The sequence below is a fragment of the Devosia soli genome (genome assembly GCF_000970455.1).
Taxonomy (GTDB): Bacteria; Pseudomonadota; Alphaproteobacteria; order Rhizobiales; family Devosiaceae; genus Devosia; species Devosia soli.
In genome coordinates, this window is the sequence record NZ_LAJG01000014.1 from 397,485 (window position 1) to 510,602 (window position 113,118).

The window sequence follows — 113,118 nt, forward strand, 5'->3', positions numbered from 1 at the left end:
ACGCCTCGTCAGCGCTGGTGCTGTCGCCATAGCCGCGCCGGTCATAGGCGATCGCATGCCAGCCGTTTTCGGCCGCAACCCGCATCTGCTCATGCCACATGCGATGGTCGCAAACCCCGGCATGGAGAAAAACAACCGGCAAACCGTCCCCGGTCTCGACCCCAATAAGTTCGGCACCATCGAGCTCGATGGCAAATTCGTCCATTACCACGCGCAGATTTCCGTGTCGGTTGCGTCGCTTTCCCAGCAGGCGCCGTCATCCTCGGAGCGATAATAGGTGCCCGGCAGCGGCACGGAACGGCCGCCCGCCTCGAAGACTGCGCTCGCAAAACCCTTGCCGTCCTCTTCAATCCACATTTCGAAGGTCGGCTTGCCCTCGGCCTCGATCCGGAAACTGCCGGCATCGTCGAGCCGCTCGAAGACGCAGTCATATTCGCCATCGTCGGTCGTAAAGCATGTCGCGTCCTTGGCAAGGACCGCCGGCGCGATACTCATGCCGAAAAGGAGGGTAGCCGCTAAAACAGCAAATTTCATTCGAACACCGAAGCACAGAATTTCGTATCGTTCCGAAGGGCCCGCCAGCAGCCGGGTTGACCCGGGAGTGGCTCGAAAATGCCAAGTTCAACGGGCCGTTGGCCCGGCGTCGCATCGGCCGGTATGCGGTAGCCGAGGCCCTCATCGTCGTCTGTCAGTGCGAAAGCGAACACCTGGCCATCGGGCAGACCGAAGGTCAGCCCGCCACCGTCCGTCGCCACATCGCAATCGAAAGTGTCGTAATCCGTCAACGAGCATTGGCCCTTGTCGGCCGATGCCGGCGTCGCGAGGGCAAGGCTGACCACCAGCATCGCCCCCGTGAACATTGTCTTCATGCATTCCCCCAGAACGCCAATTCAGTCCCGAGCCCAAGGCTCAGGCTCTTGAGCTTATGGCAGAAAGCACAATAAGCCCAATGGGTTTTATCGTGCATCGGAGGCAATGGTAAAGCCGTCAGGCGCTTTATGATCAGGCCCCGGCGCGCGCCAGCAGCGGGGAGAGAGCTCGTTCGACATCCTGCGGCGAATAGGGCTTCATGATCACCGCATGGTCTTGCCACTCCGGTGGCAGTCCATCACGGCCATAGCCGGTCGCGAAAAGCAGCGGAATGCCGCGTTGCGCCAGGATTTCCGCAGCCGGAAACACTGTCGTGCCGCCGATATTGACATCGAGAATGGCCGCATCGACCTCGCCCACGGCCTGCGCCTGGGTCACCGCCTGGTCGAGCCGCATGGCCTGGCCGACGACTTCGCAACCGAGGTCGGCAAGAATGTCTTCGAGGTTGAACAGCACCAGCGTTTCGTCTTCGACCACGAAAATGCGGCGTCCATCAAATTTACCCAAGGGTCAGCTCCCGAGCGAGGTAGGCGGCCGGCGGTATGACGAGGCGCGCAGAAAGGCCGGCAGGCTGGTAGCGCAGGTCAAGCTGCCCTCCCAGTTCGCCGGTGACGACAGTATCGAGCAGGCGTGAGCCGAAGCCCCGGCGTGCAGGCGCAATAGCAGGCGGACCGCCTTCCTCGCGCCAATCGATGACGAGATTAGTGGCTTCATCAGACGACCAGTTCACAGAGAGCTTGCCCTCGGGCACAGAAAGGGCGCCATGGCGAATGGCGTTGGTTGCCAGTTCATGAAGCAGCAGCGCCAAGGCAATCGTCGCCTTCGAATTGACCACGAGACGCGGACCTTCACAGCTAATCTGGCCATCGCCATAAGCACTAAGCTCCTGGACGACCAGGCAGCCGATTTCGGTGTCGTGCCAGTTGCGATCGCTCAGCATGTTATGCGCCTTGGCAAGCGCGGTGATCCGCGCCTGAAAGGCGTCCCGCGCCGTGGCGGGATCGGCTGTGCTGCGCAGCGTCTGGCTGGCGATCGATTGCACGGTCGCCATCGTGTTGTTGACGCGGTGATTGAGTTCATCGATGAGGATGCGTTGCCGCTGCGTGGCACGCACGGCCTCTGTTCGATCCATGCCTTGCACGAAAACACCGGTAATGGTGCCATCGGCATCGCGGATCGGGTGATAGGTAAAGTCGAGGAAGGTTTCTTCCGGCGGCTTGCCTTCGGACCGCACCAGCATGACGCGGGCACCTTCGGCCTGATGCACATAGCCCTCGCTGAACACGCGATCGAGGAGCTCGATCAGTCCCTGCCCCCGGATTTCCGGCAGCGCGTCGGCAACGGTATGACCGACCACGCTTCGGCCGCCGACGAGGCGCAGATAGGAGTCCGACGCAAAGGTGAAAACATGCCGAGGCCCCGAAAGCACGGCAAAGAATGCCGGCGCCTGCTGGAAAAGCCGGCGGAAATCGGCATTTGACGCTTCCGCCTCACGGGTACGCTCGATCAGCTGCGTCTCGGCAGAAAGCGCCGTGAAGGGCACGGTCGATGCTGCGCGCATCCGCGCGATTTCTGTTACGTCGACGGTATTTTGAAGCACATAGCGAACACTACCGCCCTCGTCGAGGACCGGCACATGGACGGCCGTCCAAAAGCGCTCTTCCATTTCGCCTTCGGCACTTCGAGCGATCGGATAGGCAAGATAAGGCAGCGTGTCCGGCTTGCCGGTTGCCATCACCCGATCGAAGGACTCGCGCAAGCGCCGGCCACTTTCTCCAGAATTGGGAAACAGGTCGAACAGGTTTTCGCCGAAGATGTCACTGAGCTCGCGCCCCACCGTTTCGAGATACGCGCGGTTGGCGGTGACGTAGCGGAGTTCTTTGTCAAGAAGCATGAATGGGCTGGGCAACACATCGAAGATGCGTGCGAAATCGACCTCATCCATGCGTCAAAACCCCATAGCGACTGCGAGCCGACTTGCGACCCGCATCCTTACAAAACGCGAAAGTGCCCTACCCGTTCCAGCCAGGCGAGAATTTATTCGAAGCGCAGTTGGGAGGTGACTTCGAGGTTGCGGTCGCGGCGTGCAGGCTTGCCATCCTCTGGCCGATGCGCTTCGAGTGCGGCATCGCGTTCGCGGATCAACCCGCCGATCTGTTCCTCATAGCCAACGACGATCGCCGTCAGCCATCGATTGACCAGATACGACGGTCTCGGCATCTGCATATCGAATTGGCCCAGCAGCTTGATAGTCGCTTCGGCATCAAGCCAATCGTCGCCCACGACCCATTGGTTGACCGTAAAAAGCCGCAAAAGCCGCCCGTTAGCGTCGACCCCGACTGCAACGAGGTGGTGAATGGGTCCCTGTGGCCCGGCAGGCCGCACGAAGCAGTGGAAGTGACCGTGCTCGACGGAGCCTTCTTCGGCCGGGTGGCAATGGTAAAACCACTGCGCATTGCTTGCCGGATCGAACATGTCGCCCGGCGGATAATGGTCCCATGCCGCGATCTCCGACACATCCCGAAAAGTCTCGCTCAACACGCTGAGACCGCCTTTGGCGAGAATATTCTCGCAAAAGGCAATTTCGGCGAGCGCCTGTTCGCGGGCGCTCGTCATCCGGACGTTCCGACCACGAGTTCCGGGGCTTCCTGCCCTGCCGGTTTGGTCGCCGGTGGTGGCGGTGGCGACTTCAGCTGGGGTGTTTCAGCCGCAGGCCGCGTCGCCGGCGGTGGCGGCGGAGCCTTCTTCGTTGGCGCCGCAGGTGGCGTTGCTGGCGGCGGCGGTGCGGCCTTCAAAGGAGCGCCTGCGGCGCAGGGCGCTGCACCGGCCGCGCATGGTGCAAGGGCAGCTCCAGCCGCACACGGCGCTGCGCCAGCAGCGCATGGCGCCGATGCTGTGGTTGCCGTATCGACCGCTGCAGACGGACGCGGCGGGACCGGATTGGTGACATGATCATAAGCGACGGCAGCGGTCGTGACGGCGAGGGCAGCGCCAAAAAGAAGCGTGTTGCGCGTGCTCATTTCTTGGCAAACCCATCAAGACCAAAAACCGGACGCAGCCAGACCCCGGCGAACGAGCCGACAAAGGCCGCGGCGAACCACAGCCAGCCATGAAGACTGCCCGTGGCAATGCCGGAAAACAGCGCCCCGATATTGCAGCCAAAAGACAGCCGGGCGCCATAGCCCATCAACAGCCCGCCGATGACGGCAGCGAGCAGAGAGCCAAGCGGGAGCTTGGCTTTCGGCGCAAATTTTCCTGCTACCGCTGCGGCCAGCGCCGCACCGAGCACGAGGCCGAAATCCATCACCGAAACCGTATCCGCCAACACGCTGGAATTGAGCGCCTCTGCCTGCGCCGGCCACGTCCAGAACTCCCAGGTCCCGACGGGTATCCCGACAGCCGACGCGATTTTCGCCCCCCAAAGTCCGAAGCCATAGGTGATCGACCAGGGATGCCCAGCTACCAGCAGCGTCGCGATGTTGAGCAGCGCCAGCGCCAGCCCTGCCCCAACGAGCGGCCACGGGCCATAAAGGATCCAGCTCCAGCCCTGGCGCGCCGGCGCCGGTTCCGGCTCGATATTGCCGTGGACGCGCTTTTCGATCAGCGCCGTAACGAGCGCCACAATGGCAAGGCCGGCAATTGTCGCCGCCAAGGCAAAACCCACGCCGAGTTCAGCACCAAGGCTGATCGCTGGAAAGGACGGCTGCGCCAGCCAGAACGGCAGATGGGCAGTGCCTACCAGCGCTCCAACGATAAAGAAAACCAACGTCACCAGCATGCGTGCCGAGCCGCCGCCGACGGTGAATAGCGTACCCGAGCCGCAACCGCCGCCCAGTTGCATGCCAAGGCCAAAAATGCCTGCCCCCAGCAACACGGAGACCCCGACTGGCGCCATTGCCCCGACCATGGCCTGTCCGCCAATATTGCCTGCCGCCACCAGCGGAATCATCGCCAGCGCCGCAACGCCGATGGTCAGCATCTGCGCCCGCATGCCGCGGCCGCGCTTTTCCACCACCATGCGCTTCCAGCCGCCGGTGAAGCCGAACGAGCCGTGATAGAGCGCCACGCCCAGCCCGCCACCGATCAGAAACAGCGCCCCCTGCCGCAGGTCCACCTGCCAGGTGATGAAGGCAATGCCGATGAGCAGCATCGCGGCGGCAACGAAAAGCGGAGATCGGTCCACCACCGCTGGCGGCAGGAATTTTGGCGCAGATGCGGAAATATCGCTCATGATTCTCAAAGTGCAGAAGTTCTAAAAGGTTTGGATGCTGCAGCCTTCCGGCGCAACATCCAATTAAGTGACTATTCCTCAGCGGCCGTCGTTGCCGGGCTTGTCCCGGCAATCCATTCTGAGACCGCATGGACCACCCGGACAGGCCGGGTGGTGACGGTCACTGGAAAGCCTCGTCAACCTTACTGGATCGGACGCGCCGGATCCGCAGCCCATTCGGCCATCGAGCCGTCATACATGGACGTGTTCTTGTTGCCACCCACTTCATGCAGGGCAAACCAGGCGATCGACGCCCAGTGGCCGGTATTGCAGAAGACGATATTCTTCTCGTCCTTGCCAAGGCCAATGGCCTGTTCGAGCGCGGCAACGGTTTCCGGTTGGGCGAAGCTCGCATACTCGGCGCTGTAGAGTTTGGAATGCGGCAGGTTGATCGCGCCGGGAATAGTGCCTTCCGTGCGCACGACCGGGCTCTTGGACTGCCCCAGATACTGTTCTTCCGGACGGCCATCGATCAGCTTGGTGCCATCGGCCAGCGCTGCTTCCACGTCCGCGGTCGTGGCGCGCATCTCGGGCCGCACATTCACCGGGAACTCTGCCGGAGCGGCTGTCGCAGCATCCGCGACACGCTCAAGACCGGCCGCGTCATACTGGCGCCAGCCGCCATCGAGGATCGAAACTGCGTCATGGCCGAGATACTTGAAGGTCCAATAGATGCGCGTCGCGCCGCCGAATTCTGACGAATCCGTGCCCCATGGCACGATGATCACATGGTCGTCGCCATCGATACCGAGATCGCCAATCAGCTTGCCGATTTCTGCGTCGGGTGGAATTTGGCCCGGCACGCCATCGACCTCGGTGCGCCAGCCATAAGAGGCATAAGGCGCAACCACGGCATTGGCGATATAGGGAAATTCCCCCAGATCCGTGCCCTCGATATCGTCGCGGATGTCGATGATCTTGACGTTGTCGTCTCCCGCATGCGCCTTCAGCCATTCGGCGGTGACGAGTGGGGTGACATCCTGAGCGATAGCAACAAGCGGCGTTGCGACAACGAAAGCGGCGGCAACGGCGACTGCAGTGAGACGCATGGCAATTCTCCGATGAAATATGCCGGAAAATCTATAGCCAAAGGGTCGAGAAAGCCAAGGCAAGCGGCCCAAATGCTGAGCCCTTGTTAGAAATCACGCTTCCCGGCCTGACGATTAGCGCAAAAATTTTGTGCAATCGTTTTTAGTGAACGGTGTGGCGCATCCAGCCAAGCCGGATGCGCCCTAATAATTACCGCGTCAGTGGCTTGTACGTCGCGCGCTTCGGGTTAACCGCATCTGCACCCAGACGTCGCACCTTGTCGGCCTCGTAGTCCTGGAAATTGCCCTCAAACCACTCGACATGGCTGTCGCCTTCAAAGGCCAGCATGTGCGTCGCCAGACGATCGAGGAACATGCGGTCGTGGCTGATGATCACGGCGCAGCCGGCAAATTCCTCCAGCGCCTCTTCGAGCGCGGCGAGGGTTTCGGTGTCGAGATCGTTGGTCGGCTCGTCGAGGAGCAGGACGTTGGCGCCCGATTTCAGCATCTTGGCCAGATGCACGCGGTTGCGCTGGCCACCGGAAAGATTGCCGACCTTCTGCTGCTGGTCCCCGCCCTTGAAATTGAAGGTCGAGGTATAGGCGCGCGAGTTCATCTCGCGCTTACCGAGCATCAGGATTTCGTCGCCGCCAGAAATCTCTTCCCAGACGGTCTTGTTCGGATTGAGCGCATCGCGGCTCTGGTCGACATAGCCCAGGTGCACGTTTTCGGCCACCGTCACGGTGCCGCTATCGGGCTTTTCCTGGCCGGTCAGCATCTTGAAGAGCGTAGTCTTGCCCGCGCCATTCGGCCCGATAATCCCGACGATACCGCCCGGCGGCAGGTTGAAGGAAAGATTTTCGATCAGCACGCGATCGCCGAAGGACTTGGTGAGGCCCTCGACATCTATGACATTGTGCCCGAGGCGCTCGCCCGGCGGAATGATGATCTGGGCGGTGTGCGACTGGGTGCGGGCTTCATTGACCTTGACCAGTTCGTCATAGGCGCGGATACGCGCCTTGGACTTCGCCTGACGGGCCTGCGGGCTCTGGCCCATCCACTCCTTTTCGCGTTCCAGCACCTTGGCGCGGGCCGCGTCTTCACTCTTTTCCTGCGCAAAGCGCTTGGCCTTGGCGTCGAGGTAAGCGGAATAATTGCCTTCATAGGGCACGCCGCGGCCACGATCGAGCTCGAGGATCCACCCGGTGACATTGTCGAGGAAATAGCGGTCGTGGGTGATGATCAGTACCGCCCCTTCGAATTCGCGCAGGTGCCTTTCGAGCCAGGCCGTGGTTTCGGCGTCGAGATGGTTGGTCGGTTCGTCGAGCAGCAGCAGGTCGGGCTTGGAGAGCAGCAGCGCGCAGAGCGCCACGCGACGCTTTTCACCGCCCGAGAGATTGGTCACGTCAGCATCGCCCGGCGGGCAGCCAAGCGCTTCCATGGCCACTTCCACCTGCGATTCGAGATCCCAGAGATTCTGGCTGTCGATAATGTCCTGAAGCTTGCTCGCCTCGTCGGCAGTCTCGTCGGAATATTCCATCATCAACGCATTGTAGCGGTCGACGATGTCCTTCTTTTCCTTGACGCCCATCATCACGTTGCCCAGCACGTTGAGCGCCGGATCAAGCTGCGGCTCCTGAGCGAGATAGCCGACCTTGGCGCCATCGGCAGCCCAGGCCTCGCCGGTAAATTCGGTGTCGATGCCGGCCATGATCTTGAGCAGTGTCGACTTGCCCGAGCCGTTCGGGCCGAGGATGCCAATCTTGGCGTCGGGGTAGAAAGACAGGTGAATGTTATCCAGCACCTTCTTGCCGCCGGCATAGGCTTTCGACATTCCGTGCATGTGATAGATAAACTGGCGGGCCATGCGGGGTGATCCTCAGGTGAGAGATTTGCGCCGTATTTAGGGGATAGCTATCAGCGAGGCAACCGCTGCAGGTGGTTGCTCCGCCTTTGATCCTGCTCTGCTTCCGCGCGCCAGCCGCAATACTGGAGAATTCGCCGCACCATGCATCGTCCGACGTATGCCCTTCTGGCTGCCCTTCTGGTGGCCGCGCCTGTCATGGCACAGGAAACGCCTCCGCCCCAGGTCAGCCACTTCACTCTCGAAAACGGCCTCGAACTCGTCGTCATCCCAGATCGCCGCGCCCCGGTCGTTACCCATATGGTATGGTATCGAGCCGGCGCCGCCGACGATCCGGCGGGTCAGTCGGGCGTTGCCCACTTCCTCGAACATCTGATGTTTAAGGGCACGGAAAAATATCCGGCTGGCGCGCTCGAAGGCATGGTCAACGAGCTTGGCGGTGAGACCAACGCCTTCACCAATGCCGATGTCACGGTCTATTTCCAGACCGTCCCGCCTGACGCACTCCCCACGATGATGGATATCGAGGCGGATCGCATGCGCAATCTCGTGCTGCCGCCCGAGGTGATCGATGCCGAACGCGCGGTCGTGCTCGACGAGCGCCGCCAGCGCGTCGAATCGCAGCCGCAGTCGATCCTGGCCGAAGAGATGGCGGCAACGCTGTTTCAAAACCACCCCTATCGCGTGCCGATCATCGGCTGGGCGCATGAAATCGAGGCTCTCAGCCGCGAGGAAGCCTTGAGCTTTTACGATCGCTACTACGCGCCGAACAACGCGCTGGTGATCGTTACCGGCGATGTTGACGCCGACGCGGTCCGCCAAATGGCCGAAGAGACCTATGGCAAGGTCGAACGCGGCCCCGACCTGCCACCGCGCGACCGCGCCGTAGAACCGCCGCATGACACGAGCCGCACCGTGACGCTCCAGGATGCGCGCGTCTCCCTTCCGAGCTTCTCGCGCAATTGGCTCGTGCCGAGCTACCGGCAGGCTGAAAACCGTGAAGCCGAGGCGCTCGACGTACTTGCTGCAATCTTGAGCGATGGCCCGCAAAGCCGGCTCTATCAGGAGCTCGTCGTCAAAACCGGCATCGCCGCGCAGGTCGGCGCGAGCTATAGCGGCGGCGCTTATGACGATGCCGGTTTTTCTCTTTACGGCACGCCCCGCCCCGGCACGAGCATGGAGGCGCTGGAAACGGCAGTCTATGCAGAATTGAACAAGATCATCGAAACCGGCATTACCGATGCCGAACTCGAACGGGTCAAAAACCGCTTTATTCGCAGCACGATCTTCGCGCGCGACGAACAGGCCAACATGGCGCAGACCTATGGGCTCTGGCTCACGACCGATCGTTCGGTCGAAGACGTCGCGCTCTGGCCCGACCGGATCCGCGAGGTGACAGTCGAAGACGTCCAGGCCGTGGCCACCAAATATCTCCGCCCGACCATTGCGGTCACGGGCTACCTGCTTCCCCTCGCCGAGGAGAAAACTCCATGATCGCGCCGCTCACCCTTCTCCGCCGTGTCCTTCCCGCGGTCGTTGCGCCCTTGCTCGTCCTTGCGCTTGCTCTGCCGGCTCAGGCCGAGGTAGCGTTCAGGGCCATTACCTCCCCTGGCGGTATCAAGGCCTGGATGGTCGAGGATTACACGGTCCCCATCGTCTCCATCGGCTTCGCCTTCGAAGGCGGCGCCGCGCAGGATCCGGATGACAAGATCGGCCTTGCCTCGCTGATGTCGTCCCTCTTCGATGAAGGTGCAGGCGATCTCGACAGCGATGAGTTTCAGACCAGGCTCGATGAAGTCGGTCTCGAAATGGGCTTTTCGGCCGGGTTCGATGCCTTTAGCGGCTTTGCCCGTATGCTCGCCGACGAACGCGATAGCGCAACCAAACTTCTCGCCCTTGCCGTCAACAAGCCGCGCTTTGATCAATCAGCCATTGACCGCATGCGCGACCAGATTCTGGCGGGCCTTGCCGCCCGCGCTCGCGATCCGAACTATGCAGCGGGCCGCATGTGGAACGAGGCGCTCTTCGGAAACCACCCCTACGCCCGTCCGCAGGAGGGCACCGCCGAGACACTGGCCAGCATCACCGCGAATGATCTCCGCCAGCTACACCAGTCGATCTTTGCTCGCGATACGCTCAAGATCGGCATTGTCGGTGCGCTCGACGAAGCCGCCGCCGGCGAGCTCATCGACACGGTCTTCGGCACCCTGCCCGCTGCGCCCAAGCTCAAGGAGATCGTGGCGGCCGAACTCAGCTTTGGCGAGGATTTCGCTGTCGACTATCCGCTTCCACAGACTTCGATCAACCTCGCCTATCCCGGCGTCAACGAAAAGGACCCGGATTTCTTCCCCGCCTTCGTGATGACGGAAATGCTTGCCGGCGGCAGCTTGCTGTCCGAACTCAATGTCGAAGTCCGGGAAAAGCGCGGGCTGAGCTATGGCGTCTCGGGAGGCCTCGTCAATCTCGACCACGCCGACGCTCTCACCATCGGCACCTCGACCCGCCCGGACCAGGCTGCCGATGCAATTGAGGTGATCCGCGAAACGCTGGCCCGCATGGCGGCGGATGGCCCAGACCCGGCAGCGCTTGAACGCACCAAGCGCTACCTGATCGGCGCCTACCCGATCAATCAGCTCCGTTCCTCGGTCGCCATCGCCAGCACCATGGTTACGCAACAGCTCCATGGCCTGCCGATCGACCACGTCATCGAGCGCGAAGCCAGCATCAACGTTGTCACCGCAGAGCAAATACAGAAGGTCGCCCAGCGCATCTTCAACGCCGAGCCCAGCCTCCTGATCGTGGGGCCTGACGCAAAGAAGGAAGAGACGACACCACCGAAAGAGTGAACGGCGTCGTCCCCAGCGTCTTGGTCGCCATTGTCGCCAAGCTATCGACGCACCATCCTGCTGCCACCGTCACCACCCGGCCCGTCCGGGTGGTCCATGCGACGGCCAAGCCATGAGCAACTTCTCTAAGCTGCGAACACCTCGACCGGCACCGATTTGAACGCCGGCGTTTTGCTCCGCGGATCGACTTCCGTGCCGATCAGCACGTTGGCCTCGGGATAATAGGCAAGCACCGATCCTGCCGGCAGATCGAAGCGGATCGCGACCCCCTCCATCTCCCCCACCGCCGAGCGCACGCGTACCTTTTGTCCCTCGGCGAGCCCGCGCGCCGCCATGTCGGTTTCGCTCAGGAAAACCGAATAGCGTCCCGCCTTGCCGCGATAGCTGTCGGTTTCCTCGTAGATGATCGAGTTGAACTGCCCCTCGCTGCGCACCGACGCCAGCATCAGCGTGCCGCCATCGAGCTTGGGAATGGGCGTCACCGCAAAATGGGCCTTGCCGTCGGGCGTCCCGAACTCGGGCACGTGCAGCACGCGATTGCGGATGTGGAACTCGCGCTTGGCCACGTCGATATCGGCCAGCTCCTCCATGCCAGGCACGATCGCCGCAATCGCATCGCGCAGCTTGGCGTGGCCGGAAAAGGCATCGAAATCGATGGGTGAACCGGGCAGCATGCGCCGGCCTAACTGCCCCAGGATCCAGCTCTCTGGCCGGACCGTGCCGATCCGCTCGATGCCGCCATCGGAGAGGCGCACGAAGTTGAACATCGATTCCTGCGTCGTTGGCTCCCACTCTTCGTCCCGCGCCGTCACCGGCAGGATCATCACCTCGCCCTCGCCCAGCCCATGCACATGGCCTTGGTTCAGTGTGGTCGTGAGAAATAGCTTGAACCCGATGGCGCCCATCGCCCGGCTGGCAAAGGCCGTGTCCGGCGTCGCCGCCCAGAGGTTGCCGCCCATGACCACGGCCGCATCGATGCCGCCCGTCTCCGCCCGCCTAAGACAGGCCATGGTGTCGAGGCCTTTTTCGTCGGGGAAACTAACCCCGAAAACCTCTTCCATGCGCTCGAGCACATCCCTGGCCAGAACCGGCTTCACCCCGATCGTCCCGATCCCCTGGACATTGGAATGCCCGCGTAGCGGCAAAAGCCCCGCGAAACGCTTGCCGATCATCCCGCGCAAGAGCGCGAGATTGGCGATCGCCTCGACATTGGCGACGCCATGGACATGGTGCGTCATGCCCATGCCCCAGGCAAAAACCGCATGCTGCGACCGCCCATAGGCGGCCGCCACCCGCGCGATTTCCTCGCGCGAAAGCCCGCAAGCCGCGGTGATATCGCTCCAATCAAGCGTATCAAGATCGTTACGGAACGCCGAAAAATCTGCCCCATGCGCTGCGATAAACGCCCGGTCCTCGGTGCCTTGCTCCAGCACCGCCTTGGCAATCCCCTTCAAGAGCGCGATGTCCGACCCGATCCGCGGCTGCAGATAATCCGAAGCGATCTCGCTGCCGCCCTTGAGCATCGATAGCGGCGACTTGGGCACCGCGAATTTGACCAGCCCCGGCTCCTTGGCCGGATTGATGACGATCACCTGCCCGCCCCGCTCGCGGCAGTTCTTGAGCATGTGGATGAAACGCGGATGGTTCGACGAGGGATTGGCGCCGATCACGAAGATCAGGTCCGCCCCGGTCAGATCCTCGAGCTCGACCGTCGCCGTGCCCTTGCCGATCGTCGTCGCCAGTCCCTCGCTCGTCGCCTGATGGCAATAATAGGAGCAGTTGTTGACGTTGTTGGTCCCATAGGCCCGCGCCAGAAGCTGGAACAGGAACCCCGCCTCGTTGGATGAGCGGCCGGACGAGTAAAAAAACGTCCGCTGCGGATCGGTGTCGGCAAGCCGATGCGCCGCGTGGTCCAGCGCCGCATCCCAATCGAGCGGCTCGAACCGATCCGACCCCGCCCGCCGGAAAAGCGGCGTACCGAGCCGCCCCAACCGCTCCATCTCGCGGCCGGACAATTCTGCCAGCTCCGCAATCGTGTGCTGAAAGACTGGTTCCGGAATCGGCGGCTGGATGTCCGTCGATTGCGCCTGCACCGATTTGTTGCAAACCGATGGAAACTCATCGAGTTCGTTGGTCATGCCGCCATGCTGGCCGCCCATGCCATAGGCACAGGCCTTGCACGTATTCTTGGCCGTCAGCGCCTTGGCCGCCCTGCCCACGCCCATCTTGCCGATGGTCGAAAGCGTATAAAGCACCTTTTTGGGCCCGCCGCCCACGATCTTGTTGGTCTCGGCCACGCACAAAACTCCTCACTTGCGCCCATTTTCCCAGCCAACCGCTCTTGAAGCAAGCGTTCACGAACGCCTTTCGGCGGGAACATCGGTTCTTGCATGCCGTTGCTGTGGCGCAATCACGATCGAGGAGGTTGATATGCGCCGCGTGCTTGGACTTGTTACTCTTTCTGCCCTTCTGGCCACTTCTGCTTTTGCTCAGGAAGCCAAGGGCACGTTCATCGACACCAACGGCGAAGAAGCCGGCACGGTGATGCTCACCCAGTCCGATGGCAACGTGCTCATCACCGGTGAGGCCATGGGTCTGACGCCCGGCGATCACGGCATCCACTTCCACACCACCGGCGATTGCGATTCTGCCGGCAAGTTCGAATCCGCCGGGGGCCACTTCAATCCGGCAAACCATCAGCATGGGCTCGAAAACGCCGACGGCCCGCATGCCGGAGATTTGCCGAACGTGAAAGTGGGCGAAGACGGCATTGCCAAGATCGACCTGACGTCCGACCTAATTTCTCTGACCGAGGGCAATGACGGCTACGTCTTCGACGACGATGGTACTGCCATCATCATCCATGCGGGGATGGACGATCAGAAGACCGATCCGTCAGGAAATTCCGGCGACCGCGAACTTTGCGCGGTGATCGAAGCGGCGCTCAGCCCCTGAGGAGTGAAACCCACGCGCAGAGATCGCGTCACGGCTGAGCTAAAACATGAATGCGGGCCGGAGAACCGGCCCACAGGGTCGCATCAATAAACGAAAACCGTGAGCTGGTTGCCACGCTGCTGCACGGCAAAGACACGATCGGCCTGATAAGAAGAACGATCGAGCGACGCGCTCAAAAGGCTATCGCTGCTGATGGCGGACCGCAGTGAAGTGCCAAGGCCCGAATTGGAGAGGGCCGCTGCTAGCCAGGTCTGAAGCTCCGGACAAAGGTCGACGCGACGGATGGTCACGTTGCTCGCCCGCTGCCAGGAGCCGCCAATCTGCGTCTGCTGGATCAGGCGCTGCACTTCGCGCGGATTGGTGCCGTTGCAGGCGGCAGGCATGCCATTGCCATTACCGACGGAAATGACGGGCAGGTTGCCATTGCCGCCAGGGCCGCCGGGTCCGCCCGGACCTCCAGGACCACCAGGGCCTCCTGGGCCTCCTGGGCCGCCAGGACCACGCGGTCCGCCGATGTCGACGCCGACATTGGCAAGGCTATCCCCGCCAACCTGAACATTGGCGCGAACAGTGCCATTGAGGAGGCCTGCATTGGCATCGACGAGACTGTCGCCACCAACTGTGGCGTCGACATCCGCAACACCTCCCAGCACGCTGGCATTGGCGTTGAGCGCACTGCCGCCGCCCGTGCCCACCGTGGCATTTGCGATGTTGGACTGTCCGCCGACCTGGGCATCGACGATATTGTCGCCGCCAACACCAAGGTTAACCAATCCAGAGTTCGACGCGTCGCCCGAGCCAATAGTGACCAGGGCCCCGCTATCGCTTCCTCCAATGACGCCAAGCAAGCTCTGCGCCTGAACAGGCGCCGCTGCACTCGCAATCAAGACCAGAGGAAGAAACGAAAGAGTAGTTCTCTTCATAACTCATCTCCATCTTTGCGACCAATTGCCGCATATAAGGGACGAGTCGGCGGACATTATTGTTCCAGATCTATGTAGATTCCCAGATGAACTGGTTAACCATTTAATTTTATCACGAATTTGGTGAAAGTAAGAGCAAAACAAAAAGGCGCGGAACCAAGGTTCCGCGCCCCATCGGGGTTACAGCAAAGGAGCGTCAACCTTCCTGCCACCGCCGACTTTCCTGGCATATCCACGCATGAGTGGATCGCCGCTTCGCTCACCGCATGACGAGCGGTTCGAGTGCAGAACGACAAAGAATGCCGAGAGTTCCATACCCGGCAATCACAACATCAGACGCTGTCGTCTTTTACCAAGCCTTTGATACCGCTTGAAAAGATCAGGCCTCGGACGTTGCCTGGATAGCCTTGATGGCAGCTGACGCGCGATTTTCGACGCCGAGCTTGGCATAGACCTGTTCGAGGTGCTTGTTCACAGTGCGGGGGCTCAGGCCCAGAATTTCGCCGATATCGCGGTTTGATTTACCGCGCGCGATCCACAGGAGAACTTCGCTTTCGCGCCGCGTCAGCCCGAAATGCTGGCGCAATTCGTCTTCCTGGCCCTCCCGCTGCGCCCCGGCGAGGCGAAAGAGATATTCGTCGCCGCCAACAAGACCGAGGAATGAAAATTGCAGCCCTGGCGAGCCGGGGACCGAGAGATCAAATCCGCTTCCCGCCGCGTCGGCAGGGTCGCTGCGCCAGCGCCGGAATGCCTTGGTCATTCCCGCTTGCTGGCTGGCATCGATATTGGAGCGCTCAAGTAGTTTGTTTGCCTGTGGCGTCGACCAAAGCACGCCGCCGTCGAGGCCGAAGGCAACAAGGTGCCGTCCCGCAGCGTCGAGGGCGATCCGCGCGCTCTGCGCCCGCCGCGCATTGGCGAGGTGCACGCGGATGCGCGCCCGCAACTCATCCACATTGATCGGCTTGGAGAGATAATCGACACCGCCGCTTTCCAGCGCGTGGACGATATGCTCGGTCTCGGTGAGCCCGGTCATGAAGATCACAGGCACATGCGCCAGTGGCGCCATAGCCTTGAGCTGCCGGCAGGTCTCAAAGCCGTCGAGCCCCGGCATGACCGCGTCCATCAGCACGACATCGGGCGCGACGCGCTGCGCGATATTGAGCGCAGCCTCACCACTTCGCGCGACCAGCACAGTCACTCCGGCAGCTTCGAGCGCCGTTGTGAGAAAGCCAAGCGATTCCGGGGAATCGTCGACAAGGAGCACGATGTCCTGATCCTTCTCAATACGGCTCATGGCTCACCCGTTCGAGCAGTTCGGCATAGGCGTCGAAGTCGAACCGCTCCATGTGTCCACGCAAGGCGGCGACAAGCGGTGCATTGTCTGGATCACCCGCCAGTTCCGTCAATTTCGTCTCGATCCCCCGCACGTGGCCGATTTGCCCCAGATTTGCCAGTTCCCGCAAGTGCTCGACCCCTGGCGATCTCAGCTTTTGAGCCAAAGGCACTTTGGCAACCTTCGGTTCGGCATAGGTCCATTCGATCGCCAGATGCGCGCCGATCTTGTCGAGCAATTGCGCCAGCTCGAATGGTTTTGCCAGTGTGTCGCTGTGGCCTGCATCCAGGCTCGCCGGCCCCGCCCCATCGCCGATATTGGCGGAAAGCATGATGATCGGCTCGGCAACGCCACTTTCGCGTAATGCCCCGACCAGGTCCCACCCGCTTATCCCCGGCATGCGGATATCGATCAGGAACAGGTCGATCGACGCTATGCCACCGCCACCTCCGAGATCGCTACCCTCAACATCGTCACTCCCACGCCCACCATCGCCACCCCCACGTCCGCCATCATCACGCTCGGGCTTGTCCTGAGGGCTTGCCACATCGAGCTCTTCCGGCAAGTACAGCCTCCTCGGGTCCATCCCGGGGGCGACCTTAAGTTGATTGTGATTCTTCGCACTCGTGCGGTCAGACGCGGTTCCAACCTGCGCCGCAACCTGTCCCACGCAATCCGCCCCACTCTTGGCCTGCACCACCGAAAATCCCAACGGCTCAAGCATCTGCCGCACCAGCTCACGGTGATCGTCATTGTCATCCACCACCATGATGGTCCGGCGCGGTCCTGCATAACCGATGATATCCCGGCTACGCGTCGATCGCGTCGCGGGTCTTTCAACCTTGGCCAGCATCAGCCGTGCGGTAAATCGCGTCCCGACGCCTACCGCGCTCGTCGCCAGGATTTCCCCGCCCAGCGTTTCGGTCAGGAGCTTGGTGATCGTCAGGCCAAGGCCGAGCCCCGGAGTGAACCGATTATGCTCAGCCTCGCCCCGCACGAACGGCTCGTATATGTGCTCGAGATCATCTGCCGATATGCCGCTGCCGGTATCCGTCACTGTGAACGTCGCCACCTGCATCCGGTAGCCAACGTCGAAACTGACATGGCCAGTCTCAGTGAACTTGATCGCGTTCGAGAGTAGGTTCACGAGAATCTGCCGAAGCCGCTTCTCGTCTGTCCGCACATAGGTCGGCAGCGCCTTCGCCCTTGAATGCCGGAACTCCAGCCCCTTTGAACCGGCCTGCAGCCGGAACATGTCGACGATTTGGTCGAGGAAATCCTGGATATTGATCTCATTGGAATAGACGTGCAGCCGCCCTGCCTCGATCTTGGAAATATCGAGCAGGCCATCGATCAACCCCGACAGATGCTCGGCACTACGCTTGATGACCTGCACCGATCCACGCCGGTTTTCCGGCATCTCCGGATCGCGCTCAAGAATCTGCGCATAGCCCATCACGGCATTGAGCGGCGTACGCAGTTCGTGGCTGAGACCAACCACATAGCGCGACTTCGCCTGATTGGCGGCTTCGGCCTTTTCCTTGGCCCGCTGCAGCTCGGCATCGGTCCTACCATGCGCATCGATTTCCTTGAGCAGCAGCGTATTCTGCCGCGTGCTTTCCTCTTCCGCGACCAGCCGGCTGTCATGTGCCAGCACGAGAAACCAAGTCATGATCCCGGCGGCCACCGCAAAGACGAAGAAAACGACCAGCAACGTTCCGCCGACCACCTCAACCGTGTCAGGTGCCGATTGGCTGGCAAAGGAATAAATCAGCGCCAGAATCCCCGCGAGGATTGCCGTCGCAATGCCCATCGAAATCCCGTAGCGCCCAAGCCGGCTCTGCAATTTCTCGATCGCCCATTGCGGCAACACACTCGATGCCACCGCATGCGTCTGCGCCCTGAAATGCGCATGCGGCTTGCACATGTCATGGCACCGCGCATCGAGCGAGCAGCAGAGCGAGCAGATCGGCGCCGCATAGGCCGGACACCAGGCCATGTCCTCGGGCTCGAAGGGATGCTCGCAAATCGAGCAGGTGAGCGACGTCTTGTTCGCCCACGCCTTCCGCGGTTTCCGCGCCAAGTAGTATCTGCCCTTGGTCGCCCAGGCGATCGCAGGTGAAGCAATGAAACAGACAATCAGCGCAATGTAGGGTGCCAGCGCGGCCGCCATCTCCCCGAACGCGCCGAAATGGGCTGAGAGCGCGACGGTCACCGACAGCAGCATCGAACCGACACCGACCGGATTGATGTCATAGAGATGCGCCCGTTTGAACTCGATGCCCGGCGGCGACAGGCCCAATGGCTTATTGACGAAAAGGTCGGCCGAGATCGAGCAGAGCCAGGCCATGGCAATGATCGAGAATATGCCCAGCGTCTCTTCGAGGAGCCGATAGATGCCCAGTTCCATCAGCAGCAACGCGATCGCCACGTTGAACAAGAGCCAGACCACGCGCCCTGGATGGCTATGCGTCAGCCGCGAGAAAAAGTTCGACCATGCCAGCGACCCGGCATAGGCATTCATCACATTGATCTTGAGCTGGCTGACGACCACGAAGACCGCCATCAGCATCAGCGCCACCAGCTGGTTCGGGATCATGTAGCCGAACGCGACTGCATACATATAACCGGGCTCCGACGCATGCTCGGGCGAAACGCCCGACGACAGCGCCAGAAAGGCGAGAAACGACCCGGCGATCAGTTTGGGCGCACCGACGACGACCCACCCTGCCCCGGCGAGAAATATTCCCAGCTTCTGTCGCCACTTCGGCGCTCCCTCCGCCGGCAAGAACCGCAGAAAGTCGACCTGCTCGCCGATCTGCGTCATCAGCGCCAGAATGACTGCCGAAGCCGCGCCGAACTTGGCAATATCGAATGGCGAAATCGTCCCAGCCGCCCCCTCCGGCTGCCCTAGACCGGCAAAGGCCCGCCAGAGGTCGAACTTTTCCCAATCCATGAACGCAATGAAGAAAAACGGCAGGATATTGAGTACGATCCAGACCGGCTGGGTCAGCACCTGAAAGCTCGAAATCATCCTGATGCCATGCGTCACGAGCGGAATGACGATCAGCGCCGAAATGATGTGTCCCATCCAGAGCGGAATGCCAAAGGCGAGTTCGAGCGCGCTCGACATGATAGAGGCTTCGATGGCGAAAAGAATGAAGGTGAAGCTGGCATAAACGAGCGAGGTGATCGTCGAGCCGATGTAGCCAAAGCTGGCCCCGCGGGTGAGGAGATCGACGTCCACCCCATGTCGGGTCGCGTAGCGTGAGATGGGCACGCCGACGAGCAGAATGGCAATTGACGCGACAAGTATCGCGATCAGCGCATTAGTTGTGCCATACGATAACGTAACGCTACCGCCTATCGCCTCCAAAGCGAGGAACGATATCGCCCCAATCGCCGTCTGCGAGATGCGATCGTTCGAAAATCGCCGCGCCGATTTGGCGGTAAAGCGCAACGCATAGTCTTCAAGCGTCTGGTTGGCGACCCAGCGATTGTATTCGCGCCTGATTGGAATGATCCGCTGTCGCGCCATCTTTTTAGCCAGTCCACAGCGTTGCCCAAAAACGCGCCACGTTGTTTTTAGCAGGCTTTTTGACAAAATCACGCGGTATTTCAGGCCCTTCCGACCTTTGCCGGAATCGGAGCCGCAAGCAGTTACGTCAATCGACGTATAGGGCACAGTTAAAAAATCGTCTCAGGTGCCCCCATCGAGGCGCCTCCCTTGGCTGTCTCCTGGGGTCAACAAACTAGAGGGACGAACACATGAACTTCACCCGCGCCAAAAGCGCCCTGCTCGCCGCAGCTCTCGCCGGCAGCCTCACCCTACCCATGGTTCCCGCGATGGCGCAGGACGACACCATCAAGGTCGGCATCCTTCATTCGCTCTCCGGCACGATGGCGATTTCGGAAACCACCCTCAAGGACACCATGCTGTTCCTCATCGAACAGCAAAATGCCAAGGGCGGCGTTCTCGGCAAGCAGCTTGAGCCGGTCGTCGTCGATATCGCGTCCGATTGGCCGCTTGCCGCCGAACTTGCCCGCCAGCTGATCGAAGTCGATGATGTCGACGTCGTGTTCGGCTGCTGGACCTCGGTCTGCCGCAAGTCCGTTCTGCCGGTCTTCGAAGAACTCAACTCGCTGCTCTTCTACCCCGTCCAGTACGAAGGCGAAGAATCCCAGCGCAACGTGTTCTACACCGGCGCCTCCCCGAACCAGCAAGCCATCCCGGCCGTCGATTATTTGATGAGCGAAGATGGCGGCTCGGTGAAGCGCTGGGTCCTCGCCGGCACCGACTATGTCTATCCACAGACGACCAACAAGATCCTCGAGCAGTACCTGCTCGACAAGGGCGTCGCCAAAGAAGACATCATGATCAACTACACGCCCTTCGGTCACTCCGATTGGCAGACCATCGTCTCCGACATCAAGGCCTTTGGTTCGGAAGGCAAGAAGACTGCCGTGGTCTCGACTATCAATGGCGATGCCAACGTGCCGTTCTATCGTGAACTGGGCAACCAAGGCATCAAGGCCGAAGACATCCCCGTCGTCGCCTTCTCGGTCGGCGAAGAAGAACTCTCCGGCTTCGACACCACCCCGCTCGTGGGTCACCTCGCCGCCTGGAACTACTTCATGTCGGTCGACACCCCCGAAAATGAAAAGTTCATCGCCGATTGGCACAAGTTCATCGGCTCGGACACCCGCGTCACCAATGACCCGATGGAAGCCCACATGATTGGCTTCAACCTCTGGGTTGCTGCGGTCGAAAAGGCCAAGTCCACCGACGCCGACGCCGTGATCGAGAACATCGTCGGCCTCGAAACGCCGAACCTGACCGGCGGCATGGCCAAGATGCTCCCGAACCACCACATCACCAAGCCCGTGCTGATCGGGGAAATTCAGGACGACGGCCAGTTCTTCGTGGTCTGGCAGACCGACGACCTCGTCGCTGGCGACGCATGGTCCGACTACCTGCCGGAATCCAAGATGCTGGAAGCCGACTGGACCGCCCCAATCAACTGCGGCAACTACAACACCGAAACTAAGACCTGCGGCGGTACCGCACAGTAAGGGATCACCCCCTCCCATCCTACCCCATCAAGGGGGAGGTGTCGGGCCGGTGACTTGGGGACGATCTAGCCCAATCACAAATCTACACCTCCCCCTTGATGGGGGAGGCCGGGAGGGGGTGGCGGCAAGCACCAGCCCCTTCCAGACAAATCCAAAAGAACGACAAGGACTTCCCAAGCGATGCTGACTCCCCTTCTCCGCCTCGCACTGCTGACGATGTCGCTTCTCGTTCCGACGCTCGCCCAAGCCCAGACGACTGACATCACCGCCCGCATCGCGGCCATGGGCGAGGCGAACCTCAAGGAGCTCACCCAGATCGTCACCGATCTGGCGTCAACCGGCGATCCTTCTGTCGTCCCCGTCCTCACCGCTCTCGGCGACGGAAACCTCTATCTCGACGAAACATCTGGCCGCGTCGTCATCCAGAATGGCTCCACTATTACCGATCCTCTCACCGGCGAAGCCGTTGACCTCGGCGCCGATACCGATCTGTCCCGCATTCGCGTCAACAACGGTCTGCGACGCGATATTTCCGCGGCTCTCGGTGGCATGACGCTGATGAGTGACAATCCGCGCACCCGCCTATCGGCAGCTCAGGGCTTCCTCGCCAATCCCGATCCGGCCACGCTGCCGCTCCTTGATGAGGCAATCGCCGCCGAGACCGACGCGAATGTGCTTGGCGTCATGCAGACCGCGCGTGCGACCACCATCCTGTCGAGCGAAGACGCGTCGATCGAAGAAAAACAGGCCGCTGTGCCCCAGATCGTATCCGGCGCCGGCCGCAGTGCCATTACCGTCCTCACCAGCGCCCTCGCCAGCGCGCCCGATGAGGTCAAGCCGACAATCCAGTCCGCCATTGCCGGCCTCGAACAGAGCCGCGCTGTCTGGGCCGCGCTGCAAAACGTCTGGTTCGGCGTCTCGCTCGGCTCGGTCCTCCTCCTCGCCGCCATCGGCCTTGCCATCACCTTCGGGGTCATGGGTGTCATCAACATGGCGCATGGCGAAATGGTCATGCTCGGCGCCTATACGACGTTTCTCGTGCAACTCGTCATTCGCCAGTCCTTCCCGGGCCTCCTCGATTATTCCCTCCTCATCGCCCTGCCAGTCGCTTTCCTCGTCACCGGCGCCATCGGCGTTGGCATCGAGCGCGGCATTATCCGCTGGCTCTATGGAAGGCCCCTCGAAACCCTCCTCGCCACCTGGGGCTTGTCGCTGATCCTGCAGCAGACCGTGCGCTCGATCTTCGGACCAACCAACCAGATGGTCATCGCCCCGACCTGGATGTCAGGCTCCACCGATTTCTTCGGCCTCGCCATCACCTACAACCGCTTCTGGATCGTCATTTTCGCGCTCATCGTCTTCTTCATGCTGCTACTGATCCTCAACCGCACGCCGCTTGGGCTTCAGATGCGCGCCGTCACGCAAAACCGCCGGATGGCCTCGGCCATGGGCATCCGCACCCCCTTCGTCGACGCAATGACCTTCGGCCTAGGCTCCGGCATCGCCGGCCTCGCCGGTGTCGCCCTCACGCAGATCGACAACATCTCCCCGAACCTCGGCCAGAACTACATCATCGACAGTTTTATGGTCGTGGTCTTCGGCGGCGTCGGCAATCTCTGGGGAACCTTCGTCGGCGCTCTAACCCTCGGCGTCGCCAACAAATTCCTCGAACCCTACGCCGGCGCGGTGCTCGGCAAAATCCTGATCCTCGTGCTGATCATCCTCTTCATCCAGCGGCATCCGCGGGGCCTCTTCGCCCTCAAGGGAAGGGCGATCGAACAATGAGAAACCTTATAAATGCCAGCGTAGTAGCTCCTTCGTCCCCTCGCCCCTTAGGGGAGAGGGTCAGGGTGAGGGGTAAAGGCCCATCAGAAACCCGCCGATCCCAACCCCTCATCCGGCGCTGCGCGCCACCTTCTCCCCTCAGGGGAGAAGGGAGAACGTGCCTCCGGAGTATTTGCCCATGCTGACCCAAGCCTTGTTCCGCGCGCTCGACAAGAAGGCCATCTGGGTCATCGGCATCTTCCTCGCCGTGGCCATACTCGTGCCGATGGCAAACCTCCTCATCCCGCCGGGCCAGTTCGGCCACGTCCCGACATATCTAGTCTCGCTCCTCGGCAAATATCTCAGCTACGCGATCCTCGCCCTCGCGCTCGATCTCGTCTGGGGCTATTGCGGCATTCTCTCGCTCGGCCACAGCGCCTTCTTCGCGCTCGGCGGCTATGCCATGGGCATGTATCTCATGCGCCAGATCGGCAGCCGCGGCGTCTATGGCAATCCGACGCTCCCCGATTTCATGGTCTTCCTCAATTGGAAAGAACTGCCGTGGTACTGGCTTGGCTTCGATAATTTCTGGTTCGCCATGGCCATGGTCGTGGTGGTCCCCGGCCTCCTCGCCTTCATCTTCGGCTTCTTCGCCTTCCGCAGCCGCGTGACAGGCGTCTATCTCTCGATCATCACCCAGGCGATGACTTTTGCGCTGCTCCTGGCCTTCTTCCGCAACGACATGGGTTTTGGCGGCAATAACGGCCTGACCGACTTCAAGGACATCCTCGGCGCCCCGGTTCAGGCCCAGAGCACCCGCGTCATCCTCTTTGCTGCAACGGCCATAGCCCTCGCGCTCTCGGTCCTCGTTTGTTCGATGATCGTCAATTCCAAGCTAGGAAAAGTCATGGTCGCCGTCCGCGACGCCGAAAGTCGTACTCGCTTCATCGGCTATCGCGTTGAATATGTAAAACTCTTCGCCTTTACCGTTTCGGCCATCATGGCAGGCATTGCTGGCGCCCTCTATGTGCCGCAGGTCGGCATCATCAATCCCGGCGAGTTCGAGCCTGGCAATTCGATCGAAGTGGTCATCTGGACCGCCGTCGGCGGACGCGGCACGCTGATCGGTCCCATCATCGGCGCGATCGTCGTCAATCTCGGCAAATCCTGGTTCACCAGTGCCCTGCCCGAGTTCTGGCTCTTCGCCCTCGGCGCCCTCTTCATTTTCGTGACGCTGTTCTTGCCCAAGGGCATTGTTGGGCTCTGGAAGCAAGTCTTTGGCGCGGGCCGGCAAACGGCGGAACCGACCCCACCCACGCCAGCCCGATCCGCCGATATCGAACGCGGAGAGGACCCCAGCACCTTCGACAATCCCCAGCCCCGTCCGGCGGAGTAAGCCATGAGCAAAGCCCAAGACACGATGCTCTATCTCGACGGCGTTTCGGTTGCCTTCGACGGGTTCAAAGCCATCAACAACCTCTCGATCATCGTCCGCCCCACCGAAATGCTGGCCATCATCGGCCCAAATGGCGCAGGCAAGACCACGATGATGGACATCATCACGGGCAAGACGCGCCCCGACGCTGGCGAAGTCATGTTCGACGGCCGTACCGATCTAACAAAACTCGACGAAGCCACGATCGCCAATCTTGGCATCGGTCGTAAATTTCAGAAGCCCACCGTCTTTGAGAGCCATACCATCTGGGACAATCTCGAAATGGCGCTGAAGAAGCCCCGCGGCATCTTCAATGCGCTCTTCTACACTGCCAGCGATGACGACATCGCCCGTATCACCGACATCCTCGACACCGTCCGCCTACTGCATCGCAAGGACGAGTTCGCGGCCAATCTCAGCCATGGCCAAAAGCAGTGGCTAGAAATTGGCATGCTGCTTGCACAAGATCCCAAGCTCCTGCTCGTCGACGAACCCGTCGCCGGCATGACGGATAGCGAGACAGAGGAAACGGCCAAACTGCTGCGCGAAATCGCCAAGACCCGATCCGTCGTCGTCGTCGAGCATGACATGAGCTTCGTGCGCGAACTCGGTTCGCGCGTCGTGTGCTTGGCTGAAGGCGCTGTCTTGGCAGAGGGCACGCTCGATCAGGTCAGCGCCAATCCCGTCGTGATAGAAAGGTATCTTGGACGATGACCGCAGCCCTCTCCATCTCGACCATCGATCTACACTACGGCGCCGCACAAGCTTTAAAGGGCGTCACTATCGACTGCCAGCCCGGCAAGATCACTGCAGTCCTCGGCCGTAATGGCGTCGGCAAATCGTCGACACTACGTGCCATTACCGGCATCAACCACATCTCATCGGGCGCCATAACTTTCGGCAGCGAAGTGCTCAAAAAAACGCCACCCTACAAGCGCGCCCGCATGGGCATCGGCTATGTGCCGCAAGGCCGAGAAATCTTCCCGCTTCTGACCGTGAAAGAAAACCTCGAAACCGGCTATGCCGGCCTCGCCCGCAGCGACCGAAATATTCCCGATTACATCTTCGAGCTGTTCCCGGTCCTAAAATCCATGCTTGGGCGGCGGGGAGGCGATCTCTCGGGCGGCCAGCAGCAGCAGCTCGCAATTGGCCGCGCTCTGGTCACCCGGCCAAAAGTTCTGGTTCTTGATGAACCCACGGAAGGCATTCAGCCGTCGATCATCAAGGATATCGGCCGCGCACTCCAGTTTCTGCGCGACGAGAAGGGCATGACCATTCTCTTGGTCGAACAATTCCTCGATTTCTGCCGCGAGATCGCTGACGATATCTATGTCATGGACCGCGGCGAAATCATGCATATGGGGCCTGCGAGCGATTTGGACCGGCCCGATGTGCGCAAGCATCTCATGGTATGAAAAAGGCACCTGACCGAAGCCAGATGCCTTTCTATTCAATCGCCAAAAGCGATCGCTTACATCTTCACGAAACCGCCTTCGGTGCAGGCTTCGAGAGTGATGGTGTCAAGATCGATAGTGGTGGTTGCGTTCTGCGTTGCGTTTGCAGTCGGCGCGTTGTCGAGAGTGGCGTCAGCAGCGGTCGTGCTGGTCGCGCTGTTGGTGTCAGCGCCCGGGGTGTTGCTTGCTTCGCCATCTTCAGTCGTGGGAGCCAAGGATTCGGTCGTTGCAGCATTCGAGAGCTGATCGCAACGTTCCTGTACGGCCGGCTGGTCTTCAGCAGAGACGGCAACGCCGTTGATCATCATCCCCTGGGCAAATGCAGCACCAGTAAAGGCAACGGTCAGGGCAACAACGGAAAGAGCGGACTTGATGGTCATTTTTATACCCTCTTGAAAATTCTCTTTGAAAGAGCGCTTGCTCGTTCAGATAACGAAGGTCAGGCGGCTTCGTTGCAATGAATTTTGTGCAGTCGCTGAAATCAGGGAATATTTCCGCGCCGCAACTCTTGCAGCGGGCAAGTGGCAGGGCGAGCATTGGCACGAAAACGCGTGACAACGCGACGCACCTCGACACGCTCTTTCAAGAAGGCTGCTGCAAAATTCGCTTGCCGCGCACGCATTCGGCCTGGATCGAAGCTGTCTTGATCAATACGGCGGGCGGCATCACTGGTGGCGACCGTCTTTCCTGGCAAGCCGCCGTCGCTGCAGATGGTCATCTCGTTCTGACCACCCAAGCCTGTGAACGTAGCTACCGCTCGACCGGCGATGTTGCTGAAGTCGAAACCAAGCTTTTCGTCGGCCAAGGTGCGCATCTCGATTGGCTGCCGCAGGAAACCATTCTTTTCGCTGCTAGCAAGCTCAATCGTCGTCTCACGGTTCATCTTGAAACGGGCGCCACCCTGACTGCCGTTGAAGCCGTGCTCCTGGGTCGCGACGCAATGGGCGAGGAGGCGCGTGATGCGATGCTCTCAGACACCTGGCGCATCTATCGCGACGGCCGCCTGATCCATGCCGAAGCAACGCGTCTGACCGGAGAAGGCGCAGCGCGTGACGCCTTATCGCTTCTCGATGGAAACCGCGCATTCGCCTCCGTGCTTCATATCGCGAAAAGTCCCGACCATGCCGGCCGCGTTCTCGACCGGCTCCGCGCTCTTCATCCTGCCGGTGGCCTGATCGCTGCCAGCGCCACGGGCGAGCGGGTCGTCGTACGCGCCATGGCGCCTTCCGGCCTTGCGTTGCGCCGCCTTCTTGTTCCAACTCTTGTCGATCTCGCCGGCGCCGGCACCCTGCCGCGCCTCTGGCACCTCTAGGAATCGCCGATGAACCTCACACCCCGCGAAAAAGACAAGCTCCTCATCGCCATGGCCGCCATTGTTGCGCGCAAGCGGCTCGAGCGCGGCGTCAAGCTCAACCATCCTGAAGCTATTGCTCTCATCACCGATTTCGTCGTCGAGGGCGCGCGAGACGGTCGCGCCGTTGCCGAACTCATGGAAGCAGGCGCCCATGTCATCACGCGTGACCAGGTCATGGAGGGCATCGCCGAGATGATCCATGACGTCCAGGTCGAGGCCACTTTCCCGGATGGCACCAAGCTCGTCACCGTTCATCAACCCATCCGCTAAAGGGGATTTCATGCTCAAGCGCGTTTCTCTGGCTGTCGCCATCACCGCCGCGGCCACCCTGCCTGCCTTCGCCCATTTCGATCCGGTCGAACACGGGTCGCTGGCAGCCGGCTTCACACATCCCCTCTTCGGCCTCGATCATATCCTCGCCATGATCGCTGTAGGCCTCTGGGCAGCCATGCAAGGCGGCCGCGCCACCTGGCTGGTTCCTGCCGCCTTTGTCGGCACCATGGGGCTCGGCTTTGTCGCTTCCATTTCGGGCATGCCCCTGCCCCTCGTCGAACCGGTTATCCTCGCTTCGGTCGTCTTCCTGGGCATCGCTATTGCCCTCGCTCTACCTATCCCCACCGCCGCCGTTGCGGGGCTTGTAGGTTTCTTCGCCTTTTTCCATGGCCATGCGCACGGCGGCGAGCTTGGCGTCGCAGGTGCATGGGAATTTGCCGCTGGCTTCATGACGGCGACCATCGCCCTTCATGCGATCGGCATTGGCGCCGGCCTTGCGCTCAACCGCTTCGGTGGCCAGGCCATTTCGCGTCTCGCAGGCGCTGCCACGGCCCTCGGTGGCCTCTGGCTGGCATTTGGAGCTTAGCGCCATGGCAATGATCCCAGGCCAGGTCATTCCCGCCTCCGGCACCATCGAGTTGAATGCGGGGCTCGCCCAAGTCACCATCGAGGTCGCCAACACTGGCGACCGTCCCATCCAGGTTGGTTCACATTATCATTTCTACGAAACCAATGCCGGGCTCAGCTTCGATCGCGAAAAGGCTCGCGGCATGCGGCTCGATATTGCGGCCGGTACCGCCGTCCGCTTCGAGCCGGGCCAAGCCCGCGAAGTGCGGCTCGTGCCGATTGGCGGCGACCGCCAGATCTACGGCTTCCGCCAAAAGGTAATGGGCGCACTCTGATCATGCAGCTTAGGGTCAATTATCGCTCCGAGCCTTGGCAATCGCACGCGATCGGTGGTTTAAGGGCCACTTGTTCCTACTGCCTGTGCCCGGAAACCGATGACCGTCTCAGCCTCCGATACTGCCGCCCGCAATGCCGAGTTCAAGCAACGCTTCGCCGCGGTTCTGGGCGACATTCAGAAATCGGGCGCAGAGGACGGCGAAGCCATGGCCTTGATCGGCAGCTTGGCTGCCGATCTGGCCGACACCATGCAGCAGCTGACCTGGACGGCCGCCAAATCGAACATGACGCCGCAGGTTTACAACGACCTGCTCAAGGTCTTCGAGCAACGCGGCAACGAGTATCATCAAGCCGGCAAGACCAAACATGCCTACGCCATTCAAGCGTTGGCGATGTCGCTGGTGGCAGCGACGCTCCGCTCGGATCCGCAAATGGCAGCGGGCGAAAAAATGCTCGATGCCGTTATCGACCGCTCAGTGTCCGTCTATCGGACTCAATCCGCGAAGTCGCGCCACTAAACTCTTTCAAGACCTATCCAATTGCGCCACGCACGGCTCTTCTGAGCCGGGCGCTTTTGGCATTTTTCCAAATTTCCTCCTGATCACCCGGAGCCCGCCATGCCCGCCCGCATTTCCCGCGCCACCTATGCCGATATGTACGGTCCGACCACCGGCGATAGAGTGCGCCTGGCCGACACAGAACTCTTCATCGAGGTCGAAAAGGATTTTACGACCTATGGCGAAGAGGTAAAATTTGGCGGCGGCAAGGTAATCCGCGACGGCATGGGACAATCCCAGCGCACCCGCGCCGAAGGCGCCGTCGACACCGTGATTACCAATGCGCTCGTCGTTGACTATACCGGCATCTTCAAGGCCGATATCGGCCTTAAGAACGGGCGCATCGTCGGAATCGGCAAGGCCGGCAATCCCGACACACAATCGGCCGTCGACATCATCATCGGCCCCTCGACTGAAGCCATTGCCGGCGAAGGCAAGATTCTCACCGCCGGCGGCATGGACGCCCATATCCACTTCATCTGCCCCCAGCAGATCGAAGAAGCGCTGATGTCTGGCGTCACCACCATGCTCGGCGGTGGCTCCGGCCCGGCCCATGGCACGCTAGCCACCACCTGCACCGGTGCATGGCACGTCGAGCGCATGATTGAAAGTTTTGATGCTTTCCCGATGAACCTGGCGCTGGCCGGCAAGGGCAATGCCTCAGTCCCCGCCCCGCTCGTCGAAATGATCCTTTCCGGCGCCTCGGCACTGAAGCTACACGAAGACTGGGGAACCACCCCTGCCGCCATCGACAACTGCCTGTCGGTCGCCGACGAATACGACGTGCAGGTGATGATCCACACCGACACGCTCAATGAATCTGGCTTCGTCGAAGACACCGTCGGCGCCTTCAAGGGCCGCACCATCCACGCCTTTCACACCGAAGGCGCAGGCGGCGGTCACGCGCCGGACATCCTCAAGGTCGCGAGCCTCCCCAACGTCATCCCCTCTTCGACCAACCCGACCCGCCCCTACACGGTCAACACCATTGCCGAGCATCTCGACATGCTCATGGTCTGCCACCACCTCGATCAGTCCATCCCCGAAGACGTCGCCTTCGCCGAATCGCGCATCCGCAAGGAAACCATTGCCGCCGAAGACATCCTCCACGATATGGGCGCGCTCTCGGTCATTTCGTCCGATAGCCAGGCCATGGGCCGGGTCGGCGAAGTGCTGATCCGCACTTGGCAGACAGCCGATAAGATGAAGCGTCAGCGCGGCAAGCTCGCTGAGGAAACTGGCGACAACGACAATTATCGCGTCCGCCGCTACATCGCCAAATACACGATCAACCCCGCCATTGCGCACGGCCTCAGCCAGCACATCGGCTCGGTCGAAGTCGGCAAGCGCGCCGACCTTGTCCTCTGGAGCCCCGCCTTCTTCGGCGTAAAACCGGAAATGGTCATTCTCGGAGGCTCCATTGCCGCCGCCCCCATGGGCGATCCCAACGCTTCCATCCCGACGCCGCAACCGATGCACTACCGCCCGATGTTCGGAGCCTACGGCAAGCTCGTCAGCCGCTCCTCGGTCACCTTCATCTCCCAGGCCGCCCACGATGCGGGACTGCGCAATCGCCTCGGCGTCGAAAAAGATTTGCTGCCCGTCAAGAACACCCGCGGCGGCATTGGCAAAGCCTCGATGAAGCTCAACACCGCCACGCCCGATATCGACGTGCACCCCGAAACCTACGAAGTGCGCGCCGACGGTGTACTTCTCACCTGCGAACCGGCTACAGTTCTGCCAATGGCACAACGATATTTCCTGTTCTGATGAAAAAGCCGGTCGGCGCTGTCTCAAAAGGTCTTCCGACCAATCCCATTCTTGCGTTGCGCGCTAACGAGCTGCTCGCCAAGGGCCAGCAGCTCGAAAGCCAGGGCAAGATTGCCGAGGCCGCGCGGATCAGCGCTGAACTCGTTCAAGTCGCGCCCAATCTTGCTGAAGCGCACCAGCTCATGGGAAGCCTTGCCATGCGCACCGGGGCCGCGGACATCGCGGCCATGAGCTTGGAGCGCGCCCTGGCGCTGAAACCGCGCTCTGCCGATCTTCACGTCGCGCTGGCGCAGGCGCTACTGGCGCTCAAGCAGCCACAGCGCGCTGCAGACCTGTTGAACAAAGGTCGAACCATTCACCCGAATGACCCCGGGATTTTTCGCGAACTCGGCCAGGCCCAGCTCGACCTCGGACAATCCGAGGCCGCATTAAAAAGCTTTGCGCGCGCCACCAAACTACGCCCGACTGATCTTTATGCGAGCCACATGGTCGCCGCCCTGTCGGAAGCCGGTGCTCCCGATCGGGCCTATGTCGCCGAACTCTTCGATTCCTACGCCGATACCTTCGATGCCCATCTGACCGGCAAGCTTGAATACCGCGTGCCAGAGGCGCTGACGAAAATGTTGGCCGACCACGACATGACGAGCGGCCCGACACTCGATGTGGGCTGCGGCACTGGCCTCATGGGCGCGGCTTTGCCGGAAACCTTCCGTCCTATCGACGGCGTCGATATCGCGCCCAGGATGGTAGCCAAGGCCGCCGAGAGAAGCATTTACCGGACGCTCCGCACCGGAGATGCCGCAGCGGTCATCGCCGCCGATCCTGACCTTTCCGGTCCCTATGGGCTAATCGCCGCCACCGATGTGTTTATCTATGTCGGCGAGATAACCGATCTTCTCGCCCAACTGACGGAAAGGCTAGCACCCCGCGGCGTCATTGCCTTTTCGGTGGAAACGCATGATGGGGACGGAATAGCCATCCGCTCGAGCGGCCGCTTTGCCCATAGCCGAACTTATATCCTTGACCTCGCGGCCCGGTTCTCCCTCGAACTCGTGGCCGAACAGCCTCAGCCCATAAGGCTCGAGCGCGAAGTGCCGATTCCTGGCCAGCTCTATCTGCTGCAGCGGCGCTGATCGAATAGGTGCCACTGCGCCAACAGCTGTTCTCCTTAGTCCTCACTTCAGACGTCCAGCACCTTGCCAGAACAAGCAATCACCATGATTGTGGACCCAACTGGTGTTCGCGGGCGCCATTGTCCTATCGAGGAAGGCCATGATCGATTTGAGAAGCCTATTTCTGGGTTCAATCCTGATGCTTTCCGGCAGCGCTGCCTTTGCTCAGGAAACGCCGCCCACCCCTGAGCCGTCAGAAGCCCCTGCCGCGACTTCCACACCAGACGTAGTCGCACCGACAGTCTCGGCATCGCTCACGCTCACCCTTGATGCTTCGAGCGACATCGAGCGCCGCACCACGGTTTATCAGTGTAACAACGGCGAAGGCTTTCGTGTCAGCTATGTCAACGCCGCGCCCAATTTCCTCGCCATCCTCCCCGTTGAAGGCCAGACCTATATCTTCGTCACCGCCGTTTCGGGCTCCGGTGCGCGCTATGTCTCTGGCCCATATGAATGGTGGGACAATGGCGACGAAGCGACCTTGCGAGACCTGCGCGCCGCCGAAGACGAAGCGCCCATCGCAACATGCCTCGCCGCAAGCCCCACGCCCTGATCGGATTCGACCGAAATACGTCAATCGACGGTTGCATAGCGCCTCGGGAAAGGTACATCTCTAAGTGCCCCTATCATCGGGGCACATCGTGCCAATCGACCGGGACCCATCGCGTTTATGCCTCGTGCCGTAGCCCATTTGCCTGCCGGACACGGCCAAGGCGCCCCCATCGACAGCATCACTCTGGCACATGATGAACGCCGCCTGCGCCGCAAGTTGCTGACCGGCAAGAACGGCACCGAAATCACTGTCGATTTTCCCAATACCGTCACGCTCGATCATGAGGGCGCGCTGCAGCTCGATGACGGTCGCGTGGTCGAAATCCTTGCTGCCAAGGAGGCGCTCTATGCCGTCGTTGCCAGGGACCCGGCGCATCTCCTGCGCCTTGCCTGGCATATAGGCAATCGCCATACCCCGGCCCAGCTTGACGCCGACCGCATCCTCATCAAGCGCGATCACGTTCTTAAGACCATGCTCGAAGGCCTTGGCGCCACCGTCACCGATGTCACCGAACCATTCTTTGCCGAGCATGGCGCCTACCATAGCCATGCCCACGCAGAGCCAGCGCACGCCCTTATGGCACGCCGCCCGTGAATTCCGACCTTCAAAGACTGCTCACCTGGCTCTCGCCGGCTTTTCCCGTAGGAGCATTCGCCTGGTCCGCGGGCCTTGAGACGGCCATCGTTCGCGGTCTCGTTATGGATCGCGCCAGCACGGAAAACTGGATCGCCGGCGCCCTTCTCCATGGCGCCCTGCGCACCGACGCTATCATCCTCGCGCATGCCCATCGGAATTGCCGCGACGGTGACGTGCTGCGCGATCTCGCCGACCTTTGCCTTGCCCTGACGCCCGCGCGCGAGCGCCACGCCGAGACGACGATCACCGGCAATGCTTTCGTGACTGCCGGCGCGGCCTGGCCTGTCGAACCCAGACTGGATATGCCAAGCCCCTGCGCCTATCCGATTGCGGTGGGCGCGTTTGCCGCGGCGCACGCAATCGGCCTCACCGATACTCTCCTGGCTTTTCTGACCGCCAGCGTTCACGGACAGGTCTCGGTTGCTGTGCGTCTTGTTCCCATCGGGCAGACGGATGGCCTCAGCGTCATGGCGAACCTCGAGCCCCAAATCGCCCGCATGGCTTCCATTTGCGCCGAGGCTGGGCTCGATGATATCGGCAGCGTCGCCTATGGCGCCGATATTGCCCAGATGCAGCACGAGACTTTGCCGACAAGGATTTTCCGATCATGAACATGTTCATTGCGTCCATGATGTTCATCGCGCTTTTTGCCGTCTCGCTCGCGCATTTCCTTTGGTCGTTTGGGCGCACTTGGCCGATCCGCAATGAGAAACTGCTGGCCCAGACGGTTGTTGGCTTCAAGGATATCGAGCGCATGCCACCGCGCCTTGCCTCATTTGCCATTGCGCTGGTTACGATCTTTGCCGCCGTCTATGCCCTCGCTCTCGCCGATCATGACAGCGGCGGCCTCCTCCTCGATCTCGGCGGCGTGGCTTTCGCACTCGTGTTTTTCGCGCGCGGTATTGCTGGCTACACATCATGGTGGCAGGGCCTGACTCCCGAACCCAACTTTCGCCTTAACGATAGCCGCGTTTATTCCCCGCTTTGCCTAGCACTCGGCCTCGGCTTTCTCGCCTTGGTCGTCTTCCGCTACCTCTAGCCACAGGATTCTCCGATGACCAAAAGCCTCAACGGTCCCCTTCGCATCGGCATCGGCGGCCCTGTCGGGTCCGGCAAAACGACGCTTTGCGAAATGCTGCTAAAGGCTATGCGCGATCGCTACTCCATGGCTGTCGTCACCAATGACATCTATACCCGCGAAGACGCGCTGATCCTCGCCCGCGTCCAGGCCATTTCCGAAGATCGCATCGTGGGCGTCGAAACCGGCGGTTGCCCGCATACCGCCATCCGCGAAGACGCTTCGCTCAATCTCGCGGCGATCGACGATCTCAACCGCAAGTTTCCCGATCTCGACATCATCCTGATCGAAAGCGGCGGCGACAATCTCGCTGCGACCTTCTCGCCCGATCTTGCCGATCTGACGATCTACGTCATCTCGGTTGCCCAGGGCGAAAAGATCCCGCGCAAGGGCGGGCCCGCCATTTCACGCTCGGACCTGCTTGTCATCACCCACACCGATCTCGCCCCCTATGTCGGCGCCAGCCTCGAAGTGATGGAGAGCGACACCCAGAAGGTGCGCGAGGGTCGGCCCTACGTCTTCACCGATCTCCTGCGCCGCGAAAGCCTTGATCAGATCATCGGCTTCATCGAGCGTCACGGCGGCTTTGCCGCGGTCGCAGCCGAATAGCGCGCTCTTGGCGGATTATCTGCGCCTGCGCAAGGATCTGACCGCGCCCTCCGTCTCTGTGCCACCGGCAGAAGCGGTGTCGATCGTCCCGTTGTGGCAAAGCCGTCCGATCGCGCTTCATGCCCTGCTCCAGGCCGCCTATGCCAACGGCGGCGGCACCGTGGCCAGCTTCGACGAATGGTGGTGGCAGCTCGTCGAAGATGAAGAGTTCGACCCAGAGCTCATCATTCTCGCCTATGACGGCGACGAGCCAATCGGCCTTGCGCAATGCTGGAACAGCAGTTTCATCAAGGATCTCGTCGTTTCCCCAGCCTGGCGCAATCGTGGCATCGGCAGTTTCCTGCTGGTTTCAGCTTTTGCCCGCCTGCAGCAACGCGGGTTCGCCCATGCCGATCTCAAGGTCGAGACCGGCAATATCGCAGCGCAGCGCTTCTACATGCGTCATGGAATGACGATCCTCATCCCCTAGCCAGCCGCTTGCTGCCGCGCCAGCGCCAGGACGCTCCGCGCCCCAACCTGGACGGTGCCATCGCCGATTGTCGCTGCCGTCTGGGGATCGGAGTCGATGCCGATGAGCCATTCGCCTTCAGGCAACCGCACCGTCACCGGATCGATACGCCGGTTGAACCAGACAAGAACCTCATCGTCCTTATGACGCAGATGCATGCCAAGCACGGACGCACCGCCGTCGTTCCAGTCGCCCTCGTTCATCTCGCGCCCATCCGGATGCAGCCACATCACATCGCGCAAGCCATGGCGCTCCTGACCGGTCAGCCAGTGATCATGGCTGATTGCCGGGTGCGCTTTGCGGAAGGCGTTAACCGCCGCAACGAAGTCGACAATCGCGCCGTCGGCGGCTTCCCAGTCGAGCCAGGTGATCTCGTTGTCCTGGGCATAGGCATTATTATTGCCCTGCTGGGTGCGGAAGAACTCATCGCCCTGCTGGATCAGCGGCGTACCGCGCGACAGAAACAGCGTCGCCAACAGCGCCCGAACATCCCGCTTCCGCGCCGCGATAATGCGTTGATCGTCCGTTTCGCCTTCGACGCCGCAATTCCACGAATGATTATTGCCGTGGCCGTCGCGGTTGTTTTCGCCGTTGGCCTCGTTGTGTTTGTCGATATAGCTGACGAGATCGCGAAGGGTGAAGCCATCGTGCACGGCCAGCATATTGACGCCATGGCTCGGCTTGCGCCCTGCAACGTCGAAGATTTCGGCCGATCCCGAGACCTTGCCGGCGAGCGCGCCGATCTTGTAGCTCTCGCCGCGCCAGAAAGAGCGCACTTCATCGCGATAAGTGTCGTTGTGCTCCTGGAATTCCTTGCCGAACTTGCCGAGCGCATAGCCGCCCGGTCCCGGATCCCAGGGTTCTGCAACGAGGATGCATTGGCTCAGCACCGGATCGGCTTTGATCTTTCGCAGCATTTCCGCGTCCGGGTTGAACCCTGGCTCGCGCCCAAGTACCGTCGCCAGATCGAAGCGGAAGCCAGAGACACCCATCTCCTCAACCCAATAGCGCAGGCTTTCGATCACCAGCCGCTGCACTGCCGGATGATCGCAGCGAAGCGTGTTGCCGGTGCCCGTGTCGTTGACTAGCACCTTCTTTCCGTCGACATCGACGAACCGATAATAGGTCTGCGCATCAAGGCCCATGAGGCTCAGCATCGGCCCGTTGGCATCACCCTCGCCGGTATGGTTGTAGACGACATCGAGGATCACGGAGATTCCGTTCTTGCGGTAAAGATCGGTCATGACCCGCAATTCCTGCGGCCCGCGTGGCGCCAGCCGCGGGTCGATGGCGAAATAGGCGACAGGGTTATAGCCCCAGGCATTGGTGAGGCCCAAAGCCGGCAGGTGGCCCTCGTCGATCCAGGCCGCCGTCGGCATCAGTTGGATCGTGTCGACCCCCAGGTGCTTGAAATGATCGACCACGCGCCTCGTCGTCAGCGCTGCAATCGTTCCCCTCAGCGGTCCTTGGACGCCTGGATGGCGCATGGAAAAGCCGCGCACATTAAGCTCGTAGAAAAGGCTCGGCGCCTTCTTGCGTGGAAGCACATTCTCGTTTCCGTCGCCGACAACAATGGCCTTGGGCACAAGAGGGGCGGTATCGACCGCCTCTTCGCGCCGCAGTCGCAAACGCGGAGAACGAACAAACACCCGGTCGATCCGCCTTGCATATGGGTCGACGAGCAGCTTCTGCGGATCGAAGAAAAAGCCCTGCTCTTCATCATACCGCCCATCGGCGCGCAGCCCATAGCGCGCGCCCACGCCTATGCCGGCGACGAAGCCCGCATGGATATTGTCCCGATGCACATCAAGCTCGATGCGCGAAATCTCTTGGTCCAGCTCATCGAAGAGCGAAACCCAGATGGCGCTGGCGGTCTCGGAATAGACGGCGAAATTGACGCCGTCCTCAGTGATCGTGGCGCCGAGCCGGTCGGTTGTCCCGGCGCCTGGAACGAGCTTTGGTCCGGTCACAGTGTGTGGCTCAGGTGATAACGCTCGGTTCGCTGCGTCCGGTGCGGGCCTTGATCCCCGCAAGGCTCTCGGTCAGCTTGATAAGCGGCTCAAGCGCTGCCTGCGTCTCAAGATCGTGCTGGCCATCAGCCGGCTCGTACCGTTCGAGATAGACCCGCAGCGTTGCCCCCACGGTTCCGGTTCCGGAAAGACGGACCACGATGCGCGAACCGTCCTTGAAGCCGACGCGGACGCCCTGCTTGGCGCTCGTCGAACCATCAACCGGATCGTGATAGGTGAAGTCGTCGGCATAAGCCACCTCCAGACCCTGCAGCACCTGCCCCGGCAGGCCTGCAAGCCGGCCACGCAGGTCATCGACCAGGGCATTGGCGATGGCGCTGTCGACCTCTTCATAGTCGTGACGGGTATAATAATTGCGCCCATAGGTCGCCCAATGCTCACGCACGATCTCGTCGACGCTCTGCTTGCGCACGGCGAGAATATTGAGCCAAAGCAGCACGGCCCACAGCCCGTCCTTCTCGCGAACATGGTTTGAGCCTGTTCCGGCGCTCTCTTCGCCGCAAATGGTCACCCGGCCCGCATCGAGCAGATTGCCGAAGAATTTCCAGCCAGTCGGCGTCTCATGCATCTCGATGCCGAGTTTTTCCGCCACGCGATCGGCAGCCGCGCTGGTGGGCATGGAACGCGCAATGCCGGCAATGCCGCCCTTATAGCCCGGCGCCAGATGCGCATTGGCCGCCAGCAGCGCCAGCGAATCCGATGGCGTCACGAACCGGTTCTTGCCAATGATGAGGTTACGGTCGCCGTCGCCATCCGAAGCAGCGCCAAAATTCGGACCGGTCGGCGTCATCAGCAGGTCGTACATCTCCTTGCAATAAACGAGGTTGGGATCTGGATGGCCATCGTTGAACGAGGGTGATGGCGTCCCATTGATCACGGTGCCTTTCGGCGCCCCGAGCATGCCCTCGAGGATTGCATGGGCATAAGGACCGGTCACGGCGTGCATGGCGTCGAACGTCATGCGGAATCCTGACGCAAAGAGTTCCCGGATCGCGCCGAAATCGAACAGCTGCTCCATCAAGGTCGCGTAGTCTTTGACGGGATCGATCACCTCGACCACCATGTCGCCGATCTCCTGCGTGCCGATCGAGCCGAGATCGATGTCCGGCGTATCAAGCGTCTTGTAAGTGTCGATTACCTTGGTGCGCGCAAAAACGGCGTCAGTGATCTTCTCCGGCGCCGGGCCGCCATTGCCGATATTGTATTTGATGCCGAAGTCGCCCTCCGGCCCGCCTGGATTATGGCTGGCCGACAGCACCAGTCCACCAAAGGCCTTGTAGTGCCGGATGACATTGCTGGCCGCCGGCGTCGACAACAGCCCACCCTGCCCCACCAGCACCTTGCCAAAGCCGTTGGCCGCCGCGATACGGATCGCCTTCTGGATGGCGACGTCGTTGTAGAAGCGCCCGTCGCCGCCGATCACCAACGTCTGGCCGGCAAATCCTTCGAGGCTATCGAAGATCGCCTGGATATAGTTCTCGACATAATTGGGTTGCTGATAAACCGTCACCCGCTTGCGAAGGCCAGACGTACCCGGCTTCTGATCGGCATAGGGCGTGGTCTTAATCGTTTGAATCGTCATCGGTTTTCAGTCCAATCAGCGAGGCATAAAGCTGGGCATAGCGGGCGGCACTGGATTCCCAGCTCACATCCGATTTCATCCCGCGCCTCTGCATTTTCTTCCAGGATTTGTCGTCGGCATAAAGCGCCAGCGTGCGGCGGACGGCGTCGGCAAGGGCTTCCGCGGTCGGCGGCGCAAACTGCACCCCGGTCGCGACTTCTGCCTGCAGCGCCGCGACATTGGCGTCGATCACGGTGTCGTTGAGCCCGCCAACACGGCTGACAAGCGGGATGCAGCCATAGCGGAGAGCATAAAGCTGGGTCAGCCCGCACGGCTCGAACCGCGATGGAACCATCATCACATCGGCGCCGCCCTGCACCAGGTGGCTCAATTGTTCATTATAGCCGGTGATCAGCCCCACCCGGCCAGGATGGCGCGCGGCGGCGGCTCTTACGGCATTTTCAAGCTCTGTTTCGCCAGAACCGAGAACCGCCAGTTGCACGCCCTCGGCCACCATCATGTCGATATTGGCAACGATCAGGTCGATGCCCTTCTGCCATGTTAGTCGGCTGACGACGGAGAACAGCGGACTATCGGTCGCCTCCAGTCCAAAAGCCTCCTGCACGGCAGCCTTATTGGTCTGCCGGCTCAAGAGCGAATTGCCGGTATAGGTCGAGCGAAGGCTCGCATCGGTCGCCGGGTTCCAGGCTTCCATGTCGATGCCATTGAGGATGCCGAAAACTGTTTGCGAGCGATTGTTGAGGAGGCCGTCCAGTCCCATGCCAAAAGCAGGCGTGCGAATTTCAGCCGAATAGGTCGGCGATACCGTCGTCACGACGTCAGCGCATTCGACGCCCGCCTTGAGATACCCGATGCCCCCAAAATATTCGACGCCCTCGATGGAATAGGCATGTGGCGGCAAGCGCAGCTGGCCAAAAATATCCCCGCCATAGGTGCCCTGGAATGCCATGTTATGCACGGTCATCACGGTCTTGAGCGTCGAGGATGGCCCATACTTCACATAGGCAGCGGTGAGGCCCGCCTGCCAGTCATGCGCGTGGATGATCTGCGGCCGATAGCCTTCAACCAGCCCCAGACCAAGTTCCGAAGCCACCCAAGAGAGCGCCGCGAAGCGCTTCCAGTTATCCGGCCAGTCCCAGCCTTCGGGGCCGACATAGGGGTTGCCGGGCCGGTCATAAAGCGCCGGCGCGTCGAGCACGATGAGATCGAGCCCATCGACGCGACCGGCGAGCAGTCTCCCGGTCACGCCGAAGAGGTCTGCGAAAGCATGAACCTCCCGCATCGGCCCGAGCTTTCCCATCACGGCGGGATAGCCCGGAACCAGCGTCCGCATCGTGACACCGTTCTTGGCAAGCGCTGCCGGCAAGGCGCCGGTCACGTCTGCCAATCCCCCGGTCTTGATCAGCGGATAGACCTCGGAGGCAACCGATAAGACTTCGATCATCGATCGGCCAAATAACGATTGACCATAGCCTGCGTGACGAGAGTCACGCCCTCCTCTGTCCGCCGGAACCACTTTGCGTCGAACTCAGGATCTTCACCCACGACGAGACCCGCCGGGATATTGACGCCGCGATCGATGACGACCTTCCGCAGCCGCGCATTTTGTCCGATGTCGCAATAGGGCAGCACCACCGCCTCATCGAGCACCGAATAGGAATGGACGCGCGAGCCCGTCGACATCAGCGTGCGCTGCAGATGCCCCCCTGAGATGATGCAATCGCCCGACACCAGCGAGTTGACCGCCGAGCCGCGACGCCCGTCATAGTCGTGCACGAACTTTGCCGGCGGGGTGATTTCAGCATAGGTCCAGATCGGCCAGTCGCGATCGTAGAGATCGAGCTGCGGCGTAATGTCTGTCAGGTCGATATTGGCCTTCCAATAGGCGTCGACCGTCCCTACGTCGCGCCAATAGGACACCGTCTCATTGCTCGAGCGCACGCAGGAGCGCGGGAAGCGGTGCGCCCAGGCCGTGCCGTTCTTGACGATATAGGGAATGATATCCTTGCCGAAATCGCGGCTCGAGCCTTCCGTCGCCGCGTCGCGACGAAGCTGTTCCATCAGGAAGCGCGTCTCGAACACATAAATGCCCATCGAGGCCAGCGCCATATCCGGTTTGTCCGGAATGCCCGGCGGGTCTTTGGGCTTTTCGACGAAATCGACGACGCGGTCGCGCCCGTCGACATGCATCACGCCAAAGCCGGTCGCTTCCATGCGCGGTACTTCGAGACAGCCGATGGTCACGTCAGCGCCCGTATCGACGTGCTGGCGCAGCATGATTTCGTAGTCCATCTTGTAGATGTGGTCGCCGGCCAGAAGCACGATATAGCGCGGACCATAGTCCTCGATAATATCCATGTTCTGGTACACGGCGTCTGCCGTGCCCGCATACCACATGTCTTCCTTGACGCGCTGGCTTGCCGGCAGCACGTCGAAGCTTTCGTTTCGCTCGGTGCGCAGGAAGTTCCAGCCGCGTTGCAGGTGGCGAATAAGGCTATGCGCCTGATATTGCGTTGCCACCGAGATACGGCGGATGCCGGAATTGATGGCATTGGACAAGGCGAAGTCGATGATGCGCGACTTGCCGCCGAAATAGACCGCGGGCTTGGCGCGGCGATCCGTCAATTCCATCAGACGTGTGCCGCGTCCACCAGCCAGCACATAGGCCATGGCTTCGCGTGCCAAGGGAGACGGTACCCTGTAATCAGCCATTCACTTCCCTCCACATAGCCCGCCTTTCCGCGGGACGTATCATCCTAAGACTGCTCATGCCGGCTCATACTTGAGAAACAGGGTCGCAAGCGGCGGCAGGAACAGTTCGACCTCGGCTGGCAGATGCCGGCCCTCGACTGGATATGCCGTCACCGCACCCTGGTTCCCGGTATTGCCGCCGGCATACCAGCCAGCGTCCGTATTGATGCGTTCAACCCAGCGCCCCGTCAGGGGCACCGGAATTTTATAGCCGCTGCGTGGCACCGGCGTGAAATTGGAAACAACCAGAACCGGATCGGCGCCCTCGGCCTTGCGGAGCCAGGCGGTTACCGAATTGGTGTGGTCATTACCGATGAGCCATTCGAAGCCATCAGGTTCGCAATCGCGCTCATGCAGGGCCGGCAGGCTACGATAGGCCGCGTTGAGGTCGGCCATCAGCCGGCGCATGCCCTCGTGTGGCGCGGAATCGAGCAGCCACCAGTCAAGGCTGCGGCTCTCGGACCACTCTTCGCGCTGCGCGAATTCCTGGCCCATGAACAAAAGCTTTTTGCCTGGATGTCCCCACATGAACGCGAGATACGCCCGAAGATTGGCGAACTGCTGCCAATCGTCGCCCGGCATCTTCGAGAGCAGTGCACCTTTGCCATGCACCACTTCGTCATGGCTCAGCGGCAAGACGAAGTTCTCGCTGAATGCATAGACGAGCCCAAAGGTCAGGTCGTGGTGGTGATAGCGCCGATGTATCGAATTGCGGCTCATGAAACGCAATGTGTCGTTCATGAAACCCATGTTCCACTTGAACCCGAAACCAAGCCCGCCGGTATAGGTTGGCTGGCTGACGCCTGGCCACGAGGTGGATTCTTCGGCGATCATGAAGGCGCCCGGGAATTGCCGGTACACCTCGGCATTGACGCGCTGCAAAAACGCTACAGCCTCGAGATTTTCATTGCCGCCATGCTGGTTGGGCACCCACTGCCCCGGCTGGCGGGAATAATCGAGGTAGAGCATCGAAGCCACGGCATCGACGCGCAGCCCGTCGATATGGAAGACTTCGAACCAATAAAGCGCGCTATTGGTCAGGAAGGCCGCAACTTCCTTGCGGCCGAAATTATAAATAGCGGTGTTCCAATCCGGGTGGAAACCCTGACGCGGATCGGCATGCTCGTAGAGCGCCGTGCCATCGAAATAGGACAAGCCGAAATCATCGGTGGGGAAATGGGCGGGCACCCAGTCAAGGATCACGCCGAGCCCGGCCTCGTGTGCGGCATTGACGAGCCGCGCAAAGCCAGCCGGATCGCCGAACCGTGCCGTCGGCGCGAATAGCCCCGTCGGCTGGTAACCCCAGCTGGGATCGAAGGGATGCTCGGTAATCGGCATGAATTCGAGATGCGTATAGCCCATATCGGCCGCATAGGGGACGAGCTGTTCGGCTAGCTGGTCGTAGGTCAGGAACGAGCCATCTGGCCGGCGCCGCCACGATCCAAGATGCACTTCGTAGATCGACATGGGTGTGCGCCGCCAATCCTTGGTGGCACGCTCTTCCATGTAGCGTGCGTCGGTCCAGGTGAATGGCGTCGGATCGGGCACGACGGAAGCGGAGCGCGGGCGCAATTCTGCCTGCCGTGCCAACGGATCGGCCTTGAGCGGCAGCACTTTCCCGTCCGGGCCGACGATCTCGTATTTGTAGATCGTGCCGGTACCGAGCACTGGGATGAACACCTCCCAGATGCCGTTGCGGTTGCGCATCGGGTGACGCCGACCGTCCCACTGGTTGAATGGTCCGACGACCGACACGCGCAGCGCATTTGGTGCCCAGACGGCAAAGTGGGTCCCGTGAATGCCCTCGAATTCCATCTCGTGCGCGCCGAGCTTGTCGAAGAGGCGCAGATGCGTGCCTTCGCCAAGGTAATAATCGTCAAGCGGCCCAAGCACCGGCCCGAACGAATAGGGGTCGAACACGTCCCACTCGCCGCCGGCATTGTGCGCGTGGAAGCGGATCGGCTGACGTTCTGAAACTTCAACCTTTCCTTCGAAGAAACCAGCGCCGTGCCGCGGATAAAGCGGGCCGAGCGACTCGCCCGACAGTGTGAAAGCCTCGACCGATTCCGCATGCGGAATGAATGCGCGCAGCGCCCAATGCCCGCCTACTTCGTGCAACCCGAGGATTCCGAAGGCGTCCCCGTGGCGCCCGGCCACGATGTTCTCCACGTCTCGGCTCTCGGCCTGCCAGATTTCTTTATTCAAGCCCAATCCCCCATGACCTGCCGATTCAATGCTCGGCGGTCTGTAACTCGGAAGGCGGCAGTTCGATCCAACCCCGGACCGCCGCCTATCCCATTAAGCGGTCGGCACGTTCCATATATCGGCAGCATATTGCCGGATCGTACGATCCGACGAGAAAAAGCCCACGCTGGCAGTGTTTCGGATTGCCATCGCGTCCCATTTGGGCCGGTTGGTCCAGATCTTGTCCACCGTCTCCTGCGCCGCCCAATAGGCGTCGAAGTCGCGCGCCACCATGAACCAGTCATGATCGTATAGGCCGCCGATCAGATCGCGATAGCGGTTCGGATCGTCAGGCGAAAACACACCGGACGAGATCGCCTCGAGCGCTTCACGCAGCCTCGGGGATTGATCGATCGCCGACCGCGGCACTTCGCTACGTCCGCGCTTTTCGGCCACTTCCTCGGTCGTCAGCCCGAAGATGACAATATTATCTGCGCCCACTTCCTTGTGCATTTCGACATTGGCACCATCCATCGTGCCGATGGTCAGGGCGCCATTGGCCATGAACTTCATGTTGCCCGTGCCCGAAGCCTCCATGCCGGCCGTCGAAATCTGCTCGGACAGGTCCGCTGCCGGCACGATCGTCTCGGCCAGCGATACGTTGTAATTGGGCAGGAACACCACCTTGAGCATGCCGCGCACGGCCGGATCGTGATTGATGACCCGCGCGACGTCATTGATCAGCTTGATGATCAGCTTGGCGTTCCAATAGCTCGGCGCCGCCTTGCCTGCGAAAATCTTGACGCGCGGCACCCAGTTCTTTTCCGGATGCGCGCGGATTTCGTCATAAAGCGCGACAGCATGGATGATGTTGAGCAGCTGCCGCTTGTATTCGTGGATGCGCTTGATCTGCACGTCAAAGAGCGCATCGGGCGAAACGGCGATGTTGAGCCGATCCTTCATCAGTCTGACCAGCCGCTCTTTATTGGCATGCTTGACCGCCGCGAATTGCTTTTGGAAGCCAGGATCCTCCGCATGCGGCGTCAGCCCGTGCAGCTTGTCGATATTGTCGAGGAACTCTGGCCCGATTCGTTCGCTGATCAGCCGCGTCAGCCCCGGATTGCACTGCATCAGCCAGCGTCGTGGCGTGATGCCATTGGTCTTGTTGTTGATGCGCTCGGGATAAAGCTTGTGCAGATCGGCAAACACCGTCTGCTTCATCAGCTCGGTATGCAGCGCCGAAACCCCATTGATCGAGTGCGAACCGGCAAAGGCCAGTTGCCCCATGCGAACGCGGCGCCCGCCATGTTCGTCGATCAGCGACACAGCCGCCACCTGCTGGTCTGTGAAATTGGCGCGGCTCCGCGCCTCGGCCAGCACATCGGCATTGATCTGGTAGATGATCTGCATGTGACGCGGCAGCAGCCGTTCGAGCAGCGCCACCGGCCAGCTTTCGAGCGCCTCGGGCAGCAGCGTGTGGTTGGTATAACCGAAGGTGCCCTTGGTCAGCTTCCACGCATCGGCCCACTTGACGCCATTGTCATCGACGAGGATGCGCATGAGTTCGGCAACGGAGATCGCCGGATGAGTGTCGTTGAGCTGGATCGCGACCTTATCCGGCAGCGAGCCGAGATCTCCATATTGCTGGAGATGGCGCCGAACGATGTCCTGCAGCGAAGCCGAGGAGAAGAAAAACTCCTGCCGCAGCCGCAGTTCCTGCCCGGCCGGAGTTGAATCGGCCGGGTAAAGAACCCGCGTAATCGCTTCTGCCTTCGAGCTTTCTTCGAGCGCGCCGATATGATCGCCCGAATTGAACTTGTCGAGCAGGATCGGGTCGATCGGCTGCGCGCTCCAGAGCCGCAGCGTATTCACCCGCGCCCCGCGCCAGCCGACGATCGGCGTATCATAGGCGACCGCCAGCAGATGCTCGTTCGGCCGCCATTCCTGCCGCACGGTACCATCAGGATCGTTAATTGGCTCCACCTGTCCGCCAAATCCAACCTCATAGGCGCTTTCGCGGCGCTCGAATTCCCAGGGATTACCATGGGCGAGCCAGTCTTCCGGCAATTCGACCTGCCAGCCTTCGCTCATTTCCTGGCGGAAAAGGCCGTGGACATAGCGGATGCCATAGCCATAGGCCGGAATTTTCACCGAGGACATGGATTCAAGAAAGCATGCGGCCAGACGGCCGAGACCGCCATTGCCAAGCGCGGCATCGGGCTCGAGATTGATCAGGTCGCCGAGATCGACGTTCAGGTTTTTGAGCGCCTGCTGCACCGGCTCCATCAGCCCGACATTGCTCATCGCATCGCGCATCAGGCGACCGATCAGAAATTCGAGGCTGAGATAATAGACACGCTTGTTCGAGGTTCGCCAAGTTTCGCGCGAACTTTCCATCCAGCGATCCATGACGCGATCCCGCACGGCTAGAATCGTCGCGCGCAACCAGTCATGCTGGCCGGCAACGATCGGGTCCTTGCCGACGGAATAGATCAGGCGTTCGAGAATCTCCGCCTGTAGAGCCTCAACGGTGGTCGCACGGGGCTCGGGTGTTGGAGCATCGTAGACGATCGGTTTTTGCGGCATATCGCAATCCAGTTTTCATGACGATGTTCCCCTCTAGAAGCTTCACTCTTGCACTTAATTTGTGCATCGGAAAGCCCCCTTCATGAGGAGGATTAAGGACTTGTCGCCGGAGCCGAACGGGCCACCGCAGCTTCCGCGCTGTCTTCGGATATGTTGATGCCGCTTTCGCGCGCCTGCTCCTGCGCATTGCTGATGAGCAGGCGGCTGAGATTGCGCCAATCTTCGCCACCAAGCTGCAGCTCGAAACGCTGCCGATCGCGATCGCGCACGCCTTCCAGAACTTCGGCGGTCTCGTCCTCGCTCGAGCCCAGCATGCTGATCGCAGTCCCGCCAAACAGCACCGCCGATTCGAAAGTTTCGCGCACTTGGAATTCAACGCCCGTCTGCAGCAGCTCGATGCCGTGCGAACGATCGAACGCCCGTGCCATCACCCGCGCCAGCGGAAACTCGTCCCGCAGCAGTTCGGCAATGCGCGTCGTCTGCGCCCGGTCGTCGGTACAGATGAGGATCAGATCGGCCGTATGCGCGCCCGCAGCGCGCAAGATGTCGAGCCTCGTGCCGTCGCCGTAATAAACCTTGAACCCGATCTGCGCGGCGGCGCGGATCATGTCCGTGTCATTGTCGATGATCGAAACCGAATGGCGCAGCGCCAGAAGCGGCTGGCTGGCGATCTGGCCGAACCGCCCAAACCCGATAATCAGGACGCGGCCGGTCAGCCCGTCGGCTTCCTCGACGCCGTCCATCGATTCCACCCGTTTGGGCATGAACCGCCGCATGACAATGAGCGCGAACGGCGTCAGCACCATCGAAATGATGACGGTAGCGGTAAAAATAGCATTGGTTGGACCGTCGATGATCCCGGCAGATACGGCGGTGGTGTAAAGCACGAAAGCAAATTCGCCGCCCTGCCCCATCAGCACTGCGCGCTCCAGCGCCTCGCCGTGATCGGACCGTAGGAGCCGCGCAATCACATAGATCGCGACCCCCTTGACCAGCATGAATGCCACGACGCTGATGGCGATGACCTGCCAACTCTGTGCAACCGTGTGCAGATCGAGCGACATGCCGACGGCAAGGAAAAAGAGGCCCAGCAGCAGCCCACGAAATGGCTCGACGTCTGCTTCGAGCTGATGCCGGAAGGTCGAGGTCGACAGAAGCACGCCAGCAAGAAACGCTCCCATCGCCATCGAGAGACCCGAAACCTGGAACAGCAATGCCGCACCCAAGACGACAAGCAGCGCCGCTGCGGTCATGACTTCACGCACCTTGGCCGAGGCCAGAAGCGCGAAGAACGGGTTCATCACGCGCCGCCCGAGCACGATGAGCAGCAGGATGGCGCCCAGCGCGCCGGCAAAGCCGATGACGCGCGTGAAAATCGACTGATCCTCCGCCGCCGGCGCCAAAAGCGCCACGACCGCAAGGAGTGGGACGATGGCGAGGTCTTCGAGCAGAAGCACCGAAACGATCTTCTGCCCGCCCTCGGAAGAAAGCTCGCCGCGCTCGCCGAGGATCTGCATGACGATGGCTGTCGAGGTCAGCACAAAGCCCATTCCGAAAATAAAGGCCACTGCCGGCGCAAACCCCAGCGCAACGCCCACCAGCGTCAGTAACGCGCCGCAACTGACGACCTGGATGACGCCAAGTCCGAAAATCTGCTTCCGCAGCGCCCAGAGCCGCGACGGCTCCATTTCGAGCCCAATAATGAAGAGAAACATCACGACGCCGAGTTCGGCGAGATGCAGCACCGAGGAAGGATCGGAAATTAGCCCGATGCCGGATGGTCCGAGCAAGAGACCCGCAGCCAGATACCCAAGAACTGAACCTAGCCCGATGCGCTTGAAAATGGGGACCGCGATGACGCCTGCCGCCAACAAGGCGACCACAGGCACAAGATCGACAGTGCCGTGCGCAACCTCTGCGGCGTGTGCAACAGCCTCACCAGCCATGATTCGTCCCCCTGGTATGCCGATCGGGGCGACACTGTTCGGTCAGGCGAGCTGCGTCAAGGCAAGGCGCTGCAACCCAGATCAGCGCAGAGGTGACTAGCCGGACGCCTCGACGCCCGTCGGAGCCGTACCCTCGGGGGGTTCCATGCGCTCCTGCTTGCGCTTTTCGTTGCTGTCGGCGTCGTCTTCGCGCTGCTCCCTGATGACCTGCGCGGCATTGGCCAAAACCACCTCGCGCTCGGACATATAGGGCGTGCGCAGAACTGGCCGCTTGGGCTGCACAGGCTTGCTCGGCAAGGTGTGGGTGAGGATCGAGGTGGCGATCAGCAAGGTCGGCACCGCAACAAGCCCCCCGACCGGCCCCCAGGCCCAGAGCCAGAAGGTGATCGACAAGAAAATAATGAACGGGTTGAGCGTCATCGTCCGGCCGATGAAATGCGGCGTGATGATCTGCCCTTCGATGAAATTGATGCCCAAATAGCAAAGTGTGGGCAAGAGGATCGCCTGGACGCTCGTCTGTGTGCCGAGACCCACGGCGAGGAGGATCACGATCATCGTCCCCTGCCCGACATAAGGGATATAATTGAGCACGGCCGCAAGCGCGCCCCACAGCACCGGTGACGGCATGCCGATGGCCCACATTGCGATCGTCACCGCAATGCCGACGCACACGTTGATAAAGGTGATCGATAAGAGGAAACGGCTGACCTTCGATTCGACATCGCGGAACACATGCGCCGTCCGCCAACGCATCCGGCGGGTCACACAAAGCGAGAGCACCGAAATACGAATATGGTCTCGCGTCGCGACGAAGAAATAGAGACTCGCAAGAAAGATAAGGACCTGGGCCAAAAGCGCCGGGGCGATCATGGCAATGTTCGCCATCGCCGATCCATCCTCGACGCTGACACTCATCGCGCTGTCGCTGCCAAGCAGTTCGCTCATCTGCGTCTGAAGCTGCGAGAAGGTCTCGAGCGGCCCACGGAGATTGGCCAGCTGATCCTGAAGCTTATCCCAGATTAACGGACCACGCGCGATCCACTCGCTGAGTGGCAGCGCAAACACCATGATACCGATGGCGATAATGCTCAACAACAGCAGCACGACCACGGCTGCCGAGAGCGCCGGCGGAATACCAAAATGCTCGAGCCGATCGGCGACCGGTCCGAACATCAGCCCGACGACGATCGCAAGTGTCACTGGCGCAAGGAAAACCTGCCCGACCTGCAGCACGAAGAGCATGACGACGACGCCGATAGCGACGACGGAAACGCGGGCGGCATTGTTGAGAACGCGCTCAAACTGACTTTCGTTCATATCTTCCGAGGTCGTCGAGCGGAGGCGCATGGTGGCTTTCTAAAGAAAGGACGCTTTGTCGTTAACGTGCGGCCGAACCGAGCGTTCCGCCATGCGAAACGCTGTCGACCGAAGCCCGTGGTACAGCTAATCTCCCGCCGCTTATTTCCTTGAAGGACCCGCCATGCCGCGCAAGATTATCATCGACACCGACCCTGGACAGGACGATGCCGTCGCCATTCTCCTGGCGCTGGCGTCTCCGGAGGATTTCGAAGTTCTAGGTATCGTTGCAGTGGCCGGCAATGTCGGCCTTCATCACAACGCCACCAATGCGCGTAAGATCGTCGAGCTCGCCGGCCGCCCCGATATTCCCGTTTATGCCGGCTGCTCCCGCCCGATGCGCCGCACCCTCGTCACGGCCGAACACGTCCATGGAGACACGGGCCTCAACGGTCCCGATCTGCCCGCCCCGAAAATCGAACTTCAGCCGCAGCACGGCGTCGATTACATCATCGAAACGCTGATGCAGGCCGAGCCGAAAACGATCACGCTCTGCACGCTTGGGCCGCTGACCAATATCGGCATGGCGCTCGTCAAGGAGCCCGGAATCGCCGAACGCGTCGCCGAGATCGTCCTGATGGGTGGCGCCTATTTCGAGGTCGGCAACATCACCCCCGCCGCCGAATTCAACATCTACGTGGACCCCGACGCCGCCGACATCGTCTTCAGAAGCGGCGTCAAGCTCACTGTGTTGCCGCTTGACGTGACGCATCAGATGCAGTCGACGCCTGCCCGTCTCAATGCCTTCAAGGCGCTGGGCAACAAGTCCGGGCAGGCTGTCTATGAAATGCTAAGCTTTTCCGAAGGGTTCGATCTCAAGAAATACGGCTGGGAAGGCGCGCCGCTGCACGATCCGACCGTCATGGCCTACCTGATCGACCCAACTATTTTCGAAGGCCGCGATTGCAACGTGACCATCGAAAACGCCAGCGAACTCACCATCGGCATGACCGTCACAGACTATTGGCACGTCACCGACAAACCGAAGAACGCCACCTATATCCGCTCCGGCAATGCCGATCGGTTCTTTCACCTGCTCACGGAACGGCTGGCGCGCCTGCCCTGATCAACGACAACCCGCGCCTCCTCCGACCAGGGGGAGGCTAGGTCGATGCCAGCCTCACCTCTCGCGTGATCCCAATATTGTCGAGAAACACCTGATCGTGGCTGATCACCAGCAGCGCTCCGTCATAGGCTCGTAAGCCCGCCTCGATCTTTTCGATCGCCTCCACATCGAGGTGATTGGTCGGCTCGTCGAGCACCAGCAACATCGGCGGCGTCTTCCCGCCCACGGCACAGGCAAGCCCTGCCCGCAGTATTTCGCCGCCGCTCAATGTCCCTACGCGCTGCAGTGCCGCATCGGCCCGAAACCCGAACGCGGCCAGGAGAGACCGGCAATCGTTCTCCGAGCTGTCGGGATTGAGCCACCGGAAGTTTTCGACGATGCTTTCGTCTCGGTTGAGCAGCCCAACCTGCTGATCGAGCAGCGCCATCGGCCCACCGAGCTGCACCGAGCCGGAAAAGGGCGCCAACTGCCCCGTCAGAAGCTTGATCAGCGTTGTCTTGCCAACACCGTTTGGTCCCGTCACCGCCACCCGCTCGGGTCCGATCATCTCAAGATCGAATGTCGTGATCGTCGGCGCTGCTTCATCATACCCGCCCGTCAGGGCATTGGCCCGCAACACCACCTTTCCCGGTGGCAGGTTGCTGGGAGACAGCTTGACCGAAAACGGCGTCAAGACTTCAATCTTGGCTCGCGCCTCAGCGGCCTGCTCCTCTGCTGCGCCGGCCATTTTTTCGGCCAGCGTATCGAGCCCGCCCGCCGTCTCTTCCGCTCGCCGCTTGAGCCCGCCGAGCATGATTTTCGGCATATCTCCCTTCGCCGCCTTCCGGCGACCCCCGGCATCGCGCTGTGCCTGCTTCTCCCGCGCCTCCTGCGCCTTTCGCGCCACTTCCCGCACCTGCCGTTCCGCCACATCGCAATCGTGTTCTGCGGCCTGCAGCTCCATTGCCTTCCGTTGCCGATAATGGCTCCAGCCCCCGCCATAGACATTGGCGCCGAGCGTCGTCAGCTCGACAATCCCATCAACCTTTTCGAGCAAGTGCCTGTCGTGACTCACGACAATGGCGGCGCCGCGCCAGCCGGCAAGCAGTTCGGCCACAGCAACGCGTCCCTCGGTATCGAGATTGTTGGTCGGCTCGTCGAGCAGGATCAGGTCGGGCTCGGCAAACGCTAAGGCAGCCAGAGCCGCGCGCGTGCGCTGCCCACCCGAAAGCGTTGCGAGAGACGTCTCGGGCGTCACCGGCAGCCCCAGCGCAGCCAGCGCTTCCTCGAGCCGCGCCTCAAGCGTCCAGTCCGCTTCAGCCAGTTCGTCGACGCTCGCTTGACCAGCGATTGCCTTGGCCAGAAGCGCCAGCCCATCGCGCACGCCGAAGAGATCGGCGATCGTGTCGCCCTCGCCTGGCTGCACCAGCTGTCGCAAGACGCCGATCCGGCCCGTGCCGCTGATCGAGCCGCTCGATGGCGTCAGTTCGCCGGCAATCAGACGCAACAGTGTCGTCTTGCCCACGCCGTTGCGCCCCACAAGGCCTGTGCGGCCCGGACCAAAGGTCAGATCGAGATTAGAAAAGAGTTTGTGGCCATCAGGGCCGGTATAAGAAAGACGCGAAATCGTAATGGAAATGGGCATGGATACAAGTGTCTCCAAGGGCAAGGCAGGTCGGCATTGCGTTGGAGAAGCATTCCATCAGGCACCATCCGGTCGAGTTGCGATAGGGCGTAAAATAGCGCGAAAGCCTCTGGCGTCAACCGCCCACTGGTCAATCCCGGGGCCGCGGAGTAGTGTCCGGCCACGTATCGGGACTGCGCCATGGACCTTTTCACTCTCGCCACCTTCACTTTCGCCTATGCCATCGCCGTACTCGTGCCCGGCCCCGGCGTCGCGGCTGTGGTCGCCCGGGCGTTGGGTGGCGGCTTCAAGGGCGCCTTCCCCATGGTTCTCGGCATTCTGGCCGGCGATCTCGTCTATTTCGTCTTTGCGGTCTTCGGCCTTGCAGCCATCGCCACCTGGTTTGGCCCGATCTTCGTGATCATCCGTTGGGCCGGCGCCGCCTATCTCCTCTACATCGCCTGGAAGTTCTGGACCGCAAAGCCCGGTGCCGAGCAGATGAAGCCCAGGAACGAAGACGCCCTCAAGACCTTCCTTGCCGGCTTCTCGCTGACCATGGGCAACCCCAAGACCATCGTCTTCTACCTCGCCATCCTGCCCACCGTCATATCGCTCGACCAGATGAACCCGCTCGCCTTTGTCGAGCTGACCGCCATCGTGGTCGTCGTCCTCCTCATCATCGGTTGCGGCTATGCCTGGCTTGCCTCCGCCGCGCGCGAAATGTTCCGCAGCGAAAAGGCGCTCGGCCGCCTCAACAAGACAGCGGGCGCCATGATGGCTACCGCAGCGGGCCTCGTCGTCCTGCAGCATTAAAGGGCGGCTAACCATTTGCTGGCAGGGTTTTGCAATGGCGACCAGCATCAGCACCATCTCTCAGATGTCTCGTTATGAGCAGATGAAGTACTACCGCGAAAAGCGGAAGGCAGCGCTCGCCCAGGTCCAATCCATGAGCGGCCAGGCGAATGGCCTCGTCTCCGTCAAGATCTCCGAAGCCCAAGGCATGGGCAACCTCGCCGCCAAAATCGCCTATCAACGCGGCATCAAGAAAACTGCCTAAGCCGGCTTGTTGGCGTTTAATGTGCGCAACAGCGGCGAAAGCTCTACCGGTGGCTTCTGTTCTATACGCCGATAAATTCGGCCGTCGGTTGTCCGAACGGCATAGCCCAGCGACACCAGCGCACGACGTAGCAGGGCATGATCGCCAAAGCTCGCCCATCGATTGAGCAGCGCCTTCATTTCCGCGTCCGAGTAAGCCCGGCCGGCCTCCATCCGGCTCCAAAGTGCCCAAAGGCAGAGCGGCTGCAAACTATTCTTGGCCGGCCACCGCATCAAAACCCCCTGCCGGTCGAAATGCCGCACAACTCTTTCGATCAGCTCCGCATCAGCTTTGGGCGCCTCGACACGGCGCTCCCGCTCCGTAGCAATCACGCTCGTCGCCCGGAAATGCTGGTAGTTCTTGAAACCGGCAGCGCGAGAAAGGAGATTGAGCATCTCCACATGTCCCAGCGGCGCCTGACGGGCAGCCAAGGCACCGCGCAAGCTGCGCGCGAATCCGGATAGATCTGTTATGGTCAAAGGATGAAGCGTTCTTGACATGTCATATCCTGCACATGCCTCAACTGCCCTTGGCGGCAGTGTCGATGGTCACCGGCTTTCGACGAGGCACAAGGATAAACCTGTCTCGACTTGTCTTGGCAGGTTTAGCATCCCAATTGGGACGGTGACGCCTCGGTGAGCTGCAGACCGGTGCTTTGCAATACCGCGCCTCGTCAAACCGCACAAGCCATTCTTGAACCCCCTTTGACACGCGCGCTCTGCCTGCTAAGAGGCACGCACGGGCCTATAGCTCAATGGTTAGAGCCGACCGCTCATAACGGTCTGGTTCCAGGTTCGAGTCCTGGTGGGCCCACCAAAATCGGAAGGGGCTGGCCGATCGGTGGCCGGCCCCTTTTTTACCGGTCCCGAAAATCCTGCAAAGAGTCGCCCCGCCTTTGGAACTTCGCCGATCACGGCACGTTGATCAGCGCCATTACGAGGGACATTCCATGGGCATTATCTGGACCATCATCATCGGTTTCATCGCTGGCGTAGTCGCCAAGTTCATCATGCCGGGTGATAACGAACCGCGCGGCTTTATCCTGACGACAATCCTGGGCATTGTCGGCGCCGTTATCGCCACATATCTCGGCCAGGCCCTTGGCTGGTATGCACCGGGCGAAGGCGCGGGCTTCATCGGCGCCGTGGTCGGCGCGATCATCATTCTTTTCGTCTGGGGCCTGATCGCCCGCCGTCGCTAAATCGATCGATTGAACGAAAATAGGCCATTCCCGTAAATTTCGGGAATGGCCTATTTCTCTTTCCGGGCAAGATGCTTGCGGCCAGCATGCGTCAGTTCCGGACCGCCCTCTTTTTGCTCGATCAGCGCCATCGAAATAAGCTTGGCAAAGTGCTGCGGATCGACTTTGCTCGGTTGATCCAGCGATCCGAACCGCGCCAGCGTTTCGAGTTCATCATCTGTCAGCGAATAATCAGCCATCGGTAAACCCCGGTTTCTGTCGCCGCTCAACAGCCGGCTCGATGCTTTGGTTGCGCAAAACTGGCGTTCGCCAAACTCACATTCCCTTCCCAAACGACAGCGAACGTCCGGACGCAACCTTGCCCAGGTCATGGCGTTTTGAGCCAAGCTCACCAGCCTTGCGCATGCGTTATCTTCGCAATGCATCGTCGAGCCTGCCTCTCGGGAAAGAAACACCATGCTCATAGCCCTGACTGCCCTCGTCCTCGCCGCCATCGGGATCGTGCTGGGAGGGTTGGGCGCGTGGCTCGTCACGCTGGGCGGCTCTTGGTATTATCTGATTACCGGCATCGCCTTTCTCGTCACCGCCTATCTTCTCTTCCGCCGTAAGGCCGAAGCCCTCTGGGTCTATTCCGCCATTCTTGTCGGCTCCATCATCTGGGCTATCTGGGAAGTCGGTTTCGACTGGTGGCAATTGGGGGCGCGCGGCGGCGTCATCGTCGTCCTCGGCCTCTGGCTATGGATGCCCTTCATCCGCAACAAGCTTCACGATGGCCGGCGTGCTGCCGGACTGATCCTCGCTGTCAGCAATGTTCTCGCCATCGTCGTCGCCGTCTATGCCATGACGCAGGACCCGCAGGACATTTCGGGCACGTTGAACACCGAACAGGTCGCGGCCAATCCCGATCTCGGCGCCGATTTCGATGATGGTGACTGGCAGCAATATGGCCGCACCAATTACGGCCAGCGCTATTCGCCGCTCGATCAGATCACCACCGAAAATGTCGCGAGCCTTATCCCTGCCTGGACCTATCAGACAGGCGACGTGAAGCTCCCCCAGGATGTTGGCGAAACGACTTATCAGGTCACGCCGATCAAGGTCGGCGATACGCTCTACATCTGCACGCCCCATAATCTTGCGATCGCCCTCGATGCCAGGACCGGCACAGAAAAATGGCGCTTCGACGCCAATTCCGGCCTCAACCCGGATCGGCAGCATCAGACCTGCCGCGGCGTGACCTATTGGGCCGATCCGGCAGCAGCACCGGGAAGTGCCTGCGCCGCCCGTGTTTATCTGCCCACAGCGGATGCCCGTCTCATCGCTCTGGACGCCGCCAATGGCGAAATCTGCACGAGCTTCGCCGATGGCGGTACACTGCGCCTCGAAGCCGGGATGCAATATTCTCCGGCCGGCTACTACTATTCGACCTCCCCGCCTGTCGCGGTCGATGGCAAGTTGATCATTGGGGGCGCGGTCAACGACAATTACTCGACGCGATCACAGTCTGGCGTCATCCGCGCCTTCGACGCGCTGACCGGCGCATTGGTCTGGAATTGGGATTCGGGCAATCCGACAGAAACTGCCCCGATCGATATCGCGGGGGGAGAAACCTATACGACCAACTCGCCCAACTCGTGGTCGGTCTTCTCCGTCGATCCGGCGCTCGGTCTTGTCTACGTGCCGCTCGGCAATCAAGTGCCCGATCAGATCGGCATCGGCCGCAGCGAAAGTGTCGAGAAATACTCCTCGTCCATCGTCGCCCTCGACATAGCGACCGGCCAGGACCGCTGGGTCCAGCAGTTCGTCCACCACGACCTTTGGGACATGGACGTCCCGGCCCAACCCGTGCTTCTCGATCTGACTGGCGCGGATGGACAACCGGTACCGGCTCTCGTCGGCCCGACCAAGCAGGGCGATATCTATGTGCTCGACCGCAGAACCGGCACGCCCATCCTGCCTATTACCGAAGAGCCGGCCCCGCAGGGCGCCATCGAGGGTGATTTCACGGCCCCCACCCAACCGACCTCGGCGCTGAGCTTCAAGCCTGAGACGCTGCAAGAGAAGGATATGTGGGGCATTACCATGTTCGATCAGTTGATGTGCCGCATCTCGCTTCATCAACATCGCTACGAAGGTCGATACACCCCGCCATCGCTTGAGGGCACCATTGTTTACCCAGGAAACTTTGGCACCTTCAATTGGGGCTCTGTCGCCGTCGATCCGGAGCGTCAGGTCATGTTCGGCATGCCGACCTACCTAGCCTTCACTTCTCGCCTCGTGCCGGCCGATCAGATCCCGCCCAAGGGTGAAGACGAAAAGGCCAGCGAACAGGGCCTCAATCGCAATGACGGCGCTCCCTACGGCGTCTTCATGGGTCCGTTCCTCAGCCCGCTTGGTGTTCCCTGCCAGGCGCCCGGCTGGGGCTTCGTCGCCGGCGCCGATCTGCGCACCGGCGAAATCGCCTATAAGCACCGCAACGGCACCGTCCGTGACATGACACCATTGCCCCTGCCCTTTAAGGTTGGCGTCCCCGGCATCGGCGGCCCGATCATCACCAAGGGAGGGGTCGCCTTCCTCGGCGCTGCAGTCGATGATTTCTTTCGGGCCTATGACCTGACGACGGGCAAGCAGCTTTGGGAAGCACGCCTTCCCGCTGGCGGTCAGTCGACGCCGATGACCTATACGGTTGATGGCAAGCAATATGTGGTCATCGTCGCCGGCGGCCACGGCTCGATCGGCACCAAGCCAGGCGATTATGTCCTCGCTTACACTCTTCCCTGAACCAAAAGGGACAAACCTTTACGCGGCCGTAGTTCTTTTCATAGGACTGATGGCCGCGGCACCACTGTCGGGCCTTCCCCCCGCGCGAAAGCGTCTTTATAAAAACTTTATACGCTCAAGTTGGGGTTGGAACGCTGCCGGGAATCGCACCTGACATCGCATTGGGATTTTTGTGTGCGCTGCCCTTTTTGGCCTGCGTGCTCGCTTTTGTCTTCCAGGCTCGCTTTCAGCATGGCGCCTTCACCCTCACTGGCACTGTCTCGGGGCTGTTGTTTGTCCTCACCATCCTGCTGTTCCCGCAGGTGGTCGAAGCTGGCGCGCTCGTTTACCGCATCGGTTGGATTCCCGAACTAGGGCTCAATCTGACGATCCGCATGGATGGCCTCGCCTGGCTCTTCTGCGTCCTCATCACCTTCATCGGCTTCCTCGTCGTGCTTTACGCACGATATTATATGTCGCCCAAGGATCGAATTGCCCGGTTCTACGCGCTGCTCCTGGCCTTTATGGGCTCGATGCTTGGCCTGGTGCTGGCCGGCAACCTCATCCAGCTCGCCATTTTCTGGGAAATGACGAGCCTCGTGTCCTTCCTGCTCATTGGCTATTGGTATCACCGCAGCGATGCACGCGATGGCGCCCGCATGGCCTTGATCGTTACCGGCATGGGCGGGCTGGCGCTTTTCGTTGCCATGGTTCTCGTCGGCCATATCGTGGGCAGCTATGAGCTCGATGTGGTTCTCGCCTCGGGCAGCATGCTGGTCGAAAGCCCGCTATATCCCGTCACGCTCGTCCTGTTCCTTCTGGCTGCCTTTACCAAGAGCGCGCAGTTCCCCTTCCAGTTCTGGCTGCCAAACGCCATGACGGCGCCAACCCCGGTGTCGGCCTATCTTCACTCTGCTACCATGGTGAAGGCCGGCGTATTCCTTCTCACCCGCTTCTGGCCGGTGATGTCCGATTCCGAACTCTGGTTCGTCATCGTTACCTATGGGGGTTTGATCACGCTGATCTTCGGGGCAGCCGCCGCGCTCTTTCAGCGCGATCTCAAGGGGCTCCTTGCCTATTCCACCATCAGCCACCTCGGCCTCATCACCACCCTCCTCGGCATGGGCACGCCGCTGGCCGCCGTGGCCGCCATCTTCCACATCGCCAACCACGCGACTTTCAAGGCCTCGCTGTTCATGGCCGTGGGCATCATCGACCACGAGACCGGCACGCGCGATGTCCGCAAGCTGAGCGGTCTCCTCAAACTCATGCCGTTCACCGGCACCTTCGCCATCATCGCCAGCGCGGCTATGGCCGGGGTGCCACTGCTTAATGGCTTTCTTTCCAAGGAGATGTTTTTCACCGAGACGGCGGAATTCCATCCCAACGTCTTCGTCAACTATTCCCTGCCCATTGGCGCGACCATCGCCGGCATGCTCAGCGTCGCCTATTCGGTCAAGTTTGTGCACGGCGTCTTCTTCGGCCCGCCGCTCGCGCCGGGAGATAAAGTTCCGCACGAGCCGCCTGCGCTCATGCGGCGTCCGATGGAATTGCTGGTCATCCTCTGCCTCGCCGTCGGCATCATTCCCGGCATCACTATTGGCCCTTTCCTCGCCGAGGCAGTTACGGCGGTCCTGGGCCCCGAAAAGCCCTATTATAGCCTCTCGGTCTGGCACGGGTTCAATCTGCCGCTTTTGATGAGCGTTATCGCCCTTGTCGGCGGCGTCATCATCTACATTCCCTATTATCGTCAGTTGCGCGATATCGACGGCATTCCCTTCATCAACCGCTTGCGTGGCCAGCGCATCTTCGAGCGCCTCCTGCTCAACGCCACCAATCGCTGGGCCCGCGACTTCATCAAGATCTTCGGCACCCAGCGCCTTCAGCCGCAGATTTTTATCGTCGTTGCCTTTGCCCTGGCCGCCGGCGGTTTCGCCGGCTGGGCGCGCATGGGCAACCTGCCGCTCCCGAGCAGTTTTGATCCCGTCCTGGGCCTCGTCTGGCTCCTCGGCGGCATTTCTGCCATCGCGGCGGCGCAGCAGGCAAAGTTCCATCGCCTCGCCGCCATGATCCTGATGGGCGGCGCAGGACTTGCCACCTGCATCACCTTTGCCTGGCTTTCGGCGCCCGACCTTGCGCTCACCCAGCTGCTTGCCGAAATCGCCACCACGGTGCTGATCCTTCTCGGCCTGCGCTGGCTCCCCAAGCGCCTGCCCGTCGCTGACGACCTCACCGCCAAGGTCCGCTTCCGGCGCCTGCGCGACGTCACCCTCGCGCTTCTCGTCGGCATGGGCACTGCGCTCGCGAGCTACGCCATCATGACGCGCACCGCGCCCGAGGGCATTTCGGATTATTTCCTCAAGAACGCCTATAGCGAAGGCGGCGGCACCAATGTCGTCAATGTCATGCTGGTCGATTTCCGCGGCTTCGACACCATGGGCGAGATCACTGTCCTCGGCGTCGTCGCGCTGACGGTTTTCGGCCTCCTCCGCCGTTTCCGCCCCGCCGAAGACAGCGTCGGCCGACCCGAACAGCAGCGGCTCCTCGACAATGTCGATGGCGGCCAGCGCGTCGCCGACGATTTCCTCCGCATTCCAGCTCTCATCATGAGCTGGATGTTCCCGGTGGTCATCGTCATCGCCGTCTATATGCTGCTGCGCGGCCATGACCTCCCCGGTGGCGGTTTTGTCGCCGGCATCATCATGTCGCTGGCATTCATCCTCCAATACCTCGCCCACGGCACCCGATGGGTCGAAGACCGCCTTCGCATTCTTCCCATGCAGTGGATCGGCTGGGGGCTGCTTCTCGCTATGCTGACCGGCCTCGGTGCCGTCGTCCTCGGCTCGCCATTTCTCACCTCGGCCTTCACCTATGCCGACCTGCCGCTCATCGGCAAGGTGCCCATGGCGACGGCGCTGATCTTCGATCTCGGTGTCTTCGCCCTCGTTGTCGGCGCCACGGTCCTCATGCTCATCGCGCTTGCGCACCAATCCATCCGCCGTCCGCGGCCGGCCGGCGCCGCGCGGCCACGCCTGCGTGAGGAGACGACGAAATGGAATTGATCCTAGCCATCGCCATCGGCGTCCTCGCCGCCTCGGGCGTCTATCTCCTCCTCCGCCCGCGCACGTTCCAGGTCATCATCGGCCTTTCGCTTGTTTCATACGCGGTAAACCTCTTCATCCTCGCCATGGGCCGTCTGCGCATGGATGCCGCGCCCATCCTCGACCGCAGCGCCGTCAATCCTGGCGATTACACCGATCCAGTGCCCCAAGCATTGGTACTGACCGCAATCGTCATCGGCTTTGCCATGACAGCGCTGTTCCTCGTCGTCCTGCTCGCTGCCCGCGGCCTCACCGGCAATGACCATGTCGATGGAAGGCTTGATTGATGGCCGAACCGATGCACATGGCCATCCTGCCGATCCTGGTGCCAATGGCGGCCATGATCGCCAATCTCTTTTTCAACAATCTTCGCCTGGCTGATCGCAGCGTCTGGCTCGTGCGGCTCAACATCGCCTTCGGCCTTGCGCTGCTCGTGGTTGCGGTCGCGCTCCTTGTCATGCTCGAGCGCTTGGGTGGTAGCCTCGCCGTCGTCTATCCCCTCGGTAATTGGCCCGCACCCTTCGGCATCGTCCTCGTCGCCGATCGCCTGTCCGCCACCATGGTGTTGGTGACGTCGGTTCTCTCGCTCGCTGCATTGATCTTCGCGACCGCCCGCTGGCACGCCCGCGGCACCAATTTCTTTCCGCTGTTTCATGCCCTGACCATGGGCCTTAACGGCGCTTTCCTCACCGGCGATCTCTTCAACCTCTTCGTCTTCTTTGAGCTGCTCCTCGCCGCCTCCTATGGCCTCGCGCTCCATGGCGGCGGCCGCAACCGGGTCAAGGCAGCGCTCCACTACATCGCCATCAACCTCGTCGCCTCCTTCCTCTTTTTGATCGGCGTCGCCCTTATCTATGGCACGACGGGCACGCTCAACATGGCCGATATCGCCCGCGCCGTGCCCTTGATCGCCCCCGAGGATCGCGGCCTCTTCGATGCCGGCGCCGCCGTGCTCGGCGTCGCCTTCCTCATCAAGGCGGGCGCCTGGCCGTTGCATTTCTGGTTGCCCAACACCTATTCGGCAGCCGCGCCGCCGGTCGCCGCGCTCTTTGCGGTCATGACCAAGGTCGGCTTCTACGCCATCCTGCGGCTCTGGACGCTGGTCTTTGCCAATTCCTCCGGCCCCGAACTCGCCTTCGGCCAAGGTCTTCTGATGATCCTCGGCATCGCCACCATCGCTTTCGGCAGCATTGGCGCGCTTTCGAGCAAGGCGCTCGATCGCCTTGCGAGCTACCTCATCCTTGTTTCCGCCGGCACCCTGCTGCTCGCCGTTGGCTACAATGCGCCTGGCGTCACGAGCGGCGCGCTCTTTTACGTCGTCGTCGCCACCCTCGCAGCCGGCGCGCTTTTTCTTCTCAAGGACATCATCGACCAGATCCTGCCCGCCGAGGCCCAGGTTCTCGCCGTGTCGCTCGAAATCTACGGCGATGAGGATGAAAACCTCGACGACGATGAGGAAGTGAGCCGCACCGTTCCGGGCTCCGCCACCCTCGTCACCTGGTGCTTCGCTATCGCCGCTCTGATCATGGCCGGCCTGCCGCCGCTTTCGGGCTTCCTCTCCAAGTTCGCCATGATCGCCGCCGCGCTCGATGTCGAAGCCGCGAGCGCTGCCACCTGGTGGCTCATCGGCGCCATGATCGTCTCGGGCCTCTTCGTCCTCGTCGCGATGGTCCGCAATGGCATCAACATCTTCTGGACTTCCCTGCCCGATACCGACATTCCCCGCATCCCTACCGTCGAAATCGCGCCCATCGTCATGTTGCTCGCGCTCTGCGTTGCGCTCGCCTTCGCCGCCGGCCCAGCCATGGATTTCTTCACCGACACCGCCGCCTTCATCCACGCCCCCGGCGCCTATGTCAGCAGCGTCCTGACGGAACCGCCAACGCCATGATGAGACGCATCCTCCCCCATCCGATTCTTGCCGGTCTCCTCCTACTGCTCTGGCTTGTCCTTCAGCAGTCGGCCGGTTTCGGTCACATCCTTCTTGGCGCCCTCATCGCCGTCCTCGCTTCGCTCGCGGCCAATGCCGTCCTGCCCGAACCCGTCACCCTGAGGCGCCCCCTCAAACTCGTTCAGCTCTTTGCCATTGCCGGCCTCGATATCGTCCGGTCCAATTTTGCAGTGCTGACGGTTCTCCTCAGCCGCCGGCCAAACCCGACCTCCGGCTTCATCGAGATGAAGCTTGAGCTGACCAATCGCTTCGGCCTCGCCATTCTCGCCTGCCTGCTGACCGCGACGCCCGGCAGTGCCTGGCTCGAATACGATGGCGAGCGCAGCATCGTGCTGATCCACGTTTTCGATCTCAAGGACGAAGCCGAATGGGTCGCCACCATCAAGAAGCGCTATGAATCCCTGCTTCTGGAGATTTTCGAATGAGCCAGGCCATTCTCGATTGGAGCGTCCTCATCGCCCAGGTCATGCTCGGCGTCGGCATGCTGGCAACACTTTATCGCATGGTCGTCGGTCCGCGCGCTCAGGATCGTATCCTCGCCCTCGACGCCCTCTATGTCGTCGGCCTCCTGCTGCTCGTCACGGTCGGCATACGCACAGGTTCACAAATCTATTTCGAGCTCGCCATGCTCATGGGCCTTCTCGGCTTTGTCGGCACCGTCGCCCTCGCAAAATTCCTGTTCCGCGGCGAGGTGATAGAATGACCGAACTGCCACTCTGGCTCTCGATCCTTGTTTCGGCCGGTGTGCTGCTCGGCGCCCTCCTCACCATGGCCGGCTGCGTTGGCCTCGCGCGCCTGCGCGATTTTTACCTGCGCATCCATGCACCGACCATGGGCACCAGCATGGGCGGCGGCCTCATCCTCTTTGCCTCGGCGCTCTATTTCTCCGTCACCACCGGCCGCCTTGTCATCCACGAGGCCGTGATCTTCCTCTTCGTCAGCGTCACGACCCCCGTCACCCTGATGTTGCTCGCGCGCGCCACCGTTTTCCGCGATCGCGTCGAACTGCGCGGCAAGGAAGAACCGATCACCCCGCCGCCCGTTGATCGGGCCTGACGTTCGCATCCTTTTCTTGGGCGCGCTTTCGTGGCACCTCAGGCCCATCACAAGTCGAGGTCTTCATGCGCGAAGGCGACATCATCCATGGCCTGGCCCGCGGCCTTGCGGTTATCGAATGCTTCGACGAACAGCATTCGCGCATGTCGATCACCGATGTCGCCTCGCGCACCGGCCTCGAGCGCGCCACGGCCCGCCGCTGCCTGCTCACTCTCGTGCATCTCGGCTACGCCACCTATGATGGCAAGTTCTTCCAGCTCACCCCACGTGTGCTCAATCTTGGCCATTTTTATCTCGCGGCCAATACCTTGCCGCAGATGATTCAGCCCTTCCTTGAAGAGCTGTCCACCGCCACCGGCGAAAGTGGCTCAGCCGGCGTTCTCGATGGCACCGACATTCTCTATGTCGCCCGCGCCTCTACCCGCCGCGTCATGTCCATCAATCTTGCCCCAGGCGCACGCCTTCCGGCCTATTGCACCTCGATGGGCCGCATCCTCCTTGCCGCGCTGCCGCCCGAGGAAGCCCGCGCCGTTCTCGATCGCTCTGAACTAATTGCCTATACCAGCCGCACCAAGGCCGACCTGCCCAGCATTACCACCGAGCTCGCCGTGGTCGCCGCGCAAGGCTTCGCCGTCATCGACCAGGAACTCGAACTCGGCCTCTGCTCTATCGCCGTGCCACTCTACAATGCTTCAGGTAAGGTCGTCGCCGCGCTCAATATCGGCGCCCAGACTGCCCGCGCCTCGACCTCGCGCATGATCGCGAGTTTCCTTCCCCTCATGCGCAAGGTTCAGTCGGACTTGCGCCCTTTGCTCCGCTGAAGCGTCGAGCCACTGTCACAAATCTGGTCCAAGGTGTGCCCGCAGAGCTCGGGAAAGGCCCTGAGATAGAGTCACAAAACCCCCATGACGCAGCTGTCATATAACCGTTTTTATCTAGTTTTCTTCATAATAACAAAGCCTTACGTTGTCACAATCCATTCACGGAACTGAAATAAAACGGTCGCCAGAGGCCAATATGGTCTGCCGCGTCACAGGGCGGCCCCGCAAAATGGCTGGCCACGTTGAGAACCGAATTCCGAAAGGGAACTTTCATGAAGACCGCACTTTTCGCCAGCGCCGCCGTCATCGCGCTCGCCGCCTTCGGCACCACCGCTGCTTTCGCTCAGTCGCGCGACACCATCCAGATCGCCGGCTCGTCGACGGTTCTGCCCTTCGCCTCGATCGTCGCTGAAGAATTCAGCGCTTCATTCCCCGAGTTCAAGACTCCGGTTGTCGGCTCCGGCGGCACCGGTGGCGGCCTCAAGCAGTTCTGTGAGGGCGTTGGTGAAAACACCATCGACATCGCCAACGCGTCGCGTCAGATCAAGGACGCAGAACGCGAAGCTTGCACCGCTGCTGGCGTGACCGACATTCGCGAAATCCAGTTCGGCTTCGACGGCATCGTCTTTGCATCGGCTGCTTCGGGTCCGGATTTCGCCCTGACCCCGGCTCAGGTCTACAAGGCCATCGCGGCTAAGGTGAACGTGGACGGCCAGCTCGTCGACAATCCCTACAAGACCTGGAACGAAGTTGACGCGTCGCTGCCGAACCAGCCGATCGCTCTGGCCGTTCCGGCCTCCAACCACGGCACCCGCGAAGTCTTCCAGGAAAAGGTTGTGTCCGCTGGTTGCGAAGAAGCCGGTCTGCCCGAAGGCATCAGCGAAGATGACGCCGAAGCCGCTTGCACCACCTACCGTCAGGACGTTGTCGTCGAAATCTCCGGCGACTATACCGAAACCCTTGCTCGCCTGAACTCGGATCCGAACACCGTTGGCGTCTTCGGTCTCTCGTTCTACGAGCAGAACACCGATACCCTCAAGGTTGCGACCGTCGATGGCGTTGTTCCCTCCAAGGAATCCGTTGCCGCTGGTGAATACCCGGTCTCGCGTCCACTGTTCTTCTACGTGAAGGGCCAGCACATCGGCGTGATCCCGGGCATCGAAGAATACGTCCAGTTCTTCCTCTCGGAAGGCATCTCAGGTGAAGGCGGCGCGCTCGAAGCCGCTGGCCTCATCCCGCAGCCGGCGGACAAGACCGCTGAAGTTCTCGCCGCCTTCGAAGCTGGCGCTGCTCAGTAAGCATTCCAGCGGGCCGCACCGGATCGGTGCGGCCCGCAATTCCGTTTTTCTTGCGGGGGCGCATCCATGAATGCTCTGATCGTAGCCGGCGTATTGCTTGTCCTCTTGGGGGTGTCCTACCAGACCGGCTGGTCCAAGAGCCGAAATCTCGCCACTGCAAACGGCGTCAAGGTTCATTCCCGTCCGCAATATCATGGGTCCTATTCTGCCATCTGGACCATGATCCCCGCCCTGGTGATCCTGCTGCTCTGGGCTTGGTTCGGTGGCGGAATTGCTCGTGACTATGCCGTCTCCCAGATTCCGCAGGATACGCTCCTCGCGCTCGATCAGGCCGGCCTCAACAATGCGCTCAACCGCATCAACGCCCTCGCCTCGGGCTACGGCGTAGCAGGCGACGTCGCGCCTTGGGAACAGGCCGCTGGCAGTGCCGTGCGCTCGTTCAATTTCCTCACCTTTGCCGGCATGCTGGTCCTGGCCGTAGTTGCTGGCGGCGCGGGCCTTGTCTACGCCCGCAGTCGCATCACCGCGCGCCTTCGCGCCCGCAACACTGTTGAACGCGTCATCAGCCTTCTGCTTCTTGCCTGTTCCGGTGTTGCCATCCTGACGACCGTTGGCATCGTCGCCTCGCTTGTCACTGAAGCGTTCAGGTTCTTCACCTTCATCAATCCCATCGACTTCTTCTTCGGCACCGTCTGGGCCCCCAACAACGCTGGCGGCGCCAACCACGGGCAATATGGGCTTCTGCCGCTGCTCACCGGAACGCTGATGATCACCGCCATCGCCATGCTGGTCGCCGTTCCGGTCGGCCTGATGGCAGCGATCTACCTGAGCCAATACGCTCCCCGCGGCTTCCGCGCCGTCGTCAAGCCGTTCATCGAAATCCTCGCGGGCATCCCCACCATCGTCTTCGGTTTCTTCGCTCTCGTTACGGTCGGTCCTTTCCTACGCGATTTCGGCAATGCCATCGGGCTGAACATAAACGCCACCTCGGCCCTGACCGCGGGCATCGTCATGGGGATCATGATCATCCCCTTCGTCTCCTCGCTCTCCGACGACATCCTCAATCAGGTGCCCCGCAGCCTGCGCGATGGTGCATATGGCCTCGGCGCCACCCAGTCCGAAACCATCCGCAACGTCCTTCTCCCGGCAGCCCTTCCAGGCATCGTCGGCGCCTTTCTCCTGGCAGTCAGCCGCGCCGTAGGCGAAACCATGATCGTGGTCCTGGCGGCAGGCAATTCGCCGATCCTGCGCGGCAACCCCTTCGAGCCGGTCTCGACGATCACCGTCTCGATCGTCAATCAGCTCACCGGCGACACCGATTTCACCGGTCCTCAGTCGCTCGTCGGCTTCGCCCTCGGTCTCACGCTCTTCGTCGTGACGCTCTGCCTCAATATTTTCGCCCTCTACATCGTCCGCCGCTTCCGGGAGCAGTACGAATAAAATGGCTACTGACATCGCATCGCCCGCTTCCAGGTCGGCCTCATCAGAACGCACCCGCGCCATTCGTGCCGGCCTCGTTCGCCGTCACGCGACAGAACAGATCTTCCGTGGTCTCGGCATTGCCGCCATCGCTGTTGCGCTCGGCTTCGTGGCCATCCTCTTCATCGATGTGTTCCGCAAGGGCATCCCGGCCTTCGTGCAGTCCAATGTGCATCTCTCGGTCTTTTTCGATCCCGAGCTGATTGATGTCGACCCAGCCCCCGCACGCGATCAATTCCCGTCCGATGCCGAATACACCGCCGCCAGCCTCAAGTGGCAGCGCAGCGTCGCGCTTCTGAATTGGAACACCATCGTCGAAGCCTCGCTCCGCAAGGCCGCGCCCGAGGCCGGCGACATGACGGCGCGTGAGATTCTCTCGATCCCCGAGACGGACGCGCGTCACGAAATCCGTGAGATGTTCGTCGCCAATCCGTCGCTTCTTGGCCAGACCGTGGATGTCGACGTGCTCGCCTCCGCCAATGCTCAGAACTGGATCAAGGGCAATATCGACCGCAGCCTTGGCGACAAGCAGCAGCAACTGTCCGCTCCTGCCCGTGCGCTGATCGACACCTTTGTCGAGAATGGCACGATCTCGAACGGCTTCGCCTGGTCGATCTTGACCAATGTCGACTCGCGCTCGGCGCCAGCCTCCGCCGGCCTTCTCGGCGCCTTTGTCGGCACGCTCTGGATGATGCTGATCGTCGTTGTGCTTGCCGTCCCGATTGGCGTCGCCGCGGCTATCTATCTCGAAGAGTTCGCACCCAAGTCGCGCCTCACCGATCTTATCGAGGTCAACATCAACAACCTCGCCGCCGTCCCATCGATCGTCTTCGGTCTCCTCGGCGCGGCGGTGTTCATCAACTGGTTCCACCTGCCGATCTCGGCGCCCCTCGTCGGTGGTCTGGTGCTGACGCTCCTCACTCTGCCCACAATCATCATCGCCACCCGCGGCGCCCTGCTCGGCGTCTCCCCAGCGCTCCGTCAGGCCGCTCTCGGCATGGGCGCATCCAAGACGCAGATGGTGTTCCACCACGTCCTGCCGGTCACCTTCCCCTCGATCCTGACCGCGACTATCCTCGGCGTGGCCCACGCTCTGGGTGAAACCGCCCCGCTCCTGCTGATCGGCATGAAGGCCTTCGTTGCCTCGGTCCCCGCGACTCCGCTCGATCAGGCCGCCGCCCTCCCCGTCCAGATCTACCTCTGGCAGGGCAATGAAAACCGCAACTTCTTCGAACCCCGCACGGCTGCTGCCATCATGGTGCTGCTGGGCGTCATGATCCTGCTCAACGGCGCCGCCATCTACCTGCGCTCGCGTCTTGAAAAACGCGCTTAAGGAGACATAGCCAAATGGATATGCTTGCCGGCAAGATTAAGACGACATCTCAGAATCTGGACTCCGCAATGAACCCGACCGATATGCTCGACCGTCAAATCCGCCTGACCGCCCGCGACGTCACCGTGCATTACGGCACCAAGCAGGCCCTGCACGGCATTTCGATCGACATCCCCGATCGCGCCGTCACCGCCTTCATCGGACCCTCGGGCTGCGGCAAGTCGACGTTTCTCCGCTGCATCAATCGCATGAACGACACCATCGAAGGCGCCAAGGTCGGCGGCACCATCAAGCTTGATGGCGAAGACATCTATTCGCCCGACCTCGACGTTGTCGAACTCCGCGCTCGCATCGGCATGGTCTTCCAGAAGCCCAATCCCTTCCCCAAATCGATCTATGACAACGTCGCCTATGGTCCGCGCATCCATGGCCTTGCCCGTAATAAGTCCGACCTCGACGAAATCGTCGTCTCCTCGCTCCGCAAGGCTGGCCTCTTTGAAGAAGTGAAAGATCGTCTCCAGGAGCCGGGCACCGGCCTTTCCGGCGGCCAGCAGCAGCGCCTCTGTATCGCCCGGGCCATCGCCGTCGGCCCCGAAGTGATCCTCATGGACGAGCCTTGCTCGGCCCTCGACCCGATCGCCACTGCCGTCATCGAAGAACTCATCGACGAACTGCGCGAAAACTACACCATCGTCATCGTCACCCACTCGATGCAGCAGGCTGCCCGCGTCAGCCAGCGCACCGCCTTCTTCCACCTGGGTCACCTGATCGAACAGGGTCCGACCGAAGATATCTTCACCAATCCGGTGAACAAGCAGACCCAGGATTATATCATGGGCCGTATCGGCTGATCGCGGCGAGGAGAACGACCATGGCAAATGCAGCCTCAGACCACATCGTCTCGTCCTTTACCGACGAACTCAATACCCTGGCCCAGACCATCGCCGAAATGGGCGGTCAGGTCGAAGTTGCCATCGAAAATGGCACCAAGGCCCTGCTCAAGCTCGACCGCGAGCTGGCCGACCTGACCATCATCGCCGACCAGCGCATCGACGACATGCAGCGCCGGATCGACGACATGTGCGTCTCGATCATCGCCCGCCGCCAGCCCATGGCCTCCGACCTGCGCTCGATCGTCACCGCCATCCACGTCGCCAACGATCTCGAACGCGTCGGCGACATGGCCAAGCAACTGGCCCGCCGTTCGCTCAAGCTCGAAGGCATCAATCTCCAGCCCACCTTCTATAATGGCGTCAAGAACATGACCGCCTTGGTCCTGCGCCAGCTCAAGGACGCCCTCGACGCCTATGCCAACCGCGACTCCGCGGCAGCCGTCGAAGTCTGCAACCGCGACGACGAAGTCGACGCCATGCACACCTCGCTCTTTCGCGAACTGCTGACCTACATGCTCGAAGATCCGCGCAACATCACCACCTGCACGCATCTCCTCTTCTGCGCCAAGAACCTCGAGCGCATCGGCGACCACGCGACCAACATCGCCGAACGTGCCTACTACCTGCAAACCGGCAAGCAACTCACCGCCGACGTCCAGGAACTGCATCGGACCCAGATCAAAGCGTAGTCCCGCCTTCCCCTCCCCCTTCTAGGGGGAGGCCGGGTAGGGGTAAACCACAAGAACCATGACCTTCGGCGCCCCAGCGGCTCGCCGATCGATGGAGCACGTCTATGCCCGCGACCATTCTCGTAGTCGAAGACGAAGGCGATATCGCCATCCTCTTGCGCTATAATCTCGAAGCCGAAGGTTTTCGCGTCGTCACAGCCGAAACCGGCGACGAAGCCCAGCATGCCATCCAGGAAAAGCTGCCCGACCTGATCCTGCTCGATTGGATGCTGCCCGAGATTTCAGGTATCGAACTCTGCCGCCGCCTGCGGGCGCGGGACGAGACCTCGCGCATCCCCATCATCATGCTCACCGCCCGCGGCGAAGAAGAAGAGCGCGTCCGGGGCCTCTCGACCGGCGCCGACGACTATGTCGTAAAACCCTTCTCGGTCCCCGAGCTCGTCGCGCGTATTCACGCCCTCCTCCGCCGCGCTAATCCCAACCTCGTGACGGCGGCTCTCAAGGTCGGCGACCTCGAACTCGACCGCACCACCCACCGCGTCCGCCGCTCCACCCGCGACGTACACCTCGGCCCGACCGAATATCGCCTCCTCGAATATCTCATGCGCCATCCCGGCCGCGTCTATTCGCGCGAGCAGCTTCTCGATGGCGTCTGGGGCAATGACGTCTATGTCGATGAGCGCACCGTCGACGTCCATATCGGCCGCCTCCGCCGCGCCATCAATCGCGGCCGCGAGAGCGACCCCATCCGCACCGTCCGCGGCGCCGGCTACGCCTTCGACGAACGCTTCGGCCAGCCAGCCTGACGCTGAGGCCGTGCTCGATTACACCTCCCCCGATCGATGGGGGAGGAGAACCGCCACTGGCGCTGTAGCGGGGCCATATCCGACGACCGCCGCCTCATTAACATTTCAGTAATGATAACATTGCCTCGGCTAACCGAAGCGGGGTAGCAAGGATTCGTCGAGGCCAAAGCGGGTCGCGATGCCGCGCCAGCCCAGTTTCAGGACCCTTCAGCCATGACACCAGCATATCTTGTCACCCATTCCGGTGGCTTTCATGCCGATGAGTTGCTGTCGAGCGTGATCCTGACGCGCCTTTTTCCAGGGGCCCGGATCGTGCGTAGCCGCGCACCCGAATGGATCGCCCCTGCCCCCGATCGCATCATCTACGATGTCGGTGGCGCCTATGACGCGACAAGCGGCATATTCGATCATCATCAGCGCGGCGCTCCGCTGCGTGACGATGGCCAGCCCTATAGTTCATTCGGCCTCGTGTGGAAGCATTTCGGGCGCGACTACATCGCCGCCGCCGGTGTGCCTGCCGAACATGTCGATAGCGTCCACCAGAGTTTTGATGTCAGTTTCGTGCTCCCGATCGATCTCGTCGACAACGGCGCGCAGAGCCCGTCCGGTCCTCTCGCCGGCCTCGCCCTTTCCTCGCTTCTTGAAACGCTGAAGCCCGATTTTGACGACAAGGATCCGGAAGCAGACACCAAAGCCTTTCACAAGGCCCTTGCCGTTGCCCGCAGCTTCGTCGAAGCCGGCGTCAGCCGCGCTGCCGCCAAGCTGCGCGCCGAATCCATCGTGCGCCACGCCATCGAAACCACCGGCGCCAATCGCGTCCTCGAACTCCCCATGGGCATGCCCTTCCGCCCGGCCATCGAAAAGGCTGGGGCCGATCACCTTCTCTTCGTCGTGCACCCGCGCGAAAAGGATTGGTGCCTGACAGGCATCCGCCGCGGCGACGAAGGTTTTGAACTACGCGCCGATCTACCGGCCGCTTGGGCCGGTCTCGTCAATGAGGATCTGGAAAAAGCCTGCGGCGTGCCCGGTGCCACTTTCTGCCACAATGGCCGTTTCATCGCCGCCGCCAAGACCCGGGCCGCGGCCTTAACCATGGCTGAAATCGCCGTTGCCGAGGCCATCGCCAATCAGGCTGCCTGATCCGGTTCACATTGCTGCTCTCCGGGTTGGCAGAATGGCTTCCGGCTGATAGGGAGAGGCAACGGTCATCCGATCGACTCCGCCTTCCATATTCTGGAGAGGCGAGCACAACGTTAGGATATTTTTTGCAGGTTCAGGTACGCGACAATAACGTCGATCAAGCTCTTCGTGTTCTCAAGAAGCGTCTTCAGCGCGAAGGTGTCTTCCGCGAGATGAAGCTCCGCAAGTATTTCGAAAAGCCGTCCGAAGAGCGCGTCCGCCGCAAGGCAGAAGCCATTCGCCGCAACCGCAAGGCGGCTCGCAAGCAGGCAATCCGCGAGGGCCTCATTGCTGCCCCCAAGCGTCCTGCTGGCTCCTTCAGCCGCTAATCGCGGCTAAAGAAAAAGCAAATCCGCCGGCCTCTGGGCCGGCGTTTTTATTTGTGGGCGCGGCGCGCCTGGCCGAGCCCTTCCATCTGCCGGTGCAGAGTGCGGATCTGGTCCGGGCCAAGCGTCTGGCCATCGATCTGGAGCAAGGCGCCGCGCAGGCTCACTGGCGCCGCTTCTTCCATCGCAAAGCGAATGGCCTTGGCGGCCGAGGAAAAGCGCCGGGCCCCTTGAGCGAATGCAGTTTTTGCGTCGCTGCCGAGGAACAGGTCCCCCGGCAAATTGAGAATATGCGTATTCATTCAAACTTTCTTTCGGCCAATGGCCGTCATTGTCAGCGCGTCGGGGGCCGAGTGATTTGTGCTTCTGCACAACATTACGTGTCTATTGTTTCAGCCCTGAGACAGTCGCATTGCCATTGGTTACCCGTGCTTGTTCAAGCACAGGCAAGCCCGATGGCTAGGACGTCGATTGTCTGGACCTTGCAGCCAGAAGCGGCGCAAAAAACCGCGCTTAGCGCTTGTTCACGGCGATGCTGAAGACACTTTCGCTCAGCATATCGTCCGCTTTCGTCGCGGTGCTCGGCGAGAGGTCTGCCTCTTCGACAACCCGCTCGTTGCTTTCGCCCAGGGATTTGACGCGGTACTGAACCGGACCACTATTATGTGGTAGGCAGCTTACGACTTCGCAAGGGCCCGTGGGCCGATTGCTATGACGCGGAGCAGACCGCAGGTTGAGCATCTGGCCAACCTTGTAGAGATGAGTCATTGAGCGCTCCGTAAGCCGGGGCATCCCTGCCCCAGCGATGTTTAGGTTCAAGCCAGCTGAATGTTGACAGCCGATTCACGGCCGTCGCGGCTTCGTTCGAGATCGTAGGAAATTTTCTGGCCTTCGGCGAGGCTCGACATGCCGGCGCGTTCGAGCGCAGAGATGTGGATGAATGCGTCCTTGCCGCCGGTGTCGGGAGTTACAAAACCAAAACCCTTGGTCGTGTTGAAGAATTTTACAGTGCCAGTGATCATGATGGCTCCTTGGAAAGGCTCGAAGCGATGCAAACGAGCGTTACCCTCGTGCGACTTGCAGCGAGGGGTGGACTAACGTTTGCAGTTCGAAAGGAAAACCAATCAGCCGGTTAGACCGGGAAGGTCAGATCGCCACGCGGGCAGAAAACGTATTCTTGTATAATCGGCTTCCATTGCGCTAAAGTCAAGACGTACCGGAAATACCCTCAACCGCCGCGTTTAGCGCGCTGCACTGCGGCATCCAATTGCTGCAAAAAGTTGGATCGATCCTTTGCCCTAAAGCTGGCATTGAAGCCCCGGCTTTCGCCCGTCTCCCGCAGATGCTGATTGAGCTCACGCATTGCCAGAGCCATGCCGATTGAGTCGGTTGTAAAGAGTTTGCCAGTCGGTCCGATCGCCGTCGCCTTCCTGGCCAGCACCCGGCTCGCGAGCGGAATGTCGGATGTCACGACCAGATCGCCCTCCGCTACCGCCTCGACGATCCAGTCGTCCGCCGCATCGGCTCCCAGCGGCACCATGACATTACGCACCATCGGGTCGTGCGAGGGGCGTAGCCCGAAATTGGCGACATAGGTGATGGCAACGCCATGCCGCTCCGCCACCCGCGCCGCCTCGTCCTTCACAGGACAGGCATCGGCATCCACAAAGATCGCAACCATCGTCAGACCTCGGTGCTGTCGCGCAATGGCGTCGTATCATCGAGCGGCACGGTCTGCCGCTCGATCATCCGGTGTACATGCGGCAGTCCCTCGCCCCGATGCAGCGCCCGCAATTGCTCGGTATTGTCTGCATCCGCCTTGGTCCGGCGCAGGTTGTGCCGCACATAGTCGACCCAGGTCGGCACATGATAGCTCTCGACCCAGATATTGGGCTTTTCAAGATCGCGCAGCAGCGCCCATTGCCGCGCCCCATCCCGCATCCTGATGCGACGCCGCTCGCTCATCAGCGCCAAAAAACGCGAAATGTCTTCCTGGGCGATTTCATAGTCGATCATCACCATGATCGGACCGCTCCGCGGCCGCAGGTCGAGCTTGAGTAAGGGCTCGTTGAACGTCCCGAGTGGGTTGAGGTCGCGATCGTCGAACTGCGGCAGCGGCAAGGCAAAGCCGACGCCGAAGCAGACGAGCAACACTGCCCCAGCCGCAACAAGCGCCCATTGCGGATCGGTGGCATCGGCCGTCAGGCCCCAGATCCAGCTACCGCCCGCCATGCCGCCAAAGGTTGCCGTTTGATAGAGCGAGAGCGCCCTCCCCACCACCCAGCGCGGCGAGGAGAGCTGGATCGACACATTGAAGAGCGACAGCGACAAGACCCAGCAGGCGCCCGCGGGCAAAAGCACCAGATGGCTCAGCGCCACGTCGCGGCTGAATGCCAGACCAACACAACTGAGGGCAAAGCCGAGACAGGCGATGCGGACGATGACCTCGTTGGAAAACCGCTGCCGGATGCGCCCATTGAAAAATGCTCCGCCGATCGCCCCGAGCCCAAAGCATCCGAGCAACGTGCCATAGACCAGTGCCCCGCCGCCTACATATTCCTCCGCCACCGAGGGCAGAAGCGCCATGATGACGATGGCGGCAAAGCCGAACAGGAATCCTCGGAACAGCACGGTGAGCAGATTGGGTGATAGCGACATGTAGCGCACGCCGGCCCACATGGCGCTACCAAGCTTTTCGCGCGGCAGCCGCGATTTCACCCGCTTAGGCTGCCAGCGCCAGAGTGCCGCGATCAGCGTGAGGTAGGAAAAGGCGTTGACGGCAAAGGCCGCGCTCGCCCCCGCCAGCGCCACGATCATGCCGCCCACCGCCGGTCCGACGCTGCGCATCATGTTGAAGCCCATCGAATTGAGCGTCACCGCCCCCGGCAAATCCTCGCGCGGCACGATGTCGCCCATCGAGGCCTGCCACGATGGATTGAACAAAGCCGTCCCGCAGCCGATCAGGAAAGTAAAGGTCAGCAGCAGCCAGGGATTGAGCAACCCCATCCACGCCGTCACAGCCAGCATCAGTGAAACCACGGCCATTCCGGCCTGCGCCACGAGCATCACGCTGCGTCGGTCGAAATTATCGGCCAGCGCGCCTGCCGCGATCGAAAACACCATGATCGGCAGCGTCGTCGACGCCTGCACCAGCGCCACCATATTGTGCGAGGTGGTCAGCGTCGTCATCATCCAGCCCGCGCCCACCGCCTGCACCAAACCGCCGAGGTTCGAAATCAGCGTCGCAGCCCAAAGCGTCCGGAAAGTCTCGTGACGAAAGGGCGCCAGGATCGATGTGCGCTCAGCCATATGATTCAGCTCCTCGCCCGTTCATGGGCCAGCAGGTTGACCAAGGCAAGACCAATCTCGGCAGCGCCCCATCACCCGTCTTGTTCACCTTCATAAAGCTTTGCCGGCCTGAACCGATCCCGCGGCAAACGCGATCTTTCTCGACCCGGCTAAGGATACCATCAGTCTCACAAGGCCCCACCAACCACCCTCCTTCCTTCGGGCTCGACCCGAGGGCCAGTACGGGAGCCCCAAAAATTTGGCCGCGATCAGTGATCCTCGGGTCAAGCCCGAAGGAAGACCAATGGGTTTGGTGACTAAGTGAAGCTGTACGTCATCGCCTACCCCACAGTGGGGATGAACCCCAACCCACAAACGCATACACTGCCCCAACGCTTTCACTCAGAATCACCCCATGACCCCATCCCAGACCCAGCGGCCCAATCCGCTGCATCTTCTCGCGGCTTTTGCCAGCGGCGGCCTTCTTACCTTGGCCATTTTCGTCAATGGCGAAGCCGGTCGCCTTGGTGGCGCACTTTTCTCGTCATGGCTCGCGCATGGCGTCGGCACCATCGTCGCGGTCGCGGTCCTCGCGCTGATCTGGCGCCGCGAACGCGCCGCCACCAAAATCGCCGAAGCACAGCACGGCAAGGCACCGCTCTGGGCCTATCTTGGTGGCATTTTCGGCGCCGTCACCGTCATGCTGACCTCGACTGCCGTCAACTCGCCCCTCGCCCTCGCCGGCACTCTGGCGCTCGGTCTCGCCGGCCAGGTCGTCCTCAGCCTCGCCGCCGATTATTGGGGCCTCCTCGGCCTCGCCCGCCGTCGCCTCGATCTGCGCGATGCCGGCGCCGTCATCCTCATTGCCGGCGGTAGCCTCCTCATCATACTTTTCGGCTTGGGTGCCGCATGATCCTGCCGCTCATCGCCGCCTTCTCCGCCGGCGTCCTCGTCATCCTCAGCCGCCAGGTCAATGGCCGCATGTCGATGTCCTCGACCCCGATGATTTCGTCTTTCTGGAATCACGTCGTCGGCTTCGCCGTCCTCACCCTCATTGGGCTCGTCATCGGCGGACTTATCCCTGCCCATATCGGCGAGATGCCTTGGTGGGTTTTCACCGGCGGCGCCATCGGCGTGGTCTTCGTCGCTTCCGGTTCCTGGCTCATCACCCGCATCGGCGCCGTCAATTCGACGCTCCTCGTCATCGCCGGCCAAATGGTCTTCGGCGTGATTTTCGATCTCGTGCGCGGCGCACCCGTGACGATCTGGGCTTCGGCCCTAGGCATCGTCATGATTTTAGCGGGAATGGCGCTCACACAACGTCGGCGATAACGGAATGCTAACAAAAACGGGGCCACTCGGCCCCGCTTTCACATCGAGATTTCGTGGCCTTTAGCCGGCTGCGGTGTACGCCGTCTTCACGATGGTGAAGAACTCGGCCGCATACTTGCCCTGCTCGCGTGATCCATACGACGAGCCCTTGCGCCCGCCAAACGGCACGTGGAAGTCAACGCCGGCGGTCGGCACATTGACCATCACCATGCCCGCTTCCGAGTTGCGCTTGAAGTGCGTCGCATACTTGAGCGAGGTCGTCACGATCCCGGCCGAAAGACCGAATTCGGTGTCATTCGCGGTCGCTAGCGCCTCTTCATAATCCTTCACGCGAATGACAGCAGCCACCGGCCCGAAGATTTCTTCGCGGGCGATCCGCATGGAGTTCGTCGCCTCGGTAAAGAGAGTCGGCTGCAGGAAGTAGCCTTCCGTATCCTTGGTCACTCGCTCGCCACCGGCCGCGATCTTGGCGCCCTCGCCCTTGCCGATCTCGATGTAGTCGGTGTCCTGCTTGAGCTGGCCCGGATCGACCACCGGCCCAATTTCGGTATTCTTATCAAGGGCATCGCCCACCCGCAGGTTACGCGTACGCTCGGCAAGCGCCTCGACGAACTTGTCGTGAATGCCTTCGGTTACGATCACGCGGCTCGACGCCGTGCAGCGCTGGCCGGTCGAGAAAAACGCCGACTGCGCAACGCTTTCGACGGCAACCTTGAGATCGGCATCGTCGAGCACGATGGTCGGGTTCTTGCCGCCCATTTCGAGCTGGAACTTGCGGCCAACTTTGATCGACGCCTCGGCGACCCGCTTGCCCGTCCCTACCGAACCGGTGAACGAAACCGCATTGACATCGGGGCTGTCGAGCATGGTCTGGCCGACCACGGAACCCTTGCCCATCACGAGGTTGACGACGCCCTTCGGAAGGCCTGCGCGCACGAGAATATCGACGATCGCCCAGGTCGAACCCGGCACGAGATCTGCCGGCTTGATGACGACCGTGTTGCCATAGGCCAGCGCCGGCGCCATCTTCCAGGACGGAATGGCGATCGGGAAATTCCACGGCGTTATGATGCCGATAACGCCAACCGGCTCACGGGTGATTTCGACCGTCAGGCCCGGACGCGCGCTCGGGAGAATTTCGCCCGCCAAGCGCAGCGTTTCGCCGGCAAAGAAGTCAAAAATCTGCGCGGCGCGGGTGACTTCGCCGATGCCTTCGGGCAGCGTCTTGCCTTCTTCGCGGCTCAGCAGTTCGCCAAGTTCCTGCTTGCGGGCTAGGATTTCCTGGCTGGTCTTGGAAAGGATCGCGTGACGCTCAAGAATGCCCGAGCGCGACCACGCCGGGAACGCTGCCTTTGCAGCGGCAATCGCCTGCTTAGTTTCGTCGGCCGTCGCGCGCGCGTAGACGCCGACCACCTCGTTGATGTTGGACGGATTGATGTTTTCGACACCATCGGCGCCGACCCACTCACCATTGATCAGGTTCTTGTGCAATTCGCTCATATCGAGGCCTTTCGGGTTGTTCAGTGGGCTGCCGGCAAAACGCGGCGGCTAAAGGAGGTCGGCGCGGGCAAGATCGCGCAGCAGATGGCTCGTGCCATAGGTCCAAGGCGGACACTTGGTGGAAAGGTTGACGGTATTGGTCAGAGTACCAAGCGATGGCGTCGAAATGGAGACCGTGTCCCCGATCTTATGGGTAAAGCCCTTGCCCACCCCGTCGCGATCCTTCACCGGCGCAAACATCGTGCCGAGGTAAAGCACCAGCCCGTCCGGATACTGATGATGGCTGCCGATGGTTGCCGCCACCAGCGATTCCGGCGTGCGCGAAATCTGCGCCATGTTCGAAGCGCCTTCGAGCACAAAACCATCGGTGCCTTCGACGCGCAGCGCGATCTCGGAATTCTTGACGGTCTCTAGCGTAAACTCGCCGTCGAAGAGCCGCACGAATGGTCCGAGCGCAGCCGAGGCATTGTTGTCCTTGGCCTTGCCCAGGAGCAGCGCCGAGCGGCCTTCCACGTCGCGCAGATTGACGTCATTACCCAGCGTCGCGCCGACGATCTCGCCCTTGCTGGTGACCAGCAGTGCCACTTCCGGTTCGGGATTGTTCCAGCTCGAAATCGGATGCAGCCCAACCTCGGCGCCGAAGCCCACCGAGCTCATCGGCTGGCTCTTGGTAAAAATCTCGGCGTCCGGACCGATCCCCACTTCGAGGTACTGGCTCCAAACACCCTTTTCGATCAGTGCGGCCTTGACCTTCATTGCCGGCTCGGAGCCCGGCACGAGTTGGGAAAGATCGGTGCCGATCAGGTCGAGAATTTCTGTCCGCAGCGCATCCGCGCGCGACTTATCCCCGCGGGCCTGTTCTTCGATTACTCTTTCGAGCAGCGAAACGACGAAAGTCACACCCGAAGCCTTGATGGCCTGGAGATCGATGGGAGAGAGCAAAGCCGGCAAATTTTTACTGGTCTGACCAGTGCGCGAATTTTCGATGATCGCGTCCACGGCGCCAACCGACTTGCCGCTTGCCGAGCGAACATGCTCGGCCGCGCGGCCGCTCTCGGCAATGTCTCGCACTGTCGCCATGCCCTTGGCCGTGATGTCGAACACCTGCCCGTCACGCACGGTGACGACCCTCGGCTCGATAAAGCCAGGTACTTTTGCGCGTCCAAGGAGTACGCCGTCAGGAATAATCGTCGCGTCCATTTTGGCTCCCCACTAAAATGTTGGGGCAGACCTAACCCGTCGCGCCGCGGCGGCGCAAGCCTGAGCGCAAAATAATCATACTTATTGGGCAGCGCGCTCAGGCGGTCAGCGATAAACGCCAGCCTAACCATCCATTCAACTGTGGTTCATCCGTGCCGCATTACTGACGCAATGGGTGGGGAATGAATGCCTCACCGAACACTCAGGAGTTTCCCATGCGTCTCGTGACTGCCCTTGCCCCTCTCGCCCTGCTGGCCGCAACTATCCCAGCCTATGCCGGCACCATCACTATAGAGGGACGCGGAGAGGTTCGCGCGGCACCGGACATGGCGCTGATCAATTCGGGCGTTACGACCCAGGGCACGACCGCGCGCGAAGCGCTTGATGCCAATACGGCGGCCATGGCCGACCTGCTGGCAACGCTAAAGGAAGCTGGAATCGAAGCGCGCGACATCCAGACGTCGGGCTTCTCGGTCAACCCGAACTATGTCTATTCGGACAATCGCGACTCCAACGGCTATACCCTGCCGCCCAAGATCAACGGCTACCAGGTCTCCAATACGGTCACCGTTGCCGTCCGCGACCTCGAAGAGCTCGGCGCCATTCTCGACAAGTCGGTGAATGTCGGCGCCAACACCATCAACGGCATCAGCTTCTCGGTCGCCGACCCTACCGAGCTTTACAACGAAGCGCGCAAGAAGGCTTTCGCCGACGCCCGCGCCAAGGCCGAGCTCTATGCCACCGCCGCTAGCGCCACGCTGGGTGAGCTCGAATCCATTTCGGAAAGCCAGAACATCAACAGCCCTATCCCGATGCCGATGTATGCCCGCGCTGATGTAGCACAGGCCGCCGTGCCGGTCGAAGCTGGCGAAATGACCTTTGAGATCGGCGTCAATGTTCAGTGGGAATTGGACGCCCAGGCGACGAATTGATCGCGCTGGCCTTGAACCGGCCACGTTAAGAGCGCACCTGCCCCCTCGAGCCGAGCAATCGGTTCAGGCCTTCGAGGCAGGTGCATCCAGATTTCCGGGTTCCCCTGTTGAGGGGGCTTGGAGGGTGGGGGCGGTCCCACCGTAGTCACCCCGCCCCCACCTGTCATCTCAGCCGAACAGCACCTTCCAGAGCATGTTGAGCCCCACCGCCACGAGGAAGGTGGCAAAGACATATTTCAGCGTTTTCTGGTCCAGGCGATGTGCCAGCGCCGCGCCGATCGGCGCGCAGAGCGCCGCCGTGAACCCAACCAGCACCAGTGCGACGAGATTGACGTAGCCGAGGCTGAACGGCGGTAGGTCGCCAACGCCCCACCCCGAAATCAAAAACCCCAGCGACCCGGAAATGGCGATGGCAACCCCAATCGCCGCCGAAGTACCCACCGCCTTATGCATGGTCTCGCCAAAGGCCACGAGCGTCGGCACCGTGAGCGACCCGCCGCCGACCCCCATCAGCGACGAGATATAGCCGACGATGAACGCCGCGATGCGGTGCGTTAACTTGGAGCCGCGCAGGTGTCCCATGAGCTTAGCCTGAAACGAGAAGACGATATTGGCCGCAATGACGAAGGCCATCACTGCAAAGACGATCCGCAACACGTCGCCGGAATACCAGCCGGCCATCAACCCGCCGATAAACGTTCCGGCAACGATGAACGGCGTCCAGAGCCCGAGCGCGTTCGTATCGAGCGCCCCGCGCCTTTGATGCGAGCGCGCGCTCATGATGCCGGTTGGGATGATGATGGCGAGCGAAGTGCCTACCGCTACATGCTGAACGACTTCCGCATCGAACCCCATCAACAACAAGGCGTTGCTGAGCGCCGGCACGATCACCGCCCCGCCACCGATGCCGAGCAGGCCTGCTGCGACGCCGGATACGACACCTGTGGCCAGCATGCCCAGCGCAAAGGGCCAATAGCTGATGACGGCAACCCAATCCATGCTTATTCCCCGATGATATGAAGCACCACTTCACGCCGGTGCGGACGCTTGCGGTGTTCAAAGAGATAGATGCCCTGCCAGGTGCCGAGCATTGCCCGCCCATCCGAAATCGGAATGCCGATCGAAGTCTGCGTCAACGCTGCCTTGATGTGAGCCGGCATGTCGTCGGGCCCTTCAAGTGTATGGATAAGCCAATCCATCCCCTCGGGCACAAGCCGCCGGAAATAGCCCAGCATGTCGACCTGCACATCCGGATCGGCATTTTCCTGGATCAGCAGCGAGCAGGACGTATGGCGGACAAAGACCGTGACGAGCCCCACTTCGACGCCCGATCGCACAATGGCGTCGTCCACCCTCCCTGTGAATTCGTAAAGAGCCTGTCCGGACGTGGGAATCGTGAGCTGTTCGATGGCCTGGCGCATGCCTTGGCCAACTAGCACGATACCGCTCCAGCTGCGAGGCCGCGATCTTTTGAACAGTTCGCCGCGCCGCAATCCTGCCTAAATCAAGCATCCACAAGATCATCTCGTATGGTGCGGAACCGGCGTCAGACTGCGGCGTTTCGGGGCTTACGGGGATGCTATGCCGTGGGCTGGAGCGAGGTTGACCATTCAGCCTCCGTTCAGAAATTTCCCACGATGCTCGGCACAACGTGTCACCTACGACGAAGGAAAGAATAATGCGCCTTAGAAATTGGCTCTTCGCCGGCACCAGCCTGACGCTGATCAGCATGGCTCCGCCGAGCTTTGCGCAGGACGCTCCGGCGGACCTGCCGCAGGCCTGTATCGATCAGGGCTTCACGACACTCGATGAATGTATCGCAGCCCAGCCCGCTGGCGAAGCTGCGCCTGCGCCTGAGGAAGCCGCACCGGCATCGGAAGCTCCTGTTGAAGAAGCAGCGCCCCCCGCAGAGGAACCCGCCCCTGCGCCGGAAGAAGCTGCCCCGGCACCCGAACCGCAGCCTGAGCCTGCTCCGGAAGCCGCTCCTGCTGAGCCGGAACCGCAGCCTGAAGCTGCCCCCGTCGAACCGGAACCCCAGCCTGAAGCCGCTCCGGAAGAACCTGCCGCGGTAGAACCCGCGCCGGAAGCTCCAGCTGCTGAAGAACCTGCGGCCGAGCCCGAAATGCAGACCATGCAGGCAGAACCTGAGCCGGCCCCTGAAGCGGCGCCGGCTGCCGAACAGGCTGCCCCGGAAGCTGCACCTGCACCTGAAGCAGAACCCGCTCCTGAAACTGCTCCGCAGCCGGAAGCGCCGGTCGAAGCCCAGCAGGCGCCAGAGGCCGCTCCTGAAGCTGCGCCCGAACAGGCTCCTGCTGAAGAACCGGCTGCCCGTTCGGACATCGCTTCGTCGCTGACGGCGCAGGTCGATGCCTATAATGCTGCTGTTGCCGAACTGTCCGCTGGTGGCGACACCGCCGGTGCCCAGTCGCGTATCGATGCGGCTCTCGCCGAAATCAACGCAATCTGCGCCAATGCCGGCTTGCCCGACGTAGACTCCTGCCTTGCTCCGCTCGGCCTGAGCCTCAACCCGCTGCCGGATGTGCAGGACGTGACCCCTGACGCTCCGGCTGAAGGTCAGCCCGCAGCTCCCGCTGACGGCACCGTCGATCCCAACGCACCTGCCGCCGAAGGCCAGGTCACCGTGGATGGCCAGCCCGCCGAAGTCATCGAGGATCTCCCCGAAGGCGTAACGCAGGAACAGATTGCTCCGGTGCTTGATAGTGCCAAGGACGTGACGCTTGCGCCTGAAGGCGAAGCAGCCCCGGTTGAACCAGCCGCTGCCGACGCCAATGCTCAGGCTGCGACTGAAGCCGAGGCGGCCGCTCGCGTTGCCCCGCCTGAAAATGACGAAGCTGCCCAGTCCGAACAAATTCGTTCGCTGGCAGTCGACGCCACTGCCATGTCGGCGACCGCCGAACAGGGCACGGAAGTGACCGCGACCGAGAACACGACGGTCAACCAGACGGTGGTGAACAACTACATCACCAACATCACGAACATCACCAACAACAACTCTGGCACGACTAACAACACGACCATCAACAACAACACGACGGTCGTCGATAATTCCCAGACCAACATCGGCCAGCAGAACAACGTCACCGTTGTCGAGCAGGTCCCGGTTCGGGAGGCCAATGCCAGCGATCTCGTGACCCAGGTCATCCTGCAGGTGGGCACCCAGCTGATCGTTAATTCGATCGGCCAGGACACTGACCGCTTCTACAATCCGCAGCAGGACGAGGTCTATTACGAGAATCTGCCGAATGGCCGCGTGCGGGAAGTCGTATCGCGTCCCGATGGCAGCCAGGTGGTGACCGTGCGCAACCGCAACGGCGACATCCTCCGTCGCTCGCGCATCACCCCAGATGGTCGTGAAATCGTCCTCGCTTATTTTGATGATCGCTACGACGACGAACTGTTGACCTGGCGCGATCCGGGCCTCGACCTGCCGCCGCTCCGTCTGAATATTCCGGTTCGGGACTATGTCCTCGATGCCTCCTATGCAGACGAGAACGAAGTCGAGACCTTCTTCCGCCAGCCGCCGGTCGAACAGGTGCAACGCCTCTATTCGATTGACGAAGTCAAGCGTTCAGCTCGCGTCCGTGACAGCGTTCGTCGTCTCGAAGTCGGCAACCTGACCTTCGACACTGGCGCCGCTACGATCGACCGCGATCAGGTCGCCTCGCTCTCGGCCGTTGCTAACGGGATGCTTCAACTGCTCAAGTCGAACCCAGCGGAAACCTTCCTCATTGAAGGTCACACAGACGCCGTCGGCTCGGATATCGCCAACCTGCGCCTCTCGGACCTGCGTGCTGCAACCGTTGCTCGCATCCTGACTGACTTCTACGGCGTCCCGCCCGAAAACCTGGCAACCCAGGGCTACGGCGAACGCTACCTGAAGATCCGTACGGAGAGCGCCGAGCGCGAAAACCGCCGCGTCACGATCCGCCGCATCACGCCGCTGATCACCGTCGCCGCCAACTAAGCGACAGCAATGCGCGGAAAGGGCCGGACAATCGTCCGGCCCTTTTTCATTGCCCCTGCGGGTGCAACTTTCGACCTTCATTTGCCTGCGGTTTTCCTTGCCGTGATCGATGAAACCTAAAAAAAGATTCCAAAAGCACCGGCCCCGACCTCTGAACCCGCGCGTATCTGGCTGAAATAAGTACATTTTCCAGCGCCAACAGTTGACGGAATGTTGTGATCACAAACAACGGAACTGTCGCGCAACCCGGTGCGTTCTTTAGCCAGAATTCGAAGCAAGGAGCTCAAAAATGGCTACCCCAGAACGTGATACCATCTATACCAACGACGGCAACCGTACGGTCTATACCCGCGAAAGCAATGGTACTGGCTGGTTTGTCGGCATCATTGTTGCCCTGGCACTTCTCGCCATCGGTTACTTGGTTTTCTCGGCCAATTCCGGCCCGTCGACTTCGGTCGACGTGAACAGCACCACTCCGGCCGTGGAAACGACCTCCCCGATGACTGAAGCGCCGGCTGCTACGCCCAACGCTGCGCCGATGACTGAAGCCCCGGCCGCAACCCCGGCTCCGACGACAACCACTGAAGCTGCCCCGGCGTCCGAAACGCCGGCCACCACGGCTCCAGCCGCTGAGCCTGCTGCTACCCCGGCCAACTAATAGCCTGGAAAACGGCCTCGACCCCCTCCCCCTCGAGGCCCTTCGAGCCCCGGTTCTTGAACCGGGGCTTTTTGCTGCCTGCGTCACAATAGCGCTTACCGATAGACTTGCGTGTGGCCCGTGCACTTCCCATCTCGACTGAAAGCAAGAACGGGAGCGCTAATGTTCAACATCGATCAGATTATCAAAGCTATCCAGACCGATCCAAACAGCAAGCGCACCGCCATGACCGGCGCGGCCGGCCTTGCCGCTGGTTTGCTGATGTCCGGCGGCAAGCCCACAAAGCTGCTCGGAAACGCAGCCAAGCTTGGCGCTCTCGCCGCGGTCGGCGGCCTCGCCTATAAGGCCTGGCAGACGTATCAAGCGAACCAGTCTGGCGCGGGCGCCCCCCAGCCAGTGCGCGAAGACGCCTTCATCCCCGCGCCGGGCAACGAAGCCGCACACGAAGAACTCGGCAAGACTCTCGTTCGAGCCATGATCGCGGCGGCCAAGGCCGATGGTAAAATCGATGCCGAGGAGAAAGACGCCATCTTCGAGCGCCTAAAGACCATGCCGCTTTCGGCCGAAGAAAAGGCCTGGGTCTTCGACGAGCTTTCAAGCCCGCTTGATATCAACGCCGTCGTTGCCCGTGCCGATACACCCGAACATGCGGCTGAAATATACGCGGCTTCTCTCGTTGCCATCACTGCCGACACAGCGGCCGAACAGGCATACCTGCAGGCCCTTGCTGCCAAGCTCCGGCTTGATCCGGCTCTCGTGACTGAAATTCACAAGGCCGCCGGCGAAAAGCTGCCCGAGCCGGCGCCGACTGCCCCACAGCCTTGGGCCTATACGCCATCGGCCACGAATGTCTGACCGTGCCGACACCGCGCCTTGGCGCGGTATCACTCATGTGCGTTCTTGATGGTTTCTGCCCGCGCCGCCATCTCTGGCCGCAAGGAGAATGCCATGGAACTCGGACTTTACTCATTCGCTGAAAACACCCCGGATCCGCTCAATGGCGGGCAGGTCCAATCACCCGCCGAACGACTGCGTGATCTGATCGAAGAGATTGAGCTTGCGGATCAACTGGGGCTGGCATTCTACGGACTCGGCGAGCACCACCGCCCGGACTATGTCGCCTCCTCACCCGTGACCGTACTTGCCGCTGCTGCGGCGCGGACGAAGAACATTCGCCTGTCAACCGCCGTCACCGTGCTCAGCTCCGAAGACCCGGTTCGGGTCTGGCAGCAGTTCGCGACGCTCGATCTCATCAGCAATGGCCGCGCCGAGATCATGGCTGGCCGCGGCTCGTTCATCGAAAGCTTTCCGCTCTTTGGTTACGATCTCAACGACTACGATGATCTTTTCGAAGAAAAGCTCGAAATGCTCCTGGCCCTGCGCAAGGGCGGCAAGATCAACTGGTCCGGCACCAAGCACACTCAGGCCTTAAACGGCATCGCCGTCTATCCCCAACCGATCCAGAACCCCTTGCCGCTTTGGATCGCCGTCGGCGGAACGCCAAATTCGGTTGCCCGTGCTGCCTATTATGCGCTGCCTTTGATGATCGCCATCATCGGTGGCCGCCCGCGGCAGTTCGCCCCGCTGGTCGATCTTTATCGCCAGACCGGCGCCAAGATGGCGCACGACGCCTCGCTCCTCAAGGTCGGGGTATCTGGCCACGGCTTTATCGCCGAGGACAGTAAGTCTGCGCGCGACATCGCCTTTCCCGCCCATAGCGCCACGATGAGCCGCATCGGTGCCGAACGCGGCTGGCCCCCGACCACGCGGGCCCAGTTCGATGCCGGCACCACGCCAGATGGCGCCTATTACATGGGCTCTCCGCAGGAGGTAGTCGACAAGATTCTGATGCAGCACGAATGGTTCAAGCACGATCGCTTCGGCCTGCAATTGAGCGTCGGTACCCTGCCCCACGATAAGGTCATGAAGGCCATCGAGCTCTATGGAACAGTCGTCAAGCCCGCCATCGATAAGGCACTGGCCCCTAGCTGATCAGGAGCGATATGCCGGATGGGTCCAGCGCCGTCGCGCGCTGGCTCTGCCCGGCTATCTCAGCTTCGCCGATGTTGGGCTGGATGGGCAATGGACTACGCCCTATCATCTCTCGGCCTGCTCGCCGAACGGACCGGTGCTTCTGACGTATAATTATCTCGATGCGCCCTCGGCGATCGAGCATCGCACAGCCCTTGGACAGCTAGGCTACTTGCCCAGCATGCCTTTCAATCGCGTGCTCGATCTGGCTTTATCGAAAGCTGGATTAAAGCGTTCGGACATCTACGTCACCCATGCTTTTCACCTGCTGCCGGCGACACGGTCGGCCGCCGTGGCGAGCAAGCACATCGATATCTCGTTCGATGCGGTGGCCAGATATGAGATCGAAGGCCGTCGGATCGTAGCGCTTGGCGAAGTCGCTGCCCGCGTCTGCCGCAGACACGGCCTGGCCCACACGGCCGTGCCGCATCCAAGCGCCCGCGGGTTCGATTTCGCGAAGCGCGCAGGTCTAATCGCCAGCGCCCTCGCCTGACGATTACTTTCCGGACCGCTTGATCGACTTGATCGCCAGCGGCGGCATGCCCGACTTTTCCGAAATCGCGCGGTCCTGCTCTTCGATGGCCGCCTTGGCCGGCTCGTCCCCATCGAGACCACCCAGAAGATTGGCGTCCACCTTGCGATTGGAGCGCTGCGAACCATCTTCATAGATGACGTCGAACATGACGAATTCAGTGCGTGCAGTCGGTTTCTTGGCCATGAGACCTATCCTTCAAAAACAGGACCGCGAGCCGAAGGGCCCGCGGTCAAAATGCAAAAGTCGAGGCGCAACTAGCGGTAGATGCCGTCGCCTTGTTCGTCGATGATCTGGCGGCCCTTGTTAAGGGCCAGAGCCACGAGATCATCCTTCGAGCCCATGCGGTCGGCGCGGATGAACTTGTAGGACTTCACTTCGCCGCCGATGTCCTTCTCGATTGTACCAGCCAACTGGTATTCGCTGCCGGCACGCATCTCGATCGCCTTGATCAGATGTCCCTTATAGCTCTCTTCACCCAGCGATTTGTCGCCAGCCGGAGCGCTGTCTTCTACGCCGCCGCCACCAAAGAGTTTCTTCCAGAAAGACATTAGGCACTCCCTAAACTGCGTCTGGGCGGCTTGGGGCGTTCGAGCTCCCCGCGCCTCTCCATCTCCTCCTGCAGCCATTGCGGGGAGATGTCAAAATAGTTCGGCCAGATCGGCCTGCCGTTGACCAGTTCTACCTTGGCAAAATAGCCCCGATCCCGAAGCGGCTCCGTTCCCTCGCCGCGTTCGGCGAGCATCGGCGCCGCGTTGAAGACGCCATGGGTGCCGTCTGAAAACGACACCGACAGCTTGAACGGAATAGCCGCGCGAAGAGCTGTGATCTTCAGACGTGGAGCAGCCATCGCGCTGCCCCCTAGTTGTCGAGGAAGCTCCGCAGCTTCCGGCTCCGGCTCGGATGCTTGAGCTTGCGCAGCGCCTTGGCTTCGATCTGGCGGATACGTTCGCGTGTCACAGAGAACTGCTGGCCGACTTCCTCGAGCGTATGGTCGGTGTTCATCCCGATGCCGAAACGCATGCGCAGCACACGCTCTTCACGGGGCGTTAGCGAAGCGAGAACCCGGGTCGTCGTTTCACGCAGGTTGGACTGGATCGCCGCATCGATCGGCTGGATCGCATTCACGTCCTGGATGAAATCGCCGAGGTTGGAATCTTCCTCGTCACCGATCGGCGTTTCGAGCGAGATCGGCTCCTTGGCGATCTTGAGCACCTTGCGGACCTTGTCCAAAGGCATCTGCAGCTTTTCGCTGAGTTCCTCCGGCGTCGGTTCGCGGCCGATCTCGTGCAGCATCTGGCGAGAGGTCCGGACTATCTTATTGATCGTCTCGATCATGTGCACCGGGATACGAATGGTCCGTGCCTGGTCAGCGATCGAACGCGTGATCGCCTGACGGATCCACCAGGTCGCATAGGTCGAGAACTTGTAACCGCGACGATACTCGAACTTGTCGACGGCCTTCATGAGGCCGATATTGCCTTCCTGGATGAGATCCAGGAACTGCAAGCCGCGGTTCGTGTATTTCTTGGCAATCGAGATCACGAGGCGAAGGTTGGCTTCCACCATTTCCTTCTTGGCGATCGCTGCTTCGCGCTCGCCCTTCTGCACCTTGTGAACGATGCGGCGGTACTCTGCGATATCGAGGCCGGTCTCTGTCGCAAGCGTTGCGATCTCGTGACGGATATCGCGCACGGTATCGGCTTCGCGGCGGGCAAATTCGGTCCAGCCCTTGCCGTCAAAACTATTGAGCGCAGTCTCCCAAGTCGGATCGAGTTCGCGGCCGTAATAGTTCTGCAGGAACACTTCGCGCTTGACGCCATAGCTCTCGGCAAGGCGCAGCAAACGGCCCTCAAGCCGCACCAGGCGCTTGTTGATGTCGTAGAGCTGCTCGACGAGGCTTTCGATACGGCTGGTATTAAGTGAGAGCGACTTCACGTCGGTGATGACATCACCACGCAGCGTTTCGAGCTTCTTGGCTTCCGAAACCGAAACCGTCGCGGTGCGGTCTTCGGCGTGCCGATCCTGCATCACGCGCATCTGGCCATAGGCCTCGGCAATCCGGTTGAACGTCTCGACGACCTGCGGCTTGAGCTCCGCTTCCATGGCCGAAAGCGAGAGCGCATTGTCGAATTCGTCGTCGTCGTCCTCAACCGGATCCTGCGGGGCTTCCGGTTCTTCGGGCACATAGTCGTCGTCGCTATCCGATGACGCAGCGCGGCGCGGCGCAGGTTTTGCCGCAGTCTTGACGGGCTCGGGCTCGACGCGCGCGGGTGCGACCGGAATTTCCGGCGCGGCCTGCTTGGCATCAGGGCCCGCATAGGTTGCTTCGAGGTCGATGATGTCGCGCAGCAGAATTTCGCCTTCGGCGAGCTGATCGCGCCAGATGATGATTGCCTGGAAGGTCAGCGGCGATTCGCAGAGGCCTTCGATCATGGTCTCGCGACCGGCCTCAATACGCTTAGCGATGGCGATTTCGCCCTCGCGGCTCAGGAGTTCCACTGAGCCCATTTCGCGCAGGTACATGCGCACCGGGTCATCGGTGCGATCCGAGCCCGACTTAGTGTTCGAGGTATTTGCGAGGGCGGTGCCGCCCGAAGGCGCAACTTCGCTGCCGGTTTCTTCCTCGTCCTTTTCAACCTCGGTCTCTTCGACCTCGTCTTCGTCGACGACGTTGATGCCCATTTCCGAGAACATGGACATGAAATCTTCGATCTGCTCGGAGCTGACTTCGTCCGAGGGCAGAACGGCGTTCAGCTCTTCATAGGTCACATAGCCGCGCTTCTTGGCGACCTTGATCAGCTTCTTGACCGCAGCATCGTTCTGGTCGATCAGAGGACTGTCATTGGAGGCTTCCGGAGCTCCGGATTCGGGCTTCTCGGTTTCCTTGCTGGCTTTGTTCGCTGCCTTGGTGGCCATATGCTACTCCTCGGGACCCGCGGGCATCTCGGGCGCCGGACTTGTCATAGGTGGTGACAGCTCAAGACAAGGTAAAGGTTTGGTCACCGAGGCGTTAACACCTCAGCCTCATGATGGTTCGCTTCGGGACGCAATGACATATCGGCCATATGCGAAATCGCGCGTCGTCGCCGGTCTTTAGATTGCTCTAAAAACTGCGAGTCGCGCGTCCAGATAGCGAACCAAACCCTTCGATCAATGCCTCTGTGCCATCGACAGTGGTAATCTGGTTCTTGATGTCTCGCAGCCTTTCAAAGGTTTCATCGCTCGGGTCTTCGCCCAGCGCCGCTTCGGCTGCCTTGAGTTCCCTATTTAGCTGAACTTTCTTGTTATGCAAGGCCAGCGCATGACTTAATCCGGTTTCCGCATCGACAAGTGCGGTGTCGGCGCCAACTTGCCACACCCCTTGCCGCACAAGTGTATCCGCCATTCGGTCAAGCGTGGCGCCATGGCCGCGTGCGCCCAGCGCAGCGCGTAGGTCGGGCGCCGAGATATCATGGTGCCGCACGACGAGGGCCAAGATGTCGCTCAAAACCTTTTGTGCGGTCGGTGTTTCACAATCGACTGCCGCCAACGTCTCAAATTTGTCTTCGACCAGCGCGGGATGATTGACAAGCGTGAGAACGATGGTTGCTTCACGAGGGGTCGCCTCGATCCCGGCTGAGCCGCGCAACAAGCGCGAATTGCGCAGCGTGTCCGAAACGACAAGCCGCGGCGTTCCGCGCGAGGGAAAGCCGTAGGCCCCGCTCTGACCATAGCTTGGGCGTCCGCCTCGCCCGCCGTCCCTGCCCTGACGGATCGGGGCAAAAAACGCTTTCAGTTTTTCGTCGAACGCCTGTTGGTAATGAAAGCGCACCGTCGCGTCCTGGATCGAATTGGCGCGCTCGCGCAAGCGCGCCTGCAGCGCCGCCCGCTCTTCCGGCGCTTCTGGAACGAGGCCGCCGGTTTCAAGGCTCCAGAGCATGTCGGACAGACTCCGGGCCTTGTCGATTACGTCTGCAAAGGCTTGCCGTCCCTGCGCCTTGATCAGGTCATCCGGATCCTGCCCTTCCGGCAACGTCGCGATCTTGACTGTTCTGCCTGGCTTGAGATGGGGCAGAACGAGATCCATTGCCCGCTCCGCCGCTTTGAGGCCCGCCTTGTCGCCATCAAAGCAGAGCACCGGCACCTCCACCATGCGCCAGAGAAGCTGCAGGTGCTCTTCCGTCAAAGCCGTGCCCAACGGCGCTACCGTGCCCTCGAAACCGGCAGAGACCGCTGCGATCACATCGAGATACCCCTCGACGACGATCACCGTCGCGCCGTCGCGCACCGCGCCGCGGGCGGAATGGCCGTTGTAGAGCGTCTGCCGTTTGGAAAAGAGGCTCGTTTCAGGGGAGTTGAGATACTTGGCAGGCACATCGGCGCTCAGCGCCCGGCCACCAAAAGCGATGATCCGGCCCTTGAAATCGGTGATCGGAAACATGACGCGATTGCGGAACCGGTCATAGGTGAGCGGATCATCGTCACGACTGGTCACGAGGCCAGCATCGATCATCGCCTGAGCCGTGACGCCATTAGCCGCCAGATGCTCCTTCAGCCCGTTGCGGCTGTCGGGCGCAAAGCCGATCCGAAACCGTGTCTGGCTCGCCGGTGACACGCCGCGCTCCAGCAGATATCCGCGCGCACGCGCCCCGATATTGTGCGCCAGCGCCGCCTCGAAGTAGCGTGCTGCGATCTCCATGACCTCGAGCAGCCCCTTATGCGCCGCCTCGCGCTGCTCGATCCGCTCATCCCGCGCCGGCATCGGCACGCCCGCCATGCCAGCGAGCTTTTCCACCGCCTCGGGAAAGCTCAGTCCGGCCTTTTCGGTCAGGAACCGAAAATGGTCGCCCGTCGCCCCGCATCCAAAGCAGTGGTAGATGCCACGCCGGTCGTCAGCGTGAAAACTCGGGCTCTTTTCGGCATGAAACGGGCAACAGGCCCACATATCACCCTTGCCGGGCTGGGATTTGCGCTTGTCCCAAAGCACATGCTCGCCCACCACCTGCGTGATCGGCAGGCGTTGGCGGATCTCGTCCAGGAACGTATCGGAAAAGCGCATGAAGCCTAGATAGGCGCTTGCCGGCGCCAAGTCATCCCTCGACGCCCCGCTTATCCCCTGCGCTGGGCGCCGTCGCCTCCCTAGCGAAAAAGTCGCTTCTCCGCTAGGGTCGCTGCAACTTCCGGCAGTCAGCGCAGATCCATTGCCTACTTATCGAAAACTTCCGATCGGCGTCCTCCTCGCCTTGACCGCTCTCCCAGCGCTGCTTATCGGCGCCACGCTCTGGATGGTCGCCGGCCTTGTCCCCGCCTGTACGGTCAGCGAGCGCGAGCGACTGACGTCTCCTAACGCCGCGTTCGATGTCGTGATTTTCTCCCGTGATTGCGGAAACACCGAAGCCAATACCCAGGCGGCGCTCGTCCCTCCCGGCGAGGAAGTACCTTTCGACGCCGCGAGTTTTTATTCCGTCGGCGTCGACGCAGACCTTTCCCCGCGCTGGATTTCCGTCAGCGCGCTCGAATTGACGACGCCCTCGGGTCAGAAGCCCTATCGCAGTGACGAAACCGTCGCCGGCGTCAGCGTCACCTATCGCGCGGCCAATTAAGCCTTGCTCGACTGGTAGAGCCGCCAGGCCCACCCGAATAGCCCTATGGCGAAAACCACCAGCATCACTCCACCGATGATCATACCAAGGGTCGCCGTCAAAAGCGGGAAGAAAAGGAATACGAGCCCGAGCAGCACATAGGAAATGCCCGAGAGCACCACAGGCCAGATCCGCGCATAGCTTTCGCGCTCACGGACCACGACGACAATCTGCATGGCCCCAACCACCAGCGCCGCAAGGCCAACCAGGGTGCCGAGCAAGGTCGCGGTAAAAATCGTCGCGATGAAGGGCTGAATGAAAAACAGGACGCCGAGCAAGAGCGAGGCGGCATTGGCAATGATGTCGAACCAGTAATTCCCGCTCTTGCCGCCGCCAAAGGTTAGGCTCCAGAGGCCCAGAACGCCATCGATGATCAGCAGAACGCCGCCGAATAATACGAGCACGGTAAGCGCGTCGGCCGGAAAGATGATCGCATAAAGTCCCGCGATCAGCATCAGTAAGCCGCGCAGCGCGGTGGCCAAGGCAAAACGGCGCTTAGTCTGTGAAGAAATCATCGGTCGCCCTCCATCGGGCCGTCACGGCCCGGTCCAACGGGCAAACTCTAGCTCCGACGAAATCAGTGCGCCAGATGGAGGCGCTGGAGATTTTCTATACCTGCCGCCCGAGAATCTGCATTGTCCGACGGCCGTATGCGTGAAAAGAGACGCGCACTTTCAAGCTGCTTTCGCGGTCGCCCTGTCATGTCCCTGCCTCTTATCGCCCTTTTCCTCGCCGCGTTCGCGTTCGGTACCGCCGAGTTCGTTATCGCAGGCATCCTGCCCGAAGTTGCGACGGGCCTGGGCGTCACGATCCCGGTCGCGGGCTACCTCATTTCGGGCTATGCGATCGGCATTGCCGTCGGCGGCCCCCTCCTTGCCGTCGCGACCAAGAAAATGACCCGGAAGGCCCTGATCCTCCTTCTTGGCAGCATTTTTATTTTCGGGCAGGTTTTGTGCGCCATAGCGCCGAGCTTTGAATTGCTGATGGCTGCGCGGATTCTCGTCGCCGTCGTACACGGCACCTATTTCGGCATCGCGGCCATCGTCGCAGTAAGCATCGTTTCGCCGGAAAGACGCGGCTTTGCGGTTGCACTCATCCTTTCGGGCCTCACCGTATCCAATATCCTAGGCGTTCCCGGTGGCACGGCTATAGGCAATGCACTTGGCTGGCGCGCGACCTTTTGGACCGTCGGGGCCATCGGCCTTCTGGCAACAATCGCCGTAGCAGTCTTTCTGCCGCGCAACGCCGCGGCGGAAACGACCTCGGGCAGCTTCGTGCGCGAGTTCAGGGTGCTCGGCCGCCAGCAGATCGTCGCCTCGCTCTTCATCGTCATCCTGGTGATGATCGGCCAATACAGCCTTTTCACCTACATCGCTCCGCTGCTGACCAGTGTTTCCGGCTTCGATGTCGGCGTCGTGCCATGGGTCCTGCTGCTTTATGGCGTCGGCTCGACTATCGGTGTCTTCATCGGCGGCCGTCTGGCTGATTGGAAGCTGATGCCATCGCTGATCGCCATCCTGACGCTGCAAGCGGTTATGTTCGTGACAATCTTCTTTGTCAGCCCGCATCCTCCGGCAATGGCCATCGCCACAATCGTTTGGGGCGGCGTCAACTTTGCCTTTGGCTCCCCGGTTCAGTCGCGCGTTCTCGCCTGGGCCGCAGACGCTCCGAACCTTGCTTCCGCGTTGATTCCCACAGGCTTCAATATCGGCATCGCCATCGGTGCAGTGCTTGGCGCGTCGGTCATCGACTCCGGCCTCGGATATGAATTTCTGCCGCTGATTGGTGGCGTTTCCTCGGCACTTGCTGCAGCGATCGCGCTAGTTTCCGGCCTCTGGGATCGCAGCGCCGGCGCCATGCCGCCCGTGCCGGCCCCCGCCGAGTGATGCACTAAAATATTGGCTGATCCGTATAATTGCATCTTGTCTGTAAGAGAGCGTTGTTAATTTTCCCGCTAAGGGAGAACGTCGCGGACGGGTGGGCCTATGGTCATCGACAATGCCACATTGCTGATCGGCATAGCCTTCTCGAGTGCCTCGCTTCTGGCCGCCTTGGTGATCGGCTGGCTCAACGCCCGGTCCGAGACTTACCTCGTCTTGGGCGCAACCGGCATGGCGCTGGTTGTTATGGGCGTCATCTGCCTTGGCCTGCCGAGCGATACCTACGGCCTCGTCCAGCATCTCCTGCCCTATTCGCTCATTCTCGGCGGCTTCAGCTTTGTCTACGGCGGCTCGCGTCGCTTCCGTAACCCCAACGCCTCCGTCTGGCAGCCGGCCGCCCTGGGCAGCTTTTTCATCATCGTCATCGCCGTGCCCTTCTTTGTGGGACTGACTGGCATCGGCGTGATCCTTCTCAACATCACCGCCGCAATACTTCTCCTCTGCTGCGCTTATGAGCATTGGCAGAGCAAGGACCATCCCCACGTCGCGCTCATGGCCAACGCCCTGCTCTATGCCGTGACCGCGGCGTCATTTCTTGCCTGCGCGATAGTTCTTATCGGCGAGCAACGCTGGGTGCTGACGGCCCCTCCGAAAAACTGGGCCGAGGATTTCAATTCCATCATGTCGCTTGTCGGCCTGACGGGCATCGGCGCCTTGACGCTGACGCTCCATTACGCCCGCGCCGCGCATCGCCATCACACCGAAGCCAATACCGATTCCCTGACCGGCGTGCTCAACCGGCGCGCCCTCTTCGACCGCTTTGGTTCGGGCCGGCAGCCGAACACGACGGCGGTGCTGATGTTCGATCTCGATCACTTCAAGCAAGTCAACGACCGCATGGGCCACGCGGCAGGCGATCGCGCGTTGCAACGCTTCGCCGATATCCTGCGTCAGGAACTGCGTCAGGGCGACATCGCCTCACGGATCGGCGGCGAAGAGTTCTGCGCGGTCTTGACCGGCGTCGACCAGGATACGGCACAGACCATCGCCGAGCGCATCCGTAAAGGCTTCGCCGAGCTCGGTCTTGCCATCGACGATAACGGCCTCGTCGCCACGGTAAGCATCGGCCTTGCCATCCCAGCCAAGGACGAAGAATTTTCAGCGCTGCTCAGTCGCGCAGACGCCGCCCTCTACCAGGCCAAGAACGGCGGCCGAAACCAGGTCCGCCTCGCGCCCCTCCGGCTTGTCGCCTGAAGAGAAAAAGGTCTGCGAAAAATACTCGAGCGCCGATGTCGGCATGCGTCGTCCCACGTAGGGCCGAGACTGAGCCTGCCAGAACGAGGACATCATGAGCCAGAAAACGCTCTATTACACTCACAACACCAATCCACGCGTCGCCGTGGCCGTTGCGCGCTATCTCGCTTCACCGGTGAAATTCGTGCGCTGTGAGCCCGTGGCGCCGACCGGAAAAAGTTCCTGCCGCTTAAGTCCAATTCGCTTGCACCATTGTTGGTCGAAGACGGCGCGCCACTATGGGAAGCCGACGCCATCGCACTTCGCCTTTCCCGCCTCGCCGGTGGGGACTTCTGGCCCGATGGATACGCCGTCGACATGATGATGTGGGTCCGCTGGAGCGCCCATCACTTCACCAATGCCGGCGCGGCCCTTGTCTGGCAAAACCACACAGCCAAGTCCTTCATTGGCGATCCGGATCCGCAGGTCGTCGAGGGCACAACCAATGATTTTAAGCGCTTCGCCACTATTCTGGATTCAACACTCGCGGACCGCGACTGGCTCGTTGGCGGCAAGCTGACCTATGCCGATTTCTGCGTCGCTTCGGCCCTACCCTATGCCGAGCAGGGCCTCATCCCGCTCGACATCTTCCCCCACATCCGCGCCCGGCACGATCGCGTCAACGACATCGACGCCTGGCGCGAACCATTTGCCGGCTTGGCTTGAGCCAAAAAAATGGGGCGCCCGCAGCGCCCCACTCTTATCACTTTGCTGCCAGGGCGTTTCGCACCTGGCCGCTCACCTTGCCGAAATCGATTCGCCCCGGATAATTTGCCTTGAGCTCGGCAATGACCTTGCCCATGTCCTTCGGGCCCTCGGCGCCGCTCGCTGTGATGGCCGCAGAAATCGCCGCAGCCACTTCCTCTTCCGTCAGCGGCTTGGGCAGGAACTCGTTGAGAATATCGATCTCTTCCTTTTCCACCGTCGCCAGGTCGGCGCGCCCGGCCTGCGCATAGATCGCAAAGCTCTCCTCGCGCTGCTTGACCATCTTCTGGATCATCGCAAGGATTTCATCGTTGGTTGCCGGTCCCTTGCCTTCACCCCGATTGGCGATGTCGCGATCCTTGATCGCGGCGTTGATGGAGCGAAGCGTTGCCGTGCGCCGCTGATCCCGGGCCTTGAGGGCGGTTTTGAGGCCTTCGCTGATCGTTTCGCGCATCTTGATGTGCTCCTTGCCATGCAGAATGAGTGCCCCATATAGGCATGAAACGCCGGTCGCGCCACTTGCGCTCTCCGGCTCGGCCTTCTAAGAGGAGGCCTCAACCGACATACCTCGCACCCCTGCAGCGGCTTTTGCCGCCACCTAGGCGCGCGAACCGACGAACCAAGCATGGAGACCGACCGTGACCGGCTGGCAGCAATTCCCCGCGACCGCAGTTCTTATTCTGGCTGACGGCACGCGCCTTGAGGGCCATGGCATCGGTGCAGTCGGCCACGCCGCCGGCGAGGTGTGTTTCAACACCGCCATGACCGGCTATCAGGAAGTTCTCACGGACCCCTCCTATGCCGGCCAGATAATCACCTTCACTTTCCCCCACATCGGCAATGTGGGCACCAATGATGAAGACATCGAGACGGTGAACATGGCCGCCCTTTCCGGCGTCCGGGGCGTGGTTCTCAAAGCCGATATCACCAACCCGTCCAACTATCGCGCCGCTGAGAAGCTCGACGCCTGGCTCAAGAAGCGCAACATCATCGGCATTGCCGGCATCGACACCCGCGCCCTAACTGCCCGCATCCGCGAAAACGGCATGCCCAACGGCGTTATCGCTCACGAGCCCAGCGGACATTTCGACGAAGGCTCGATCATGGCCGAACTCAACGCCTTCCCAGGCCTTGAAGGTCTCGATCTCGCCAAGGAAGTCACCACCGCCCAGACCTATCATTGGGACCAGACGAGCTGGAAGTGGAACGAAGGTTACGGCACGCTCGACAAGCCCGATTTCCATGTCGTCGCCATCGATTACGGCGCCAAGCGCAACATCCTGCGCTGCCTGGCCGATCAAGGCGCCAAGGTGACCGTCGTTCCGGCCACGGCCTCGGCCGCCGACGTCCTCGCCCACAACCCTGACGCCATATTTCTCTCGAACGGCCCCGGCGATCCGGCTGCGACCGGCAAATATGCCGTGCCGACAATCCAGAAGCTGATGGAAACGGGCAAGCCCATGTTCGGCATTTGCCTTGGCCACCAGCTCCTCGGCCTCGCCCTCGGCGGCACCACCAGCAAAATGCACCAGGGCCACCACGGCGCCAATCACCCGGTGAAGGACTTGACGACGGGCAAGGTGGAAATCACCTCGATGAATCATGGATTTGCCGTGGACGCCGAGACGCTTCCCGCTGGCGTCACCCAGACCCACATCTCGCTGTTCGACAATTCCAACGCCGGCCTCGCCGTCGATGGCAAGCCGATCTTCTCGGTGCAATACCACCCTGAAGCCAGCCCCGGCCCACAGGACAGCCACTATCTCTTCACGCGCTTCCTCAATTTGGTGCGCAAGGAGAAGGGGCTCCCCGAAAAGCCAGAATTTCAAGCGCCAGCAGCCTGAAAACGTTGATCGGCGGCCCTTGTGGCCGCCATTTCTCTTAGGCCGTTCGTTCCGGCCGGGTCGTGATTGCGACCTCATTGGCAAGGGCACAAACCTCAAACCCCTTGTCCCGCGCCATAAGGCAAAAAGCCTCGACATCGAGATGAAACTTATAGGGTTCCGCTGCGAACCGAACGCCAGCTGCGACGACCTTCTTCCGGATCAGCATCAGATCTGCCCCGACCGAGGTCAACGGCGCGATGTCGAGGTAGCGGAAGAAGCTCAGTGAAAACGGCGCCCGATTGGCGATCGGTGGGACGGTTCCATGCTTTTGCACCGCCCGATAGAGCCGCTTGAAGGCATCGCGGTGGTAAAGGAAGCTGCTCTCGTTGCGCTCGCTGCCATCCGCCGCGTGCACATTGATCCCGACAACTGGCCGGCGCGCCGCCAGCATCAACCGCAACGCATCCTTTGGAATATGGGTCAGCCGCCCATCTATGAGCACGACCGCCTTATAGGCGTCCCCCGCCTCCAACATCGCATTATGCCGTTCGGCGCTGGCGGCCGGCGCGCGATGGACTTCAACGCTGAAGCCAATCGCCGCCAGCTTCCCCGCAGCCTCGGTTGCATCATCAGTAGCGAACAAGCCGAACGCCAGCCGATCCCGCGGATAGTCCACTCCGGCAAGCGCCGCAACCACATTACCAGAGCTCCCTTCGCTCAGGTCCACGGCCACATAAAGCGACGGCAGCTCATCGACCGGCTTGAAGTCTTGCAGGTCATAATCGACCGTCGGCGGAGTGAAGCGTACCCGCGAAATCTCGCCCGACCGCCTCTGCCGCCAGGCCCACTGCAAGCTGTTGGGAATCTTCCAGAATGCGGGCCCCTTATAGGGAATCGGCATGAACCAGGAATTGCGCCAGAGGTGCGACACCAGCGCCGGCTCGCCGCGCCCCACAAGCCGGAAATGCTTTTCGAGCGCTGCACAATAAGTATCCGGCGTCGGATACTTCCGCCCATCCCCGGCCAGTGGCGACCAATAACTCGGCGGCAGCGCGTCCGGCCGCTGCTCTCGCGGAATGGTCAGTGCGACCCCATTTACGAAGCGCGGTCCCGTGGCATCGACGACATCGGTGCAGACGCAGCGCGCCAGCGCCTCGAAACAGCGTTCCCAAAAGACATGGCCCGGCACCGACCCCATGAAAGCATTGCACAGCGACATCGGCATGCCGCGCAGATACTCGTTATCGCGCACGTGCTTTTCCGGCTCCGCACCGACAAAGCATTCAGTCCGCTCCACTAGTTCATTGATGTTGCGATAGGGCAGCACGTCGAGGTCGGCGTAAACGCCGCCAAACTTGTGCAGCACGAAAAAGCGGAACGCGTCTGCGCGGAAAATTCCGGACGGGTAGCTGTCGAACGTTTCGAGGTGCTGCGGATAATGTTCTGCGACAAGCGCTCGAATCTCCGCATCATCCCAGAGCCGTAACTCCCAGTCGGGATTCGTCTTTTCCCATTCCCGCCAGATCCGCTGCGCAAAGCGCGTCAGCGTTTTTGTTTTCCATGTGAAGTGGACGATCTTGGGAATAGCCATGAAAAAACTCGGGCACCAGGGATGCCCGAGTTTCTAAGCGCCTTGCGCTGGGCTGAAAAGCCTAGACGTTGCCACTAAAGGTATCGCAGTCGCTCGGATCGCCCGATTGGTAACCGCGCTCAAACCAGTTCTTCCGCTGCGCCGAGGTGCCGTGGTTGAACGTCTTGGGCACGGCATAGCCTTGCATGCGCTTCTGCAGCGTGTCGTCGCCGATCTGGTTTGCCGCGTTCAGCGCTTCTTCGACATCGCCGGAATCGAGCAAGTTCTGCTGGCCCGCATAGTTCGCCCAGACGCCGGCGTAGCAATCCGCCTGCAGTTCGACGCGCACGGAATAAGCGTTGGCCTCCTCCTCGCTCATGCTTTGGCGGCGCTCGTTGAATTCGGGCAGCACGCCGGTCAGGTTCTGCACATGGTGGCCAACCTCGTGAGCCAGCACGTAGGCCTGTGCGAAGTCGCCAGGTGCGCCGAACTCCCGATGCAGCTGATCGTAGAAGCTGAGGTCGATATAGACCTTTGAATCGACTGGACAATAGAAAGGACCCATGCGCGCATCCGCGACGCCGCAACCCGACTCCGTCTGGCCGGTGAAGAGCACAACTGGCGGCTTGGGATAGGTCTCACCCGCATTGGCAAAAACCTCGGTCCAGAGATTTTCTGTTTCCTTGACAACCACACCAACGAAGTCGGCGAGCTGATCCTCACCCTCTGCCGGCAACTCGCGAGACGACGACGTCGAGCTTGGCACGCTGGAACTTGATCCACCAGTCAGGGTGTCTAGAGGATTCTGCCCCGTGGCAAACCAGATGATCCCGAGCAGGATCACGATACCAATAACGCCACCTATGCCCCCACGCGATCCACCACCCATGGGAATGCGGATTGGTCCACTTCGACCGAGCGACGGGCCACCAAATCCGCCCATACCGCCCTGTCCGCGGCGATCTTCAATATTGCTGCTGCGTTCGCGACCTTGCCACTTCATCGACGCCCCCTTCCGGTCCGGCCATTGTGGTATCAACAAGCCGCGAGGCATGGAACGGGTTGCATCGTGACAGTTCCTGTCATCCAATTGTCACAAATCGGGCATCCGTTAAATCCTCGATAGCCTTCATACGCAGCGTCATGCCAGCGTCACCGTGGAGGCGCATGTCCATAACGCCTCCTTTATGGCGGCGTCCGATCAGCCGCGAACAGCCGGCGAACGGGTTATCTGCCCAAGCTTTTACAATTCACTTGGAGACACTCGATGAATTTTCTTCCCAGGATTTCGCGTCGCGGCTTTTTGGCCGGTTCTGCCAGTCTGGGCGCCATGGTGGCCATGCACCCATTTGCCGTTCGCGCCCAGGCAAACCAGGCGCACCTGCGTATCATCGAAACCACCGATCTCCACGTTGCCGTCTTTGCTTATGACTATTATGCCGATGCCCCTAACGACACGATGGGCCTTGCACGCACCGCGAGCCTGATCGAAGCTATCCGTGCTGAAGCCGGCAATTCCATGCTGCTCGACAACGGCGACATCATCCAGGGCAACCCGATGGGCGACTATATCGCCTATGAAAAGGGTCTCGAAGGCAATATTCACCCCATCATCGCCGCGATGAATACCCTGGGCTACGAGGCCGGGACGCTTGGTAATCACGAGTTCAACTACGGCCTCGAATTCCTCGATAAGGCCCTTGAAGGGGCGAAATTTCCCTTCGTCTCCGCCAACCTCGTGCGCGGCGATCTTGCAGCCGACGTGTTGAGCGACGAGACCTATCTCCCGCCCTACCGCATCGTTGAAAAAGAACTGACCGATGGCTCGGGCGCCGCCAAGATCATCAAAGTCGGCCTTATCGGCTTCCTGCCGCCCCAAATCAAGACCTGGGACGCGACGCACCTGGCCGGCAAGGTCAATACGCGCGATATCGTTGAAACCGCCAAAGCCTACGTGCCCAAGATGAAGGAAGAAGGCGCTGACATCATTGTCGCCCTCTCCCACTCCGGCATCGCGGCAGACCAGACGACGGGGGCTGAAAACGCTTCGCTCCAGCTTGCTGCCGTGGATGGCATCGACGTCGTTCTCACCGGCCACCAGCATCTTGTCTTCCCCGGCCCCGACTATGAAGGCATCGAAGGCGCCGACATCGAGGCCGGCACGCTAAGCGGCAAACCCGCGGTAGTGCCTGGCTTCTGGGGCTCCCACATGGGCCTCATCGACCTGCTGCTCGAACAGGATGCCGACGGCAAGTGGACCATTGCCTCGCACACCTCCGAAGCTCGCCCGATTTTCGAGCGCGTCGAAGGCAAGGTCACGCCTTTGGTGGAAGACGAAACCGACGTCACCGGCGCCGCGGAAACTGATCACAAGGAAACCATCCAATATATCCGCCGCCCAGTCGGTGAAACCGCCGCGCCGCTTCACTCCTACTTCGCGCTCGTAGCCGATGACCCGTCCGTCCAGATCGTCTCGCAGGCTCAGACCTGGTATATCGAGCAAATGATGAAGGGCACCGAATGGGAAGCCCTGCCGCTTCTGTCGGCTGCCGCACCCTTCAAGTCCGGCGGCCGTGGCGGCCCGGACTATTACACCGACGTTCCCGTCGGCCCGGTCGCCATCAAGAACGTGGCTGATCTCTACCTCTATCCCAATACCATCCAGGCGGTTTCCATCACCGGCGCCGACGTCAAAAACTGGCTCGAGCGCTCGGCCGGTATCTTCAATCAGGTCGAACCCGGCGCAAAAGACGCCGAACTCATCAACCTCGACTTCCCGTCTTATAATTTCGATGTCATCGACGGCGTTAGCTACAAGATCGACCTCACCCAGCCGTCGAAATACTCGTCAGACGGCAAGGAAGAGATCCATCCCGACGCCAACCGCATCGTCGACCTGATGTACGATGGCAAACCGATCGACCCGGCGCAAAAGTTCGTCGTCGCCACCAACAATTATCGCGCCGGCGGCGGTGGCACCTTCCCGGGCATCGGCGCCGATAAAATCATCTTCAAAGGGCCCGATACTAACCGCGACATCATCGTCCGGTTTATCATTGAAAACGGCACCATCGACCCCAAGGCCGACAGCAACTGGTCCCTTGCCCCGATCGGCGACACGACAGTGCTGTTCGCGACCGGCCCCAAGGCAGCCGAGCATGTGGCCGACGTCACAGCGGTCAAGATCGAACCGACCGGCGAAACCGACGATGCAGGTTTCGGCATCTACCGCATCACGCTCTGAAACGCTGATCTACACCACCGGGCTTGTCCCGGTGGTGCCTGGGGTGAATAGATGTCTCTCCCGGACATACCGGTATCACCAACAGCTTGAACTTTAGGCAGGGCAAATGCTGCGGATTATTTCTACCCTGCTGCTCTTCTTGCTCGTGCTGCCGACCCACGCCGAGGTGCCGCTCACGGGATTTTTCACCGCCACCAAGGCATGCCCGGCCCTGCAGTCGATCAGCCGCGAAACAAATCCGGGCGGGATCACCACCAAGCCCGGCACGACCTACGATCTTATTGCCGGCAACAAAGCCGCACCCACCCATCTCTGGATCCTCGTGCCTGGCGCGGACCCCGACCGCCGCTGGGTATCGGTCGATTGCGGCACACAATCCGCCCAGACTGCTGGCCAAACGCCTCCCGCCGCACAGCCGAGCTATCGCGGCACCCAATACATTCTGGCAGTCAACTGGCAGCCCGCCTTTTGCGAGACAAGCCCGAGCAAATCCGAATGCCGCACACAAAGAGCCAACAGCTTCGAGGCGACCAATTTCACTTTACACGGCCTCTGGCCGCAGCCGCGAGACAACGAATATTGCAATGTCTCTCGGTCCGACCGGTACGCGAGTGAGGAAGGTCGCTGGCGAGACCTGCCGCCTCTGGATCTGACGCTCGCCCTTCGGCGCGAGCTCGACGAAGTCATGCCCGGCAGCCAGTCGAACCTCGACCGGCACGAATGGACCAAGCACGGCACCTGCTACGGCACCGACCAGCGCACCTATTTCAGCGATGCACTCGACCTGATGCGGGCGCTCAATGCGTCAAAGGTGGCCGAGCTTTTTGCCAACAGTATCGGCAGGCGCATCACCCTCACGGAAATTCGAGCCGCCTTCGATCAGAGTTTCGGTTTAGGTGCGGGAGAACGCGTCAGCATAACCTGCGCGGAGGACGGCAACCGCATTCTCATCACCGAACTGACAATAGGGCTGACCGGCCATATCGATGGTTCGGAGTCATTCGGCAACCTGATTGCCGGCGCAAGCCCGGCTGATGGCGGCTGCCGCTCCGGACAAGTCGACGCCGTGGGCTTCCGCTGATCTATTCTGCCGCATCCAGCCTCTCGCGAAGCACGTGCAGAGCGTCGCGGAGCTGGTCACCGTCCTCTTTCTTCCCGCCGAGCGCTTTACCGACTGCTAGCGGCACGGCCAGCGCTTTTTTACGCAGCGCCCTGCCCTCGTCCGTAAGAAAAATACGCACAAGCCGTTCGTCGTCCTCGTCGCGCTGGCGCCGCACCAAGCCCCGGCTCTCAAGCCGCTTGAGCAGCGGCGTAACGGTGCCGGAATCGAGGAACAATTTGTCCCCCAGCGTCTTAACGGTTAGTCCGTCCTGTTCCCAGAGAACCAGGAACGCCAGATATTGCGGATATGTCAGGCCAAGCGCGTCGAGCCGCGGCTTGTAGAACCGGGTGAAGGCGTGCTCGGCAGCGTACACGGCGAAGCACAGCATGGAATCGAGTCTCAGTGGATTGTCCGTCGTCGCCATGGTCAACGCCTTTCGTTAGGCAAAACTATCATACAAAATTCGCTTGCACGCAATTCAATTGTGCACTATCAAATTTTCACGTAACCAAAGGAGCCTGTCATGGCCATCAAGTCCGCAGTTTATACCGCCCACGCTCACACCACCGGTGGCCGCACCGGCACCAGCAAGACCGATGATGGCCGTCTCGCCGTGACGCTCGATACGCCCAAGGCCATGGGCGGCAATGACGGTCCGGGCACCAATCCCGAACAGCTCTTTGCAGCCGGCTACTCTGCCTGCTTCCTTGGCGCGCTTAAGGCCGTCGCCCGTGGCGAAAAGGTCAAGATCCCCGATGAAGCCACGATCGACGCTTCGGTTTCCTTCGGTGAAAACGCCAATGAAGGCGCTAAGGGCTTCAACATCGCCGTCGAACTCAAGGTGACCATCCCCGGCTTTGATCGCGCTCAGGCTGAAGACCTCGTTCATAAGGCCCACGAAGTCTGCCCCTATTCCAATGCCACCCGCGGCAATGTCGACGTCAAGCTGACTGTCGCTTGAAAACAATTAGGGCGCCCCTTGGGCGCCCTTTCCTCTATTCCGCCGGTATCGCGTCCGGCGTCCAATCGCTGTCACGCCGTTCGAGCCAGACAGAGACAGCGAAGAGAGCCAGCCCGGCAACCGCCATCAGTGCCCCAACCGGCCCCGTGGACGCCCAGCCCATTCCGGCAGCAATGGCCATGCCCCCAAAGAGCGCGCCGAGCGCATTGGCTATGTTGAATGCCGCATGGTTGAGCGTTGCCGCAAGCGTCTGCCCGTCCGCCGCAACATCCATCAGCCGCGTTTGCAGCGCTGTACCGATCGCCACGGTGAAGCCAACACCGAGAACACTGATAGAAGCCGTTGGCCAGGTCAGCGCCATCCATGGCACGGCAGCGAGGCTGACAATGTTGAACGCCAGCATGCCGCCAATGGTCCGCATCAGCGCCCGATCCGCCATATAGGCGCCGAGTACGTTACCGAGCGTCATGCCGACGCCGAAGAGTGCTAGCACCAGCGGGACCCACACAGCCGGAACGCCGGTAACTTCCGTCAGAAGCGGCACGATGTAGGTAAAGACCGAGAACATGCCGCCACAGCCCGTCGCGGCTATACCAAGCGTCAGCCAGACCTGGGGTCGCCTGAGCGCCCCCAACTCACGCAGCGGGCTCGCGCCTGACGCAGCGCGTATGACCGGTACGAACCGCATCACCATCAAGACAGCCAAGGCACCGATCATACCGACCGCCAAAAACGTTGGTCGCCAGCCAAGGCCCTGTCCCAGCCAGGTTTCAAGCGGCATGCCGATGAGCGTTGCGAGCGTCAGGCCCAGCATGACCCGGCCGACGGCGCGCGCTCGATAACCGACATCGACCATGGATGCAGCAATTAGTGCAGCAATGCCAAAATAGGCTCCGTGCGGGAGGCCGGAGATGAACCGCATGACGATGAGCGAGAGATAGTCCGGCGCCACAGCGCTGCCAAAATTCCCCAGCGCAAAAAGCCCCATCAAGCCCAGCAACAGCGGCTTGCGCGGCACCCTGGCGAACAACACCGCGATCAGCGGCGCTCCGACAACGACCCCCAGCGCATAGGCAGAAATCACATGCCCCGCTTCCGGTTCGGTTACCGCGAGATCGCGCGCGAGGTTGGGCAAGAGCCCCATGATCGCGAATTCGCCGGTCCCGATGCCAAACGAACCGATCGCCATCGCGAATATCGCGAGCTTTGTCGCCAGCCCGCTAAGGCCGGTTTGTGCGGCAACGCCATTCGTCATGGACAACTCCAGGAAGCAAGAAGCTCCGCCAGGCGGCGGGCAGAAAGAACCGAGCGTCACTCTTGACGGCTCCATTGCCTTCAAGCCTTGCCGTACCCGCCGGTTCGCGACAATCCGCCATTCATGCAACCCTGCTTCCCGCACATGTCGATGTTTCCGATTCACCAGCCAGCAAGGCGGCCGATCTAGTCTGGCGGCATTCGCTTTCGGAGTGTCCATGTCCACGCCTGCGCTCGCTATCCGGAACCTTTCGAAAAGCTTCGGCCGCCCCGTCGTTATCGGCCTTGATCTCACTATTTCTGCCGGCGAATTTTATGCACTCCTCGGTCCCAATGGCGCCGGCAAGACCACGATCCTGCGCATGGTCGCTGGCCTCCTTGCGCCCGATACCGGCACCATCGAAATTTTTGGCATCGACGTTGGTGCGGCCCCTGTTGCCGCCAAGCGTCTACTTGCCTGGGTGTCGGACGAGCCCATGGTCTATGATCGACTGACGCCACTCGAATATCTCGATTTCGTCGCTGGACTTTGGCAGGTCGAACCCTCGAAAGCCCGTAAAGAGGCAGAATCCCTTCTCGATCTACTCGGCCTCACCGCCCACGCGCACGAACTCTGCGGCGGCTTTTCCAAGGGCATGTTGCAAAAGGTGGCACTGGCCGGCGCCCTGATCCACGATCCCAGGCTCATCATCCTTGACGAGCCTCTGACCGGACTCGACGCCGGCTCGGCCCGACAGGTCAAGGACGTGCTGCTCGAGAAAGTAGCGCAGGGCGTCACGATCATCATGACGACGCACATTCTTGAAGTAGCCGAGCGCATGGCCCAGCGCATCGGCGTCATTTCCAGCGGCAAACTAGTCGCAGAAGGGACGCTCGCTCAGCTGCGCAGTGCCATCGGCCGAGAGTCGACCTTGGAAGAAATCTTCCTCGAACTCGTCGCGCCGCCACCGGCAACTCCATGATGCTTCGCCCCGCCACCCTCCCCTGGTTCGCCCGTCACGAACTGCGACTTGCCTGGCGCGACTTCATCGCCATGATTTCTGGTGGCCATCGCATTCGCCTCGTTGGCTTCTTTGCGGGCGGCATCGGCGTTTATGCCCTGCTTCATCTGATCGCCGGCTCGCTGATCGGCCCTGCCGTAGCGGCCGGAATTCCGGACGACAAACCAACACTCGCCATGGTCGCAGGCGTCGGGCTTCTCTTCTTTTCGGTCATGCTGTCTCAAGCTCTCGAAGCGGTCACTCGCGTCTACTATGCCCGCTCGGACCTTGATCTGATCCTCTCCTCCCCTGCCTCGACGCGCACGCTCTTTGCCGTCCGAACCGGGGCCGTCGCCTTTTCTACGGCGCTCCTCAGCGCTCTGCTCGCCAGCCCCATCGTCAATATGCTGGTAGTCTTTGCCGGTCCGCACTGGCTCTGGGCCTATCTCGTCCTGCCCGCCTCCTCGGCCCTGTCGGTCGCAATCGCAATTTTGCTGACCATCGCCCTCTTCCGCCTCGTGGGTCCAAAACGAACGCGACTCATCGCCCAGATCCTGGCCGCCATCATCGGCGCCGGCTTCGTCATCGGTATGCAGGCAGTCGCCATCCTGTCCTTCGACAGCTATTCACGCTTTGCCGTCTTCGGCTCAGCCGATTTCATTGCGGTTTTACCCGGTCTCGACAATTGGCTTTGGCTGCCGGCCAAGGCCGTCATGGGCGATGGCACCGCTGCTCTTGTCACAGCCCTTATCGGCTCTGCAATCCTCGCTGCCGTGACAGCCTTTTCCTCACTGAGCTACGGCCAACTCGCCGTCGCTGCAGCTGGCGTGGGTCAAGCCCGGGGCCGCCTCGCAAAAACTAAAAACCTCTTCTTAGGTCGAAGCTCGCGCGATGTTCTTCGCCGCAAGGAATGGCGACTGCTGCAGCGCGACCCTTGGCTGCTCTCGCAGACGCTGATGCAGATGCTTTATTTGCTGCCGCCTGCCCTTCTCCTCTGGGTCAATTATGGTGAGGGCGCTGGCGCCTTCGTCGTGATTGTCCCGGTCATCGTCATGGCAGCCGGGCAATTGGCAGGCGGGCTCGCCTGGCTCGCCCTTTCCGGCGAAGATGCCTACGATCTTGTCACCACAGCGCCGGTTTCGGCCGGTCAAATCCTTCGCGCCAAGATCGAAGCCGTGCTGGCCGTCGTCGGCGTCGCGCTCCTCCCGCTCTTGTTGCTTCTCGCGCTCAATGATTGGGCCATTGCCTTAGTCACCTGCTTCTGCGCGGTGCTTTCTGCCACCTCGGCAACCGCGATCCAGATTTGGTTTCGCGTGCCCATGCGTCGCGCCATGTTCCGCCGCCGCCAGGTCGCATCACGCGCCGCTACCATCAGCGAAGCGCTCGTCTCCATCATGTGGGCCGGCACAGGGGCATTACTGGCCATTTTCTCCTGGATGGCGCTTGTGCCTGCCGTGATTGCTCTGCTTGTGCTAGGGGCTGCGCGAGCGCTTTCACCAAAACGAGGCTGACATGCCTGATCTGATCTTTCGCGACGCCCGACCAGAAGATATCGCGACCATCCTGACCCTTTGTCACGCTGGCGACGCGCGCGGGGCCGATACGCCGCCATTCGATCAGGATACCCTCAACGATCCTCGTTATCGCGCTGCCTTCGATGAAATCGCGGCCGATCCAAATCATCGGCTGATCGTCGTTGAACAGGCTGGCGAAACCGTCGGCACGCTGCAGATCAGCTTTCTACCGGGCCTGCCGCGCTTCGGCATGAAGCGGGGTATCTTGGAAAACGTCCACATCCGCAGCGATCGCCGCGGCCAGGGCCTCGGCTCTGACATGGTGCACTGGGCCGTCGAGCGTTGCCACGAAGCTGGCTGCGGCATGGTCCAGCTGACGTCGAACAAGATTCGTGTCGATGCCCATCGCTTCTATCGCAAGCTTGGCTTCGAACAGAGCCATGAAGGCTTCAAGCTGCTGCTAGAATAGGATCGCAAGGCCCATCATCGCAAGGATGACGATCAGGCCGATGCCGAGCAGCATCAGCACGAAGATGATCTTGGCCAGGCCCGCCGCGCCTGCGGCGATACCGGTAAAGCCCATGGCACCCGAAACCAGGGCGATGACGATGAGGATAAGCAAAAGCTGCAACATGACGCTTCTCACGAATGGTGTGAGAAATTCAAACGTGCAACGGACACGGCGCGTTCCGCGCCCTGTCGCCTTTACGGCTTGAGGCTGGCCGGCACGGGTGGCGCAGTCTTCAACACGGTGATTTTGACGCGTTCATTCGCCGCCATATAGGGGTCGTTCGGGAAAAACGGTTCGTCCGAGGCCCGCCCGGCGACAGACTTGAAGCGATCGTCCGTGACGCCGAATTCGCCAAGCGTCGAACGCACCACATTGGCTCGGTCGGCCGACAGCTCCCAAGCCCCATAGCGCGGGTTTTCATATCGACCGCCAGCCGCCGTATGCCCCGAGATCGTCATCTGGGCATTGAGCTGCTGCAAGTACGGCGCCATTGCCGCGATCGCCGCGCGCGTCGTCTCGAGCGGATACTTCGACCCTTCCGGAAACATGCGCCGGCCCTGCTGGTCGATGATCTGGATATCGAGACCGTCTTCGGTTTCTTCCACGATCAGATTATCCTGGAACGGCGTTAGTTCGGGCATCGACTGCCAAGCCTGCCGAATGCTGGCTGCTGCCGAGTGGAATTCCTCGGAGTCAGTCGATTTGAGATTGAATTCGGAATCGCTCGATGCTTCGAGCTCGCTGCCATTTTCGCGCGCCTGGCCGCCGACGCTGAGCTCGGCCTCTCCAGTCACCGCATCGGCTGCAGCGGCTGGCTCCTGTGCGGTGATGTCGGAAGCCGATCCCGACATGCTCGAGCCCGCATTGTCCATGGCCTGGCCGCCCATCACGCCGCCCGCGCCGCTCGAAGAAAGACTGATGGAGGGCGGCGAGAAATAATCGGCAAGCCCCTGCTTCTGCTCGGCCGTCGTCATGTTGATCAGCCACATAAGCAGGAAGAAGGCCATCATGGCCGTCACGAAGTCGGCATATGCGATCTTCCAGGCGCCGCCATGGTGTCCATGCCCGCCCTTCTTGACCTTCTTGATGATGATCGGCTGTTCGAAATTGGCCATGACGTGCCCCTTGGCAGCGTGAAGGCCGCACTATCCGCTCAGGGAATGCGCGGCCTAGATAGACGGAAACTTAGGTGGCAGCCGGCAGAGCGGCGGTGGCTTCTTCGACTTCATTGAAGGTCGGACGCACATCGCTCATCAGCGCCTTGCGGGCGAACTCCACGGCCATCACCGGCGGCTGGCCGCTGATATGAGCAAGAAGGCCGACCTTCATCGAAAGGAAATACTTGCTCTCGGCTTCAAAGATGCCGCGGAGCGATTGCGCCATGGGGCCGAAGAAACCATAAGCCACAAACACGCCGAAGAAGGTGCCGACGAGTGCGCCGCCGATGAGGTGACCGAGAACTTCGGGCGGCTCGGTGATGGCGCCCATGGTCTTGATAACGCCGAGCACGGCGGCGACGATGCCGAGAGCCGGCGTACCGTCAGCCAGAGCCTGCATGGCGCCGACGAGCTGTTCCTGTTCCTGGTGATGGGTTTCAAGTTCCTCATCCATCAACGCTTCCATTTCATGGGCATTGTTCGTGCCCATGGTCACCATGCGCAGGTAGTCGCACATGAATTCCACCGCGTGGTGGTTCTTGGCAAAGGTGGGGAACCGATTGAAGAGCTCGGAATCGTGCGGATTTTCGATATGCGGCTCAATGGCGAGCACGCCCTTGGCCTGGATCAGCTTGTAAAGGCTGAACTGCAGGCCCAGCAGTTCCACGTAGGCTGCCTTGTTGTAGCGCGGACCCTTGAACAGCGTGCCGAAGATGCCGATGGTCGACTTCAGCACACGGCCGCTATTGCCGATGATATAGGCGCCGATGGCAGCGCCAAGAATGATCACGAATTCAAAGGGTTGCCAGAGGACCTCCACGTGTCCGCCCATCGCCGCATAGCCGCCGAGCACGCACGCGAACACAAAGATAATACCGATAATGAGACGCATGGACCCGACCTGAACGCAATACCAACTAAAGCGGGGAGCCGACCAAACCTGCCTTCTCCGGCCCGCTCAATATGCGGGGCCAGGCTTAACGCCGGGTATATTTTGCCGGGCGACTTGCTCTCGTCGCGATTTCACCGTCATTCTGGCATTGCCGACCAAGAGGCGGCTTTCGAGGGATGCTTTCCATGCTGCGCACTGCCGCAACCGCGCTCATCGCGCTCGCTCTGCTCTTGCCCGCCGCGGCCAGCGAAGAAGAAATCTACGCCAATATCGAGAACATCCACGGCGATGCCGACGGCTTCTTCGAGGTCTTCTCAGGTGTTCAGGACGCGGCCATGTTCAACCCGGTCGACATTGCCGGCTACGGCCTTTATCCGATGACCGTCAATGCCAATGGCGAGACCTACGACATCCTCGAACAGCAGGACTTCGTCGACAATTTCGATAGCCTGATGCTGCAGGAAACCATCGACGCAATCGCGGGCCAGGATGTTGACGATCTGATCGTCACCTCCGAGGGCGTCGGCCTCGCCAATGGCGCCATGTGGATCACCAACATCTGTCTCGACGACGCGTGCAACAACACCCAATGGGGCATTCTTTCGATCAACAATTGATCGAGAAGGCTTGAGAGCGCGCTGGAGCAGCGACCTCCCCTTTCCGCTATTCGTGGGTTCGACCTGAGGACGCTTCACATCGCCCCGCAATACGCGAAGCGACGACCTTCGGATGAGCCACTCGGGTGAAACCGAGGGAGCACTCAGACCGTCGGCGTGACAACGCTCCCCATTGCCGTCGCGCCACCGCAAGGCTAGTGCTGGACCAT

At 61.1% G+C, this 113,118-nt stretch carries 111 protein-coding genes and 1 tRNA gene (2 of these 112 running past the window's edge); 64 read left to right on the forward strand and 48 right to left on the reverse strand.

Annotation, left to right across the window (positions count from 1 at the left end):
• The 6 genes from VW35_RS05990 to VW35_RS06015 all read right to left on the reverse strand — a co-directional run.
• Positions 1–205 carry the beginning of an alpha/beta fold hydrolase gene (locus VW35_RS05990; RefSeq protein ID WP_046142067.1) on the reverse strand. The gene continues 656 nt to the left of window position 1, outside the view, so only the first 205 of its 861 coding nucleotides appear in the window; its start codon is at positions 203–205; its stop codon lies off the left edge, out of view.
• Complete coding sequence (locus tag VW35_RS05995) at positions 205–534, reverse strand: hypothetical protein (protein ID WP_046142068.1); 330 nt, start codon at positions 532–534, stop codon at positions 205–207. The genes VW35_RS05990 and VW35_RS05995 overlap by 1 nt, the downstream gene beginning before the upstream one ends.
• Positions 531–869: a hypothetical protein gene (locus tag VW35_RS06000; protein WP_046142069.1), complete on the reverse strand. Its 339-nt coding sequence runs from the start codon at positions 867–869 to the stop codon at positions 531–533. The genes VW35_RS05995 and VW35_RS06000 overlap by 4 nt, the downstream gene beginning before the upstream one ends.
• A gap of 133 nt (positions 870–1,002) precedes the next feature.
• Entirely contained in the window at positions 1,003–1,377 is a 375-nt protein-coding gene (locus VW35_RS06005; RefSeq protein WP_046142070.1) for a response regulator, read from the reverse strand.
• Positions 1,370–2,815, reverse strand: a complete 1,446-nt coding sequence (locus VW35_RS06010; RefSeq protein ID WP_046142071.1) for a PAS domain-containing protein — start codon at positions 2,813–2,815, stop codon at positions 1,370–1,372. Before VW35_RS06010 ends, VW35_RS06005 begins: the two co-directional genes overlap by 8 nt.
• Positions 2,816–2,907: 92 nt before the next feature.
• Positions 2,908–3,486 (reverse strand): DUF6969 family protein, encoded by a 579-nt coding sequence (locus tag VW35_RS06015; protein WP_046142072.1) that lies wholly within the window; start codon positions 3,484–3,486, stop codon positions 2,908–2,910.
• A 133-nt stretch (positions 3,487–3,619) separates the two neighbouring features.
• On the opposite strand from VW35_RS06015, the gene VW35_RS21250 reads away from it, so the two are divergent.
• On the forward strand, positions 3,620–3,817 hold the full coding sequence (locus tag VW35_RS21250; protein WP_152662500.1) for a hypothetical protein: 198 nt from the start codon (positions 3,620–3,622) through the stop codon (positions 3,815–3,817).
• Between the two features lie 69 nt (positions 3,818–3,886).
• Here VW35_RS21250 and VW35_RS06020 read toward each other — a convergent pair whose 3' ends face one another.
• From VW35_RS06020 to ettA, 3 genes are all read right to left on the reverse strand, one after another.
• Entirely contained in the window at positions 3,887–5,101 is a 1,215-nt protein-coding gene (locus VW35_RS06020) for a YeeE/YedE family protein (RefSeq protein WP_046142073.1), read from the reverse strand.
• Positions 5,102–5,283: 182 nt separating this feature from the next.
• Positions 5,284–6,189 carry a sulfurtransferase gene (locus VW35_RS06025; protein WP_046142074.1) on the reverse strand — a complete coding sequence of 302 codons (906 nt, stop codon included), beginning with the start codon at positions 6,187–6,189 and terminating at the stop codon, positions 5,284–5,286.
• 190 nt (positions 6,190–6,379) lie between these two features.
• Positions 6,380–8,035 carry an energy-dependent translational throttle protein EttA gene (gene ettA, locus VW35_RS06030; RefSeq protein WP_046142075.1) on the reverse strand — a complete coding sequence of 552 codons (1,656 nt, stop codon included), beginning with the start codon at positions 8,033–8,035 and terminating at the stop codon, positions 6,380–6,382.
• A gap of 141 nt (positions 8,036–8,176) precedes the next feature.
• Here ettA and VW35_RS06035 point away from each other — a divergent pair, with 141 nt between their 5' ends.
• The gene (locus VW35_RS06035; protein ID WP_046142076.1) at positions 8,177–9,526 is read left to right on the forward strand and encodes a M16 family metallopeptidase; all 1,350 of its coding nucleotides are present in this window, start codon (positions 8,177–8,179) and stop codon (positions 9,524–9,526) included.
• Complete coding sequence (locus VW35_RS06040; protein ID WP_046142077.1) at positions 9,523–10,878, forward strand: M16 family metallopeptidase; 1,356 nt, start codon at positions 9,523–9,525, stop codon at positions 10,876–10,878. Before VW35_RS06035 ends, VW35_RS06040 begins: the two co-directional genes overlap by 4 nt.
• A 125-nt stretch (positions 10,879–11,003) precedes the next feature.
• Here VW35_RS06040 and VW35_RS06045 read toward each other — a convergent pair whose 3' ends face one another.
• Entirely contained in the window at positions 11,004–13,175 is a 2,172-nt protein-coding gene (locus VW35_RS06045) for an FdhF/YdeP family oxidoreductase (protein ID WP_046142078.1), read from the reverse strand.
• 133 nt (positions 13,176–13,308) lie between these two features.
• Here VW35_RS06045 and VW35_RS06050 point away from each other — a divergent pair, with 133 nt between their 5' ends.
• Complete coding sequence (locus VW35_RS06050; RefSeq protein WP_046142079.1) at positions 13,309–13,833, forward strand: superoxide dismutase family protein; 525 nt, start codon at positions 13,309–13,311, stop codon at positions 13,831–13,833.
• A gap of 83 nt (positions 13,834–13,916) precedes the next feature.
• Here the strand turns inward: VW35_RS06050 and VW35_RS21510 are convergent, their stop codons facing one another.
• The 3 genes from VW35_RS21510 to VW35_RS06065 all read right to left on the reverse strand — a co-directional run bounded on the left by VW35_RS21510 (position 13,917) and on the right by VW35_RS06065 (position 19,627).
• A complete protein-coding gene (locus VW35_RS21510) occupies positions 13,917–14,756 on the reverse strand; it encodes a hypothetical protein (protein WP_161796864.1) in 840 nt (279 codons plus the stop codon).
• A gap of 379 nt (positions 14,757–15,135) precedes the next feature.
• Complete coding sequence (locus tag VW35_RS06060; protein WP_046142080.1) at positions 15,136–16,050, reverse strand: response regulator transcription factor; 915 nt, start codon at positions 16,048–16,050, stop codon at positions 15,136–15,138.
• On the reverse strand, positions 16,037–19,627 hold the full coding sequence (locus tag VW35_RS06065; protein ID WP_083982479.1) for a hybrid sensor histidine kinase/response regulator: 3,591 nt from the start codon (positions 19,625–19,627) through the stop codon (positions 16,037–16,039). Before VW35_RS06065 ends, VW35_RS06060 begins: the two co-directional genes overlap by 14 nt.
• 230 nt (positions 19,628–19,857) lie before the next feature.
• Here VW35_RS06065 and urtA point away from each other — a divergent pair, with 230 nt between their 5' ends.
• From urtA to urtE, 5 genes are all read left to right on the forward strand, one after another.
• Positions 19,858–21,162, forward strand: coding sequence for an urea ABC transporter substrate-binding protein (gene urtA / locus VW35_RS06070; RefSeq protein ID WP_046142081.1), 1,305 nt, complete (start codon positions 19,858–19,860; stop codon positions 21,160–21,162).
• 180 nt (positions 21,163–21,342) lie between these two features.
• Complete coding sequence (gene urtB / locus VW35_RS06075; protein WP_046142082.1) at positions 21,343–22,947, forward strand: urea ABC transporter permease subunit UrtB; 1,605 nt, start codon at positions 21,343–21,345, stop codon at positions 22,945–22,947.
• 178 nt (positions 22,948–23,125) lie between these two features.
• On the forward strand, positions 23,126–24,322 hold the full coding sequence (gene urtC / locus VW35_RS06080; RefSeq protein WP_046142083.1) for an urea ABC transporter permease subunit UrtC: 1,197 nt from the start codon (positions 23,126–23,128) through the stop codon (positions 24,320–24,322).
• A gap of 3 nt (positions 24,323–24,325) precedes the next feature.
• Entirely contained in the window at positions 24,326–25,075 is a 750-nt protein-coding gene (gene urtD, locus VW35_RS06085) for an urea ABC transporter ATP-binding protein UrtD (RefSeq protein WP_046142084.1), read from the forward strand.
• A complete protein-coding gene (gene urtE / locus VW35_RS06090) occupies positions 25,072–25,776 on the forward strand; it encodes an urea ABC transporter ATP-binding subunit UrtE (protein ID WP_046142085.1) in 705 nt (234 codons plus the stop codon). Before urtD ends, urtE begins: the two co-directional genes overlap by 4 nt.
• A gap of 56 nt (positions 25,777–25,832) precedes the next feature.
• Here the strand turns inward: urtE and VW35_RS06095 are convergent, their stop codons facing one another.
• Positions 25,833–26,195, reverse strand: coding sequence for a hypothetical protein (locus tag VW35_RS06095; protein ID WP_046142086.1), 363 nt, complete (start codon positions 26,193–26,195; stop codon positions 25,833–25,835).
• A gap of 227 nt (positions 26,196–26,422) precedes the next feature.
• On the opposite strand from VW35_RS06095, the gene VW35_RS06100 reads away from it, so the two are divergent.
• The 13 genes from VW35_RS06100 (at position 26,423) to VW35_RS06160 (ending at position 35,189) form a co-directional block, all read left to right on the forward strand.
• Positions 26,423–27,127, forward strand: coding sequence for an urease accessory protein UreD (locus VW35_RS06100; protein ID WP_244465838.1), 705 nt, complete (start codon positions 26,423–26,425; stop codon positions 27,125–27,127).
• Between the two features lie 9 nt (positions 27,128–27,136).
• The gene (locus VW35_RS06105; protein WP_046142088.1) at positions 27,137–27,439 is read left to right on the forward strand and encodes an urease subunit gamma; all 303 of its coding nucleotides are present in this window, start codon (positions 27,137–27,139) and stop codon (positions 27,437–27,439) included.
• 10 nt (positions 27,440–27,449) lie between these two features.
• A complete protein-coding gene (locus VW35_RS06110) occupies positions 27,450–28,028 on the forward strand; it encodes a HupE/UreJ family protein (protein ID WP_046142089.1) in 579 nt (192 codons plus the stop codon).
• A gap of 10 nt (positions 28,029–28,038) precedes the next feature.
• On the forward strand, positions 28,039–28,344 hold the full coding sequence (locus tag VW35_RS06115) for an urease subunit beta (RefSeq protein ID WP_046142548.1): 306 nt from the start codon (positions 28,039–28,041) through the stop codon (positions 28,342–28,344).
• 99 nt (positions 28,345–28,443) lie between these two features.
• Positions 28,444–28,863 (forward strand): hypothetical protein, encoded by a 420-nt coding sequence (locus VW35_RS06120; protein WP_046142090.1) that lies wholly within the window; start codon positions 28,444–28,446, stop codon positions 28,861–28,863.
• A 99-nt stretch (positions 28,864–28,962) separates the two neighbouring features.
• Complete coding sequence (gene ureC / locus VW35_RS06125; RefSeq protein ID WP_046142091.1) at positions 28,963–30,672, forward strand: urease subunit alpha; 1,710 nt, start codon at positions 28,963–28,965, stop codon at positions 30,670–30,672.
• Complete coding sequence (locus VW35_RS20470; RefSeq protein ID WP_052951536.1) at positions 30,672–31,805, forward strand: tetratricopeptide repeat protein; 1,134 nt, start codon at positions 30,672–30,674, stop codon at positions 31,803–31,805. The genes ureC and VW35_RS20470 overlap by 1 nt, the downstream gene beginning before the upstream one ends.
• Positions 31,806–31,944: 139 nt before the next feature.
• Entirely contained in the window at positions 31,945–32,397 is a 453-nt protein-coding gene (locus tag VW35_RS06135; RefSeq protein WP_052951537.1) for an MliC family protein, read from the forward strand.
• A 117-nt stretch (positions 32,398–32,514) separates the two neighbouring features.
• The gene (locus VW35_RS06140) at positions 32,515–32,991 is read left to right on the forward strand and encodes an urease accessory protein UreE (protein WP_046142092.1); all 477 of its coding nucleotides are present in this window, start codon (positions 32,515–32,517) and stop codon (positions 32,989–32,991) included.
• Complete coding sequence (locus VW35_RS06145; protein ID WP_046142093.1) at positions 32,988–33,644, forward strand: urease accessory protein UreF; 657 nt, start codon at positions 32,988–32,990, stop codon at positions 33,642–33,644. The genes VW35_RS06140 and VW35_RS06145 overlap by 4 nt, the downstream gene beginning before the upstream one ends.
• Positions 33,641–34,072 carry a DUF3995 domain-containing protein gene (locus tag VW35_RS06150; protein ID WP_052951538.1) on the forward strand — a complete coding sequence of 144 codons (432 nt, stop codon included), beginning with the start codon at positions 33,641–33,643 and terminating at the stop codon, positions 34,070–34,072. The genes VW35_RS06145 and VW35_RS06150 overlap by 4 nt, the downstream gene beginning before the upstream one ends.
• A gap of 15 nt (positions 34,073–34,087) precedes the next feature.
• A complete protein-coding gene (gene ureG / locus VW35_RS06155) occupies positions 34,088–34,720 on the forward strand; it encodes an urease accessory protein UreG (protein WP_046142094.1) in 633 nt (210 codons plus the stop codon).
• A gap of 7 nt (positions 34,721–34,727) precedes the next feature.
• A complete protein-coding gene (locus VW35_RS06160) occupies positions 34,728–35,189 on the forward strand; it encodes a GNAT family N-acetyltransferase (RefSeq protein ID WP_161796865.1) in 462 nt (153 codons plus the stop codon).
• On the opposite strand, the gene glgX is transcribed toward VW35_RS06160, so the two are convergent.
• The 8 genes from glgX to VW35_RS06200 all read right to left on the reverse strand — a co-directional run bounded on the left by glgX (position 35,186) and on the right by VW35_RS06200 (position 49,654).
• Positions 35,186–37,198 carry a glycogen debranching protein GlgX gene (glgX, locus tag VW35_RS06165; RefSeq protein ID WP_046142095.1) on the reverse strand — a complete coding sequence of 671 codons (2,013 nt, stop codon included), beginning with the start codon at positions 37,196–37,198 and terminating at the stop codon, positions 35,186–35,188. The genes VW35_RS06160 and glgX overlap by 4 nt on opposite strands.
• 10 nt (positions 37,199–37,208) lie before the next feature.
• Positions 37,209–38,840, reverse strand: coding sequence for an alpha-D-glucose phosphate-specific phosphoglucomutase (locus VW35_RS06170; protein WP_046142096.1), 1,632 nt, complete (start codon positions 38,838–38,840; stop codon positions 37,209–37,211).
• Complete coding sequence (glgA, locus tag VW35_RS06175; RefSeq protein WP_046142553.1) at positions 38,821–40,281, reverse strand: glycogen synthase GlgA; 1,461 nt, start codon at positions 40,279–40,281, stop codon at positions 38,821–38,823. The genes VW35_RS06170 and glgA overlap by 20 nt, the downstream gene beginning before the upstream one ends.
• Complete coding sequence (glgC, locus tag VW35_RS06180) at positions 40,281–41,552, reverse strand: glucose-1-phosphate adenylyltransferase (RefSeq protein WP_046142097.1); 1,272 nt, start codon at positions 41,550–41,552, stop codon at positions 40,281–40,283. The genes glgA and glgC overlap by 1 nt, the downstream gene beginning before the upstream one ends.
• Before the next feature lie 54 nt (positions 41,553–41,606).
• Positions 41,607–43,796 carry a 1,4-alpha-glucan branching protein GlgB gene (glgB, locus tag VW35_RS06185; RefSeq protein WP_244465839.1) on the reverse strand — a complete coding sequence of 730 codons (2,190 nt, stop codon included), beginning with the start codon at positions 43,794–43,796 and terminating at the stop codon, positions 41,607–41,609.
• 93 nt (positions 43,797–43,889) lie between these two features.
• Positions 43,890–46,361 carry a glycogen/starch/alpha-glucan phosphorylase gene (locus VW35_RS06190; protein WP_046142099.1) on the reverse strand — a complete coding sequence of 824 codons (2,472 nt, stop codon included), beginning with the start codon at positions 46,359–46,361 and terminating at the stop codon, positions 43,890–43,892.
• A gap of 92 nt (positions 46,362–46,453) precedes the next feature.
• Entirely contained in the window at positions 46,454–48,307 is a 1,854-nt protein-coding gene (locus VW35_RS06195; protein WP_046142100.1) for a monovalent cation:proton antiporter-2 (CPA2) family protein, read from the reverse strand.
• Between the two features lie 96 nt (positions 48,308–48,403).
• A complete protein-coding gene (locus tag VW35_RS06200; protein WP_083982483.1) occupies positions 48,404–49,654 on the reverse strand; it encodes an AI-2E family transporter in 1,251 nt (416 codons plus the stop codon).
• A 133-nt stretch (positions 49,655–49,787) separates the two neighbouring features.
• On the opposite strand from VW35_RS06200, the gene VW35_RS06205 reads away from it, so the two are divergent.
• Complete coding sequence (locus VW35_RS06205; RefSeq protein WP_046142101.1) at positions 49,788–50,729, forward strand: nucleoside hydrolase; 942 nt, start codon at positions 49,788–49,790, stop codon at positions 50,727–50,729.
• A 37-nt stretch (positions 50,730–50,766) separates the two neighbouring features.
• Here VW35_RS06205 and VW35_RS06210 read toward each other — a convergent pair whose 3' ends face one another.
• Entirely contained in the window at positions 50,767–52,353 is a 1,587-nt protein-coding gene (locus VW35_RS06210) for an ABC-F family ATP-binding cassette domain-containing protein (protein WP_046142102.1), read from the reverse strand.
• A 180-nt stretch (positions 52,354–52,533) separates the two neighbouring features.
• Between VW35_RS06210 and VW35_RS06215 the strand changes: the two genes are divergently transcribed.
• Together VW35_RS06215 and VW35_RS06220 are read left to right on the forward strand one after the other, a co-directional pair.
• Positions 52,534–53,145 (forward strand): LysE family translocator, encoded by a 612-nt coding sequence (locus VW35_RS06215; protein ID WP_046142103.1) that lies wholly within the window; start codon positions 52,534–52,536, stop codon positions 53,143–53,145.
• A 34-nt stretch (positions 53,146–53,179) separates the two neighbouring features.
• Positions 53,180–53,389, forward strand: a complete 210-nt coding sequence (locus VW35_RS06220) for a hypothetical protein (protein ID WP_046142104.1) — start codon at positions 53,180–53,182, stop codon at positions 53,387–53,389.
• On the opposite strand, the gene VW35_RS06225 is transcribed toward VW35_RS06220, so the two are convergent.
• A complete protein-coding gene (locus VW35_RS06225) occupies positions 53,386–53,823 on the reverse strand; it encodes a DUF2087 domain-containing protein (protein ID WP_244465840.1) in 438 nt (145 codons plus the stop codon). The genes VW35_RS06220 and VW35_RS06225 overlap by 4 nt on opposite strands.
• 345 nt (positions 53,824–54,168) lie before the next feature.
• Here VW35_RS06225 and VW35_RS06230 point away from each other — a divergent pair.
• A tRNA-Ile gene (locus VW35_RS06230) sits at positions 54,169–54,244 on the forward strand.
• Positions 54,245–54,377: 133 nt separating this feature from the next.
• Positions 54,378–54,629, forward strand: coding sequence for a GlsB/YeaQ/YmgE family stress response membrane protein (locus tag VW35_RS06235; protein ID WP_046142106.1), 252 nt, complete (start codon positions 54,378–54,380; stop codon positions 54,627–54,629).
• A gap of 50 nt (positions 54,630–54,679) precedes the next feature.
• Here VW35_RS06235 and VW35_RS21260 read toward each other — a convergent pair whose 3' ends face one another.
• Entirely contained in the window at positions 54,680–55,093 is a 414-nt protein-coding gene (locus tag VW35_RS21260) for a hypothetical protein (RefSeq protein ID WP_152662501.1), read from the reverse strand.
• Here VW35_RS21260 and VW35_RS06245 point away from each other — a divergent pair.
• The 16 genes from VW35_RS06245 to rpsU all read left to right on the forward strand — a co-directional run bounded on the left by VW35_RS06245 (position 55,086) and on the right by rpsU (position 72,324).
• Positions 55,086–57,410 carry a glucose/quinate/shikimate family membrane-bound PQQ-dependent dehydrogenase gene (locus VW35_RS06245; protein WP_046142108.1) on the forward strand — a complete coding sequence of 775 codons (2,325 nt, stop codon included), beginning with the start codon at positions 55,086–55,088 and terminating at the stop codon, positions 57,408–57,410. The genes VW35_RS21260 and VW35_RS06245 overlap by 8 nt on opposite strands.
• Before the next feature lie 143 nt (positions 57,411–57,553).
• Complete coding sequence (locus VW35_RS06250) at positions 57,554–60,451, forward strand: monovalent cation/H+ antiporter subunit A (protein WP_046142109.1); 2,898 nt, start codon at positions 57,554–57,556, stop codon at positions 60,449–60,451.
• Complete coding sequence (locus VW35_RS06255; RefSeq protein ID WP_046142110.1) at positions 60,442–60,777, forward strand: Na+/H+ antiporter subunit C; 336 nt, start codon at positions 60,442–60,444, stop codon at positions 60,775–60,777. Before VW35_RS06250 ends, VW35_RS06255 begins: the two co-directional genes overlap by 10 nt.
• A complete protein-coding gene (locus VW35_RS06260) occupies positions 60,777–62,381 on the forward strand; it encodes a monovalent cation/H+ antiporter subunit D (RefSeq protein ID WP_046142111.1) in 1,605 nt (534 codons plus the stop codon). Before VW35_RS06255 ends, VW35_RS06260 begins: the two co-directional genes overlap by 1 nt.
• On the forward strand, positions 62,378–62,866 hold the full coding sequence (locus VW35_RS06265) for a Na+/H+ antiporter subunit E (RefSeq protein ID WP_052951540.1): 489 nt from the start codon (positions 62,378–62,380) through the stop codon (positions 62,864–62,866). Before VW35_RS06260 ends, VW35_RS06265 begins: the two co-directional genes overlap by 4 nt.
• Positions 62,863–63,144, forward strand: coding sequence for a K+/H+ antiporter subunit F (locus tag VW35_RS06270; protein WP_046142112.1), 282 nt, complete (start codon positions 62,863–62,865; stop codon positions 63,142–63,144). The genes VW35_RS06265 and VW35_RS06270 overlap by 4 nt, the downstream gene beginning before the upstream one ends.
• Positions 63,141–63,497, forward strand: coding sequence for a monovalent cation/H(+) antiporter subunit G (gene mnhG / locus VW35_RS06275; RefSeq protein ID WP_046142113.1), 357 nt, complete (start codon positions 63,141–63,143; stop codon positions 63,495–63,497). The genes VW35_RS06270 and mnhG overlap by 4 nt, the downstream gene beginning before the upstream one ends.
• 65 nt (positions 63,498–63,562) lie before the next feature.
• The gene (locus VW35_RS06280) at positions 63,563–64,318 is read left to right on the forward strand and encodes an IclR family transcriptional regulator (protein WP_046142114.1); all 756 of its coding nucleotides are present in this window, start codon (positions 63,563–63,565) and stop codon (positions 64,316–64,318) included.
• A 272-nt stretch (positions 64,319–64,590) separates the two neighbouring features.
• Complete coding sequence (locus tag VW35_RS06285; RefSeq protein WP_046142115.1) at positions 64,591–65,616, forward strand: PstS family phosphate ABC transporter substrate-binding protein; 1,026 nt, start codon at positions 64,591–64,593, stop codon at positions 65,614–65,616.
• 66 nt (positions 65,617–65,682) lie between these two features.
• A complete protein-coding gene (gene pstC / locus VW35_RS06290; protein ID WP_046142116.1) occupies positions 65,683–67,056 on the forward strand; it encodes a phosphate ABC transporter permease subunit PstC in 1,374 nt (457 codons plus the stop codon).
• A gap of 1 nt (position 67,057) precedes the next feature.
• Positions 67,058–68,428: a phosphate ABC transporter permease PstA gene (gene pstA, locus VW35_RS06295; protein ID WP_083982485.1), complete on the forward strand. Its 1,371-nt coding sequence runs from the start codon at positions 67,058–67,060 to the stop codon at positions 68,426–68,428.
• 68 nt (positions 68,429–68,496) lie between these two features.
• Complete coding sequence (gene pstB, locus VW35_RS06300; RefSeq protein ID WP_046142557.1) at positions 68,497–69,279, forward strand: phosphate ABC transporter ATP-binding protein PstB; 783 nt, start codon at positions 68,497–68,499, stop codon at positions 69,277–69,279.
• 20 nt (positions 69,280–69,299) lie between these two features.
• The gene (gene phoU / locus VW35_RS06305; RefSeq protein WP_046142117.1) at positions 69,300–70,010 is read left to right on the forward strand and encodes a phosphate signaling complex protein PhoU; all 711 of its coding nucleotides are present in this window, start codon (positions 69,300–69,302) and stop codon (positions 70,008–70,010) included.
• Between the two features lie 104 nt (positions 70,011–70,114).
• The gene (phoB, locus tag VW35_RS06310; protein ID WP_046142118.1) at positions 70,115–70,816 is read left to right on the forward strand and encodes a phosphate regulon transcriptional regulator PhoB; all 702 of its coding nucleotides are present in this window, start codon (positions 70,115–70,117) and stop codon (positions 70,814–70,816) included.
• Between the two features lie 213 nt (positions 70,817–71,029).
• Positions 71,030–71,956: an MYG1 family protein gene (locus tag VW35_RS06315; RefSeq protein WP_046142119.1), complete on the forward strand. Its 927-nt coding sequence runs from the start codon at positions 71,030–71,032 to the stop codon at positions 71,954–71,956.
• 125 nt (positions 71,957–72,081) lie between these two features.
• Positions 72,082–72,324, forward strand: coding sequence for a 30S ribosomal protein S21 (gene rpsU, locus VW35_RS06320; RefSeq protein WP_046142120.1), 243 nt, complete (start codon positions 72,082–72,084; stop codon positions 72,322–72,324).
• Positions 72,325–72,371: 47 nt separating this feature from the next.
• Here the strand turns inward: rpsU and VW35_RS06325 are convergent, their stop codons facing one another.
• From VW35_RS06325 to VW35_RS06345, 5 genes are all read right to left on the reverse strand, one after another.
• Positions 72,372–72,623: a hypothetical protein gene (locus tag VW35_RS06325; RefSeq protein WP_046142121.1), complete on the reverse strand. Its 252-nt coding sequence runs from the start codon at positions 72,621–72,623 to the stop codon at positions 72,372–72,374.
• Positions 72,624–72,834: 211 nt separating this feature from the next.
• Positions 72,835–73,089, reverse strand: coding sequence for a hypothetical protein (locus tag VW35_RS21515; RefSeq protein ID WP_046142122.1), 255 nt, complete (start codon positions 73,087–73,089; stop codon positions 72,835–72,837).
• Positions 73,090–73,136: 47 nt separating this feature from the next.
• Positions 73,137–73,343 (reverse strand): cold-shock protein, encoded by a 207-nt coding sequence (locus tag VW35_RS06335; RefSeq protein ID WP_046142123.1) that lies wholly within the window; start codon positions 73,341–73,343, stop codon positions 73,137–73,139.
• 206 nt (positions 73,344–73,549) lie between these two features.
• Positions 73,550–74,008 carry a YaiI/YqxD family protein gene (locus tag VW35_RS06340; RefSeq protein ID WP_425283757.1) on the reverse strand — a complete coding sequence of 153 codons (459 nt, stop codon included), beginning with the start codon at positions 74,006–74,008 and terminating at the stop codon, positions 73,550–73,552.
• Positions 74,005–75,630 (reverse strand): MFS transporter, encoded by a 1,626-nt coding sequence (locus tag VW35_RS06345; RefSeq protein WP_046142125.1) that lies wholly within the window; start codon positions 75,628–75,630, stop codon positions 74,005–74,007. Before VW35_RS06345 ends, VW35_RS06340 begins: the two co-directional genes overlap by 4 nt.
• A 394-nt stretch (positions 75,631–76,024) precedes the next feature.
• Here VW35_RS06345 and VW35_RS06350 point away from each other — a divergent pair, with 394 nt between their 5' ends.
• Together VW35_RS06350 and VW35_RS06355 are read left to right on the forward strand one after the other, a co-directional pair.
• Positions 76,025–76,522: a DMT family transporter gene (locus tag VW35_RS06350; protein ID WP_046142126.1), complete on the forward strand. Its 498-nt coding sequence runs from the start codon at positions 76,025–76,027 to the stop codon at positions 76,520–76,522.
• A complete protein-coding gene (locus VW35_RS06355) occupies positions 76,519–76,941 on the forward strand; it encodes a DMT family transporter (RefSeq protein ID WP_046142127.1) in 423 nt (140 codons plus the stop codon). The genes VW35_RS06350 and VW35_RS06355 overlap by 4 nt, the downstream gene beginning before the upstream one ends.
• Positions 76,942–77,001: 60 nt before the next feature.
• Here VW35_RS06355 and VW35_RS06360 read toward each other — a convergent pair whose 3' ends face one another.
• Together VW35_RS06360 and VW35_RS06365 are read right to left on the reverse strand one after the other, a co-directional pair.
• Positions 77,002–78,441, reverse strand: coding sequence for an aldehyde dehydrogenase family protein (locus VW35_RS06360; protein ID WP_046142128.1), 1,440 nt, complete (start codon positions 78,439–78,441; stop codon positions 77,002–77,004).
• Between the two features lie 48 nt (positions 78,442–78,489).
• A complete protein-coding gene (locus VW35_RS06365; RefSeq protein ID WP_046142129.1) occupies positions 78,490–79,641 on the reverse strand; it encodes a fumarylacetoacetate hydrolase family protein in 1,152 nt (383 codons plus the stop codon).
• Positions 79,642–79,856: 215 nt separating this feature from the next.
• Here VW35_RS06365 and VW35_RS06370 point away from each other — a divergent pair, with 215 nt between their 5' ends.
• The gene (locus tag VW35_RS06370) at positions 79,857–80,573 is read left to right on the forward strand and encodes an SIMPL domain-containing protein (protein WP_046142130.1); all 717 of its coding nucleotides are present in this window, start codon (positions 79,857–79,859) and stop codon (positions 80,571–80,573) included.
• Between the two features lie 168 nt (positions 80,574–80,741).
• Here VW35_RS06370 and VW35_RS06375 read toward each other — a convergent pair whose 3' ends face one another.
• Positions 80,742–81,572: a sulfite exporter TauE/SafE family protein gene (locus VW35_RS06375; protein ID WP_046142131.1), complete on the reverse strand. Its 831-nt coding sequence runs from the start codon at positions 81,570–81,572 to the stop codon at positions 80,742–80,744.
• A gap of 2 nt (positions 81,573–81,574) precedes the next feature.
• Positions 81,575–81,994, reverse strand: coding sequence for a secondary thiamine-phosphate synthase enzyme YjbQ (locus VW35_RS06380; RefSeq protein WP_046142132.1), 420 nt, complete (start codon positions 81,992–81,994; stop codon positions 81,575–81,577).
• Between the two features lie 257 nt (positions 81,995–82,251).
• Between VW35_RS06380 and VW35_RS06385 the strand changes: the two genes are divergently transcribed.
• The 5 genes from VW35_RS06385 to VW35_RS06405 all read left to right on the forward strand — a co-directional run bounded on the left by VW35_RS06385 (position 82,252) and on the right by VW35_RS06405 (position 87,740).
• On the forward strand, positions 82,252–84,558 hold the full coding sequence (locus VW35_RS06385; protein ID WP_052951541.1) for an OmpA family protein: 2,307 nt from the start codon (positions 82,252–82,254) through the stop codon (positions 84,556–84,558).
• A 289-nt stretch (positions 84,559–84,847) separates the two neighbouring features.
• A complete protein-coding gene (locus VW35_RS06390) occupies positions 84,848–85,216 on the forward strand; it encodes a hypothetical protein (RefSeq protein WP_052951542.1) in 369 nt (122 codons plus the stop codon).
• 162 nt (positions 85,217–85,378) lie between these two features.
• Complete coding sequence (locus VW35_RS06395) at positions 85,379–86,071, forward strand: tellurite resistance TerB family protein (protein WP_046142133.1); 693 nt, start codon at positions 85,379–85,381, stop codon at positions 86,069–86,071.
• Positions 86,072–86,164: 93 nt separating this feature from the next.
• Entirely contained in the window at positions 86,165–87,208 is a 1,044-nt protein-coding gene (locus VW35_RS06400) for an LLM class flavin-dependent oxidoreductase (protein ID WP_046142560.1), read from the forward strand.
• A complete protein-coding gene (locus VW35_RS06405) occupies positions 87,159–87,740 on the forward strand; it encodes a uracil-DNA glycosylase family protein (protein WP_046142134.1) in 582 nt (193 codons plus the stop codon). Before VW35_RS06400 ends, VW35_RS06405 begins: the two co-directional genes overlap by 50 nt.
• A 3-nt stretch (positions 87,741–87,743) precedes the next feature.
• On the opposite strand, the gene VW35_RS06410 is transcribed toward VW35_RS06405, so the two are convergent.
• The 5 genes from VW35_RS06410 to dnaG all read right to left on the reverse strand — a co-directional run bounded on the left by VW35_RS06410 (position 87,744) and on the right by dnaG (position 92,850).
• Positions 87,744–87,965 (reverse strand): hypothetical protein, encoded by a 222-nt coding sequence (locus VW35_RS06410; RefSeq protein WP_046142135.1) that lies wholly within the window; start codon positions 87,963–87,965, stop codon positions 87,744–87,746.
• A gap of 71 nt (positions 87,966–88,036) precedes the next feature.
• Positions 88,037–88,330 (reverse strand): HlyU family transcriptional regulator, encoded by a 294-nt coding sequence (locus tag VW35_RS06415; protein WP_046142136.1) that lies wholly within the window; start codon positions 88,328–88,330, stop codon positions 88,037–88,039.
• Positions 88,330–88,629: a DUF2442 domain-containing protein gene (locus tag VW35_RS06420; protein WP_046142137.1), complete on the reverse strand. Its 300-nt coding sequence runs from the start codon at positions 88,627–88,629 to the stop codon at positions 88,330–88,332. Before VW35_RS06420 ends, VW35_RS06415 begins: the two co-directional genes overlap by 1 nt.
• 11 nt (positions 88,630–88,640) lie before the next feature.
• The gene (gene rpoD, locus VW35_RS06425; RefSeq protein WP_046142138.1) at positions 88,641–90,698 is read right to left on the reverse strand and encodes an RNA polymerase sigma factor RpoD; all 2,058 of its coding nucleotides are present in this window, start codon (positions 90,696–90,698) and stop codon (positions 88,641–88,643) included.
• 187 nt (positions 90,699–90,885) lie between these two features.
• Entirely contained in the window at positions 90,886–92,850 is a 1,965-nt protein-coding gene (gene dnaG, locus VW35_RS06430; protein ID WP_342016518.1) for a DNA primase, read from the reverse strand.
• A gap of 154 nt (positions 92,851–93,004) precedes the next feature.
• Here dnaG and VW35_RS06435 point away from each other — a divergent pair, with 154 nt between their 5' ends.
• The gene (locus tag VW35_RS06435; protein WP_152662502.1) at positions 93,005–93,364 is read left to right on the forward strand and encodes a hypothetical protein; all 360 of its coding nucleotides are present in this window, start codon (positions 93,005–93,007) and stop codon (positions 93,362–93,364) included.
• On the opposite strand, the gene VW35_RS06440 is transcribed toward VW35_RS06435, so the two are convergent.
• Complete coding sequence (locus tag VW35_RS06440) at positions 93,361–93,918, reverse strand: HdeD family acid-resistance protein (protein ID WP_046142141.1); 558 nt, start codon at positions 93,916–93,918, stop codon at positions 93,361–93,363. The two genes, VW35_RS06435 and VW35_RS06440, sit on opposite strands and share 4 nt — an antisense overlap.
• A gap of 186 nt (positions 93,919–94,104) precedes the next feature.
• Between VW35_RS06440 and VW35_RS06445 the strand changes: the two genes are divergently transcribed.
• The 3 genes from VW35_RS06445 to VW35_RS06455 all read left to right on the forward strand — a co-directional run bounded on the left by VW35_RS06445 (position 94,105) and on the right by VW35_RS06455 (position 97,242).
• Complete coding sequence (locus VW35_RS06445; protein WP_046142142.1) at positions 94,105–95,289, forward strand: MFS transporter; 1,185 nt, start codon at positions 94,105–94,107, stop codon at positions 95,287–95,289.
• Between the two features lie 99 nt (positions 95,290–95,388).
• Positions 95,389–96,537, forward strand: coding sequence for a GGDEF domain-containing protein (locus tag VW35_RS06450; RefSeq protein ID WP_046142143.1), 1,149 nt, complete (start codon positions 95,389–95,391; stop codon positions 96,535–96,537).
• Between the two features lie 255 nt (positions 96,538–96,792).
• The gene (locus VW35_RS06455; RefSeq protein ID WP_052951543.1) at positions 96,793–97,242 is read left to right on the forward strand and encodes a glutathione S-transferase family protein; all 450 of its coding nucleotides are present in this window, start codon (positions 96,793–96,795) and stop codon (positions 97,240–97,242) included.
• Between the two features lie 37 nt (positions 97,243–97,279).
• Here the strand turns inward: VW35_RS06455 and VW35_RS06460 are convergent, their stop codons facing one another.
• A complete protein-coding gene (locus tag VW35_RS06460; protein ID WP_046142144.1) occupies positions 97,280–97,735 on the reverse strand; it encodes a GatB/YqeY domain-containing protein in 456 nt (151 codons plus the stop codon).
• A gap of 184 nt (positions 97,736–97,919) precedes the next feature.
• Here VW35_RS06460 and carA point away from each other — a divergent pair, with 184 nt between their 5' ends.
• Complete coding sequence (carA, locus tag VW35_RS06465) at positions 97,920–99,125, forward strand: glutamine-hydrolyzing carbamoyl-phosphate synthase small subunit (protein WP_046142145.1); 1,206 nt, start codon at positions 97,920–97,922, stop codon at positions 99,123–99,125.
• A gap of 37 nt (positions 99,126–99,162) precedes the next feature.
• On the opposite strand, the gene VW35_RS20475 is transcribed toward carA, so the two are convergent.
• Positions 99,163–100,698 carry a glycosyltransferase family 32 protein gene (locus VW35_RS20475; RefSeq protein WP_052951544.1) on the reverse strand — a complete coding sequence of 512 codons (1,536 nt, stop codon included), beginning with the start codon at positions 100,696–100,698 and terminating at the stop codon, positions 99,163–99,165.
• Between the two features lie 61 nt (positions 100,699–100,759).
• Positions 100,760–101,680 (reverse strand): KPN_02809 family neutral zinc metallopeptidase, encoded by a 921-nt coding sequence (ypfJ, locus tag VW35_RS06475; RefSeq protein WP_046142146.1) that lies wholly within the window; start codon positions 101,678–101,680, stop codon positions 100,760–100,762.
• 264 nt (positions 101,681–101,944) lie between these two features.
• On the opposite strand from ypfJ, the gene VW35_RS06480 reads away from it, so the two are divergent.
• Together VW35_RS06480 and VW35_RS06485 are read left to right on the forward strand one after the other, a co-directional pair.
• Entirely contained in the window at positions 101,945–103,921 is a 1,977-nt protein-coding gene (locus VW35_RS06480) for a bifunctional 2',3'-cyclic-nucleotide 2'-phosphodiesterase/3'-nucleotidase (protein WP_046142147.1), read from the forward strand.
• A gap of 106 nt (positions 103,922–104,027) precedes the next feature.
• Positions 104,028–105,002 carry a ribonuclease T2 family protein gene (locus VW35_RS06485; RefSeq protein WP_046142148.1) on the forward strand — a complete coding sequence of 325 codons (975 nt, stop codon included), beginning with the start codon at positions 104,028–104,030 and terminating at the stop codon, positions 105,000–105,002.
• 1 nt (position 105,003) lies between these two features.
• Here VW35_RS06485 and VW35_RS06490 read toward each other — a convergent pair whose 3' ends face one another.
• The gene (locus VW35_RS06490; RefSeq protein WP_046142149.1) at positions 105,004–105,447 is read right to left on the reverse strand and encodes a MarR family winged helix-turn-helix transcriptional regulator; all 444 of its coding nucleotides are present in this window, start codon (positions 105,445–105,447) and stop codon (positions 105,004–105,006) included.
• Positions 105,448–105,546: 99 nt separating this feature from the next.
• Here VW35_RS06490 and VW35_RS06495 point away from each other — a divergent pair, with 99 nt between their 5' ends.
• The gene (locus VW35_RS06495; protein ID WP_046142150.1) at positions 105,547–105,984 is read left to right on the forward strand and encodes an organic hydroperoxide resistance protein; all 438 of its coding nucleotides are present in this window, start codon (positions 105,547–105,549) and stop codon (positions 105,982–105,984) included.
• 34 nt (positions 105,985–106,018) lie between these two features.
• On the opposite strand, the gene VW35_RS06500 is transcribed toward VW35_RS06495, so the two are convergent.
• On the reverse strand, positions 106,019–107,239 hold the full coding sequence (locus tag VW35_RS06500; protein ID WP_046142151.1) for an MFS transporter: 1,221 nt from the start codon (positions 107,237–107,239) through the stop codon (positions 106,019–106,021).
• A gap of 217 nt (positions 107,240–107,456) precedes the next feature.
• On the opposite strand from VW35_RS06500, the gene VW35_RS06505 reads away from it, so the two are divergent.
• The 3 genes from VW35_RS06505 to VW35_RS06515 are packed head-to-tail and all read left to right on the forward strand — an operon-like array spanning position 107,457 to position 110,201.
• A complete protein-coding gene (locus VW35_RS06505) occupies positions 107,457–108,200 on the forward strand; it encodes an ABC transporter ATP-binding protein (RefSeq protein ID WP_152662503.1) in 744 nt (247 codons plus the stop codon).
• Positions 108,197–109,729, forward strand: a complete 1,533-nt coding sequence (locus VW35_RS06510; RefSeq protein ID WP_152662504.1) for a permease — start codon at positions 108,197–108,199, stop codon at positions 109,727–109,729. Before VW35_RS06505 ends, VW35_RS06510 begins: the two co-directional genes overlap by 4 nt.
• A gap of 1 nt (position 109,730) precedes the next feature.
• Positions 109,731–110,201, forward strand: a complete 471-nt coding sequence (locus tag VW35_RS06515) for a GNAT family N-acetyltransferase (protein ID WP_046142153.1) — start codon at positions 109,731–109,733, stop codon at positions 110,199–110,201.
• Here the strand turns inward: VW35_RS06515 and VW35_RS20925 are convergent.
• The 3 genes from VW35_RS20925 to motA form a co-directional block, all read right to left on the reverse strand.
• Entirely contained in the window at positions 110,193–110,366 is a 174-nt protein-coding gene (locus VW35_RS20925; RefSeq protein WP_046142154.1) for a DUF1328 family protein, read from the reverse strand. The genes VW35_RS06515 and VW35_RS20925 overlap by 9 nt on opposite strands.
• A gap of 71 nt (positions 110,367–110,437) precedes the next feature.
• Positions 110,438–111,358, reverse strand: a complete 921-nt coding sequence (locus VW35_RS06525) for a flagellar motor protein MotB (RefSeq protein ID WP_046142155.1) — start codon at positions 111,356–111,358, stop codon at positions 110,438–110,440.
• A 70-nt stretch (positions 111,359–111,428) separates the two neighbouring features.
• On the reverse strand, positions 111,429–112,292 hold the full coding sequence (gene motA / locus VW35_RS06530) for a flagellar motor stator protein MotA (protein WP_046142156.1): 864 nt from the start codon (positions 112,290–112,292) through the stop codon (positions 111,429–111,431).
• A 185-nt stretch (positions 112,293–112,477) separates the two neighbouring features.
• On the opposite strand from motA, the gene VW35_RS06535 reads away from it, so the two are divergent.
• Together VW35_RS06535 and VW35_RS06540 are read left to right on the forward strand one after the other, a co-directional pair.
• Positions 112,478–112,909 carry a hypothetical protein gene (locus VW35_RS06535; protein ID WP_046142563.1) on the forward strand — a complete coding sequence of 144 codons (432 nt, stop codon included), beginning with the start codon at positions 112,478–112,480 and terminating at the stop codon, positions 112,907–112,909.
• A gap of 207 nt (positions 112,910–113,116) precedes the next feature.
• A protein-coding gene (locus VW35_RS06540) for a THUMP domain-containing class I SAM-dependent RNA methyltransferase (protein ID WP_046142157.1) crosses the window boundary here: on the forward strand, positions 113,117–113,118 show a 2-nt sliver of it. The gene runs 1,102 nt beyond the window's last position; only 2 of the gene's 1,104 nt are visible here; only part of the start codon is in view: it crosses the right edge, with 2 bases visible at positions 113,117–113,118; its stop codon lies beyond the right edge, outside the window.

Excerpts from the sequence above, each read along its gene's own strand:
- VW35_RS05995 (WP_046142068.1), bottom strand. The coding sequence starts at position 534 with ATGAAATTTGCTGTTTTAGCGGCTACCCTCCTTTTCGGCATGAGTATC.
- VW35_RS06000 (WP_046142069.1), bottom strand. The coding sequence starts at position 869 with ATGAAGACAATGTTCACGGGGGCGATGCTGGTGGTCAGCCTTGCCCTC.
- VW35_RS06010 (WP_046142071.1), bottom strand. The coding sequence starts at position 2,815 with ATGGATGAGGTCGATTTCGCACGCATCTTCGATGTGTTGCCCAGCCCA.
- VW35_RS06015 (WP_046142072.1), bottom strand. The coding sequence starts at position 3,486 with ATGACGAGCGCCCGCGAACAGGCGCTCGCCGAAATTGCCTTTTGCGAG.
- VW35_RS06020 (WP_046142073.1), bottom strand. The coding sequence starts at position 5,101 with ATGAGCGATATTTCCGCATCTGCGCCAAAATTCCTGCCGCCAGCGGTG.
- VW35_RS06025 (WP_046142074.1), bottom strand. The coding sequence starts at position 6,189 with ATGCGTCTCACTGCAGTCGCCGTTGCCGCCGCTTTCGTTGTCGCAACG.
- ettA (WP_046142075.1), bottom strand. The coding sequence starts at position 8,035 with ATGGCCCGCCAGTTTATCTATCACATGCACGGAATGTCGAAAGCCTAT.
- VW35_RS06035 (WP_046142076.1), top strand. The coding sequence starts at position 8,177 with ATGCATCGTCCGACGTATGCCCTTCTGGCTGCCCTTCTGGTGGCCGCG.
- VW35_RS06040 (WP_046142077.1), top strand. The coding sequence starts at position 9,523 with ATGATCGCGCCGCTCACCCTTCTCCGCCGTGTCCTTCCCGCGGTCGTT.
- VW35_RS06050 (WP_046142079.1), top strand. The coding sequence starts at position 13,309 with ATGCGCCGCGTGCTTGGACTTGTTACTCTTTCTGCCCTTCTGGCCACT.
- VW35_RS21510 (WP_161796864.1), bottom strand. The coding sequence starts at position 14,756 with ATGAAGAGAACTACTCTTTCGTTTCTTCCTCTGGTCTTGATTGCGAGT.
- VW35_RS06060 (WP_046142080.1), bottom strand. The coding sequence starts at position 16,050 with ATGAGCCGTATTGAGAAGGATCAGGACATCGTGCTCCTTGTCGACGAT.
- VW35_RS06065 (WP_083982479.1), bottom strand. The coding sequence starts at position 19,627 with ATGGCGCGACAGCGGATCATTCCAATCAGGCGCGAATACAATCGCTGG.
- urtA (WP_046142081.1), top strand. The coding sequence starts at position 19,858 with ATGAACTTCACCCGCGCCAAAAGCGCCCTGCTCGCCGCAGCTCTCGCC.
- urtB (WP_046142082.1), top strand. The coding sequence starts at position 21,343 with ATGCTGACTCCCCTTCTCCGCCTCGCACTGCTGACGATGTCGCTTCTC.
- urtC (WP_046142083.1), top strand. The coding sequence starts at position 23,126 with ATGCTGACCCAAGCCTTGTTCCGCGCGCTCGACAAGAAGGCCATCTGG.
- urtD (WP_046142084.1), top strand. The coding sequence starts at position 24,326 with ATGAGCAAAGCCCAAGACACGATGCTCTATCTCGACGGCGTTTCGGTT.
- urtE (WP_046142085.1), top strand. The coding sequence starts at position 25,072 with ATGACCGCAGCCCTCTCCATCTCGACCATCGATCTACACTACGGCGCC.
- VW35_RS06095 (WP_046142086.1), bottom strand. The coding sequence starts at position 26,195 with ATGACCATCAAGTCCGCTCTTTCCGTTGTTGCCCTGACCGTTGCCTTT.
- VW35_RS06105 (WP_046142088.1), top strand. The coding sequence starts at position 27,137 with ATGAACCTCACACCCCGCGAAAAAGACAAGCTCCTCATCGCCATGGCC.
- VW35_RS06110 (WP_046142089.1), top strand. The coding sequence starts at position 27,450 with ATGCTCAAGCGCGTTTCTCTGGCTGTCGCCATCACCGCCGCGGCCACC.
- VW35_RS06115 (WP_046142548.1), top strand. The coding sequence starts at position 28,039 with ATGATCCCAGGCCAGGTCATTCCCGCCTCCGGCACCATCGAGTTGAAT.
- VW35_RS06120 (WP_046142090.1), top strand. The coding sequence starts at position 28,444 with ATGACCGTCTCAGCCTCCGATACTGCCGCCCGCAATGCCGAGTTCAAG.
- ureC (WP_046142091.1), top strand. The coding sequence starts at position 28,963 with ATGCCCGCCCGCATTTCCCGCGCCACCTATGCCGATATGTACGGTCCG.
- VW35_RS20470 (WP_052951536.1), top strand. The coding sequence starts at position 30,672 with ATGAAAAAGCCGGTCGGCGCTGTCTCAAAAGGTCTTCCGACCAATCCC.
- VW35_RS06135 (WP_052951537.1), top strand. The coding sequence starts at position 31,945 with ATGATCGATTTGAGAAGCCTATTTCTGGGTTCAATCCTGATGCTTTCC.
- VW35_RS06140 (WP_046142092.1), top strand. The coding sequence starts at position 32,515 with ATGCCTCGTGCCGTAGCCCATTTGCCTGCCGGACACGGCCAAGGCGCC.
- VW35_RS06150 (WP_052951538.1), top strand. The coding sequence starts at position 33,641 with ATGAACATGTTCATTGCGTCCATGATGTTCATCGCGCTTTTTGCCGTC.
- ureG (WP_046142094.1), top strand. The coding sequence starts at position 34,088 with ATGACCAAAAGCCTCAACGGTCCCCTTCGCATCGGCATCGGCGGCCCT.
- VW35_RS06170 (WP_046142096.1), bottom strand. The coding sequence starts at position 38,840 with ATGACGATTCAAACGATTAAGACCACGCCCTATGCCGATCAGAAGCCG.
- glgC (WP_046142097.1), bottom strand. The coding sequence starts at position 41,552 with ATGGCTGATTACAGGGTACCGTCTCCCTTGGCACGCGAAGCCATGGCC.
- VW35_RS06190 (WP_046142099.1), bottom strand. The coding sequence starts at position 46,361 with ATGCCGCAAAAACCGATCGTCTACGATGCTCCAACACCCGAGCCCCGT.
- VW35_RS06195 (WP_046142100.1), bottom strand. The coding sequence starts at position 48,307 with ATGGCTGGTGAGGCTGTTGCACACGCCGCAGAGGTTGCGCACGGCACT.
- VW35_RS06200 (WP_083982483.1), bottom strand. The coding sequence starts at position 49,654 with ATGCGCCTCCGCTCGACGACCTCGGAAGATATGAACGAAAGTCAGTTT.
- VW35_RS06205 (WP_046142101.1), top strand. The coding sequence starts at position 49,788 with ATGCCGCGCAAGATTATCATCGACACCGACCCTGGACAGGACGATGCC.
- VW35_RS06210 (WP_046142102.1), bottom strand. The coding sequence starts at position 52,353 with ATGCCCATTTCCATTACGATTTCGCGTCTTTCTTATACCGGCCCTGAT.
- VW35_RS06215 (WP_046142103.1), top strand. The coding sequence starts at position 52,534 with ATGGACCTTTTCACTCTCGCCACCTTCACTTTCGCCTATGCCATCGCC.
- VW35_RS06220 (WP_046142104.1), top strand. The coding sequence starts at position 53,180 with ATGGCGACCAGCATCAGCACCATCTCTCAGATGTCTCGTTATGAGCAG.
- VW35_RS06225 (WP_244465840.1), bottom strand. The coding sequence starts at position 53,823 with ATGCTCAATCTCCTTTCTCGCGCTGCCGGTTTCAAGAACTACCAGCAT.
- VW35_RS06235 (WP_046142106.1), top strand. The coding sequence starts at position 54,378 with ATGGGCATTATCTGGACCATCATCATCGGTTTCATCGCTGGCGTAGTC.
- VW35_RS06245 (WP_046142108.1), top strand. The coding sequence starts at position 55,086 with ATGCTCATAGCCCTGACTGCCCTCGTCCTCGCCGCCATCGGGATCGTG.
- VW35_RS21260 (WP_152662501.1), bottom strand. The coding sequence starts at position 55,093 with ATGAGCATGGTGTTTCTTTCCCGAGAGGCAGGCTCGACGATGCATTGC.
- VW35_RS06255 (WP_046142110.1), top strand. The coding sequence starts at position 60,442 with ATGGAATTGATCCTAGCCATCGCCATCGGCGTCCTCGCCGCCTCGGGC.
- VW35_RS06260 (WP_046142111.1), top strand. The coding sequence starts at position 60,777 with ATGGCCGAACCGATGCACATGGCCATCCTGCCGATCCTGGTGCCAATG.
- VW35_RS06265 (WP_052951540.1), top strand. The coding sequence starts at position 62,378 with ATGATGAGACGCATCCTCCCCCATCCGATTCTTGCCGGTCTCCTCCTA.
- VW35_RS06270 (WP_046142112.1), top strand. The coding sequence starts at position 62,863 with ATGAGCCAGGCCATTCTCGATTGGAGCGTCCTCATCGCCCAGGTCATG.
- mnhG (WP_046142113.1), top strand. The coding sequence starts at position 63,141 with ATGACCGAACTGCCACTCTGGCTCTCGATCCTTGTTTCGGCCGGTGTG.
- VW35_RS06280 (WP_046142114.1), top strand. The coding sequence starts at position 63,563 with ATGCGCGAAGGCGACATCATCCATGGCCTGGCCCGCGGCCTTGCGGTT.
- VW35_RS06285 (WP_046142115.1), top strand. The coding sequence starts at position 64,591 with ATGAAGACCGCACTTTTCGCCAGCGCCGCCGTCATCGCGCTCGCCGCC.
- pstC (WP_046142116.1), top strand. The coding sequence starts at position 65,683 with ATGAATGCTCTGATCGTAGCCGGCGTATTGCTTGTCCTCTTGGGGGTG.
- pstA (WP_083982485.1), top strand. The coding sequence starts at position 67,058 with ATGGCTACTGACATCGCATCGCCCGCTTCCAGGTCGGCCTCATCAGAA.
- pstB (WP_046142557.1), top strand. The coding sequence starts at position 68,497 with ATGAACCCGACCGATATGCTCGACCGTCAAATCCGCCTGACCGCCCGC.
- phoU (WP_046142117.1), top strand. The coding sequence starts at position 69,300 with ATGGCAAATGCAGCCTCAGACCACATCGTCTCGTCCTTTACCGACGAA.
- phoB (WP_046142118.1), top strand. The coding sequence starts at position 70,115 with ATGCCCGCGACCATTCTCGTAGTCGAAGACGAAGGCGATATCGCCATC.
- VW35_RS06315 (WP_046142119.1), top strand. The coding sequence starts at position 71,030 with ATGACACCAGCATATCTTGTCACCCATTCCGGTGGCTTTCATGCCGAT.
- VW35_RS06325 (WP_046142121.1), bottom strand. The coding sequence starts at position 72,623 with ATGAATACGCATATTCTCAATTTGCCGGGGGACCTGTTCCTCGGCAGC.
- VW35_RS21515 (WP_046142122.1), bottom strand. The coding sequence starts at position 73,089 with ATGACTCATCTCTACAAGGTTGGCCAGATGCTCAACCTGCGGTCTGCT.
- VW35_RS06335 (WP_046142123.1), bottom strand. The coding sequence starts at position 73,343 with ATGATCACTGGCACTGTAAAATTCTTCAACACGACCAAGGGTTTTGGT.
- VW35_RS06345 (WP_046142125.1), bottom strand. The coding sequence starts at position 75,630 with ATGGCTGAGCGCACATCGATCCTGGCGCCCTTTCGTCACGAGACTTTC.
- VW35_RS06350 (WP_046142126.1), top strand. The coding sequence starts at position 76,025 with ATGACCCCATCCCAGACCCAGCGGCCCAATCCGCTGCATCTTCTCGCG.
- VW35_RS06355 (WP_046142127.1), top strand. The coding sequence starts at position 76,519 with ATGATCCTGCCGCTCATCGCCGCCTTCTCCGCCGGCGTCCTCGTCATC.
- VW35_RS06360 (WP_046142128.1), bottom strand. The coding sequence starts at position 78,441 with ATGAGCGAATTGCACAAGAACCTGATCAATGGTGAGTGGGTCGGCGCC.
- VW35_RS06365 (WP_046142129.1), bottom strand. The coding sequence starts at position 79,641 with ATGGACGCGACGATTATTCCTGACGGCGTACTCCTTGGACGCGCAAAA.
- VW35_RS06370 (WP_046142130.1), top strand. The coding sequence starts at position 79,857 with ATGCGTCTCGTGACTGCCCTTGCCCCTCTCGCCCTGCTGGCCGCAACT.
- VW35_RS06375 (WP_046142131.1), bottom strand. The coding sequence starts at position 81,572 with ATGGATTGGGTTGCCGTCATCAGCTATTGGCCCTTTGCGCTGGGCATG.
- VW35_RS06380 (WP_046142132.1), bottom strand. The coding sequence starts at position 81,994 with ATGCGCCAGGCCATCGAACAGCTCACGATTCCCACGTCCGGACAGGCT.
- VW35_RS06385 (WP_052951541.1), top strand. The coding sequence starts at position 82,252 with ATGCGCCTTAGAAATTGGCTCTTCGCCGGCACCAGCCTGACGCTGATC.
- VW35_RS06390 (WP_052951542.1), top strand. The coding sequence starts at position 84,848 with ATGGCTACCCCAGAACGTGATACCATCTATACCAACGACGGCAACCGT.
- VW35_RS06395 (WP_046142133.1), top strand. The coding sequence starts at position 85,379 with ATGTTCAACATCGATCAGATTATCAAAGCTATCCAGACCGATCCAAAC.
- VW35_RS06400 (WP_046142560.1), top strand. The coding sequence starts at position 86,165 with ATGGAACTCGGACTTTACTCATTCGCTGAAAACACCCCGGATCCGCTC.
- VW35_RS06405 (WP_046142134.1), top strand. The coding sequence starts at position 87,159 with ATGGAACAGTCGTCAAGCCCGCCATCGATAAGGCACTGGCCCCTAGCT.
- VW35_RS06410 (WP_046142135.1), bottom strand. The coding sequence starts at position 87,965 with ATGGCCAAGAAACCGACTGCACGCACTGAATTCGTCATGTTCGACGTC.
- VW35_RS06415 (WP_046142136.1), bottom strand. The coding sequence starts at position 88,330 with ATGTCTTTCTGGAAGAAACTCTTTGGTGGCGGCGGCGTAGAAGACAGC.
- VW35_RS06420 (WP_046142137.1), bottom strand. The coding sequence starts at position 88,629 with ATGGCTGCTCCACGTCTGAAGATCACAGCTCTTCGCGCGGCTATTCCG.
- rpoD (WP_046142138.1), bottom strand. The coding sequence starts at position 90,698 with ATGGCCACCAAGGCAGCGAACAAAGCCAGCAAGGAAACCGAGAAGCCC.
- VW35_RS06440 (WP_046142141.1), bottom strand. The coding sequence starts at position 93,918 with ATGATTTCTTCACAGACTAAGCGCCGTTTTGCCTTGGCCACCGCGCTG.
- VW35_RS06445 (WP_046142142.1), top strand. The coding sequence starts at position 94,105 with ATGTCCCTGCCTCTTATCGCCCTTTTCCTCGCCGCGTTCGCGTTCGGT.
- VW35_RS06450 (WP_046142143.1), top strand. The coding sequence starts at position 95,389 with ATGGTCATCGACAATGCCACATTGCTGATCGGCATAGCCTTCTCGAGT.
- VW35_RS06460 (WP_046142144.1), bottom strand. The coding sequence starts at position 97,735 with ATGCGCGAAACGATCAGCGAAGGCCTCAAAACCGCCCTCAAGGCCCGG.
- VW35_RS20475 (WP_052951544.1), bottom strand. The coding sequence starts at position 100,698 with ATGGCTATTCCCAAGATCGTCCACTTCACATGGAAAACAAAAACGCTG.
- ypfJ (WP_046142146.1), bottom strand. The coding sequence starts at position 101,680 with ATGAAGTGGCAAGGTCGCGAACGCAGCAGCAATATTGAAGATCGCCGC.
- VW35_RS06480 (WP_046142147.1), top strand. The coding sequence starts at position 101,945 with ATGAATTTTCTTCCCAGGATTTCGCGTCGCGGCTTTTTGGCCGGTTCT.
- VW35_RS06485 (WP_046142148.1), top strand. The coding sequence starts at position 104,028 with ATGCTGCGGATTATTTCTACCCTGCTGCTCTTCTTGCTCGTGCTGCCG.
- VW35_RS06490 (WP_046142149.1), bottom strand. The coding sequence starts at position 105,447 with ATGGCGACGACGGACAATCCACTGAGACTCGATTCCATGCTGTGCTTC.
- VW35_RS06495 (WP_046142150.1), top strand. The coding sequence starts at position 105,547 with ATGGCCATCAAGTCCGCAGTTTATACCGCCCACGCTCACACCACCGGT.
- VW35_RS06500 (WP_046142151.1), bottom strand. The coding sequence starts at position 107,239 with ATGACGAATGGCGTTGCCGCACAAACCGGCCTTAGCGGGCTGGCGACA.
- VW35_RS06505 (WP_152662503.1), top strand. The coding sequence starts at position 107,457 with ATGTCCACGCCTGCGCTCGCTATCCGGAACCTTTCGAAAAGCTTCGGC.
- VW35_RS06510 (WP_152662504.1), top strand. The coding sequence starts at position 108,197 with ATGATGCTTCGCCCCGCCACCCTCCCCTGGTTCGCCCGTCACGAACTG.
- VW35_RS06515 (WP_046142153.1), top strand. The coding sequence starts at position 109,731 with ATGCCTGATCTGATCTTTCGCGACGCCCGACCAGAAGATATCGCGACC.
- VW35_RS20925 (WP_046142154.1), bottom strand. The coding sequence starts at position 110,366 with ATGTTGCAGCTTTTGCTTATCCTCATCGTCATCGCCCTGGTTTCGGGT.
- VW35_RS06525 (WP_046142155.1), bottom strand. The coding sequence starts at position 111,358 with ATGGCCAATTTCGAACAGCCGATCATCATCAAGAAGGTCAAGAAGGGC.
- motA (WP_046142156.1), bottom strand. The coding sequence starts at position 112,292 with ATGCGTCTCATTATCGGTATTATCTTTGTGTTCGCGTGCGTGCTCGGC.
- VW35_RS06535 (WP_046142563.1), top strand. The coding sequence starts at position 112,478 with ATGCTGCGCACTGCCGCAACCGCGCTCATCGCGCTCGCTCTGCTCTTG.